This is a genomic window from Primorskyibacter sp. S187A, from assembly GCF_049800955.1.
Lineage (GTDB): Bacteria > Pseudomonadota > Alphaproteobacteria > Rhodobacterales > Rhodobacteraceae > JAKVBH01.
On the sequence record NZ_JBNAGA010000002.1, the window covers coordinates 451,401 to 564,936 of the forward strand.

Annotated in this window: 108 protein-coding genes (2 of these 108 only partly in view); 62 read left to right on the top strand and 46 right to left on the bottom strand. The window is 59.2% G+C overall.

Features of this window, described 5'->3' with window-relative positions; all coding sequences use genetic code 11:
* Positions 1-939: the 3' portion of a threonine ammonia-lyase IlvA gene (gene ilvA, locus ACP15S_RS13160; protein ID WP_425040096.1), read on the top strand. The gene continues 336 nt to the left of window position 1, outside the view; the window shows 939 of its 1,275 coding nt (coding positions 337-1,275); its start codon lies off the left edge, out of view; its stop codon occupies positions 937-939.
* Here ilvA and ACP15S_RS13165 read toward each other — a convergent pair.
* A complete protein-coding gene (locus ACP15S_RS13165; protein WP_425040097.1) occupies positions 936-1,259 on the bottom strand; it encodes an Hpt domain-containing protein in 324 nt (107 codons plus the stop codon). The two genes, ilvA and ACP15S_RS13165, sit on opposite strands and share 4 nt — an antisense overlap.
* A gap of 198 nt (positions 1,260-1,457) precedes the next feature.
* Between ACP15S_RS13165 and ACP15S_RS13170 the strand changes: the two genes are divergently transcribed.
* Positions 1,458-2,681 (top strand): PP2C family protein-serine/threonine phosphatase, encoded by a 1,224-nt coding sequence (locus ACP15S_RS13170; protein ID WP_425040098.1) that lies wholly within the window; start codon positions 1,458-1,460, stop codon positions 2,679-2,681.
* Here ACP15S_RS13170 and ACP15S_RS13175 read toward each other — a convergent pair.
* Entirely contained in the window at positions 2,659-3,111 is a 453-nt protein-coding gene (locus ACP15S_RS13175) for an NUDIX domain-containing protein (protein ID WP_425040099.1), read from the bottom strand. The two genes, ACP15S_RS13170 and ACP15S_RS13175, sit on opposite strands and share 23 nt — an antisense overlap.
* Positions 3,112-3,190: 79 nt before the next feature.
* On the opposite strand from ACP15S_RS13175, the gene ACP15S_RS13180 reads away from it, so the two are divergent.
* The 13 genes from ACP15S_RS13180 (at position 3,191) to polA (ending at position 17,146) form a co-directional block, all read left to right on the top strand.
* Positions 3,191-4,177, top strand: coding sequence for an Hsp33 family molecular chaperone HslO (locus ACP15S_RS13180; RefSeq protein ID WP_425040100.1), 987 nt, complete (start codon positions 3,191-3,193; stop codon positions 4,175-4,177).
* Positions 4,167-4,763 (top strand): CoA pyrophosphatase, encoded by a 597-nt coding sequence (locus ACP15S_RS13185; protein WP_425040101.1) that lies wholly within the window; start codon positions 4,167-4,169, stop codon positions 4,761-4,763. Before ACP15S_RS13180 ends, ACP15S_RS13185 begins: the two co-directional genes overlap by 11 nt.
* Positions 4,760-5,917, top strand: coding sequence for a CCA tRNA nucleotidyltransferase (locus ACP15S_RS13190; protein ID WP_425040102.1), 1,158 nt, complete (start codon positions 4,760-4,762; stop codon positions 5,915-5,917). The genes ACP15S_RS13185 and ACP15S_RS13190 overlap by 4 nt, the downstream gene beginning before the upstream one ends.
* Positions 5,907-6,488 (top strand): LysE family translocator, encoded by a 582-nt coding sequence (locus ACP15S_RS13195; RefSeq protein WP_425040103.1) that lies wholly within the window; start codon positions 5,907-5,909, stop codon positions 6,486-6,488. The genes ACP15S_RS13190 and ACP15S_RS13195 overlap by 11 nt, the downstream gene beginning before the upstream one ends.
* A 175-nt stretch (positions 6,489-6,663) precedes the next feature.
* Positions 6,664-8,520 (top strand): ABC transporter ATP-binding protein, encoded by a 1,857-nt coding sequence (locus ACP15S_RS13200; RefSeq protein ID WP_425040104.1) that lies wholly within the window; start codon positions 6,664-6,666, stop codon positions 8,518-8,520.
* The gene (locus ACP15S_RS13205; RefSeq protein WP_425040105.1) at positions 8,517-10,346 is read left to right on the top strand and encodes an ABC transporter ATP-binding protein; all 1,830 of its coding nucleotides are present in this window, start codon (positions 8,517-8,519) and stop codon (positions 10,344-10,346) included. Before ACP15S_RS13200 ends, ACP15S_RS13205 begins: the two co-directional genes overlap by 4 nt.
* A gap of 8 nt (positions 10,347-10,354) precedes the next feature.
* Entirely contained in the window at positions 10,355-10,873 is a 519-nt protein-coding gene (locus ACP15S_RS13210) for an AAA family ATPase (RefSeq protein WP_425040106.1), read from the top strand.
* 6 nt (positions 10,874-10,879) lie between these two features.
* A complete protein-coding gene (locus ACP15S_RS13215) occupies positions 10,880-12,100 on the top strand; it encodes a class I SAM-dependent RNA methyltransferase (protein ID WP_425040107.1) in 1,221 nt (406 codons plus the stop codon).
* A 25-nt stretch (positions 12,101-12,125) separates the two neighbouring features.
* Entirely contained in the window at positions 12,126-12,896 is a 771-nt protein-coding gene (locus ACP15S_RS13220) for an ion transporter (protein ID WP_425040108.1), read from the top strand.
* A gap of 62 nt (positions 12,897-12,958) precedes the next feature.
* Entirely contained in the window at positions 12,959-13,456 is a 498-nt protein-coding gene (locus ACP15S_RS13225; RefSeq protein ID WP_425040109.1) for a L,D-transpeptidase family protein, read from the top strand.
* 53 nt (positions 13,457-13,509) lie between these two features.
* Positions 13,510-13,686: a zinc-finger domain-containing protein gene (locus ACP15S_RS13230; RefSeq protein ID WP_425040110.1), complete on the top strand. Its 177-nt coding sequence runs from the start codon at positions 13,510-13,512 to the stop codon at positions 13,684-13,686.
* Positions 13,683-14,282 carry a Pr6Pr family membrane protein gene (locus ACP15S_RS13235; RefSeq protein WP_425040111.1) on the top strand — a complete coding sequence of 200 codons (600 nt, stop codon included), beginning with the start codon at positions 13,683-13,685 and terminating at the stop codon, positions 14,280-14,282. The genes ACP15S_RS13230 and ACP15S_RS13235 overlap by 4 nt, the downstream gene beginning before the upstream one ends.
* Before the next feature lie 71 nt (positions 14,283-14,353).
* The gene (gene polA, locus ACP15S_RS13240) at positions 14,354-17,146 is read left to right on the top strand and encodes a DNA polymerase I (protein ID WP_425040112.1); all 2,793 of its coding nucleotides are present in this window, start codon (positions 14,354-14,356) and stop codon (positions 17,144-17,146) included.
* Positions 17,147-17,230: 84 nt separating this feature from the next.
* On the opposite strand, the gene ACP15S_RS13245 is transcribed toward polA, so the two are convergent.
* Together ACP15S_RS13245 and ACP15S_RS13250 are read right to left on the bottom strand one after the other, a co-directional pair.
* Positions 17,231-17,992, bottom strand: a complete 762-nt coding sequence (locus tag ACP15S_RS13245) for a TIM barrel protein (protein ID WP_425040113.1) — start codon at positions 17,990-17,992, stop codon at positions 17,231-17,233.
* A complete protein-coding gene (locus ACP15S_RS13250; RefSeq protein WP_425040114.1) occupies positions 17,989-18,579 on the bottom strand; it encodes a DUF1285 domain-containing protein in 591 nt (196 codons plus the stop codon). The genes ACP15S_RS13245 and ACP15S_RS13250 overlap by 4 nt, the downstream gene beginning before the upstream one ends.
* A gap of 69 nt (positions 18,580-18,648) precedes the next feature.
* Between ACP15S_RS13250 and ACP15S_RS13255 the strand changes: the two genes are divergently transcribed.
* Genes ACP15S_RS13255 through ACP15S_RS13270 form a run of 4 tightly spaced genes read left to right on the top strand, consistent with a single transcriptional unit; the run spans position 18,649 to position 25,308 of the window.
* Positions 18,649-19,656, top strand: coding sequence for an AAA family ATPase (locus ACP15S_RS13255; RefSeq protein ID WP_425040115.1), 1,008 nt, complete (start codon positions 18,649-18,651; stop codon positions 19,654-19,656).
* Positions 19,653-20,528 carry a DUF58 domain-containing protein gene (locus ACP15S_RS13260; RefSeq protein WP_425040116.1) on the top strand — a complete coding sequence of 292 codons (876 nt, stop codon included), beginning with the start codon at positions 19,653-19,655 and terminating at the stop codon, positions 20,526-20,528. Before ACP15S_RS13255 ends, ACP15S_RS13260 begins: the two co-directional genes overlap by 4 nt.
* Entirely contained in the window at positions 20,525-23,272 is a 2,748-nt protein-coding gene (locus tag ACP15S_RS13265; RefSeq protein WP_425040117.1) for a DUF4159 domain-containing protein, read from the top strand. The genes ACP15S_RS13260 and ACP15S_RS13265 overlap by 4 nt, the downstream gene beginning before the upstream one ends.
* Positions 23,269-25,308, top strand: coding sequence for a DUF7408 domain-containing protein (locus ACP15S_RS13270; RefSeq protein WP_425040118.1), 2,040 nt, complete (start codon positions 23,269-23,271; stop codon positions 25,306-25,308). Before ACP15S_RS13265 ends, ACP15S_RS13270 begins: the two co-directional genes overlap by 4 nt.
* Before the next feature lie 2 nt (positions 25,309-25,310).
* On the opposite strand, the gene ACP15S_RS13275 is transcribed toward ACP15S_RS13270, so the two are convergent.
* From ACP15S_RS13275 to ACP15S_RS13290, 4 genes are read right to left on the bottom strand one after another with little or no spacing between them, the layout of a single operon-like run.
* Positions 25,311-25,757 (bottom strand): MarR family winged helix-turn-helix transcriptional regulator, encoded by a 447-nt coding sequence (locus ACP15S_RS13275; protein ID WP_425040119.1) that lies wholly within the window; start codon positions 25,755-25,757, stop codon positions 25,311-25,313.
* Positions 25,754-26,587, bottom strand: coding sequence for a carbon-nitrogen hydrolase family protein (locus ACP15S_RS13280; protein WP_425040120.1), 834 nt, complete (start codon positions 26,585-26,587; stop codon positions 25,754-25,756). The genes ACP15S_RS13275 and ACP15S_RS13280 overlap by 4 nt, the downstream gene beginning before the upstream one ends.
* Positions 26,587-26,844: a glutaredoxin 3 gene (gene grxC, locus ACP15S_RS13285; protein WP_425040121.1), complete on the bottom strand. Its 258-nt coding sequence runs from the start codon at positions 26,842-26,844 to the stop codon at positions 26,587-26,589. The genes ACP15S_RS13280 and grxC overlap by 1 nt, the downstream gene beginning before the upstream one ends.
* 32 nt (positions 26,845-26,876) lie before the next feature.
* On the bottom strand, positions 26,877-27,608 hold the full coding sequence (locus ACP15S_RS13290) for a ComF family protein (protein ID WP_425040122.1): 732 nt from the start codon (positions 27,606-27,608) through the stop codon (positions 26,877-26,879).
* Positions 27,609-27,622: 14 nt separating this feature from the next.
* On the opposite strand from ACP15S_RS13290, the gene ACP15S_RS13295 reads away from it, so the two are divergent.
* Together ACP15S_RS13295 and hemH are read left to right on the top strand one after the other, a co-directional pair.
* Entirely contained in the window at positions 27,623-28,435 is an 813-nt protein-coding gene (locus ACP15S_RS13295) for a methyltransferase domain-containing protein (RefSeq protein WP_425040123.1), read from the top strand.
* Positions 28,436-28,492: 57 nt separating this feature from the next.
* Positions 28,493-29,563, top strand: a complete 1,071-nt coding sequence (gene hemH / locus ACP15S_RS13300; RefSeq protein WP_425040124.1) for a ferrochelatase — start codon at positions 28,493-28,495, stop codon at positions 29,561-29,563.
* A gap of 70 nt (positions 29,564-29,633) precedes the next feature.
* On the opposite strand, the gene ACP15S_RS13305 is transcribed toward hemH, so the two are convergent.
* Together ACP15S_RS13305 and ACP15S_RS13310 are read right to left on the bottom strand one after the other, a co-directional pair.
* On the bottom strand, positions 29,634-29,831 hold the full coding sequence (locus tag ACP15S_RS13305) for a ferrochelatase (RefSeq protein WP_425040125.1): 198 nt from the start codon (positions 29,829-29,831) through the stop codon (positions 29,634-29,636).
* Positions 29,832-29,981: 150 nt separating this feature from the next.
* Complete coding sequence (locus ACP15S_RS13310) at positions 29,982-30,566, bottom strand: L,D-transpeptidase (RefSeq protein ID WP_425040126.1); 585 nt, start codon at positions 30,564-30,566, stop codon at positions 29,982-29,984.
* A gap of 165 nt (positions 30,567-30,731) precedes the next feature.
* Here ACP15S_RS13310 and ACP15S_RS13315 point away from each other — a divergent pair, with 165 nt between their 5' ends.
* Entirely contained in the window at positions 30,732-31,355 is a 624-nt protein-coding gene (locus ACP15S_RS13315) for a CAP domain-containing protein (RefSeq protein ID WP_425040127.1), read from the top strand.
* Positions 31,356-31,413: 58 nt separating this feature from the next.
* Here the strand turns inward: ACP15S_RS13315 and ACP15S_RS13320 are convergent, their stop codons facing one another.
* The 5 genes from ACP15S_RS13320 to ACP15S_RS13340 form a co-directional block, all read right to left on the bottom strand.
* Positions 31,414-31,881 (bottom strand): Hsp20 family protein, encoded by a 468-nt coding sequence (locus ACP15S_RS13320; protein WP_425040128.1) that lies wholly within the window; start codon positions 31,879-31,881, stop codon positions 31,414-31,416.
* 130 nt (positions 31,882-32,011) lie between these two features.
* Positions 32,012-32,758: a trypsin-like serine peptidase gene (locus ACP15S_RS13325; protein ID WP_425040902.1), complete on the bottom strand. Its 747-nt coding sequence runs from the start codon at positions 32,756-32,758 to the stop codon at positions 32,012-32,014.
* Positions 32,759-32,861: 103 nt separating this feature from the next.
* Complete coding sequence (glcF, locus tag ACP15S_RS13330; RefSeq protein ID WP_425040129.1) at positions 32,862-34,184, bottom strand: glycolate oxidase subunit GlcF; 1,323 nt, start codon at positions 34,182-34,184, stop codon at positions 32,862-32,864.
* A 4-nt stretch (positions 34,185-34,188) separates the two neighbouring features.
* Entirely contained in the window at positions 34,189-35,334 is a 1,146-nt protein-coding gene (locus tag ACP15S_RS13335; RefSeq protein ID WP_425040130.1) for an FAD-binding protein, read from the bottom strand.
* Between the two features lie 23 nt (positions 35,335-35,357).
* Positions 35,358-36,806 carry an FAD-linked oxidase C-terminal domain-containing protein gene (locus tag ACP15S_RS13340; RefSeq protein WP_425040131.1) on the bottom strand — a complete coding sequence of 483 codons (1,449 nt, stop codon included), beginning with the start codon at positions 36,804-36,806 and terminating at the stop codon, positions 35,358-35,360.
* 81 nt (positions 36,807-36,887) lie between these two features.
* On the opposite strand from ACP15S_RS13340, the gene ACP15S_RS13345 reads away from it, so the two are divergent.
* The 3 genes from ACP15S_RS13345 (at position 36,888) to ACP15S_RS13355 (ending at position 38,692) form a co-directional block, all read left to right on the top strand.
* Entirely contained in the window at positions 36,888-37,598 is a 711-nt protein-coding gene (locus tag ACP15S_RS13345; protein ID WP_425040132.1) for a DUF599 domain-containing protein, read from the top strand.
* Positions 37,595-37,948: a hypothetical protein gene (locus ACP15S_RS13350; protein ID WP_425040133.1), complete on the top strand. Its 354-nt coding sequence runs from the start codon at positions 37,595-37,597 to the stop codon at positions 37,946-37,948. Before ACP15S_RS13345 ends, ACP15S_RS13350 begins: the two co-directional genes overlap by 4 nt.
* Positions 37,949-38,014: 66 nt before the next feature.
* Positions 38,015-38,692 carry a D-lyxose/D-mannose family sugar isomerase gene (locus ACP15S_RS13355; protein ID WP_425040134.1) on the top strand — a complete coding sequence of 226 codons (678 nt, stop codon included), beginning with the start codon at positions 38,015-38,017 and terminating at the stop codon, positions 38,690-38,692.
* Here the strand turns inward: ACP15S_RS13355 and ACP15S_RS13360 are convergent.
* A complete protein-coding gene (locus tag ACP15S_RS13360; RefSeq protein ID WP_425040135.1) occupies positions 38,689-39,552 on the bottom strand; it encodes an ABC transporter substrate-binding protein in 864 nt (287 codons plus the stop codon). The two genes, ACP15S_RS13355 and ACP15S_RS13360, sit on opposite strands and share 4 nt — an antisense overlap.
* Positions 39,553-39,609: 57 nt before the next feature.
* Positions 39,610-40,587 carry a prolyl aminopeptidase gene (gene pip / locus ACP15S_RS13365; protein WP_425040136.1) on the bottom strand — a complete coding sequence of 326 codons (978 nt, stop codon included), beginning with the start codon at positions 40,585-40,587 and terminating at the stop codon, positions 39,610-39,612.
* 48 nt (positions 40,588-40,635) lie between these two features.
* On the opposite strand from pip, the gene ubiG reads away from it, so the two are divergent.
* Positions 40,636-41,382, top strand: a complete 747-nt coding sequence (gene ubiG, locus ACP15S_RS13370; RefSeq protein WP_425040137.1) for a bifunctional 2-polyprenyl-6-hydroxyphenol methylase/3-demethylubiquinol 3-O-methyltransferase UbiG — start codon at positions 40,636-40,638, stop codon at positions 41,380-41,382.
* A 166-nt stretch (positions 41,383-41,548) separates the two neighbouring features.
* On the top strand, positions 41,549-42,019 hold the full coding sequence (locus ACP15S_RS13375) for a c-type cytochrome (RefSeq protein WP_425040138.1): 471 nt from the start codon (positions 41,549-41,551) through the stop codon (positions 42,017-42,019).
* A gap of 29 nt (positions 42,020-42,048) precedes the next feature.
* On the opposite strand, the gene bchO is transcribed toward ACP15S_RS13375, so the two are convergent.
* From bchO to crtA, 4 genes are read right to left on the bottom strand one after another with little or no spacing between them, the layout of a single operon-like run.
* The gene (gene bchO, locus ACP15S_RS13380; RefSeq protein WP_425040139.1) at positions 42,049-42,930 is read right to left on the bottom strand and encodes an alpha/beta fold hydrolase BchO; all 882 of its coding nucleotides are present in this window, start codon (positions 42,928-42,930) and stop codon (positions 42,049-42,051) included.
* On the bottom strand, positions 42,917-44,581 hold the full coding sequence (locus ACP15S_RS13385; RefSeq protein WP_425040140.1) for a magnesium chelatase subunit D: 1,665 nt from the start codon (positions 44,579-44,581) through the stop codon (positions 42,917-42,919). Before ACP15S_RS13385 ends, bchO begins: the two co-directional genes overlap by 14 nt.
* A complete protein-coding gene (gene bchI, locus ACP15S_RS13390) occupies positions 44,578-45,582 on the bottom strand; it encodes a magnesium chelatase ATPase subunit I (protein WP_425040141.1) in 1,005 nt (334 codons plus the stop codon). Before bchI ends, ACP15S_RS13385 begins: the two co-directional genes overlap by 4 nt.
* Positions 45,579-46,283 carry a spheroidene monooxygenase gene (crtA, locus tag ACP15S_RS13395; RefSeq protein WP_425040142.1) on the bottom strand — a complete coding sequence of 235 codons (705 nt, stop codon included), beginning with the start codon at positions 46,281-46,283 and terminating at the stop codon, positions 45,579-45,581. Before crtA ends, bchI begins: the two co-directional genes overlap by 4 nt.
* A gap of 107 nt (positions 46,284-46,390) precedes the next feature.
* On the opposite strand from crtA, the gene ACP15S_RS13400 reads away from it, so the two are divergent.
* The 3 genes from ACP15S_RS13400 to tspO are packed head-to-tail and all read left to right on the top strand — an operon-like array spanning position 46,391 to position 49,457.
* Positions 46,391-47,938 (top strand): phytoene desaturase, encoded by a 1,548-nt coding sequence (locus tag ACP15S_RS13400; protein ID WP_425040143.1) that lies wholly within the window; start codon positions 46,391-46,393, stop codon positions 47,936-47,938.
* Complete coding sequence (crtB, locus tag ACP15S_RS13405) at positions 47,935-48,963, top strand: 15-cis-phytoene synthase (protein ID WP_425040144.1); 1,029 nt, start codon at positions 47,935-47,937, stop codon at positions 48,961-48,963. The genes ACP15S_RS13400 and crtB overlap by 4 nt, the downstream gene beginning before the upstream one ends.
* 5 nt (positions 48,964-48,968) lie before the next feature.
* Positions 48,969-49,457, top strand: a complete 489-nt coding sequence (gene tspO / locus ACP15S_RS13410) for a tryptophan-rich sensory protein TspO (protein WP_425040145.1) — start codon at positions 48,969-48,971, stop codon at positions 49,455-49,457.
* Between the two features lie 46 nt (positions 49,458-49,503).
* Here the strand turns inward: tspO and crtC are convergent, their stop codons facing one another.
* Together crtC and crtD are read right to left on the bottom strand one after the other, a co-directional pair.
* On the bottom strand, positions 49,504-50,379 hold the full coding sequence (crtC, locus tag ACP15S_RS13415) for a carotenoid 1,2-hydratase (RefSeq protein ID WP_425040903.1): 876 nt from the start codon (positions 50,377-50,379) through the stop codon (positions 49,504-49,506).
* A complete protein-coding gene (gene crtD / locus ACP15S_RS13420) occupies positions 50,334-51,917 on the bottom strand; it encodes a 1-hydroxycarotenoid 3,4-desaturase CrtD (protein WP_425040146.1) in 1,584 nt (527 codons plus the stop codon). The genes crtC and crtD overlap by 46 nt, the downstream gene beginning before the upstream one ends.
* A 109-nt stretch (positions 51,918-52,026) precedes the next feature.
* On the opposite strand from crtD, the gene ACP15S_RS13425 reads away from it, so the two are divergent.
* The 13 genes from ACP15S_RS13425 to dxs all read left to right on the top strand — a co-directional run bounded on the left by ACP15S_RS13425 (position 52,027) and on the right by dxs (position 65,150).
* Positions 52,027-52,914, top strand: a complete 888-nt coding sequence (locus tag ACP15S_RS13425) for a polyprenyl synthetase family protein (RefSeq protein WP_425040147.1) — start codon at positions 52,027-52,029, stop codon at positions 52,912-52,914.
* A gap of 3 nt (positions 52,915-52,917) precedes the next feature.
* The gene (locus tag ACP15S_RS13430; RefSeq protein ID WP_425040148.1) at positions 52,918-54,054 is read left to right on the top strand and encodes a methyltransferase; all 1,137 of its coding nucleotides are present in this window, start codon (positions 52,918-52,920) and stop codon (positions 54,052-54,054) included.
* A 141-nt stretch (positions 54,055-54,195) separates the two neighbouring features.
* Positions 54,196-55,137, top strand: coding sequence for a chlorophyll synthesis pathway protein BchC (bchC, locus tag ACP15S_RS13435; protein WP_425040149.1), 942 nt, complete (start codon positions 54,196-54,198; stop codon positions 55,135-55,137).
* Complete coding sequence (locus ACP15S_RS13440) at positions 55,134-56,132, top strand: chlorophyllide a reductase iron protein subunit X (RefSeq protein WP_425040150.1); 999 nt, start codon at positions 55,134-55,136, stop codon at positions 56,130-56,132. Before bchC ends, ACP15S_RS13440 begins: the two co-directional genes overlap by 4 nt.
* Before the next feature lie 49 nt (positions 56,133-56,181).
* Positions 56,182-57,753: a chlorophyllide a reductase subunit Y gene (gene bchY, locus ACP15S_RS13445; RefSeq protein ID WP_425040151.1), complete on the top strand. Its 1,572-nt coding sequence runs from the start codon at positions 56,182-56,184 to the stop codon at positions 57,751-57,753.
* Complete coding sequence (gene bchZ / locus ACP15S_RS13450) at positions 57,753-59,258, top strand: chlorophyllide a reductase subunit Z (protein WP_425040152.1); 1,506 nt, start codon at positions 57,753-57,755, stop codon at positions 59,256-59,258. Before bchY ends, bchZ begins: the two co-directional genes overlap by 1 nt.
* Complete coding sequence (gene pufQ, locus ACP15S_RS13455; RefSeq protein ID WP_425040153.1) at positions 59,251-59,475, top strand: cytochrome PufQ; 225 nt, start codon at positions 59,251-59,253, stop codon at positions 59,473-59,475. Before bchZ ends, pufQ begins: the two co-directional genes overlap by 8 nt.
* Positions 59,476-59,633: 158 nt before the next feature.
* Positions 59,634-59,783 (top strand): light-harvesting antenna LH1, beta subunit, encoded by a 150-nt coding sequence (gene pufB / locus ACP15S_RS13460; protein ID WP_425040154.1) that lies wholly within the window; start codon positions 59,634-59,636, stop codon positions 59,781-59,783.
* A 14-nt stretch (positions 59,784-59,797) separates the two neighbouring features.
* Complete coding sequence (pufA, locus tag ACP15S_RS13465; protein WP_425040155.1) at positions 59,798-59,968, top strand: light-harvesting antenna LH1, alpha subunit; 171 nt, start codon at positions 59,798-59,800, stop codon at positions 59,966-59,968.
* Positions 59,969-60,090: 122 nt separating this feature from the next.
* On the top strand, positions 60,091-60,930 hold the full coding sequence (pufL, locus tag ACP15S_RS13470; protein ID WP_425040904.1) for a photosynthetic reaction center subunit L: 840 nt from the start codon (positions 60,091-60,093) through the stop codon (positions 60,928-60,930).
* A 2-nt stretch (positions 60,931-60,932) separates the two neighbouring features.
* Positions 60,933-61,919: a photosynthetic reaction center subunit M gene (gene pufM, locus ACP15S_RS13475; RefSeq protein ID WP_425040905.1), complete on the top strand. Its 987-nt coding sequence runs from the start codon at positions 60,933-60,935 to the stop codon at positions 61,917-61,919.
* A 3-nt stretch (positions 61,920-61,922) separates the two neighbouring features.
* Complete coding sequence (pufC, locus tag ACP15S_RS13480) at positions 61,923-63,038, top strand: photosynthetic reaction center cytochrome PufC (RefSeq protein WP_425040156.1); 1,116 nt, start codon at positions 61,923-61,925, stop codon at positions 63,036-63,038.
* Positions 63,039-63,212: 174 nt separating this feature from the next.
* Positions 63,213-65,150 carry a 1-deoxy-D-xylulose-5-phosphate synthase gene (dxs, locus tag ACP15S_RS13485; RefSeq protein WP_425040157.1) on the top strand — a complete coding sequence of 646 codons (1,938 nt, stop codon included), beginning with the start codon at positions 63,213-63,215 and terminating at the stop codon, positions 65,148-65,150.
* On the opposite strand, the gene ACP15S_RS13490 is transcribed toward dxs, so the two are convergent.
* The 6 genes from ACP15S_RS13490 to ACP15S_RS13515 all read right to left on the bottom strand — a co-directional run bounded on the left by ACP15S_RS13490 (position 65,139) and on the right by ACP15S_RS13515 (position 71,939).
* A complete protein-coding gene (locus ACP15S_RS13490; protein ID WP_425040158.1) occupies positions 65,139-65,582 on the bottom strand; it encodes a hypothetical protein in 444 nt (147 codons plus the stop codon). The genes dxs and ACP15S_RS13490 overlap by 12 nt on opposite strands.
* Positions 65,579-66,679 carry a flagellar type III secretion system protein FlhB gene (flhB, locus tag ACP15S_RS13495; RefSeq protein ID WP_425040159.1) on the bottom strand — a complete coding sequence of 367 codons (1,101 nt, stop codon included), beginning with the start codon at positions 66,677-66,679 and terminating at the stop codon, positions 65,579-65,581. The genes ACP15S_RS13490 and flhB overlap by 4 nt, the downstream gene beginning before the upstream one ends.
* Positions 66,679-67,440, bottom strand: coding sequence for a flagellar biosynthetic protein FliR (locus tag ACP15S_RS13500; RefSeq protein ID WP_425040160.1), 762 nt, complete (start codon positions 67,438-67,440; stop codon positions 66,679-66,681). Before ACP15S_RS13500 ends, flhB begins: the two co-directional genes overlap by 1 nt.
* Positions 67,440-69,524: a flagellar biosynthesis protein FlhA gene (gene flhA, locus ACP15S_RS13505; RefSeq protein ID WP_425040161.1), complete on the bottom strand. Its 2,085-nt coding sequence runs from the start codon at positions 69,522-69,524 to the stop codon at positions 67,440-67,442. The genes ACP15S_RS13500 and flhA overlap by 1 nt, the downstream gene beginning before the upstream one ends.
* Positions 69,525-69,901: 377 nt before the next feature.
* Positions 69,902-70,696 carry an aspartate dehydrogenase gene (locus ACP15S_RS13510; protein WP_425040162.1) on the bottom strand — a complete coding sequence of 265 codons (795 nt, stop codon included), beginning with the start codon at positions 70,694-70,696 and terminating at the stop codon, positions 69,902-69,904.
* Between the two features lie 10 nt (positions 70,697-70,706).
* The gene (locus tag ACP15S_RS13515; protein WP_425040163.1) at positions 70,707-71,939 is read right to left on the bottom strand and encodes a urate hydroxylase PuuD; all 1,233 of its coding nucleotides are present in this window, start codon (positions 71,937-71,939) and stop codon (positions 70,707-70,709) included.
* Between the two features lie 101 nt (positions 71,940-72,040).
* On the opposite strand from ACP15S_RS13515, the gene ACP15S_RS13520 reads away from it, so the two are divergent.
* Positions 72,041-72,949: a LysR family transcriptional regulator gene (locus tag ACP15S_RS13520; protein ID WP_425040164.1), complete on the top strand. Its 909-nt coding sequence runs from the start codon at positions 72,041-72,043 to the stop codon at positions 72,947-72,949.
* Positions 72,950-72,954: 5 nt separating this feature from the next.
* Here ACP15S_RS13520 and uraH read toward each other — a convergent pair whose 3' ends face one another.
* Positions 72,955-73,308 carry a hydroxyisourate hydrolase gene (uraH, locus tag ACP15S_RS13525; RefSeq protein WP_425040165.1) on the bottom strand — a complete coding sequence of 118 codons (354 nt, stop codon included), beginning with the start codon at positions 73,306-73,308 and terminating at the stop codon, positions 72,955-72,957.
* A 149-nt stretch (positions 73,309-73,457) separates the two neighbouring features.
* Here uraH and puuE point away from each other — a divergent pair, with 149 nt between their 5' ends.
* From puuE to ACP15S_RS13540, 3 genes are read left to right on the top strand one after another with little or no spacing between them, the layout of a single operon-like run.
* Positions 73,458-74,870: an allantoinase PuuE gene (puuE, locus tag ACP15S_RS13530; RefSeq protein WP_425040166.1), complete on the top strand. Its 1,413-nt coding sequence runs from the start codon at positions 73,458-73,460 to the stop codon at positions 74,868-74,870.
* Complete coding sequence (locus ACP15S_RS13535) at positions 74,867-75,352, top strand: ureidoglycolate lyase (RefSeq protein WP_425040167.1); 486 nt, start codon at positions 74,867-74,869, stop codon at positions 75,350-75,352. Before puuE ends, ACP15S_RS13535 begins: the two co-directional genes overlap by 4 nt.
* 51 nt (positions 75,353-75,403) lie before the next feature.
* Positions 75,404-76,819, top strand: a complete 1,416-nt coding sequence (locus tag ACP15S_RS13540) for a uracil-xanthine permease family protein (RefSeq protein WP_425040168.1) — start codon at positions 75,404-75,406, stop codon at positions 76,817-76,819.
* 146 nt (positions 76,820-76,965) lie between these two features.
* Here the strand turns inward: ACP15S_RS13540 and ACP15S_RS13545 are convergent, their stop codons facing one another.
* Positions 76,966-77,790, bottom strand: coding sequence for a bifunctional allantoicase/(S)-ureidoglycine aminohydrolase (locus tag ACP15S_RS13545; protein ID WP_425040169.1), 825 nt, complete (start codon positions 77,788-77,790; stop codon positions 76,966-76,968).
* A gap of 239 nt (positions 77,791-78,029) precedes the next feature.
* Here ACP15S_RS13545 and iolB point away from each other — a divergent pair, with 239 nt between their 5' ends.
* The 6 genes from iolB to infB all read left to right on the top strand — a co-directional run bounded on the left by iolB (position 78,030) and on the right by infB (position 86,690).
* Complete coding sequence (gene iolB, locus ACP15S_RS13550; protein ID WP_425040170.1) at positions 78,030-78,839, top strand: 5-deoxy-glucuronate isomerase; 810 nt, start codon at positions 78,030-78,032, stop codon at positions 78,837-78,839.
* A 203-nt stretch (positions 78,840-79,042) separates the two neighbouring features.
* Entirely contained in the window at positions 79,043-81,190 is a 2,148-nt protein-coding gene (locus tag ACP15S_RS13555) for an Ig-like domain-containing protein (protein ID WP_425040171.1), read from the top strand.
* Between the two features lie 141 nt (positions 81,191-81,331).
* Positions 81,332-81,931, top strand: a complete 600-nt coding sequence (gene rimP / locus ACP15S_RS13560; RefSeq protein ID WP_425040906.1) for a ribosome maturation factor RimP — start codon at positions 81,332-81,334, stop codon at positions 81,929-81,931.
* A gap of 5 nt (positions 81,932-81,936) precedes the next feature.
* Positions 81,937-83,568, top strand: a complete 1,632-nt coding sequence (nusA, locus tag ACP15S_RS13565) for a transcription termination factor NusA (protein ID WP_425040172.1) — start codon at positions 81,937-81,939, stop codon at positions 83,566-83,568.
* A gap of 12 nt (positions 83,569-83,580) precedes the next feature.
* A complete protein-coding gene (locus ACP15S_RS13570) occupies positions 83,581-84,219 on the top strand; it encodes an RNA-binding protein (protein ID WP_425040173.1) in 639 nt (212 codons plus the stop codon).
* A complete protein-coding gene (gene infB / locus ACP15S_RS13575) occupies positions 84,216-86,690 on the top strand; it encodes a translation initiation factor IF-2 (protein WP_425040174.1) in 2,475 nt (824 codons plus the stop codon). The genes ACP15S_RS13570 and infB overlap by 4 nt, the downstream gene beginning before the upstream one ends.
* 82 nt (positions 86,691-86,772) lie before the next feature.
* Here the strand turns inward: infB and ACP15S_RS13580 are convergent, their stop codons facing one another.
* The 4 genes from ACP15S_RS13580 to ACP15S_RS13595 all read right to left on the bottom strand — a co-directional run bounded on the left by ACP15S_RS13580 (position 86,773) and on the right by ACP15S_RS13595 (position 89,528).
* On the bottom strand, positions 86,773-86,895 hold the full coding sequence (locus ACP15S_RS13580; RefSeq protein ID WP_425040175.1) for a hypothetical protein: 123 nt from the start codon (positions 86,893-86,895) through the stop codon (positions 86,773-86,775).
* Between the two features lie 163 nt (positions 86,896-87,058).
* Positions 87,059-87,457, bottom strand: coding sequence for an 8-oxo-dGTP diphosphatase MutT (gene mutT, locus ACP15S_RS13585; protein ID WP_425040176.1), 399 nt, complete (start codon positions 87,455-87,457; stop codon positions 87,059-87,061).
* Entirely contained in the window at positions 87,454-88,680 is a 1,227-nt protein-coding gene (gene argJ, locus ACP15S_RS13590) for a bifunctional glutamate N-acetyltransferase/amino-acid acetyltransferase ArgJ (RefSeq protein ID WP_425040177.1), read from the bottom strand. The genes mutT and argJ overlap by 4 nt, the downstream gene beginning before the upstream one ends.
* Positions 88,680-89,528, bottom strand: a complete 849-nt coding sequence (locus tag ACP15S_RS13595) for a peptidylprolyl isomerase (protein WP_425040178.1) — start codon at positions 89,526-89,528, stop codon at positions 88,680-88,682. The genes argJ and ACP15S_RS13595 overlap by 1 nt, the downstream gene beginning before the upstream one ends.
* Positions 89,529-89,700: 172 nt before the next feature.
* Here ACP15S_RS13595 and secA point away from each other — a divergent pair, with 172 nt between their 5' ends.
* The 3 genes from secA (at position 89,701) to ACP15S_RS13610 (ending at position 95,085) form a co-directional block, all read left to right on the top strand.
* Entirely contained in the window at positions 89,701-92,406 is a 2,706-nt protein-coding gene (secA, locus tag ACP15S_RS13600) for a preprotein translocase subunit SecA (RefSeq protein ID WP_425040179.1), read from the top strand.
* Positions 92,407-92,536: 130 nt separating this feature from the next.
* Positions 92,537-93,508 (top strand): hypothetical protein, encoded by a 972-nt coding sequence (locus tag ACP15S_RS13605; protein WP_425040180.1) that lies wholly within the window; start codon positions 92,537-92,539, stop codon positions 93,506-93,508.
* 20 nt (positions 93,509-93,528) lie between these two features.
* On the top strand, positions 93,529-95,085 hold the full coding sequence (locus ACP15S_RS13610) for a substrate-binding domain-containing protein (RefSeq protein ID WP_425040181.1): 1,557 nt from the start codon (positions 93,529-93,531) through the stop codon (positions 95,083-95,085).
* Here the strand turns inward: ACP15S_RS13610 and ACP15S_RS13615 are convergent.
* The 4 genes from ACP15S_RS13615 to ACP15S_RS13630 are packed head-to-tail and all read right to left on the bottom strand — an operon-like array spanning position 95,082 to position 98,937.
* Positions 95,082-96,002 (bottom strand): metal ABC transporter permease, encoded by a 921-nt coding sequence (locus ACP15S_RS13615; protein ID WP_425040182.1) that lies wholly within the window; start codon positions 96,000-96,002, stop codon positions 95,082-95,084. The genes ACP15S_RS13610 and ACP15S_RS13615 overlap by 4 nt on opposite strands.
* On the bottom strand, positions 96,002-97,201 hold the full coding sequence (locus tag ACP15S_RS13620) for a metal ABC transporter permease (RefSeq protein WP_425040183.1): 1,200 nt from the start codon (positions 97,199-97,201) through the stop codon (positions 96,002-96,004). The genes ACP15S_RS13615 and ACP15S_RS13620 overlap by 1 nt, the downstream gene beginning before the upstream one ends.
* Before the next feature lie 4 nt (positions 97,202-97,205).
* Positions 97,206-97,988, bottom strand: a complete 783-nt coding sequence (locus ACP15S_RS13625; protein ID WP_425040907.1) for a metal ABC transporter ATP-binding protein — start codon at positions 97,986-97,988, stop codon at positions 97,206-97,208.
* On the bottom strand, positions 97,978-98,937 hold the full coding sequence (locus tag ACP15S_RS13630) for a metal ABC transporter solute-binding protein, Zn/Mn family (protein WP_425040184.1): 960 nt from the start codon (positions 98,935-98,937) through the stop codon (positions 97,978-97,980). Before ACP15S_RS13630 ends, ACP15S_RS13625 begins: the two co-directional genes overlap by 11 nt.
* Before the next feature lie 161 nt (positions 98,938-99,098).
* Between ACP15S_RS13630 and deoC the strand changes: the two genes are divergently transcribed.
* From deoC to ACP15S_RS13650, 4 genes are all read left to right on the top strand, one after another.
* Positions 99,099-100,097, top strand: coding sequence for a deoxyribose-phosphate aldolase (gene deoC / locus ACP15S_RS13635; protein ID WP_425040185.1), 999 nt, complete (start codon positions 99,099-99,101; stop codon positions 100,095-100,097).
* Between the two features lie 10 nt (positions 100,098-100,107).
* Positions 100,108-102,447 (top strand): aldehyde dehydrogenase family protein, encoded by a 2,340-nt coding sequence (locus ACP15S_RS13640; protein ID WP_425040186.1) that lies wholly within the window; start codon positions 100,108-100,110, stop codon positions 102,445-102,447.
* 72 nt (positions 102,448-102,519) lie between these two features.
* Positions 102,520-103,089, top strand: a complete 570-nt coding sequence (locus ACP15S_RS13645) for a nitroreductase family protein (protein ID WP_425040187.1) — start codon at positions 102,520-102,522, stop codon at positions 103,087-103,089.
* Positions 103,086-103,772, top strand: a complete 687-nt coding sequence (locus tag ACP15S_RS13650) for an EI24 domain-containing protein (RefSeq protein ID WP_425040188.1) — start codon at positions 103,086-103,088, stop codon at positions 103,770-103,772. The genes ACP15S_RS13645 and ACP15S_RS13650 overlap by 4 nt, the downstream gene beginning before the upstream one ends.
* 11 nt (positions 103,773-103,783) lie before the next feature.
* Here ACP15S_RS13650 and ACP15S_RS13655 read toward each other — a convergent pair whose 3' ends face one another.
* Both ACP15S_RS13655 and mce read right to left on the bottom strand, forming a co-directional pair.
* On the bottom strand, positions 103,784-104,056 hold the full coding sequence (locus tag ACP15S_RS13655; protein ID WP_425040189.1) for a DUF1467 family protein: 273 nt from the start codon (positions 104,054-104,056) through the stop codon (positions 103,784-103,786).
* Positions 104,057-104,093: 37 nt separating this feature from the next.
* Positions 104,094-104,498: a methylmalonyl-CoA epimerase gene (mce, locus tag ACP15S_RS13660; protein WP_425040190.1), complete on the bottom strand. Its 405-nt coding sequence runs from the start codon at positions 104,496-104,498 to the stop codon at positions 104,094-104,096.
* Between the two features lie 123 nt (positions 104,499-104,621).
* Here mce and ACP15S_RS13665 point away from each other — a divergent pair, with 123 nt between their 5' ends.
* The gene (locus ACP15S_RS13665; protein ID WP_425040191.1) at positions 104,622-105,338 is read left to right on the top strand and encodes a response regulator; all 717 of its coding nucleotides are present in this window, start codon (positions 104,622-104,624) and stop codon (positions 105,336-105,338) included.
* Positions 105,339-105,341: 3 nt separating this feature from the next.
* Here the strand turns inward: ACP15S_RS13665 and ACP15S_RS13670 are convergent, their stop codons facing one another.
* The 5 genes from ACP15S_RS13670 to bchE form a co-directional block, all read right to left on the bottom strand.
* A complete protein-coding gene (locus ACP15S_RS13670) occupies positions 105,342-106,556 on the bottom strand; it encodes a DUF1501 domain-containing protein (protein WP_425040192.1) in 1,215 nt (404 codons plus the stop codon).
* A 9-nt stretch (positions 106,557-106,565) separates the two neighbouring features.
* Positions 106,566-107,963: a DUF1800 domain-containing protein gene (locus tag ACP15S_RS13675; protein ID WP_425040193.1), complete on the bottom strand. Its 1,398-nt coding sequence runs from the start codon at positions 107,961-107,963 to the stop codon at positions 106,566-106,568.
* A 103-nt stretch (positions 107,964-108,066) separates the two neighbouring features.
* On the bottom strand, positions 108,067-109,851 hold the full coding sequence (gene aspS, locus ACP15S_RS13680; RefSeq protein WP_425040194.1) for an aspartate--tRNA ligase: 1,785 nt from the start codon (positions 109,849-109,851) through the stop codon (positions 108,067-108,069).
* An 85-nt stretch (positions 109,852-109,936) separates the two neighbouring features.
* Positions 109,937-110,551, bottom strand: coding sequence for a bacteriochlorophyll 4-vinyl reductase (gene bchJ / locus ACP15S_RS13685; protein ID WP_425040195.1), 615 nt, complete (start codon positions 110,549-110,551; stop codon positions 109,937-109,939).
* A gap of 4 nt (positions 110,552-110,555) precedes the next feature.
* Positions 110,556-112,250 carry a magnesium-protoporphyrin IX monomethyl ester anaerobic oxidative cyclase gene (gene bchE, locus ACP15S_RS13690; RefSeq protein WP_425040196.1) on the bottom strand — a complete coding sequence of 565 codons (1,695 nt, stop codon included), beginning with the start codon at positions 112,248-112,250 and terminating at the stop codon, positions 110,556-110,558.
* 164 nt (positions 112,251-112,414) lie between these two features.
* Here bchE and carB point away from each other — a divergent pair, with 164 nt between their 5' ends.
* A protein-coding gene (gene carB, locus ACP15S_RS13695) for a carbamoyl-phosphate synthase large subunit (protein ID WP_425040197.1) crosses the window boundary here: on the top strand, positions 112,415-113,536 show its 5' end (the start). It continues 2,196 nt past the right edge of the window; the window shows 1,122 of its 3,318 coding nt (coding positions 1-1,122); the start codon lies at positions 112,415-112,417; its stop codon lies beyond the right edge, outside the window.

The following is a 113,536-nucleotide window of genomic DNA, read 5'->3' on the forward strand; positions in this document are numbered from 1 at the left end:
CCGGTCACAACGCCTCAGCAAAAGATTACGAAGACGAAAGTCTTTGGTGGTTTGTATGTTGAGATACATTTGATCGGCGACTATTTTGACCAGACCTTGGCAGCTGCCCAGGATTGGTGCAGCGCACAAGGAGGCATGTTTTTGTCTCCTTTTGACGATGAAGACGTGATTGAAGGGCAGGCGTCAATTGCCGTCGAAATCGAAGATCAGATGGCGCAATTACCTGATATCATTGTGCTTCCTGTCGGTGGTGGCGGGATGTCATCGGGTGTTTGGCGATATTTGAGAGGCCGCGTGGAGCCGGTGTTGGTTGAACCTCAAGGTGGCGCGTGTCTCCACGCAGCCTTTATCAACGGGGGTCCGCTTGATCTGGACCGTGTTGATACGTTTGTGGATGGGGCTGCGGTTGGCAGGATTGGCCTGAGACCTTTTGCGCATTTGAGTGATCTGTCCTTGAAGCACTCTCTCACGATTCCCGAAGACCGCATCTGTACGACGATACTCGAAATGCTGAATTCGGAAGGGATCGTACTCGAACCCGCAGGCGCTTTGGCCGTTGATGCTCTTAAAGATATTCGCTCAAAGATTCAGGGAAAATCGGTCGTTTGCCTTACCTCTGGTGGCAATTTCGATTTTGAGCGTTTGCCAGAGGTCAAGGAACGGGCTCAGAGATCCGCCCGGCTGAAAAAGTACTTCATCTTCAGGATGCCGCAAAGGCCAGGTGCATTGCGTGACTTTCTGGGTTTCCTTGGGCCCGACGATGACATTTCGAGGTTTGAGTATCTCAAGAAGTCTGCGCGAAATTTCGGTTCTGTGCTCATCGGAATTGAAACCAAGTCACCCGAAAATTTCGAAGCATTTCTGGGACAGTTGGATGCAAACGGGTTCGACTACACGGACATTACGAATGACGAATTGCTATCGAGCTTCATTGTTTAGGCAGCAAACGCGTCCGACAGATGAGCAACGAACGTATCGCGTGATGCTTGATAGCATGACGCCACAGCTTGTAAGTCGATAGCTGCTTTACCACTCGCGGCTTCGGTTTCTCCCCTCTGGCAAAGTTCAGCGAATTCCGCGAAGCCGAGGTTCAAAGCGCTGCCCTTGAGGAAGTGAAGCTGTTCATCAAGTGATGCGGATCCATCTCCCAGCGCTTCTATGGCTGCGTCAACTTCTTCCAAGAAGATATCAACGACCTCACTGAAATCCTCTGGCCCGATTTCTTCTCGTAGTTCCCCAACACGGCTCCAATCGATCATGAGTCCCTCTCTGGCTATCGCGTTTGCCTGAAAGCTAGGCGTCAGCGGTAAAGAAAGTGTTTCGCTTCATATCCAATTTTAGCTTTCATGAGACGTTAAGTCCTCGGTGCCAAAACCGGCGCATGAACTAGGGAAATGAGGCCTACCTTGCTTACCGCCAACGTCACAGAGACAGATCGAAACGCTGAGCAGCAATCAGTGCAATCTGTATTGATTGTTGATGATAGCCGTTTGCAGCGGAAAATCCTTGCGGCGTCGCTAAAACGCTGGGGTTATGAGGTTTGGGAAGCCGATTCCGGTGAGGCTGCATTGGAGATTTGCACCAAAAGCCAACCGGACCTCATTCTCAGTGACTGGATGATGCCGGGCATGGATGGCCTTGAGTTTTGTCGTGCCTTTCGTGCACTCCCTAGTACAAACTACGCCTACTTTATTTTGCTTACGTCAAAGAGTGACAAGTCTGCTGTTGCGCAAGGTTTGGATGCGGGTGCGGATGATTTCCTGAACAAGCCTTTCGTCGCAGATGAGCTGCGCGCCCGCATCACAGCGGGTGAGCGCATCGTATTGATGCAAAAGCAGCTGACGGATCAGAACAGGATGATTGCAGATACTTTGGCGGAGTTGCAGGGCTTGTACCAATCTCTGGACAATGACTTGCAGGAAGCCAAGAAGTTGCAGCAATCGCTGGTGCGCGAGCGTGAGAAGGAATTCCACTCTGGGCATCTTGCCCTTATGCTTCGCTCCAGTGGACATGTGGGCGGAGACCTCGTTGGTTTTTTCCAGGTTAACGAAAGACATTTGGGCTTGTTTGCGCTTGATGTGTCCGGTCATGGTATCAGCTCTGCTCTGATGACGGCCCGTTTGGCGGGCTATCTTTCGGCCGCGGCGCCATCACAAAACGTCGCGCTGAGGCTTTGTGATGACGGGACCTATGTCCTGCGCCCTCCGGGTGAAGTCGTCGAGGATCTCAATTCGCTCATTCTCGATGAGATGGAAACTGAGCATTACTTTACGATGATCCTTGCCGATGTGTCATTGGATACTGGGCAGGTCCGCCTCGCTCAGGCAGGACATCCGCACCCCGTTGTTCAGCGCAAAGATGGCAGCGTTGAGCACACGGGTACCGGTGGTCTGCCCGTAGGATTGATTCCCAACGCAACGTTTGAAGACTTTGTTCTGGAGCTTGATCCGGGTGATCGGCTCTTGCTCATGTCAGACGGCGTTGTTGAATGCCCGGATCCAAACGAAAATCTTTTGGACGAGGAAGGGGTTACTCGGATGCTTCAGGATCTCAAAGACGTGACAGGCACGGAATTACTGGAGGCAATTCAGTGGCGTTTGTCCGATTATGCGGAAGGCGGTGACTTTCCCGATGATGTGTCTATCGTGTCCTTCGAGTTCAAAGGCGCCATGACCGGTTAAACCAGGATTTTACAAATGCCCGGTCTCCCGCATTACCGAGTGATGCCAGCGCCTCCGCCACTGAAATTACCTCCGCCGAATGACCCGGCTCCAATGGGTCACAGAGTTTTCTTGTCGGATTGGCCAAATAGACGGTGCACAGCTTTTCAGCCCAGATGCTGTATTCAGGCATATAGGTAAAACGCTTGAATTGGCCGAGGCGGACTGGACGCGCAATTTGCCAGCCGGTTTCCTCGAGAACTTCGCGGTATAGCGCTCGCAAAGGCTGTTCTCCGGGATCCACGCCTCCTCCAGGGAGCTGCAGTTCGGGTTTTGGTGTTGTTTGATGTGTCACCAGTAGACCATCGCCAACAGGCAAAATCGCGTAGACACCTGGCCGCGGAACATAGAGCTGGCCAGAAATCGGGGGACGGCCATACCTGCGGTTCATAGCTTTGCTCCTTGGCGTTGGGCTTGTCGCTCTTATATTCCCGCGATATGCCAAAAACCACGTCACAAGGAAGTTTGAAATGATCACGCCGAATGCGATCGTCTGGGATGACACGGTTCTGCCCTTTCAACTGGATCGCTCCGACATTCGCGGGCGGGTCGCTCGGCTTGACGGTGTTTTGAGTGGCATCCTCCAGCAACATGATTATCCAGCCCCCGTCGAAGCGTTGGTTGCTGAAATGGCATTGCTCACAGCGCTCGTTGGCCAGACCATCAAACTGCGATGGAAACTGTCGCTACAGGTGCAAACCAAAGGCGCCGTGCGCATGATCGCCACGGACTACTACGGTCCCACAGAAGAAGGCGAGCCTGCGCGGATCAGGGCTTACGCCAGTTTTGACCGAGACCGCGTCACGGATGCAGCCCCATTTGATCAGCTGGGAGACGGTTATTTCGCGGTCATGATTGATCAAGGCGAGGGTATGAAACCATACCAAGGCATTACGCCTATTGCGGGGGGGTCACTTGCCGCATGCGCCGAGGCGTATTTCGCGCAATCAGAACAGCTCCCAACGCGTTTTTCGCTAAAGTTTGGTCAGTCCATTGAAGCTGACCGCGATGCGCATTGGCGTGCGGGCGGGGTCATGTTGCAGCATATGCCAAAGGCGTCTCCTTTGGTGCGTGAAGAAGGTGGGTCAGGTGAGCAGGGGTTGCTCGCGGCTCAAGATGTGCTCTCGAGTGAAGACGAGAGCGAGAATTGGAACCGCGCCAACATCTTGCTGGATTCCGTTGAAGATTTGGAGCTGATTGGGCCCAGTGTTGCGCCCACGGAATTGCTTGTCCGCCTGTTCCATGAAGAACAGCCGCGGGTTTTTGATATGCAGCCTGTCAGGTTCGGTTGCACGTGTTCAGTTGATCGCGTGCGTCAGTCGCTTTCGATTTATTCGGCCAAGGATATTCAGAAAATGACGACCGAAGACGGCAAGGTAACCGCGGATTGCCAATTCTGCGGTGCGCATTATCAACTCGATCCTGCGACTGTGGGGTTTGAGGCAGATGGTGGGTGATATAGCGCAGCACTTGCGCGCTGCCTTGGAGAAAACTTCCGAACATTCATCGGATTACGATCTCAACGGTGCCGTGAACTTGCCACCTAATCGCCTGTTGCGGCCGGCGGCTGTCTTGGTCGGAGTTCGGGAAACGGATCAAGGGGCGCAGGTGTTACTGACCAAGCGGTCTTCGGCTCTCAAGCACCATCCCGGACAAATCGCTTTTCCGGGTGGCAAGCAGGACGCAGATGATCCGGATCTGACCTCTGCCGCATTGCGAGAGGCCCGCGAGGAAGTGGGTTTGCCGCCCCAAAACGTTGAGGTTCTGGGGCACCTGCCCACACATGAAACTGTGACGGGCTTTGTCGTGACGCCTGTCGTTGCAAGATTGGTGAAATCTTTTGAAGAGCGACCGGAAGCGGGCGAAGTCCAGGAAGTGTTCTGGGTGCCGCTCGCACATCTTGCAGATCTTCAGAATTACCTCGTTCAATCGCGGCGCTGGCGCGGGACGTATCGGCACTTTTATACCGTACCCTTTGGACCCTACTACATTTGGGGGGCCACGGCGGCTGTTTTGCGCGGTCTGGCTGCGCGCCTTGCATGATACATGTGTGCGGTTCCTGGCTCAGTGACGCGGCGACGCAGTCAGTGTTTGATGCGCTCACAGCGCAAGGTCACGAAGTGTTTGTTGTCGGTGGCTGCGTGCGGAATGCGCTTCTGGGCGTGCCCGTGTCGGATGTCGATATGGCGACGAATGCGGATCCCGAGACAGTGATTGCGCTGGCCAAAGCCGCAAAACTGCGCGCCATTCCAACCGGGATCGAGCACGGCACAATCACGATACTTTCCAACGGCACGCCGTTTGAGGTCACAAGTTATCGGCGTGATGTGGCCACCGATGGGCGCCGGGCCACAATCGCTTTTGCGCAAAGTGCCGAAGAGGATGCGCATCGCCGCGATTTCACGATGAACGCGCTTTATGCAGATCGGCATGGGCAGGTGCGCGATTTCGTGGGCGGGCTGGCAGATGTTCAGGCACGCCGACTTCGCTTCATCGACGATCCGACAGACCGGATCAAAGAGGATTACCTGCGCATTCTGCGCTTTTTCCGTTTCTCTGCGTGGTACACAGACCCTCAGGGCGGGATGGATCAGGAGGCGCTGGCGGCAATCGCCGACAATCTGGATGGGCTGTCTGCGCTGTCCAAAGAACGTGTGACTCATGAGTTCTTGAAACTGCTGACAGCACCCAACCCGTCCCTGGCTGTCGCAACGATGCAGCATGTTGGTGTTTTGCAGGCTCTGTTGCCGGGCGCTTCGGCGCAAAGTCTTCCTGTCCTTATTGACGCGCAAAACCAGATTGGTGTGCAGATCGATGTCATCGCCCGACTGGTTTCCCTGGGTGCCGCGGAGCCAGAGGCGCAGTTGCGTCTGAGCAAGGCGCAAAGCAAGGCTTTGGCGCTCTATGATGCCCAGCGTGGCGGGTCAGAAAGACCAGCTGTTTTGGGTTACCGCTACGGTGTGGAGCCGTCTTTGCAAATTTTGTGTTTACGCTCGGCGGCATTGGAAACGCCTTTGCCCGCGCTTGCCCGACAAGATGTCGAGCGGGGCGCAGAGGCGGTTTTTCCCATCAAAGCCGCAGATCTGATGCAGGATTATTCTGGCCCGGCGCTGGGCGAGGCCTTGCGCAGGCTGGAGCGCCAATGGATTGCGTCTGACTTCAAGATGACACGGGAAGACTTGCTCCGTGCTGAGTGATCCGCTCTACCTGTTTGTCTTTCTGGGTCTGTTCTCTCCGGGTCCAAATGTGATTTTGTTGACGGCTTCCGGTGCCCGCTTTGGATTTGTGCGCACCCTCCCGCATCTGTTGGGCGTTGCCGCGGGGGTTGGGGTTACGGCCGGTATCACGGGATTGGGCGTGGGATCAATTCTGACAGCGGCTCCCACGTTGGGACTGGGGCTTGCAGTGCTTTCCGCCTTGTGGATCTTGTTCATGGCGTGGCAGCTTTGGAATGCCACTCCGGGGGCGCCCTCGGATCGGGATCGGCCGATGTCGTTTGTGGAGGCGGTCCTGTTTCAATGGGTCAATCCCAAGGTTTGGGCCGTTGCCTTCGCGGCGGTCGCGGCCTTCCCGTCTGACATGTCGCCTTGGGGCGAAGCGCTACGTTTGGGCAGCGCATTCTCCGGTATCAATCTTGGCGTGTGCCTGTTCTGGACAGCTTTTGGCCATTTGGTTTCGCGCCTGCTCAAAGCGCCGCTGGCGTGGCGCATCTTCAACAGGTCCATGGCGATTGCTTTGGTTGCCTTCTCCGCGCTGCTTTTCGTCTAGCGTTCCAAAGCTAGTGACAGGTCGCGAATTTTGCGATATTCCAGCCTCTACAAAACATGGAGGACACATGATGGTATCAAGGATTCCGCCCCGCTTTATGTGAGCGTTGGTCCTTGTTGGCGGCGTTCATCGCCCCATTTTCCGTCTGTCCCAAGTGCTCTGAAAGGCACGCCCCATGTTCCGCTTTTTTGAAAATCTCGTTGATCCGTACGTTGCCTATGATGAGCCGGATGCGCCGCCCCGCAAGCTGTGGCCATTCATGCGCGCCTATGCCCAACCGTTTCATCGCGTTTTCTTTTGGGCCGCGATTCTCTCGGTTGTGGTTGCAGCTGTCGAGATTGGCCTGATCTGGGCAATGGGTTGGATCGTGGACATTCTGTCTGGTGATCCGGCGCAGGTTTGGGAGGCGCATGGGACGACGCTGATCGTGCTGGCCGTTTTCATACTGCTCATCCGTCCCATGGTGCAAATCGTTGACGTGATGCTCCTGAACAACGCGATCCTGCCCAACTTCGGGACGCTCATCCGCTGGCGCGCGCACAAACATGTTCTGCGCCAATCGGTGGGCTGGTTCGAAAATGATTTCGCGGGACGGATCGCCAACCGGATTATGCAAACACCGCCAGCGGCTGGAGAGGCTGTTTTCCAGGTCTTTGATGCGATTACGTTTTCGCTGGCCTATGTCGTCGGTGCGGCTGTTTTGCTGGGGCAGGCGGACCCGCGATTGGCGATCCCGCTTCTAGTGTGGCTTGTGTTGTATGGCTGGCTGGTCGTTTGGACTGTGAAACGCGTCGGCCCGGCGTCGCAAGCCTCGAGCGATGCGCGCTCCGAGGTGACGGGCCGGGTCGTGGATGCCTATACGAATATTCACTCCGTCAAGATGTTTGCCCATCACGACAGCGAGCTCAGCTATGCCCGTGACGCGATCGAAAAGACACGATCGACCTTTCAGCGAGAGATGCGGATCTACACGATCATGGATCTGGCCCTGGTCATGCTTAACGGCATCTTGATCGTGGGCGTTGTGGGCTGGGCCGTCGCCTTGTGGATACAGGGTGAGGCAAGTGTTGGTGCTGTGGCCGCAGCCACGGCATTGACACTCAGGCTCAACGCCATGACCGGCTGGATCATGTGGGCGCTGACGTCGTTCTTCCGCAATCTTGGCGTGGTGGCAGAAGGCATGGAAACCATTGCCCAGCCCATTGATCTGCGCGATGCGCCGGACGCCAAGCCATTGGCCTACCAGCAGGGACGCATTGAGTTGCAAGATCTGTCGCATCACTATGGCCGCGAGAGCGGTGGGTTGGATCAGATCAACCTGACGATTGCCCCGGGCGAAAAGATCGGGCTTGTCGGGCGATCCGGCGCCGGAAAGTCGACGCTCGTCAAGTTGCTCTTGCGGTTCTACGACGCGGACAGGGGCCGGATATTGATCGATGGACAAGACATCGCTCAGGTCACGCAAGACTCGTTGCGCGCGCATATCGGTATGGTCCAGCAAGACAGTGCCCTTCTGCACCGCTCACTGCGCGACAACCTGCTCTACGGGCGCCCGGATGCAACCGATGCCCAGATCATTGCAGCCGCCAAACAGGCGGAAGCCCATGACTTCATCCTCAATCTTCAGGATCCGCAGGGGCGCGAAGGCTATGAGGCGCAGGTGGGCGAGCGAGGTGTCAAACTCTCGGGCGGCCAGCGCCAGAGAGTTACGCTGGCGCGGGTCATTCTGAAAGATGCGCCGATCCTGCTCTTGGATGAAGCCACCTCCGCCCTAGACTCAGAGGTCGAAGCGGCCATTCAGTCGACGCTGTATGGCATGATGCAAGGAAAGACCGTTATCGCCATCGCCCACCGCCTCTCGACAATTGCCCAGATGGACAGGATTCTCGTTCTGGATCAGGGCCGCATCGTGGAAGAAGGCAGCCATGATGCCCTTTTGGCGCAGGGCGGCCTTTACGCAAGTTTCTGGGCGCGGCAATCGGGTGGCTTTCTGGGCTCTGACCTTGCGCCGGATGTGGGAGCAGCGCAGTGAGGTTTTCCCGTCTGATCGATCCGTTTGCGCCAGCGGTTGGCGCGCCGCCGCGTTCGCTGTTGGCCTTCTTTCGCTGGTGCCTGACGGGGGCCGGGCCGGTCATGCTATTGGCAGGCGCCATCTCCGCAATCGCCGGCGTGGCTGAAGTCATGGCGGCGTTGATGCTGGGTTGGGTGATTGACGCGGCACTGGCGTCTGACCCGAGTTCCGTCTTTGGCGACTCCATGGGGCTTTTGCTTTGGGCGCTGGCGTTTTTTGTGATCCTGCGCCCCGCTTTGCTCGGTTTGTCCGCCTATAGTCAGACGATCATGTTGCAGCCCAACGTCATGAACCTCGTTCTCTCCCGGCTGCACCGCTACACGCTTGGTCAATCGGTGCAGTTCTTTGACGATGATTTCGCCGGTCGCATTGCGCAAAAGGAAATGCAGACAGCGCGGGCGGTCAATGATGTTGTGGTTGAGGTCATCCATACGATCCTCTTTGCACTGGCCTCTGTCATCGGCGCTGTCTTCTTGCTTGGCACGGTGGATTGGCGGATCGCAGCTGGCCTGATGGTCTGGATCGTTGGCTATGGCTTTATGATCCGGCATTTCATGCCAAAAATCCGGGCGCGGTCCAAAGCGCGGGCCGCCGCGCGCGCCATGATTACAGGCCAGGTTGTCGATACCGTCACGAATATCAAGACAGTCAAACTCTTCGCGCATTCGGAGCATGAAGACCGTGCGGCTCTGGGCGCGATGGCGGATTACCGCGAGCGGTTTCTGGAGTTTGGCCGGGTATCTGTCGCGTTCCGGTTCTGGCTGATGACCTTGGCGGGGCTTTTGCCTGTGCTCTTGGTGGGCGGTGCTTTGTGGTACTGGTCACGCGGATTGATTTCGGCGGGTGATATCGCGGCCACTGGCGCGGTGAGTCTGCGCCTTGCACAGATGACGGGTTGGGTCTCTTTCACGCTTATGACCTTGTATTCCAATGTCGGCGAGGCCGAGGACGGCATGCGCACGCTGACCCCGCCCCATGGTCTGACCGACATGAAAGACGCGCGGAGCCTCGAGGTGCATGCCGCGACGATCGATTATGACAACGTGCATTTCACCTATGGGCGCCAAAGTGGCGGTGTGCAGGGTTTGAACCTCTCGGTCCGCGAGGGCGAGAAACTTGCGCTCGTGGGCGCGTCGGGCGCGGGCAAGTCTACGCTCGTGTCGTTGCTCCTGCGCCTTTACGATACCGAGAAAGGGCGCGTGCTCATCGACGGGCAGGACATCGCGCGGGTGAGCCAGGAAAGCTTGCGTCGTCAGATCGGGATGGTCACGCAGGAAACAGCGATGTTCAACCGCTCAGCGTTTGAGAATATCGGCTACGGTCGTCCTGAGGCCAGCGAGGCGGAGATCATGGATGCCGCGCGGCGCGCGGAGGCCCATGATTTCATCCTTGAGCTTGAAGATCATGCGGGGCGCAAGGGCTATGAGGCGCATCTGGGTGAGCGAGGTGTCAAGCTTTCTGGCGGACAGCGCCAGCGTATTGCCCTTGCACGCGCGATCCTGAAAGATGCGCCGATCCTTGTTCTGGATGAGGCGACCTCTGCGCTCGATTCCGAGGTTGAAGCCTCGATCCAGGCGGCGCTGGAAGTTGTGATGGAGGGCAAGACCGTCATCGCGATTGCGCATCGGCTCAGCACCATCGCCCGGATGGATCGGATCATTGTGCTCGATCAGGGACGGATCGTCGAAGAGGGGAGCCATGATGCGCTGATGGCACAAGGCGGGCTTTATGCGCGGTATTGGTCGCGTCAATCCGGAGGGTTCCTCAATCTTGAGGCTGCGGAGTGAACCGGATCATGATCCTTGGGCAACCGGGCGCAGGTAAGTCAACGCTCGCGCGCAGCCTTGGTGAGATTACGGGCCTGCCGGTGGTGCATGTTGACAAGATCCATTGGATGTCAGGCTGGGTAGAGCGGGCGAAAGAGGAAAAGATTGCCCTTGCGCTTCAGGAACAATCCGCGCCGCGCTGGATTTTTGAAGGCGGTTTGGCGGCAACGAAGGAAGACCGGCTGAACCGCGCGGATATGCTGATCGTGCTCGATATCCCTTTTGCCTTGCGGGTTTGGCGCGTCGCAAAGCGGACGGTCCTCTATTATGGGCGCACGCGCCCCGATTTGCCCGAAGACTGCCCCGAACGGTTTAGTGCCGAGTTTTGGGCTTGGATCTGGAACACGCGCAAGACCGGGCGACGCAACAATCTCCAGTGGGCGTCCCGTGCACGTGAGTTGGGCAAACGCGTTGTCATCTTGTCGTCGCCGGCCATGGTGCGAAGATTCCTCAAGACACTCGACGCCGAGTGGAATTCGCGGCAATAGGCGGGCATGGAATACAGGATCAATCGATTGGGCCATCAGGGTGACGGGATCGCGGACGGTCCCGTCTATGCGCCTTTGACCCTGCCGGGCGAGGTTGTGACGGGACGCCTTGAGGGCGAGCGGTTGCAGGACATCCGCATCGTGACGCCATCAGAGGACCGGGTGAAGCCGCCCTGTCGGCATTTCAAATCCTGTGGTGGTTGTCAGGTCATGCATGCCAGCGACGACTTTGTGGCGGCCTGGAAGACGGATGTTATTCGCCGTGCGCTTGAGGCGCAGGGCATCGCCGCGCCGATGCGACCGATCCTGACCTCCCCGGAACAGAGCCGCCGTCGCGCGGGGTTTGCTGCGCGGCGGACGAAATCCGGCGCGCTGGTCGGATTTCACGGACGCGCGAGCGATACGATTGTTGAAATACCCGATTGTCGCCTGATCGCGCCTGCGCTGCGCGAGGGCATCGAGGTGGCTCGTGACGCGGCGCTCTGCGGCGGGTCACGCAAAGCTGTTTTGTCGGTTCTGGTCAGCGACAGCCTTGAAGGGCTCGATGTTGCTGTGACGGGCGGCAAGCCGCTGGATCAAGCTTTGCTGACCGAGCTCGCGGCATTGACGGAGCGCCATAGGCTGGCTCGTCTGACCTGGGATGGAGAGGGCATCGCGATGCGAGCCGCGCCGACCATCGCTGTGGGCGCGGCGCGTATCTCTCCGCCTCCGGGCGCTTTCCTGCAAGCCACGGAACATGGTCAGGCGAGCCTCATTTCCGCGATGCGGGAGGCTTTGTCCGGGGCCAGCTCTGTCGTGGATCTGTTCGCCGGATGCGGGACGTTTTCTCTGCCGCTTGCCCAAAGTGCTGAAGTTCATGCCGTTGAATCCGAGGCTGCGATGTTGCAGGCGCTGGATCTTGGCTGGCGCCATGCGAGCGGCGTGAAGAAGGTCACCACTGAGGTGCGTGATCTCTTTCGCAATCCTATCCTGCCAGAGGACCTCAAGGGCTTTGATGGTGTGGTCATTGATCCGCCGCGGGCAGGCGCAGAGGCGCAGTGCCAAAAACTGGCTTTGGCGCAAATCCCCCGGATCGGCTTTGTGTCCTGCAATCCGGTAACCTTTGCGCGGGATGCCAAAGTCCTGATCGACGGGGGATATGACATGCTCTGGGTGCAGGCCGTGGATCAATTTCGCTGGTCAACCCATGTGGAACTTGCCGCCAGCTTCCGCCTTTCCCATATGTGAGACGACCAAATCGAAGGATCAGCCTATGCGCGAACAGCTTGCCGCATTCTTGGACCGGCCAATCGTCCGCAATGGGATCATCGCGGTCATCATTTTCAATGCAATCATTCTGGGATTGGAGACATCCAAGGAGATCATGGGCGCTATTGGCCCGCTGATCCTTTGGCTTGATACGATCTGTCTCGGCATCTTTGTTGCTGAGCTTTTGTTGAAACTGGTGGCTTTTGGTCCACGGTTTTTCCGCAGCGGCTGGAACATTTTCGATTTCGTGATTGTTGCAGTCTCCCTGGCGCCGACGGGGCAGGGGCTGTCTGTCTTGCGTGCGTTGCGTATTCTGCGGGTGCTGCGCGTGGTCTCGGTGGCGCCACGCTTGCGGCGCGTGGTGGAAGGGTTTGTGACGGCCTTGCCGGGCATGGCGTCGGTCTTTCTGCTGATGGCGCTGATTTTCTACATCGGTGCAGTCATGGCAACGAAGCTCTTCTCCACGAGTTTTCCCGATTGGTTCGGGTCACTGGGGCAAAGCGCCTATACGCTCTTTCAGATCATGACATTGGAAAGCTGGTCCATGGGGATCGTGCGCCCTGTCATGGAGGTTTACCCCTATGCCTGGCTCTTCTTCGTGCCCTTCATCATGGTCACGACCTTTGCCGTCGTGAACCTTTTGGTCGGTCTCATCGTGAATTCGATGCAAGATGCCCATGCTGAAGAGGCCAACGCCGCGCAGGACGCGTATCGCGATCAGGTTCTGGAGCGGTTGGCTGCAATTGAAAAACGCCTGGAAGATCGTTCTTCGTGAATTGTGATTAGGGCAGAGCACGGCGCTGTGATACCTCACGTCAGAACATGCGAGGCGGTTTTATGCGGTTGATGAAAGTTATCTTGGTTTTGGTGCTGTTTCTGGGGCTGACGGCCTGCACGACCAGCAAGTTCAAAACCTATAACGGCCCTGAGGTCACCCAAGTGATCGTTGAGAAGAGCACGCGCAAGATGTGGCTCATGCACAATCGCGAAGTGCTGAAGCAATATGACATTCATCTCGGCTTCGCCCCGCGGGGACACAAGACCGAGGAAGGTGATGGCAAGACGCCAGAAGGCACGTACATCATCGACCGCCGCAATCCCAACAGCCGGTTTCACCTCTCTTTGGGAATTGACTACCCCAATGCCGAGGATATCGCTCAGGCGCGCGCGCGTGGTGTAAGTCCGGGGGGCGATATTTTCATTCATGGCCGTCCGAAGCCCTGGCGCAATGGCGAGGATGATTGGACATGGGGCTGCATTGCCGTCACCGATGCGGAAATGGAAGATATCTATGCCATGGTGCAAAATGGCACACCGATTACGATCTTGCCCTGACTCGGTATTTTGACGATAAGTCTGACGCGTGAGCCAGCCAAGGAGAGCCTGCCATGACGACCGATGTGCCTGAGACCAAGATTGTGGATCAGTATCGCATTGCATGTGATGGCGGCGAAGGTGCATTGGGGCATCCGCGTGTTTGGCTGCAAATCCCGAATGAGCATGGCTGGGTGGAATGCCCTTACTGCGATTGCAAGTTCATTCATAAGGATCATGCATCCGCATGATCATGCGTGTGTCCGCAGGCATTCTTGCGCTTTCTGTCCTGGGGACCTTGCTCCTTCGCATACAGCTCAACATGGCCACCGGGAATTCCTTCCCGGAAGCGCTCTGGGTCATCTACCGGTTTTTCACAGTCTGGACGAATACAGCTATCGGCGTCGTGGCGCTTCTGATCGCCTGCGCCCGGCCTGTATCCGACAACGTGCAGAGCGCGTTGTTGCTGGCCATCGGGGCGGTATCGATCGTTTATCACGTCTTGTTGGCGCATCTGGTCAGCTATGAAGGGGTCGAACGGTTTGTCGACGTCATGCTGCACAGTGTCGTGCCCTTGGGTTGGCTCGCCTTTTGGGTGGTGTTCACGCCAAAAGCGCGTCTGCGGTTCAGGGCGATCCCGTGGTGGCTGCTCTACCCACTGGTCTATTGCGTCTATGCCTTGGTCAGGGGAGCGTTTGATGGCGTTTACCCCTATCCGTTTTTGAACGTGGAAAAGCTGGGTCTGGGTGGTGTCGCGATCAATGTCCTGGGCCTCTTGATTGTGTTCTCCATAGGCGCGGCTGCCATCGTCGTTGTGGGCCGTTTGCTCGCGCACCGCTCTGGGTAAGGTCATCTACGGGCTGGTCTGCACCCGGGGAACATGGCACTAACGCGCCACGTGTTTCTGGGAGGATCGTCATGGCATTCGGCAAAGGTCACCACCTGCATCTGATCGATGGATCGGCGTTTATCTTCCGGGCCTATCACGCGTTGCCGCCGTTGACGCGGAAGTCTGACGGATTGCCCATCGGGGCCGTCTCGGGCTTTTGCAACATGTTGCAGCGCTACGTGGAAGGAAACGCGAATTCCGACGTGACCCACGTGGCCGTGATCTTTGACAAGGGCTCGCATACCTTCCGCAACGATCTTTATGATCAATACAAGGCCAATCGTGAGGCCATGCCGGAAGATCTGCGCCCGCAGATCCCGCTCACCCGTCAGGCGACCGAGGCCTTCAATATCGCCTGCAAGGAAATCGAGGGTTTTGAGGCCGATGACATCATGGCCACGCTGGCGCATCAGGCGCGCGATGCTGGCGGACGCGTGACCATTCTGAGCTCTGACAAGGATCTCATGCAGCTGGTCGGAGGCGGTGTCGAAATGCTCGATCCGATGAAAAACAAGCGCATTGATACCGATGGCGTGCACGAGAAATTTGGCGTTGGGCCGGAACGGGTCGTGGATGTGCAGGCGCTGGCGGGGGACAGCGTTGATAACGTGCCTGGCGCGCCCGGCATTGGGATCAAGACGGCGGCTCTGCTGATCAATGAATATGGGTCGCTGGAAGAGCTTCTGGACCGCGCCGAAGAGATCAAGCAGCCCAAGCGCCGCCAGACATTGATTGACCATCGCGCGCAGATTGAATTGTCCAAGCAGCTGGTTCAGCTGGATTGCGAGATGAGCTTGCCCTTTACGCTGGATGATCTCGAAGTGCGCGATCCTGAGCCTGACACGCTGATGACCTTCTTGGCCGAGATGGAATTCCGCACCCTGACCAAGCGAATCGCCGAAGCGCTTGATGTGGAACCAGTGGTGATCCCGGATACGACGCCGGAAGGGGCCAACCCTGTGGAGATGCCGCAAGTCGGTTTCGATCCGGAGGCCTATGAATGTGTCCGCGATGGCGCGGCGCTGGAGAAGTGGATCGGCTATATTCGCGAACGTGGCTACGTGGCGATTGATACCGAGACGACGGCGCTCAACGAAATGCGCGCGGAGCTCGTGGGGATTTCCCTCGCCGTTGAGCCTCTACAGGCCTGCTATATTCCGCTGACCCATAAAGGCGGTTCGGCGGATGATCTGTTTGGCTCCGATGCGCTGGCGGAGGGGCAGATGCCTTTGGACGACTGCCTGGCGCTGCTCAAACCTGTTCTGGAGGATCCGGCGATCCTCAAGATCGGGCAGAACATGAAGTATGACGCCAAAATCTTCGCGCGCGTCGGCATCGATATTGCACCGATCGATGATACGATGCTGCTGTCCTATGCGATGAATGCCGGGCTGCACGGCCATGGGATGGACACGCTGTCCGAGCGCTATCTCGAGCATACGCCCATCCCGATCAAACCGCTTCTGGGCAGTGGTAAATCCGCGATCACCTTCGACCGCGTGCCTATTGATGAGGCTGTCAAATACGCGGCGGAAGATGCCGATATCACGTTGCGCCTGTGGCAAATGTTCAAGCCCCAGCTTCATCAAAACCGTGTGACACAGGTGTATGAGACGCTGGAGCGCCCCCTTGTGCCCGTTCTGGCGCAGATGGAGATGCATGGCGTAAAAGTGGACCGTGATACGCTGAGCCGCATGTCCAATGCCTTTGCCCAAAAGATGGCTGGCCTGGAGGCTGAAATCTACGAACTGGCCGGGCGCAGTTTCAATGTCGGATCTCCCAAACAATTGGGAGAAATTCTGTTTGACGAGATGGGCCTTGAGGGCGGCAAGAAGGGCAAGACAGGCGCCTATGCAACGGGCGCAGATGTGCTGGAAGATCTTGCCACGGAGCACGAATTGCCGCGCAAGGTTTTGGATTGGCGGCAACTCTCGAAACTGAAATCCACTTATACAGACAGTTTGCAGGAGCATATTCACCCGGAAACCGGGCGGGTCCACACGTCTTATTCCATTGCAGGGGCAAACACGGGTCGCTTGGCCTCTACCGATCCCAACCTGCAAAACATCCCGATCCGAACCGAGGAAGGCCGCCGCATCCGCGAGGCCTTTGTGGCTGAGCCGGGTAACGTGCTGGTCGCACTTGATTATTCGCAGATCGAATTGCGTATTCTGGCCCATATTGCCGGGATTGACGCCCTCAAGGATGCGTTCCGCGAAGGGCAAGACATTCACGCGGCCACCGCATCAGAGATGTTCGGCGTGCCGCTTGATGAGATGACACCGGATGTCCGCAGGCAAGCCAAGGCGATTAATTTCGGGGTCATCTACGGTATCTCGGGCTTCGGACTGGCGCGCAATCTGCGCATTCCGCGCGCCGAAGCCCAAGGCTTCATTGATCGCTATTTTGAACGGTTTCCCGGCATTCGCGCCTATATGGACGAGACCACTGAATTTGCGAAAACCCATAAACGCGTCGAAACACTCTTTGGGCGGGTGATCCACACGCCTGAGATCGCCGCGAAGGGCCCGCGCGCGGGATTTGCAAAACGTGCGGCAATCAATGCGCCTATTCAGGGAACGGCTGCTGACATCATTCGGCGCGCGATGGTGCGGATGCCCGATGCAATTGCCGGTTTGCCCGCCAGGATGCTCTTGCAGGTCCATGACGAATTGCTCTTTGAGGTGGCCGAAGATGCGGTTGATGAGGTCATCTCCACGGCGCGCGATGTGATGGAGGATGCAGCAGAGCCTCTCGTCAAGCTGGATGTCCCGCTTGTTGTGGATGCGGGCCAAGGCGCCACTTGGGCGGCAGCGCATTAGGTCAATCGTCGGATTTGCGTATTTTTGGCCAGAAGAAACACTAGGTGCGCACACAGGCCAGAAGCGTCGGCATGTGTCGTGCGATCATGCGTGTTTGCCGAGCCAGCCGAGGCTTTTCGTCGTAGGCCCGTCGGGCACGAAATCCGCACAGGCCCAACCTGAGTAGTCGCTCTCTTTCAAAAGGCTCAACATGTCGCCTGCGTAATGGTCGATCTCCGAGGGCGTTGCCCCGCCACCAAGCAGAACATGCCCCGTGACGTCATGGGCCTGCTGCCAGAGAACCTCCAAGCCCTCGGGATGTCGGCTCGCGTGAGAGGTGCTGAAAAGCAACTTCACGTTGTCGCTGTCTACGCTTCGGAAAACATCCAACGTGTGGCCCACGCTCGCGAGGCAATGATCTGCATGATCTTGAGGGTTGAGCGCTTCGATCAAAAGAATCGCCTTGGGCGCTTCTTCGGCGGCCCATCGAAGATTGTCGATCAAAATGTTTGCGTCGGTCTCCTGCTCGAGGCCGGTTCTCAGATGCAAGCGGTGCGCTCCGAGGACCTGAGCTTGTCGCAACGCGCGTTTGAAGTCACTTTGAAAACGTTGTTGCTGCCCTGGCGCTGCGGCAAATCCCTGTGCGCCGCCGGTGTAATTCGGGGGAGGTCCATCCATCCGAACAAAGGAAATGCCCGCAAAAACTGCTTTGTCACGCAGATCAGGTGCTGGGTAGTCATAGGGCAGCGGCAGTTCGACACCGCTGAACCCGGCATCTGCAGCGGCCGCAATACGGTCCGGCAGGTCATGTTCCTGAAACAGTCTTTCTATATTGGCTGAGATCCTGAACGATTTCTTTTTGCTCATCGAGGTAATTCCTCAGACAAAATGATTGGAAAGAAACTCCCAGATGACCACAGGCCAAACCAGGATGTGCCGTTCACATCGTGATCTGTCCCGAGTTCTACAAGACGATAAAAACTTTTTCTGTCGATCAGGGCTTCTAGATTGTCGCGCACCAGAACGTAGGGCGATGGCTCCCCCGTTTCGGGATCGCGGACAACCCGGATGGGCGCGTCGGGCCCTGCTGTGGTTACGTCTCCGACATGGGTTTCAAACCGGAGCACCTGAGCTTCGCCTTGCCCTTCCGCCTCGAAATCTTGCGCGACGAATGGTGCGTCATCGACCTTGATGCCCACCTTTTCCACTGGTGTTACAAGCACATATCGTTCACCATCCTTGCGCAGGATAGACGAGAACAGCTTCACCAGTTCAAAACGGCCAATGGGCGTTCCGAGGTAGTACCAGGTGCCGTCGCGCGCGATGCGCATATCGAGGTCGCCGCAATCGGGCGGGTTCCACTGATGGACAGGGGGCAAGCCTTTGCCGGATGCAGCGCGCGCAGAGGCCGCCAGGCCCTCTGCGGAGGGGGTCACGCGATTTTGTGAAGCCATTGTTTTTGCCATTTGTCGTTTGAGAGATACACTCAAATCAACACGCGCAAGATGCAAGGGAGCATTTTCATGTCTGAGGCAGAAGATCTGGTCGCTGATATCGAAGCTTTGGAAACGAAGCTGGCGGAGGCCAAGGCCTCGATAACAAAGCGATTCATTGGTCAGGAGCGCGTGGTCGAACTCACGCTGACGGCGTTGCTGTGCGGAGGTCATGGGTTGCTCATTGGGTTGCCGGGCTTGGGCAAAACGCGATTGGTCGAGACGCTGTCTACGGTCATGGGCATGTCCGGCAGCAGAATTCAGTTCACGCCGGACCTGATGCCTGCGGATATTTTGGGCTCGGAAGTTCTGGAGACCGGCGATGATGGCGCACGCGCGTTCAAGTTTATCGAAGGACCCATCTTCTGCCAGCTGTTGATGGCCGATGAGATCAACCGCGCCTCCCCGCGTACCCAATCCGCCCTTCTGCAGGCGATGCAGGAAAAGAAAGTGACCGTCGCGGGCGAGGATCGCGTCTTGTCGCCACCTTTCCACGTACTTGCGACACAAAACCCGATTGAGCAGGAAGGCACCTATCCGCTGCCGGAAGCGCAGTTGGACCGATTCCTCGTTCAGATCGATGTGCAGTATCCGGACCGTGATACCGAGCGCGATATCCTCCTGGCAACGACAGGTGTGACGGAGGAAGAGGCGCATGAGGTTTTCACCGCTGCTGAATTGATGGATGCACAGCAAATCCTGCGCCGCATGCCCGTCGGCGATTCCGTTGTGGAGATGATCCTTGATCTCGTGCGGGCCTTCCGCCCCGACAGCGCAGACGCCAGCGATGCAGTGAAAGAGAACGTCGCGTGGGGGCCGGGGCCGCGCGCGGCGCAGGCGCTGATGCTGACGGTCCGCGCCTCGGCGCTTCTCAATGGCCGGCTTGCGCCGTCTGTCGAAGATGTCCTGGATATGGCGCAGCCTGTTCTGCGCCACCGGATGGCGCTCAACTTTGCGGCGCGTGCTCGGGGTATGTCATTGTCCGCGTTGATTGATGAAACGGCAGCGGGTTTCGCGCGCACTGAGGCTGCTGCGTGAGTCTGACACCTGCCGATCTCCGCGCGCGTTCCGAAACCGAAGCCGCTCGTTTGCCCGCGTTGCTTGCGCGGGCGGAGCATTTGGCGGGAACAGTTTTGCTTGGCGAGCATGGGCGGCGTCGTGCCGGAATGGGCGATGACTTCTGGCAATACAGACCTGCACAGCCCGGTGATCGGAGGCGCAGCATTGATTGGCGGCGTTCTGCCAAGTCGGACGGCCAGTTCGTCCGTGAGCTTGAGTGGCAGATCGCGCAGAGCGTTCAGCTTTGGACGGATCAGGGCGCATCCATGCGCTACAGTTCCGATCCGAAATTGCCTGAGAAGATCGAACGCGCCCGCGTTCTGGCGCTTGCGACGGCTGTCTTGCTCAATCGCGGCGGCGAGCGGGTGGGCTTGACCGGTGGCCGTTTGCCGCCAAGACGGGGCCGGGCTCAGCTCTTGAGATTGGCGGAATTCTTTACCAGTGATGATGCTGCGGATTACGCTCCGCCCGAGGACAGGCAGATGCTGCCCCATGCGCGGGCCGCGTTTTTCTCCGATTTCATGGGGGATTTCGCCAGTGTCGAAGCGGCGCTGACCAAGGCTGCAGATCGTGGCGTTCACGGCGTGTTGGTTCAGATCCTCGATCCGTCTGAGGAGGCGTTCCCATTTCAAGGGCGCACGATCTTCGAGAGCATTGGGCAAAGCCTGCGCCATGACACGCTTCAGGCAAAAGACCTACGGGATCGTTACCTGGAGCGCCTTGCAGCACGCAAAGATGCTCTCGCGCGTTTGGCGGCTGTCACCGGGTGGCAGCATCTTGTGCATCATACGGATCAACCCGCGCAGACCGCGCTCTTGTGGCTTTATCAGGCATTGGATGGTGCGGCATGACGCTGTTTGGCATTGGATTTTTGACACCATGGCTGCTGGCGACGTTGGCCGCGCTTCCCATCTTGTGGATTATCCTGCGTGCCGTGCCGCCCGCGCCGATCCGGCGCATGTTTCCCGGGGTCGTGTTGCTGCTTGGTCTCAAGGACGATGATCAGGTCAGTGATCGGACGCCCTGGTGGTTGTTGTTGCTGCGCATGTTGGCTGTAGCAGCGCTGATCATTGGGCTGGCTGGCCCGATCCTCAATCCGCAGGAGCGCAGTATTACGGCGAATGATCGTGTTTTGGTCGTGCTTGATGGGACATGGGCCTCCGCGCATGACTGGCAGGCCCATCAACGCGCGCTGGACGCCATTTTGCGTGACGCCGCGGCGGCCGGTCAGACTGTGGCCACTTTGCGATTGACGGCGCCCGAGGAGATTTCATTCCAGTCGGCTGATACCGTTCGCGCGGCTCTGCCCGGGCTTCTGCCGCAGCCGTGGGCCTATGATGAGAGCACAGAGTTTGTCCTTCCTGATGGCGCGTTTGATACGATCTGGGTGTCTGACAGCCTTGATCATGCAGCCCGCGCGCCTTTGGTTGCAGACCTGCAATCCCGTGGTGCGGTCCGCGTTTTGCAAGCGGAGCGTTCGGCTCTGGGCCTCCGGGCCCCACGCTACGAGGACGGCATCGTTCAACTGACCGCAGTGCGGACACGGGGCCCTGCGGCTGAACATGTCATCATTGCGCAGGGCCGCGATCCCGCAGGCCGCGCCGCAACACTGGCCAGCGGGACGGCTGTCTTTGAGGACGATGCGCAAGTTGCGGAGCTGGAATTGTCCCTCCCAGCAGAATTGCGGGCGCGTATCACCCGATTTGAAATTGAGGGTATTCGGTCCGCTGGTGCTGTTGCTCTTGCGGATGATGGACTTCAACGGCGCGAGGTGGCCTTGATGGCGGGACGCGAGGATCGCGAAGGCCTCGAGCTGCTGTCCCCACTGCATTACCTGCAAAATGCGCTTGAGCCGAATGCTGATCTCCTGTCTGGCGCCTTGTCCGATGTTTTGCCGGCCAATCCGGATGTGATTGTGTTCGCAGATATTGCGACGGTGGCATCAGGCGAAGAAGAGGCGCTGCTGGAGTGGGTGGATGCGGGCGGTCTTCTGTTGCGCTTTGCCGGGCCTCGTGTCGCCGCATCAGACTTGAGCCGCAGTGCCGAAGACCCGCTCATGCCAGTGCGCTTGCGCGCGGGCGGGCGCACGGTTGGTGGCGCGATGAGCTGGGGCGAGCCCAAGACTCTGGCGCCCTTCCCGATGGATGGCCCCTTCGCGGGTCTTGATGTGTCAGAGGAGGTCGTGGTTTCCGCTCAGGTGCTCGCCCAACCCGATCCGACACTTGCAGACCGTGTGATCGCTGAATTGGCTGACGGGACGCCACTTGTCACACGCAAGCGCGTGGGCTCGGGCCAGATCGTCTTCTTCCATGTGACGGCAAATGCTGAATGGTCGACCCTGCCTTTGTCCGGCCTTTTTGTTCAAATGCTGGATCGTCTGGCAGTTTCTACATCAACCGAGGCGATGACTGCCGAAGCGCTCGAAGGCACCACATGGCAAGCGACGCAGGTCATGGATGCTTTTGGCAACCTCGATGACGCGGGAACGCGCCCGGGCGTCGATGGGCCCGAGCTCGCAGAGGCTCCGCTCAGCGCTGAATTGCTGCCCGGGCTCTATTCGAACGATGATCTCACGATTGCGCGCAACGTGATCGGGCCGGAGCAAAGTCTCGCGCGGTTTGAGTGGCCCGACGGCGTGCGCGTTGAGGGTTTGGCGCCGAGAGAGGAGACACCTTTGGCTGGATTGCTGCTCGCAAGTGCGTTGGGTCTGCTTCTCGTTGATGTCGTGGCATCGCTTTGGCTGTCCGGGCGTCTGGGCGGTTTGGCGCGCGCCGCTGCGATGATCGCAGGTTTGGCGCTCGTATCCCAGACAGCTGAGGCGCAAGATCAGAGTACCGATGAAGCGCTGGCGCTCTTGGCGACGCAAGAGGTCGTCCTGGCCCATGTGCTGACAGGCGACGCACGTCTGGATGATACGGCGGCAGCGGGGCTGCGTGGATTGTCAGAGACCTTGTTTTTCCGAACCTCAGTAGAGCCAGCTGATCCCATCGGCGTGGATCTGGAACGCGATGAATTGGCATTCTTTCCATTTCTCTACTGGCCTGTGAGCGAAGGGCAACCCATCCCTTCCGACGCGGCCTACTCGAAGCTCAACGCCTACCTCAGATCAGGCGGCATGATCCTGTTTGACACGCGCGATGCGCACGTGGCCGGGTTTGGCGCTGCGACGCCTCAGGGTCAGCGTTTGCAACAGCTTGCCGCGCCGCTCGATATTCCTCCGCTGGAGCCATTGCCGGAAGACCATGTTCTGACGCGCACGTTCTACCTCCTGCAGGATTTCCCTGGTCGCCATGCGGGCCGCAGTGTTTGGGTCGAGGCCGCGCCGCCGGATGCTGAAATTGTCGAAGGCATGCCGTTTCGCAATCTCAATGACGGTGTGACGCCAGTTGTCATCGGCGGCAATGACTGGGGTGCGGCATGGGCTGTGGACCAACGTGGAAATCCCCTCTTTCCGGTTGGCCGGGGTTATGCCGGGGAGCGTCAGCGGGAGATGGCGTATCGTTTCGGCGTCAACCTGATCATGCATGTGCTGACGGGCAACTATAAGTCTGATCAGGTGCATGTGCCTGCGCTTTTGGACAGGTTGGGCCAATGACCGGTTTTGTTGTTTTTGATCCGATGTTGCCCTGGCCGCTTCTGGCTGTCCTGGGGGTATTGGTCGCCGTCGGGACATTGCTTGCCTTGTGGCGCGGCTTGTCCGGCTGGGCGATGCGTGGGCTGGGAGGTCTGATCGTTTTGGCGGCGCTGGCGCAACCGGCCTACCAGCAAGAGGAGCGCGCGGCGCTGTCAGACATCGTCGTTCTTTTGGAAGACAGAAGCGCGTCTCAGGGGTTGGCCGAGCGCGGCGAGACAACGCAACGCGCGGCGGATGAGCTGGAAACCATGCTCACGGCACGCTCCAATACCGAGGTGCGCCGCATTGTCATTGACGATGCAGAAGACGACAGCGGGACCCAGATCATGTCTGCGCTGAACGAGGCCATGGCGCGCGAACCACGGGCGCGCCTCGCCGGCGTGCTGACTGTGACCGACGGTCTGCTGCATGACGTTGAGGCAGCACCGGACTTGCCCGCGCCGATGCAGGTCTTTCTCACGGGGAAGCAAACGGATTGGGATCGCAGGCTCACTGTGTCTAATGCGCCGGCATTCGCGATTTTGGGGGAACCCGTCACACTAACCTTGCGCGTAGAGGACGAGGGGGCTGCGCCTGCTACAGATACGGTGCCGTTGCTCGTGTCGATTGATGGGGCAGAGCCGCAGGAATTCGAAGTACCGCTGGGGCGGGATATCGAGCTGCCCATCACGCTGCCCCATGCCGGTCGCAACGTCTTGCAATTTGTTGTGCCCGAAGCTGAGGGCGAGCTGACGGATCGAAACAACTCTGCCTTGGTTCAGATCAACGGTGTCCGGGATCGTCTGCGCGTTCTGCTTGTCTCGGGTGAGCCGCATCCGGGCGGTCGCACCTGGCGCAATCTGTTGAAATCGGATTCATCGGTGGATCTTGTGCATTTCACGATCCTTCGCCCGCCTGAGAAACAGGACGGCGTGCCGGTGCGCGAGCTGTCGTTGATTGCGTTCCCGACGCGGGAGCTCTTTCTGGAAAAGGTTGATGATTTCGATCTGATCATCTTCGATCGCTACAAACGGCGCGGTATCCTGCCGTCGATCTATCTCGACAATGTCTCGCGCTATGTCGAGGAGGGCGGGGCGGTTCTGATCGCTGCGGGCCCGGATTTCGCGAGTGCGGATTCGCTCTATCGCTCGCCGCTCTCGCCCATCGTTCCTGCAAGTCCGACGGCGCGGGTACTCGATGAAGGCTTTGATCCAACCGTAACAGAGATTGGTGAGCGCCACCCGGTCACATCCGGTTTGGGAACACCCGATGATTGGGGCCGCTGGCTGCGCCAGATCGAGGTAGAGCCGCAAAGCGGACATGTCGTGATGTCTGGCATCGACGAGCGCCCCCTGCTGGTTCTGGACAGGGTTGGCGAAGGGCGTGTGGCGTTGATGGCGTCTGACCATGCCTGGCTCTGGAGCCGTGGTTTTGAAGGCGGTGGCCCCCAGCTGGAGCTGTTGAGACGCTTGGCCCATTGGATGATGGGGGAACCTGAGCTCGAGGAAGAGACGCTTACCGCAGAAGCCAATGGCCAGTCCATGCGTATCACGCGCCGGACCCTGCAAGACAGTGTCGATGATCTCACGATTACTGGGCCAGATGGGTCCGAGGTTATTCTGCCCATGGAGCAGGTGGGCCCTGGCCAGTTTGAAACGCGCTACGATGGGCCAGAGATTGGGCTCTACCGCTTGCGTGAAGGCGATGAGGAAGCCGTCATCGGCCTTGGTCCCGCGGCGCCGCGGGAGTTCGAGCGTACGATTGCAACGGGTGATCGGTTGGAGCCCATTGCGGCGTCCATGCGCGGCGGTGTCTTTCGATTGGAAGATGGTGTGCCGCGTCTGCGCGAGGTGCGCGAAGGACGTCCAGCTGCGGGCCGTGGCTGGTTTGGCATCACGCCGCGCAACGCGTTTGATGTGCAAGACGTCCGGCAAACGTCGCTTTTGCCGCCTTGGCTTGTGCTGTTGCTGGCGTCCTTGATGATTGTGGGTGCGTGGCTGCGCGAGGGTCGCAGCTAAGCCTAGGCGTCGCTTTCCAGTTTCTGACGGAGTTCGCGCAGGATTGGCAGGGCAGCTTTGACCTTGTCAGGCCCTAGATCGCTGACCAGAGTGGCAACGAGTGGCGTTATCGCGGCAAGGGCTGCGTCGCGCGCTTGCAGGCCAGCGGGGCTGATTGTGACGAGTTTGGAGCGCGCATCGTCCCAGTCTGGGCGGATGTGCACATAGCCCGCCCATTCCAGCTTTGAGAGCGTGTTTGTCATCGCGCCGCGGGTGACGTGAAAAGAGCGCGCAAGCTGCGCCGGAGTGCGTTCCGCTTTCGAATGTGCGAGATGATTGAGCACAGAAAAATGGCTCAACTCCATCCCCTTCGGCAGAGCGCGGCCCATGCGATTGCGCAGCATCTGATCGGCTGTGAACAGCTCGGAAAAGAGAGCTACAGCAAGCGCTTGGGAAGGGTCGTCACTCATTCGGGGCCGATAAATTCGCGGTCGTGTTGCAGGGCTGGGATTTTCTGTCTCGCTTGTGACACAGAGGCCATGTCCAGTTCAACCGACAGAACGCCCGGGGCCGTTCCGGCATCGCCCATAACCTCACCCCAGGGCGAAACGATCAGGGAATGACCGTGGGTGCGCCGCAAAGCGCCATTTCCCTCACCGTGCTGCCCGGTTTGTGCGGGCGCCAGTACCCATGCGCCGCATTCAATGGCCCGAGCGCGCAGAAGCGGTTCCCAGTGCCCTGGGCCGGTAGCGTAGGAGAACGCGGCAGGGACCGTCAGGATCTCGGCGCCTGCTTGCGCCAATGATCTGTAGAGATAAGGGAAACGCAGATCGTAGCAGATGCTCAAGCCGATCGTCGCAAAAGGTGTTTTCGCGATGACAGCCTCTGTCCCGGGGCGGTAGCCTTGGCTCTCTTGATATTGCTCTGTCTCGGACAATTGCACGTCAAACATGTGCAACTTGTCATACCGCGCAGCGATTTCGCCTTCGGGAGAGATCAGGATCGACCGATTGGCAAACCGGCCATCCGGATCATCCGTTTTGAGTGCAAGTGACCCGATCAGCAGCCAGATCCCATGGCGGGCGGCCTCCTCTCTCAGGGCGGCGAGGGTCGGGTCCGTGGCCTCGGGTTGGAGGACCTCCATCTGTCTCTTGCGGTTTGCGCCAAGGCAATTGGCGACTTCGGGCAGCAAGGCAAATCCTGCGCCGTCTGCCACCGCATCATCGAGCATCGACCGCATGACGCGGACGTTGTGGCTCGGATCCTCACTGGAATTCAGCTGTAGCAGACTGACGCGCATCAGGCAGCCAAGAGTGGATCAAGCTTGCCCGCGCGCTCCAGTGCAAAGAGGTCATCGCAGCCGCCCACATGGGTTTCGCCGATGAAGATCTGTGGAACAGTCCGGCCTCCATTGGCGCGCTGGATCATTTCGGGTTTGCGATCTGGGCGCGCCAGGACATCAATTTCAGAGAAGGTGACGCCCTTCTGTTTCAGCAAGCGCTTGGCCGCATGGCAAAATCCGCAGAGCGGCGAGGTATAGATTTCAACTGGTTGCATCTGGGCATTCCTTATCAGGTGTTGCCCTGCATTTAGGTGCGTCGGGCCGCGCGTGCCAGAACTATGACAGAAACTTCTCCTGCACGTGAAGCCTTTAGCGCCTCAGCGCAGGCATTGAGCGTGGCACCGGAGGTCAGAACGTCATCAACCAGCAAAACCGGGCGACCCGCAGCAATACGCCTGCGTTTGCGGGGGTTGACCCTGATTGCGTTGTCTACGGTTTCCTTGCGTTTTTCGTAGTCTTTTCCGTAGAGATTTTCGGTCCTTTGAGGACGTTGCAGGAGATCGGCGCTCAAAGGCAGGCCGAGTGTGTCTGAGATGGATTTGGCCAGAAGCGCGGATTGATTGTAGCGACGCTTGGCAAGCCGCGTCCAATGCAGCGGCACGGGCACGATAAGGGTGTTTGGTGTGAGCAAAGGCTCTGCCGCGCGGGCCATCCATGTCCCGGCCGTGCGCGCGACATCGTAGCGGTCGCCGTGTTTCAGAGCGAGCACCAGGGATCTGCCGTTATCGGCGTAGCTCAGGGCCGCGCGGCCTCGGTCCCATTTGCGTGGAAACTGAAGGCATTCGTCGCATTTGATACCGTCTTCCGCGACGCCGGGTTGCGGGACACCGCAGACATCGCACACGGCGCCTCCCAGAAACGGCGTCTGCCCCCAGCAGGATCCGCACAGGCCGAACTCTGTTTCGACGCCGGCGCGACAAATCAGGCATTCGGGAGGGTAGACCGCTCGCAACGCCGTTTGCACAAGTGACATCACCATTCTATCTGTGCCCCATGACCCAACAGGCCCCCAAATTGACCGACCGTACGGCGCTGCTCCGCAACCGCGCCCGCGCCTCGACGTTCTTCCTGCAAGAAGAAGCGCGCGACGAGCTTCAAGATCGTCTGGAAATGGTTAACAGGACCTTTACCAAGCCCGCGATTGTGACTGGTTTTCCCGACCTGTGGCGCAATGGGTTTGCTCAAGCGACCTTGGTTGAAGATGACGATACGCTAGCGCTTGAGCAAGCGGCGCATGATCTCGTCATCCATAGCCTGTCTCTGCATTGGGCTGATGATCCGATTGGCCAGATCATCCAGTGTTGCCGTGCTTTGCGGCCTGATGGACTGTTTTTCGGCGCTTTTCTCGGCGGGCAAACGCTTCATGAACTGCGGTCCTGTTTGGCGCAGGCCGAAGCGGATCTGACAGGCGGACTCTCGCCGCGCGTGGCGCCCATGACCGATGTGCGCGATGCAGGCGCGCTTCTGCAACGCGCCGGTTTGGCGTTGCCTGTCGCGGATGTTTTGCCACTTCGGGTCAGTTATGACTCCGCCTTTGCGCTCATGCGTGATCTTCGCGCCATGGGCGAGGGCAACGCGTTGAGCCAGCGGCTGCGCAGGCCCACGCGCCGCGCGATTTTTGACCGCGCGGCCGAGATGTACCGAGAGGTATTTGCCGATGCCGATCGCATAGTGGCAACTTTCGAAATCATCGTTCTCACGGGTTGGGCGCCGGCGGAAAACCAGCAGAAACCCTTGCGTCCGGGCAGCGCCAAGGCGCGGTTGTCTGAGGCACTTGGGACGCATGAAACGCCCTTGAAAGATTGACCTCGGCGCTTGGTCGCTTATGTGTCTGGCAAAGCTAACGCATCATGGGACCTCATTATGCTGGATACGACCAAGGGTCTGACATGCCCTGTGCATGCGCCGTCTGACCACCCGAAACTGCCTGCGGAAAAAGTGGGTGTCTTGTTGGCCAATCTCGGTACGCCGGATGGAACAGATTACTGGTCCATGCGCCGTTATCTGAACGAGTTCCTGTCCGACAAGCGGGTGATTGATTACAGCGCCTTCATTTGGCAGCCCTTGTTGCAGCTGATCATTCTGTCCAAGCGGCCGTTCAGCTCTGGCGCGGCCTACAAGTCGATCTGGAATGAAGAGGCCAACGAGAGCCCCTTGATGACCATCACCAAGGAGCAGACCGCCAAGATCACGGCGCGGATGGCGGAAACCTACGGCGATCAGGTCATGGTTGATTTCTGCATGCGATACGGCAATCCATCGACGCCTTCGAAAGTGCGGGCCATGGTCGAGGCAGGATGCTCCAAGATTCTCTTTTTCCCGCTGTACCCGCATTACGCAGGCGCGACGTCCGCCACAGCGAACGATCAGTTTTTCCGGTCCTTGATGAAGGAAAAGTGGCAACCGACGGCACGGGTGGTCGATCCGTATTACGCCCACCCCCTCTACATCGAAGCTTTGGCGCAATCGGTTGAGCGCGCTTATGCGGCCATGGAGACCAAGCCCGATGTGCTCGTGGCATCATACCATGGTGTGCCCAAGCGCTACCTTATGGAAGGTGATCCCTATCACTGCCAATGCCAGAAGACATCTCGCCTGCTGAAAGAGCGTCTGGGTTGGTCTGACACGGATATCGTGACCACGTTCCAATCCCGCTTTGGTCCTGAGGAATGGCTCAAGCCTTACACGGTGGAAGAGGTGGCCCGGCTGGCGGAAGAAGACGGCAAGAAGAATATTGCCGTGATCGCGCCCGCATTTTCGGCCGATTGCATCGAGACGCTTGAAGAGATCAACGAAGAGATCAAGGAAAGCTTCGAAGAAGCGGGCGGTGAGCACTTCACCTATATCCCCTGTCTGAATGCCGATGACGCTCATATCGATGCACTCAGCGCCGTGATCGGGGAAAACCTCGGCGGTTGGCTTCCACATTCCTGATCTAGACGGATGGAACAAAAAAACGGCGCCGAAAATGGCGCCGTTTTTCGTCAAGTAATTCCGTTTGGAATTAGTTGTTGGACGATGCTGCGGCAACGACCAGAGCAAGCAGAACCAACGGGACGATGATGCCCGCGGAAGAAGATGCTTGTGTTGTTTCTTCAACGATGACCGGAGCTTCCATCATGACGTCGTCTTTGGCGTAGGAGCCAGCGAACGCGGTCGAAGCAGCTGCAGTCAGCGCGGCAGCGAGTGCGAGTTTTTTCATAGTATATCCTCCAGATATTTACCTGCCGCCCGCAAAGTACGGTCCACGTACAGGCACCCAAGACTTACCTCGTGTGTTTTTCTAATCAGCAAACAGCGTTGATTGCAAACCGATCTTTGCAGATTTGAGCCGCTGTCCGCTTGTGTGTCGTCAAATAAGCAACACTTGTGTGCCGACTTTGGCCATACCGAAAAGCTGAGCAATATGCTCATTGTACAGACCGATACATCCATTGGATGATCTGCGCCCGATTTTTCGCGTATCGTGTGTGCCGTGGATGCGGTAATACGTCCAGCTCAGGTAAAGCGCGTGTGTTCCCAAAGGATTATCCGGACCAGGGCCAACAAAGTCCGGCCATTCAGGGTTTCGGATTTTCATCGCAGGCGTGGGACGCCAGCTCGGACCTTCGACTTTTCGCACGACACTGGTTCGGCCACGCCGGGTCAGATCTTCTGTCAAAGGGACGGAAGAGGGGAAGAGATGGTATGCGCCATCCTCCTGCCAGTAGTGCAAGGCGCGGCTGTCGATATCGACGAGAATCGCCCCGTTATCGAGGTTCGTAAAGTAAGGTCGCCAATCCAACGTCCGGAAACTGGAGATGTTGCGGCGCACCGCACGAGAGATTGTGCGTTCCAATTCAACGGTTTCATCGCCGGATTGTGCCAGCGCTGGTGCTCCGATCATCGCGGCTGCACCTGTGACAAAGGCGCGTCGATTTACTTTGAGGTCACTCATAGGGCCCTCCATCATCATGACTTCTCGTATTTGTGAATGTGATAGTGCGCGAAAGACGCAGTCGCAAATCAAACAAGCGTTAAGTTGCTCGAACCGCAGCAACTGGGTTTGAAAGGCCACGGCTTTCTCGGTAACGCTGCACAAAACAGAGGATTGGCGCGAGCGATGCTGCGATTTCTTACTTTGATGATCATTCTGGTGACCGGTTTGTCCGCTTGCGCGCCGCAAGCACCCGCGCCGACCTTGGGCCCGGATGGTTTGCCATTGCCCAAGCTTTATCGCATCGCGCCGGGATCTGAGGGTCGCATTCAGTTTCGTGTTCTCGATTCGGTGAATTCTCTGCGTCAGGCCGCAGGCGTAGCGTCTGTTTCGCTGAATGCTCAGCTGAATGCTGCTGCGGCGACTCATGCCCGGGATATGTCCGTGCAAAACCGGCCGTGGCATTTCGGGTCTGATGGATCGTCTCCCATCGATCGGGTGCGGCGTGTTGGGTATTCCGGCCGGTTGATCGGTGAGGCCATCTCGGAAACCTACGAGACCGAAGTGCAGACGCTCGCGGCCTGGATGGATGAAGAGGGCACGCACCGCATCATCATGTCGCCAGATGCGACACAAATGGGCTTTGCCTTCTTTCAGGAGCAGAACGGCAAGATTTGGTGGACGCTGATCATGGGCGGGCCAAACAGTTTGCCCGCGCCAACCCCTTTGCTCGGTGCCGAGAGCGCTGTTGGCGAGACTGGCGTGAATGAAATTGCCACGACGGCAATCGAGCTCAGCGCAGACGGCTGAGTCTTGGGAGACAGGCCTCACGTCCGAGGACGCGAGGCCTGTTCGTTGATCACAACAATTAGTTGACGGTTTTTGCGTCCACGACGTCCTTATCGAGAGACGGGCCTTTCGCGATCTCGATCCGGCGCGGCTTGAGCGCTTCCGGAATTTCGCGCTGCAGATCAATGTGCAGCATGCCGTCCGTATGGCTGGCCCCGGTGACCCGCACATGATCGGCAAGGTGGAAGCGGCGCTCGAAGGCGCGGGTCGCGATGCCACGATGCAGGTAGGCGCGCTCTGCATCATCAGCAGGTTTGCGCCCGGTCACAACGAGGGCTTGCTCCTTCACATCGACGGAGAGGTCACTGTCGGAAAAACCGGCGACGGCAATCGAGATACGATACTCGTCTTCAGCGGTTTTTTCGATGTTGTAAGGCGGATATGTCTGGTGGCCGGTTTCGGTGGACAGAACCCTGTCCATCATGTCGGCAAGTGTGTCAAAACCGACGGTTGCACGATACAGCGGTGCAAGATCAAAACTACGCATTGGATACCTCCGTTGAGCGTTTCCATATATCTGCGCATCCCCCAAACGGGGCGATGCGATCTAGAACCGGGCCCATCCTTGGCGCCCGGGTACATCAGATGTGGGAAAGCATTTGAGAGGTTTCAAGCCCTCAGGGTTTGACGAATTTCGCCCCGGTCGCGTTGCGCTCCGCCGAGCTTTGAAAGCGGCTGCGAGAGGCCATTTCAACGCGTAGCACCTGAAGCGGGCTTTCCAGTGCCGTGCCCAGGGAGACAGGTGTGCCATTGGCTTCCGCCTTGGCAGAGACAACGGAGACAATCCGCGGCTCGCCATCAAGGAATGAGAAGACAGGCGCGCCCGACGAGCCGAAATCGACATCGCAAGACATGACCAGCACGCCATGCTGGCGCGCCATAACGCGACACATTTCCTGCAGAGACGGGACATCCGCGCGGTTGTGCGCATAAGAGACGACACCGACCCGCTCGCCGTCCCGTGGGCGCATGTCTGTCGCGAAGGGGCGGACTTCTGTTGTTCGGATCGGCTGGACCAGCTTGAGAAGTGCTACATCATTGCGCACGCGTCCCTCATGGGCGGCGGCAGCGTAATCGTAGTCCGGATGAACCACGGCGTCTCCAACCCAGCGATAGGCGGAGGCGCGGCCATTGCGCCACCCCGCCCGAAACTCGATTTCTGTTTCGTCAATTTGTGCGCCGGTCGTGGGGTCAAACAAACAATGCGCCGCGGTCAGAACGAGATCTTCCTCGATTAGAGCGCCTGTGCAAAAGCCGGTGCCATCAATATCGAGCCGACCAACAGCCTCCCATCCCCGGCCCTCATCGCCTGTGTTGAGCTTGCGCAATCCGGTGTCGTCCGCCGTCACGAAGGAGGCGAGCATCAGACTTGCAAAACCAACGAAAATTGCACGTTTCATTCTAATCGCATTCATGAGGGCACGCAGTAGCGATCAGTTTAGGCAAAATTTGGGCGAATTTGCAGGGTTAGCGTAAAATTGGCACAGCATCTGCGGCTTTTGCGCCTTCTTTCATGGCCGGAGGTATTGGACCACCGCTGGCCCAATCCAGAAGCTCAACGGTGTGCACAATGGGAAGATCTGTGGCAGATCCGATTTGCATCATGCACCCGATGTTGCCCGCTGCAATGACGTCGGGTTTCACGGCTTCCAAAGTGCGGACCTTGCGTTCCTTGAGTTTACCGGAAATCTCGGGCTGCATCAGGTTGTAGGTTCCCGCAGAGCCACAACACAGATGTGCGTCTGCCGGTTCCGCCACACGGAACCCCGCCCGTTTCAGAAGAGTCTTGGGATGCGTCTTGATTTGTTGGCCATGCTGAAGCGAGCAGGCGGCATGATAGGCAACGGTCATATCCCGTGGCGTGCCTTCGGGCAGATCCAGTTGCATCAGAACTTCCGAGATATCCATGGCGATCTCGGAGACACGATGCGCCTCCTGAGCAAGATCCGTGGTGCGGAACATATGACCGTAATCCTTGACGGTGGTTCCGCAGCCGGAGGTGTTGATCACAATCGCGTCGAGGCCATCTCCGTCCATCTCGCGCGTCCAGGCGCGGATATTTTTGGCGGCGGTCCCGTGGCTCTCCGCTGTTTTACCCATGTGATGGGTCAATGCTCCGCAACAGCCGGCCCCATCGGCCACGACGACTTCGCAGCCAAGCCGCGTCAGCAGACGGATCGTGGCATCGTTAATGTCGGTGTTCAGCGCTTTCTGGGCGCATCCTGTCATGAGCGCGACGCGCTTTCGTTTGGGTGCAGCTGGCGGAAAGCTCTGGGGATCATCGTTGCGGCTTACGGGAGGAATGGTCTTCGGGGCCATTGCGAGCATTGCCTTGAGCCGCGCATCCGGGATCAAGGGAGCAAAAGGTTTGCCGATTTTGGCCAGCAGCAACGCCACGCGAAAGCGCATCGGAAAAGGCAGGATCCGCGCGAGGATCCAGCGCAGAGCCCGATCAGACCACGGCCTGTCATAGTGCCTCTCGATATATTCCCGTGCGTGATCAACGAGATGCATGTAGTGAACGCCCGAAGGGCATGTCGTCATGCAGGCAAGGCATGACAGACAACGATCAATATGCTTGACCGTTTTCTCGTCGGGCTTGCGCTCGTTTTCGAGCATGTCCTTGATCAGGTAAATACGCCCGCGCGGGCTATCGAGCTCATCGCCCAGGACCTGATAGGTCGGGCAGGTTGCCGTGCAGAAACCGCAATGCACGCAGGCGCGCAAGACCTCATTGGCGCGCGCCGTGCCGGGGTCTTTCAGCTGATCTTCGGTGAAGGTCGTTTGCATGGTCCTACCCCATCAAGCCGGGGTTCAAGAGTCCCCGGGGATCAAATTGCGCCCGCAAGCCTGCGGAAATCTTTGCGACAACCGGGTTCTCCGGCTCGAAAATCGGTACGGCCTCTTTCAGTTCAGCACTGCCACGCATGAGAGTTGCGTGGCCGCCGAGCGATTGGGTTGCGCGGCGCACGGCTTGCGCTTGGGCCAGATCGTTGCCCTCAAAGCGCACCCAGACGAGCCCACCGCCCCAATCATAGAGACAAGAGATCGCGTGGCCCTCCGCGCGCAACATCTCTGTTAAGCGCGGGCCATCGGAGGGTTTGACCGAAACGCGCCAGAGCGCACCGGGCCCCGCCATCGGCGTCACATCCCGCATGTGTTGCCACAGCGCGGCGCTGGCGTCGTCTTCATGGATTTCGCAACCCGGCAAAAGCGTGTCCGTCAGTTGCTCGCTGCGGTAGGCCACCGACTCGCTCAGGCCTTCGATTCGCACAAGCGTCAGCGCACCGTCTGCGAGCGTACCAGCGTCTGCATGGGCCGCACCCGTGACATCAAAGGGCGAGCCAAGCGCGGCGGAGAGTTTTTGCACCGCGCTGTCCGCGTCGAGACCTGCCAGCGCGAGCGTGCGCTCGGTCTGCGGTTTGGCGAGAACCTTGAAAGATACCTCGGTCAAAATGCCCATGGTGCCCCAGGCGCCGGTCATCAGTTTGACCAGATCGTAGCCCGTCACGTTTTTCATGACGCGGCCGCCGTTCTTGATGATGCTGCCAGCGCCATCCACGAACCGAACGCCGAGCATATGATCGCGGCAGGCACCTGTCTGGATGCGTCGCGGCCCGGATACGTTGGCGGAAACGATTCCCCCAATTGTCGGCGTGCCCGTGGTTCCGAGAACCTGTCGCCAATCTCCGGGCTCAAACGCCAGACGCTGGTTTTCGGCGCCAAGCGCGGCCTCGATCTCTGCAAGTGGCGTGCCTGCTTGCGCGACCATTGTAAGCGCACCGGGCTCGTACAAAGTGATGCCAGAGAGGCCACCGGTATGCACGGGAGTTGCCGCGCCTTGCGTGCCGATGCGGCGCGTGTCCCCGCCTATGACGCGCAGAGGTCCGGATGCCGACAAAACGATGTCGGCTAGTTCAGCTTCTGTTTGCGGTGTCATCAGGAATACTTTCGAAAGGCGCGTTACTGCGCGGCAAGCTTGGCGGCGCGTCTGTCTTGCGAGACATCCAGCGGGAAGACTTTTGCCGGATTGAGCAGCCAGTTGGGATCAAACACATCTTTCACACGCATCTGCGCTTCGAGATCGGCCGCCGAGAATTGCACATTCATCAGATCGCGTTTTTCGATGCCCACACCATGCTCGCCTGTCAGACAGCCGCCAACCTCGACGCATAATTTCAGGATTTCCGCGCCAAAGGCTTCGCAAATCTCGAGTTGACCGGGCTCATTGGCATTGAAGAGGATCAGGGGGTGCATGTTGCCATCGCCGGCATGGAAGACATTCGCAACATCGAGGCCAAATTCCTTGGACATCTCACCAATGCGTTTGAGCACATAAGGCAGCTCGGAGACCGGGATCGTGCCATCGAGGCACATGTAATCGTTGATTTGTCCCATCGCGCCAAAGGCCGATTTGCGGCCGAGCCAGATCCGCCCGGCCTCATCGGCATCCGCGGCTTCGCGCAGTTCGACCGGGTCGTGGCGGCGCGCGATGTCCATGATGAGCGACAATTGCTCGGCAATCTCGCTATCTGAGCCTTCGACCTCAACGATCAGTAGTGCTTCGCAATCGGGATATCCTGCGCCAGCGAAGGCTTCACAGGCCCGGATGCAAGGCCGGTCCATGAATTCGATGGCGACCGGAAGAATGCCCGCCTTGATGATATCCGCGACGCAGGCGCCCGCTACCTCGTTGCTGTCAAACCCCATCAGCACGGGCCGCGCGCCCTCCGGCTTGCGCAAAATGCGCAATGTGGCTTCCGTCACAATGCCCAATTGCCCCTCTGAACCGCAGATCAGACCCAGCAGGTCGAGCCCTCCTGAATCGAGATGTGCGCCACCAATCTCTGTGATGGTGCCATCCATCATGACCATGGTCACACCGAGGAGATTGTTGGTCGTGACGCCGTACTTCAGGCAATGGGCGCCGCCCGAATTCATGGCGATATTCCCGGCAATGGCGCAGGCCAACTGGGAAGACGGGTCCGGGGCATAGAAGAAATCGTTTTCTTCCACAGCGCCCGTGACACTGAGGTTCGTGCGACCGGTTTGCACGCGAATAAAGCGGTTGTCGTAGTCGGTTTCCAAAACGGCGTTGAGCCGGGCGACGCCGAGGATTACGGAATCGGCTGTGGGCAAAGCGCCACCTGCCAGCGAGGTCCCCGAGCCACGAGGCACGACGGGCACGCCCATGTCATGGCAGATCTTGACCACGGCGGCGACCTCTTCGGTCGAGCTGGGCAGCACTGCGGCCAGCGGAGGACAGCGGTAGGCGGCGAGTCCGTCGCATTCATATGCACGGACCTCGGACGTCTCATGGATCACCGCGTCTTTGGGCAAAACAGCTGTCAGGCGTTCGACGATCTGGGCCTTGCGCGCGATGACATGACCATCTGGTTGGGGCAGTTCCATGAGCTCTCCTCCTGATTGGTAAGAAAATATAACCAATACTTGTGGCTTGGCAAGCTCTCATTGCGCGGGCTACAAGGCCTCATGTCGTGGTTAGACCGCATCTCTCTCTTCCAACCGCTTGATTTACTTGCGTTTGCAGTCCTCCTCGGGGGGTGGCTGATCGTCGGGTGGCGCATCGATTCACCTGGTAAGCGGGCGTCGGTTTCCTGTCTGATGGCGGAGTATCGGCGCGAATGGATGATCCAGATGGTCAGCCGGGATCCGAGAATCTTTGATTCGCAGGTTATTGCCATGCTGCGTCAGGGGACGGCGTTCTTTGCCTCCGCCTGCATGATCGCGATTGGTGGGGTCTTTGCGGTGATGGGGAATGCCGAACGCGTCGTGAACCTCGCCAATGATCTGACGTTGAGCGATGATCCCGCGATCGTGTGGGAGCTCAAGCTGGCGGTTGTGTTGATTTTGCTGGCGAATGCTTTTTTGAAGTTTGTCTGGGCCAGCCGATTGTTCAGCTATTGCGCAGTCCTCGTGGCGGCTGTGCCCAATGATGCGAGTGACCCGCGGGCCTATCCGCGCGCCGCGCAAGCGGCAGAGATCAACATCACGGCCGCCCGGTCCTTCAATCGCGGGTTGCGCGCGATCTATTTCGCACTGGCCGCAGCCACTTGGGTCTTTGGGCCTCTCGTGCTTTTGATCGCGTCTGTCGCGACCATTGCTATATTATGGCGCAGGGAGTTTGCGTCAAAGTCCCGTGAAGCCCTCATCTCGGGGTTGCAGATAAAAGGTGAGACATGAGGTTAGCTGTCATTTTTGCGGCGATGGTTCTGGCCACACAGGGCTCCGCGGATTTCGCGGAAACAACGAAAGCCGTTGCCAGCAAGACAGGCGATACCTGGCGGATCGATGTGACGCTTCTGCATCCCGACACAGGTTGGGATCATTATGCCGATGGCTGGGAAGTGCTGGATGCGGATGGCAATCGTCTTGGCTACCGCAAGCTCCATCATCCGCATGTCAATGAGCAGCCATTCACACGCTCCCTCACAGGCATTTCCATTCCGGCAGGGACGACGCGCGTCTTTGTGCGCGGGCATTGCAATGTGCACGGTTGGCATGATGAGACCGTCCCGGTGGACTTGCGCTAAGGCATCTTTTCAAAGCGCATGCCCTGCGGCATACCCTGTGCAGAGCAAAGGCAGGAGGGCCGGTCCATGAAACGCTCCCGTATCAATGATATTATTCGGCAAAGCGACGCGTTCATTCGCTCCTTTGGATACACGCTGCCGCCTTTCGCCTATCTGTCACCCGAAGCGTTAAAGGCCGGAGATCACGCTGAGATCAAACGCCGCCGCATGGGATGGGACATCACGGATTACGGACAGGGCCGATATGATGAGATGGGCCTGTTTTTGTTCACGACGCGCAACGGTCTGAACGAAGATCTCGGTCAAAAATCAGCGATGCTCTATGCCGAGAAGATCATGATCTCCAAGCAAGATCAGTTGAGCCCGATGCATCGCCATGATCTCAAGGTCGAAGACATCATCAATCGCGGCGGTGCGACGCTGGTCATCGAGTTGTTCGCGGCAGATGCAGAAAAAGGCATTGATCGGTCCGCTGACGTTACAGTCATGGTCGATGGCAATTGGCGCACCTTGCCCGCCGGTGGTCATCTCAAACTGGCGCCGGGTGAGTCCGTGACGCTTCTGCCGCAGCATTGGCATGCGTTTTGGGGCGAGGGCGGAGATGTCCTGATTGGTGAAGTCTCGACGGTCAATGATGATCTGAACGACAATATCTTCGAGATGGAGATCGGGCGGTTTTCAAATATCGAAGAGGATGAAGCCCCGCTTCACCTGCTCGTCTCGGACTACGACACCCAGCTTTAGGCCAGCCACCAGCGCTGGGCAAACCGGGCATTGTCCATCGGCAGGGATTGCCCAATGGTGACCGGTGTTTGCACGCGGGCGGTCATGGCGATTGTGCCCTGGGTCCGGATGCCCCGCATCTCGCCAACAGCGGCCACGCCGAGATCGGAGACCACATCGACGACGCCCGCCTTGAGTGCGGCGCGCTGTTCCCGGGCAGAGTTCAGGGCAATGAGTTCAACTTCATCTGCAAAACCGGCGCTGTCACCTTTCCAGTGGTCATCAACTCTCTGGCCCAGAAAACGCGCGCCCGGCGCAAAATGCAGCGTGCGGTAGAGACCCGTGCCGACGCCCATGCCCTGCGCGTTTGCCGGTTGAATGGCGAGGGTTGGGTGAGACAGCTCATAGAGAAAGCTGGGGTTGGGCGCGTGGAGTGTGATCCTCAGATCATGGGTGCCCATAAGCGCGACGCTTTCAATCTGCGCCAAAAGCGCAGGCTCGGCGCCGTGGTGCTCAAGCGTGGCCAGTACATCCTGCGCCGTCAATTCAGCGCCATTGTGGAACACGATGCCCCGACGCAGTGCAATATCCCAGCTTCTGGCGCCATCACGGCTGGTCCAGCTTTCGGCCAGCTCTCCCTTCAGCGCACCATCGGCTGCGACTTCCGTCAGACATTCGAACACAGCGCCTTGTCCGGCAGTCAGCATGAAGAGACCGGTTGCGCCGCGCATGTCCCAGCTGTCTGACGCGGAAGCGCCAGAAAGCCCGGCGCGCAGACGTCCGCCGCGCACACCGCGCGCCATCAACGGGCCACCAGACGCAGCAAATACGCCTGCAAGCGCGCCGCTCTGTAGCATTTCCCGTCGACTGATTCTCGTCATGCGGCCTCTCCCAAAACCAGCTCACATCAAACCATAAGGGTTTCGACCTTGAAACCCTTAGCGCATGTCTTCTGCAATTTCATCCATGACCCGCACAAGTTCAGCGCTGATCCCGGGCTCGCTGAGGGCATGGCCGGCATTGCGGATCATGCGTAGCTCGCAATTGGGCCATGCGCGCGCCAATTCCCATGCGCGCTGCGGCGGGCAGATCATGTCATATCGCCCCTGCACGATGACTCCCGGGATGTGTGCGATCTTCTCAACTTCGGCGAGGATCTGACCGTCATAGTCCAGAAAGCCAGCGTTGGTGAAATAGTGGTTCTCCAGCCGCGCAAAGGCACGGGCGTAATCGGCGGGCGCTTCGCCGCCCTGACCGTTGGAATAGACCGACGCCAGAGCATTTTCCCAGGACGACCACGCGCGGGCGAATTTCACTTCTTGCAGCATATCTCCGGAAAAGAGCCGTTTGTGATAGGCATGGATCAGGTCATCCCGCTCGTCCTCGGGCACCATCTCGGCAAAGCGGGCCCAGGTCTCGGGCCAGAACTGCCCTGCGCCCCCGCCGTAGAACCACTTCAGCTCAATCTGTGTCATCAGGAAGACGCCGCGCAGGACGAGATGGCTGACATGAGCGGGATGCGCCTGCGCATAGATCAGCGCCAAAGTCGCGCCCCATGATCCGCCAAAGACCGCCCATTGCTCGATGCCCAACAGCTTTCTGATGCGTTCGATATCGGCCACGAGATGCCAGGTGGTGTTGTCCTTGACGCTTGCAGACGGTTTGGAGCGACCGCATCCACGCTGATCAAAGAGGATGACACGGTACACGGCAGGATCGAAATACCGGCGCATGGCCGGGCTACAACCTCCGCCGGGTCCGCCGTGCAGAACGACGACGGGTGTGCCCGCCTTGTTGCCGGATTGCTCAACATACACCGTATGACCATCGCCCACGTCGACCATGCGCTGATCGAAGGGATCAATCGGCGGGTAGAGGTACTGCACTGCGCGCTTTTGGCCTGAGAATTTATCCATATCACACTATATGAGGTCTCAGGACCTCAAAGACCATAGGAAGACCCCATGAGCATTACTGTTGATGCAGGTGAAATTGCAAAGTTTGAAGCCATGGCTGCGGAGTGGTGGGATCCAAACGGCAAATTCAAGCCTCTGCACATGCTCAATCCCTGTCGTCTTGACTATATCACGAGCCAGATTGCGGGCGAGTTTGACCGGGACCTCGGCTCCGAGGCGCCTTTCGCGGGCTTGCGTATTCTCGATATCGGCTGTGGGGGCGGGCTGCTTTGCGAACCTATGGCGCGGCTTGGCGCGACGGTTGTCGGTGCGGACGCGGCGGAGCGCAATATCCCTGTCGCGCGTGTGCATGCGGAGCAATCCGGTCTCGAGATTGATTACCGCTTCACCACGGCGGAGGCCATGGCCGCGGAGGGAGAGCAATTCGATATCGTGTTGAACATGGAGGTGGTTGAGCATGTCGCCGACCCTCTGGCCTATCTGACGGCCTGCCAAGAGCTCTTGCGTCCGGGCGGGTTGCAGATCTGCTCGACGATCAACCGAAATCCGAAGAGTTTTGCGATGGCGATTGTTGGGGCGGAATACGTCATGCGCTGGTTGCCCAAAGGAACACATGAGTGGTCGAAATTCATAACGCCGGATGAATTGTTCGAATTGATCACGCAGTCGGGCCTGACCCCTGTGGATCGCAAGGGATTCGTTTTCAACCCGATCAGTTGGTCCTGGAGCATTTCAGCACGGGATCTGTCCGTGAACTACGTCACGGCAAGCACAAAGCCGGGGGCGCCGTCCTGAACGCTGGGGCTGCGACGAATGTCTCAGAGTTTGCAGGAAGTGTCTCAACTTGTTGGAGTTTCCCCGTGCAATTTCGTGCCGTTCGCGGTTTTGTCAGGTGTGAGCGCTTGACGCATTGGTGCGGAAGCTATTTGTTCTGCGCAGACATAAAAGGGAGTTCATCGAGATGAAATCACTCGTGACGACGACAATTCTTGCATTGGGTCTGACAGGCGGCGCGGCATTTGCCGAGGGGCATGCTGACCTTACGGCGACAGGTGATGCCGCTGCGGGCGAAAAGGCCTTCCGCCAGTGCGTATCCTGCCACGTTGTGCAAAATGATGACGGTGAGACACTCGCCGGACGCAAATCCAAAACCGGTCCGAACCTGTATCAGGTTGTTGGCCGCGCACCGGGCGCAGTTGAAGGTTTCCGCTATGGTAAAGACCTCGCAAGCCTCGCCGATAGCGATCTGGTTTATGATGAGGCCACATTTGTTGCCTACGTGCAGGATCCGAAAGGCTGGCTTCAGGAAGCAACAGACAACAGCAAGGCGCGCTCCAAGATGAGCTTCAAGGTGCGCAAAGAGGAAGACGCGATCAACCTCTATGCCTACCTCAAGTCACTTGACCCGGCGATGGCTGACGCAACCAACTAAGCTTGTCCGTCCAGCTTTGAAATCACGAATCAGGCCTGCTGAACCAGCAGGCCTTTTTCTTTGAGCCAGGACTGGATCGCTCCAGCGACACGGACAGGCGCTTCCTCATGCAGAAGGTGGCCCAGATCGGCCCAAACCTGAACCTCCGCCCGGGGCAGTCGCTTGGCGGCATCCTGTGCAACGCTGGGCGGAACCGTCTTGTCCTGCGCGCCCGCGATAAACAGAACCTCTGCATTGGTTTTGCCGAGATCCGATGCCACGGCATCCAGTGACCATTGGGCCATCATCATCAAGGTGCCATCAACGTGGTCACGGTCAGCCACAAGCTGCGCGTAGAGCTGCTCACCTTTGGCATCGATTTGAGAGCCGGTGCTTTTGAGCAAGGCCTTCAACCGGTCAGGTTTTGACGCGGACCGTGAGAAGAGATCGGCCGTAAACGGTGTCGCCGCCAAGACCTTGGCCATCGCGGGGAACAGGAGCCCGGCCAGCCCTTTGAAATTCCCCAGCGCGGGATTGATCCCGATCACATGATGAAATCTGTCAGGAGCGATCTGAGCCATCCTCAAGGCCACGGCGCCACCAGCGGAATGTCCGATCACAGCCGCCACCGGCCAGTTCTCCTGCCGACAGAGCGCGAGCACGTCCTGACTGGTGGCTTGCAGGCCTGACCGATTGCGCGCGCCGAGCTGTGTCAGACCATGCCCGGGCAGATCAATGGCAATGCAGCGAAAGGACCGGGCCAGCTCTGGCATGACATCGCGCCAGGAATGCGACGCACCTCCTGCGCCATGGAGGAAGAGCAAGACGGGGCCATGGCCCATCTCCTGAATGTGCCATCTGTGAGGTGCGCAGAGAATCCGACGGGAGCATTCCGCATGCGGCCAGCCCGCCAATGCGTCAGGCCAGCGCATCGCTCACAGCATTCGAAATGCGTTGGGCATCAGCCCGGGGCAGGGGGAGGTAAGGCGCATCCATGATGCTGGCCAATTGGCGCAGCGCAGGTGTTGGCCTGTTGCCGGTATCCAGCATGATCGCAGGCAAGGTCACCGCGCGCAGGCAGCGGCCCATTTGCTCGGCGTCCTCGCCCGCTTGCGCGCGGTTGGCTGTGCCATCGAGGGCGATATTCGCGCGGCCATCCGTGAGGACCGCAACGGTGGGCGACAGGCCCTTGCCTCTGCTTTGCAGGCCAAGATCAAGCGCGGTTCGCAATCCCGCGGCCAGCGGTGTGCCGCCGCCACCGGGAAGCCCGGCCAACCTGCGCTTCGTTTGCACGAGCGACCGTGTCGGGGGCAGTAAAAGCTCAGCATGCTCGCCGCGAAACGACACAAGCGCGACGTGGTCACGACGGGAATAGGCTTCTGCGAGCAGCAGCTCGACAGCGCCTTTTGCCTCGCCGAGCCGGGCCATTGCGGAGGAGCCAGACGCATCTACCGCAAAAATCAAAAGCCGGTCTGACCGCTCTTCAAACCGTTTGATGCGAATGTCCGATGGCCGGATGTGCAGCCCCGTCTTGCCTGGCACTGACTTGGCGCGGATGGCTTGCCAGGGCGCGGCGGCCCGAAGCGTCGCGACCAGATCAATCCGCGCGCGCCCATCCAGCCGCCCTGGGCGCGATGGCAAAGGCCGCCCGCGCCGATTGCCTTTCTTGCGATGACCTGCGCCGCCCGCACCTTTGGCCGCAGAACCGGACTTTTGCGTGATCTGATCGAGCAATCCATCAGGCAGCAGCGCTTTGACCGCGTCAATCAGCATCTCTTGCGGGATTTCATCAGTATGCGTGGTGTCATCCTCTGCGCCGTCGGCGTGATCTTCGCTGGGCGGAGGCACGTCGTCATCAAGTGCGTCTTCAGCCGTGTCGTCCTGAGGCATGCATGTCGCGCGGTGCGGGTAGACCAATGTGGCTGCTGTTTCCAGATCGTTTGCGGTCAGCTGCGTGCGACTGTCTCGTTGAGCCAGCGTCGTGGCCGCTCCGAGAGCGAGCAGAGGCGCGCGCAGGGAATCAATGCCGAAACGGGCGGCGAGGGCGGTGAGCGATGTGATTGCATCAGGCAGCGCCGCGTCTGTCGTATTGGCCTCTTCGTCGGGCGCGGGAGCGGACATGTCAGCGAGCGTGATATCGGTCAGATCGATGTGAAAAGCGAGGCGTTCGGCCAAAGGAGGCGGGCAGCGCTCATCGCTTTCAACACCTTCATCCAGCGCAATCAGGCAGTGGCCACGATCCTGATCCAGCAGCTGGGCCAAGCGCGCGGCCAGATCATTTGGGCATCTCTCGGCCATTGTCAGAACGAGCGCGCAGGGCGTTGCGGCCAGACCTTCGGTTCGAACAACGTGTCCCGCAGCCAGCGTCGCGGCAAGATCGATCCCGCCGAAGAGCTGTTCGTCAGGCAGGCTGGGATGAACCTTGCGAATGTTCAGCGATGTGGCGGCTAGGCGCGCGAGGAACGCGTCGCGCACAGGCCCCGAGCGGGCGCGCAGCACAAGCCCCTTCAGACGCCCGGGTGACCGCGCGATCAGGTCCAGTGCCAAACAGGCTTGCTGCCAGCGCAGCGCGCCGTCGTTCATGCCAATACCTTCTCCACTGTGCGGCCCACGCGGACGCTTGATCCTGCCTCATCCAACGGATCACGGCGCAGTCTGTGCGACAATGCCGAGGGCGCGATAGCGCGCAAATGATCCCGGGTGACGACGTTCTTGCCTTCATAGGCGGCCAGAGCGCGCGCTGTGCGCAGCAAGGTCAGCTCTCCGCGCAATCCGTCTGAGCCGAGTGCCAGACAAAGAGTTGCCGCAGAGCGCAGGACATCTTCCGGCGTCTCCATCTCTTTGAGAAGCGCACGCCCCTTGAGAATTTGATCGCGCACCTTGGCGTCCTCTGCCTGCCAGTGGTCGAGGAATGTCGCGGTATCGGTCTCGAAAGCATCTCGCCTGCGGATCACCTCGATGCGTTCCTCGATATCGGTGGGTGAGCGCACTTCGACGGACAGGCCAAACCGATCCAGCAATTGCGGGCGCAGCTCGCCCTCCTCCGGGTTGCCAGACCCGACAAGCACAAAGCGCGCCGGATGGCGAATGGAGAGACCTTCGCGCTCGACAACATTTTCGCCCGATTGCGCGACGTCGAGCAACAGATCGACAATATGATCTTCCAGCAGGTTGACCTCGTCGATGTAGAGATACCCCCGGTTGGCACGCGCCAGCAGTCCAGGCTCAAAGGCTTTTTCGCCGCGCGTTAGGGCGCGTTCGATATCGAGTGCACCGACAACGCGATCTTCGGTCGCCCCAAGGGGCAGATCGATCACGGGTGTGGAGCGTGTCTCAAGGTGGGTTTGCGTGACCTCGGCCCATTCAGGCACGTCCGCGAGTTCTGCGGAATTGCAGGGGCACCCGATGACGACCTCGATCTCGGGAAGCAACGCCGCAAGTGCGCGGACCGCCGTGGATTTGCCGGTGCCGCGATCGCCAAAAACGAGGACGCCCCCGATGCCGGGGTCAATTGCCGTCAGAACCATCGCCTGCTTCATTTCAGCTTGGCCAACAATGGCAGAGAAGGGGAAAGGCGTTTTCATGGGCGTTCCAATCGGGTCAGCGGGGAGGTTCCCCCCCATGAGCCTGCATCGCCAAGGACGGCAAAGCGGGCATAGAGTTCTTCGCGAAACCAATCACCCTCGCGCACGGCGCGAATGGCTTGGGCGTGGGGGCCATCTTTGCGGGCAAAGTCGGCCATGGAGGACGTGTCGGGCCAGATCGAAAAGGTGACCTGATGCAACAAGGGCACTTCGCCGATGCCAATCTTGAAGGCCACATTGCGGTCATTGCCGATCACGGCAGAAATATCGGGGACACGGCGCCAGAATTGCAAAGCGACCGAAGGTTTGACGGTTGCGCGGGTCAACGCGGCCAAGGGGCCGGGCTGCGACTTCATTGAAGCTTCAAAAGGTTCGGTACCACTCCAGACCCCGCGCGCCGATGTGGCCGACAGAAAGATCGTCCAATGTTCGGATGCGCGCCGCATGTAGCGTTGATAGATGGCGGCGTTCTGGGTTTGCTCCCGTGCGGTGTCTTCATCGTCCCATGTGGCCAGAATGGCATAGACGCCGGTGTTGGGCACTGGTGTAAACCCTTCGCCTGTCCCCGATCCGCACAGCTTCCAAAAGCCTATGCCTGGCACTTTGGGCATAGCGACGCGGCCTGCGCCCATCATGGCCAGCGCCCAGAGGCGGTTGGTCCAACCGTTGAAGCGGAAGAATGATATTGAGACAATTTGCATGCGGTCGTTCCCGAGACTCAGACCCGATTGGCATTCGGGCCACGACAAAAGTAAATGATGTTCTAGGTATGATTGTCAACTAAACTAGACATGCTAAGGTTGACAGTATGACACGTGTAGACCCCACACTCCCCGCCCAGGCGCGTAAAGCCACCGCTCCTCATGCTCTCGTAATTGGTGCTGGACTAGGGGGCCTTGCCTCCGCCATGCGCCTCGGAGCCATGGGCTATCGCATTACGATCATTGATAAACTTGACGTGCCCGGTGGGCGCGGCTCCTGCCTTCGCAAGGACGGCTACCGGTTCGATCTGGGCCCAACGATTGTCACAGTGCCGCAGGTCTTCCAGGATCTCTGGGCGGCCTGTGGAAAGCGATTCGAAGACGACATTGAGCTGCGTCGCATGGATCCGATGTATGAGATTCGCTGGCCAGACGGGTCAAAATTCGCCGCCCAGCAGGATACGGATGGCATGCGCAAGGAGGTTTCGCGCCTCTCGCCGAGTGATCTCAAAGGCTATGAAGCGTTCCTGTCTGATGCGGAAAAACGCTATTGGTTTGGCTTCGAAGACCTAGGGCGCCGCCCGATGAACAAGCTCTGGGAGCTAATCAAGGTGTTGCCCAAGTTTGCGTGGTATCGCGCGGATCGGTCGGTGTATGCCCATGCGGCGCGGCGCGTGAAGGACGAACGGCTGCGCATGGCGCTTTCGTTCCATCCGCTGTTTATTGGCGGCGATCCGTTCCATGTGACGTCGATGTACGCGCTCGTGAGCCATCTCGAGAAGGAATTTGGCGTCTGGTACGCCATGGGCGGTGTTGCCGCGATTGCAGAGGCCATGGCGCGCGTCGTGCGCGATCAGGGCGGGCTGTTGCGGATGGAGACGGAGGTTGACGAAATTCTCTTTGAAGCCAACCGTGCGAAAGGCGTGCGATTGGCGTCTGGCGAAGTCATTGATGCCGATATCGTCGTGTCCAATGCGGATGCCGGACACACCTATGATCGCCTTTTGCGCAATCGCGTGAAACGGCGCTGGACCCCGCGGCGTCTGCGCAAGACGCGGTGGTCGATGAGCCTGTATGTCTGGTATTTCGGCACCAAGGGGACGCGAGACAAATGGGCCGATGTGGGCCACCACACGATCCTCAACGGTCCGCGTTACAAGGGCCTCATCGACGACATTTTCCTCAAAGGCAAATTGGCGGACGACATGAGTCTCTATGTGCATCGTCCCTCTGTCACCGATGACACGGCCGCCCCTGAGGGAGATGACGCCTTCTACGTGCTCAGCCCCGTACCGCATCTTGGCCACAAGAGCCCGGTGGACTGGGCCAAGGAGCAGGACGCCTATAAGGCAAAAATGCTCAAGGTTCTGGAAGATCAACTTCTGCCCGGCCTTTCAGAGCATATCTGCTGCGAGGAGGTTTTCACGCCTGAAACCTTCCGGGATCGGTATCTCAGCCCCTTGGGGGCAGGCTTCTCCATTGAGCCGCGTATCCTGCAAAGTGCTTGGTTCCGCCCCCATAATGTCAGCGAAGAGGCCAAGGGCCTTTACCTGACAGGCGCGGGCACACATCCCGGCGCTGGGCTGCCCGGAGTGATCTCCACGGCAGAAGTCTTGGCGAAGCTTGTCCCCGTCCCTGCGGAGGCGCGCTCATGAGTGCTCAGGCTGATCTGGCGCATTGCGAAGAGGCGATCCGGCATGGGTCCCTGTCCTTTCATGCGGCGTCCAAAGTGTTGCCAAAGGATGTCCGTCAGGCGGCCCTCGCGCTGTATGCGTTTTGTCGTCTGGCCGATGACGCCGTCGATCTGAACACAGAGAAAGCGCAAGCGGTTCTTAGGTTGGAAGAACGATTGGCGCGTGTCTATGAGGGCAGGCCCCTGGACCAGCCCACGGATCGCGCCTTCGCGCGGATCGTCGAAGACTACGAGATGCCCCGCGCGCTGCCTGATGCATTGCTGGAAGGGCTGGCCTGGGATGCCATGGGGCGGACGTATGACACCTTGAGCGATGTCTATGGCTACTCGGCCCGTGTGGCTGCGGCGGTTGGGGTCATGATGTGTGTGCTGATGCGCGTGCGCGATGCCCATGCGCTTGCGCGCGCCTGTGATCTGGGCGTAGCGATGCAGCTGACAAATATTGCCAGGGATGTCGGAGAGGACGCGCATGAGCGGCGGTTGTACCTGCCAAAGGCCTGGATGGATGAGGCGGGCATTGATCTGGATGCCTTCTACGATGCGCCCGCGCCCACTGCTGATGTGCGCGCCATGGTGAGTCGTTTGGTGAGCGATGCGCGGCGGCTTTATTTCCGATCTGAGGCAGGTATCGCGGGTTTGCCACTGTCTTGCCGTCCCGGCATTTGGGCGGCGCGGTTGATTTATGCAGGCATCGCAGGTCAGGTCAAACGGCAGCGCTATGACACGATCTCCCGCCGCGCCAGGACATCAAAGTTGCAGAAAATCGGCTGGCTGGCACAGGCCAATACCCGCGCTGTGGCCTCCTCGATCATGCCGCATTCGGCCGTCATTTACGCGCCCGTTCTCCCGGAATGTTCATTCCTGGTAGACGCTGCGGCTCAGGGCGCGCCGGAACGAAATCGGGCGGATGCGCTCGTGGATGCATTGGCCGCGCTCAAGCGCCACCAACAGTTGTCCTTGATGCCACCGGGTATGCGCTCTAGCTAACACTCATGTTCTGGCTCTTCTTCGCGATTTTCTTGGTGGCCTGCTGTGGCGCGGGCTTGACGGGTGGCCTCTTTCCGCCCGGCCCGTGGTATCGCGCATTGGCCAAGCCAAGCTGGACGCCGCCGGATTGGGTATTCCCTGTGACCTGGACGACGCTTTACGTCTGCATGTCTCTGGCAGGGGCACGGGTGGCGATGCAGCCGTCCCCCGAGGCCATGCTGGCGCTGGCACTTTGGGCGGGACAGGTGGCTTTTAACGGATTGTGGACGCCGGTGTTCTTTGGGCTGCAAAGGATCAAGGCAGGCCTGTTTGTCCTGATCGCGCTATGGGTCCTGGTGGCGGCAACGCTTTGGGCGCTGTGGCGGGTTGATATGGTCGCAGGATTGCTGTTTGCGCCTTACCTTCTATGGGTCACGATCGCGGGGGCGTTGAATATCAGCGTCTGGCGGCTCAATCCCGATGAAGCGAAAAACCCCCCTGCAATCGAGACCTGAGCCGCTTCCTTCCGGCGATTTACGTAAATGCTCGAGAACAGCGGCCTTAGTCTTTAAAGGTCCATCCTGAGCGTCTGGGGACACGGACGGCCAGCATCGGTTTGAGAAGCGGCGAGCGAAACCTTCTGAGATCGAGGGCTTCGTGTACGCCGATGCTTTCTTCCCCGTCCAGGACAGTGCGCACCATGGAACGGGAATAAAAGGGTGCATCCAGCATATTCATGACCTGATGCGGATTGCAGTCCTCATCGCCGCGCGTCTCGCGTTTGACCGCCCAAAGCGAGCGCCGGACGGCCTGTTTCGGCGGTAGCGTGATTTCGGAGGCCTGTCCGTCTGGCGTAAAGTGAAACGCGGAGGCCAGTTCGGATCCATCAAGGCGCACCGCATCATAGAAACACGTGGCGCCCTTTTGCGCGGGAAACCGGCCCCAGGTCCAGAACGAGAAGTCTTCTTCCAAAGCGCGCGTCCCAAAATTGGCATCGAAATAGCCATGGCCGGACCATTTCCATCCGGAGGCGTCCAGATCAACTTCGACGTCGGATACAGGCGCAAAGGGGCGCCAGATATGAGCGCCATCGGGCGTCAAAGGGAGCTCGACATCTGTTATGGCCGAAGGTGTGACGCGGATTTGGCCGCGCACGCGCGAGATCAGCGGCGGGCCGGAAATCTCGTTGACGTTGATTGTCAGTGTCTGCCCATCCCATGCGAGCGAGGAGGGGCCCACAGTAAATGTGTCTTCGCTTTGGCGTAGCGCGGTCCGACCGCGATCTGTCATCGTGAAGCGGCCGCCGCGTCCGTAGGTTGCGACGTTGATACACACGTTGTTTTCCGGATCCTTGCGACCCGACCAGCGATACCAGGGCGAAAAGACCGAGCCTATGAAGGCGATGACCGAGATTGCACGGGTCCCGCAATCGGAGATGGCGTCGATATACCACCAGGCGTAGCCGTTGGGCGGAACCTTGAGGGCGAAGTTTGGTCCGTCAAGATCGCCTCGGCCGCGTGCGCGCCGGAGAGTGCCGACATCGGCACCCCCGCTCCCGGATGGGTTCCGCCCCCGCAGAGGTAAAGACCCGGGATCTTCGTGCGCGCCTGCGGGCGTTGAAATGCTGCCATCGTCCCATGCGGGCTTTGCCCGTAGAGGGAGCCTTGTGTCGCCGGAAAGAGGCGGTCGAAGCCCTGCGGTCCGGTCAGCGCGTGGCGTGGCTGTGGAATCGGATCGAATGTCAGCCCGTGGGCCCGCAAGGTCGGAAAAGTGCGTGTCAGACATGTCTCAGCCTCCTCAGCGCGCGTTGTGATGCCTTGCTCCAACGGCGGCGCGTTCATGATGATTTCGAACCGCTCCAAATCGGGCGGTGCGGTGGGCGTGCCGCGATCCTCGGCACAGATGTACAAGGTCGGATTGCGCGGCATCTGGCCTGCTTTGAGATCGGAAAACTCCTGTGCGGGGTCGGCACAGAAGAAGACATTATGATACGCCAGGTCATCGGCGCGTGGTCCGGTGGGCGTCGCCGCAAAGGACCAGACATTGGCCGACAGGCTGCGTGGTGCATCCCGGGTGTGCTTTGCCACCTGGCCAACACCTTCTCCCAAGGCGCCTGTGGCCAGGGCACGGGGATCGCCATTGAAGACAACCGTCTTGGTCTGATGGGTGCCGTGTGCCGTTTTGATTTCATGCAGGCCATCTCCCATCGGGATAATGGCCTCGACATGATTTTCGAATTGAAAGGTCACGCCCAGCTTCTCGGCGAGCTGCATCATGGCGCGCGCGAGCCTGTGCATGCCGCCTTCGACAACATGCACACCCGATGCCTCTGCATGCCATATCAGCGCGAGCACTGCAGGGCTTTGATAGGGCGAACCGCCAACATATGTCGCGTAGCGCCCGAAGAGCTGTTGCAGGCGCGGATCGTCGAAGGAGCGTGCGAGGCTTTGGGCGAGCGTCGAGAGCGGTGCCATTTGCCGGAGCAGGGCGGGGCGTTGCGCCACTGTCTTGACGAGATGCGGGATGGACGGCGAGGCGGCCCGCATCAAAGGGGCATCAAAGGCTTCGAAGAGGCAGGCTGCGCGCTTGGTGAATGCGTGAAATTGCCGGGCGGCTTTGTCGCCTGCGAAAGCCCGCACGGCTTCCATGCTTTGCGCTTCATCCGCATAAAGATCGAGCGTGCTGCCGTCAGGCCACCAATGCCGGGCCAGCAGGTCTTGCGTGTGGAGTGTCACGTGATCTTCAAGAGCCTCTCCCGCGCAGGCGAAAAGTTCGTCGAATACCCATCGCATCGTGAGAACCGTGGGGCCGGCATCCACAGGACCGGCAGGAGACGGGACCTGCCGCGCGCGACCGCCCGGGGCGGCATGGCGATCCAGAACCAGGACCGATCTGCCAGCGGCGGCGAGGCGGATCGCTGTGGCGAGGCCACCCATACCGGCGCCTATGACGATATCCCGATGCGCGGTTGTCACGTTGAACTCCTCTTGGATTGGATTGTTGACTCGATCCGCTTAAGTGTCCAGTATGATTTACACATAGTGTGTCATAAAAAAGTGACGCATGCAGGGCGAGGAACACTCAATGGGCCTTCAGGGACGTATCGACACAGCCATTTCCACTGCTATTCAAGGAGCTCAGGGCATCGCGCCCACGACGCCGAGCAAGTTGGCGCGGGCCTTGGACTATGCGGTTACGCCAGGTGGCGCGCGGATTCGGCCGACGATTCTGATGTCCGTTGCCTCTGCATGTGGCGATGATCGACCTCAGATCAGCAATGCGGCGGCTTCTGCGCTCGAGCTTATCCATTGTGCCAGCCTCGTTCATGACGACCTGCCCTGTTTTGATGATGCCGAGATGAGGCGCGGCAAGCCTTCGGTTCATCGGGCGTTTTCGCAGCCGCTCGCCGTTTTGACCGGAGACAGCCTGATCATTCTGGCGTTTGAAACGCTGGCGCGGAATTGCATCGCTGAGCCGACGCGTATGGCCGAGTTGATTTCCATTCTGGCGCGCCGCTCCGGGATGCCCGATGGCATTTGCGCCGGGCAGGGTTGGGAAAGCGAGACGGATGTGGATCTCGCCTCCTACCACCGTTCCAAGACTGGCGCGCTCTTTATTGCGGCGACGCAAATGGGCGCGGTGGCCGCGGGGCAGGACGCAGAGCCTTGGGAAGAGCTTGGCGCACGGATCGGCGAGGCCTTTCAGGTCGCCGATGACCTGCGCGATGCTTTCTACTCCGAAGAACAACTGGGCAAACCGGTTGGTCAGGATGATTTGCATGGGCGGCCCAATGCCGTGAGCCAGCTCGGTGCGCGAGGGGCGATGGCGCGGCTCAAGGACATTCTGGCAGGGGCTATCTCATCGATCCCGTCCTGCCCGGGTGAGGCGCAGCTGGCGGAGATGGTGCGGATGTATGCCGAAAAGGTCACGCCTTCGGTTCCTGCGAAATACGCCGCCGATTTTCAGGCCTGATCCATGTCATTGGTGCACGATCCTCTCCCCGCCCGCAGGCGCAGCCGATCTCTCTCGTCGATGCTCAACCGTTTGGTTGCCCGGCCCGGATTTCAGGACTGGGCCTCGCGGATGCCCTTTGCCGCAAAAAGCGCGCGGCGAGATGGCGAGGCATTGTTCGATATTGTCGCCGGTTTTGTGAATGCGCAGGTCTTGTTGGCTCTGGTGGAGCTGGAGATTTGCGAAACGCTGCTGGACGGTCCCCAAAAGGTGGAGGATCTGGCGCGGGGCACAGGCGTTCCGGTTCTGCGCATGGAGCGTCTTTTGCGCGCGGCTGTCGCCCTCGATTTGTTGCGGCTTCATCGCGACGGCCGGTTTTCTGTCGCGCGCAAAGGAGCCGCGATGGTCGGTGTTCCCGGGCTGCGGGCAATGATCCGGCATCACGGCGCGTTTTACAGTGATATGGCGGATCCCGTTGCCTTGCTGCGGGGGGATGTGCAGACGGAACTGGCACAGGTTTGGCCGTATGTCTTTGGGGATGGCGGCGCCGCTGATCCCGAAACCAAACGGTTTTACTCCGACCTCATGGCCGACACGCAGTCCATGGTCGCGGCTGATACGTTGCGCATGGTGAACCTGACCTCCGCATCTCGTTTGATGGATGTCGGCGGTGGATCCGGGGCCTTCGCGCTCGCGGTTGCGCAAAAACACAAAGACATGTCGTTGACCGTTTTTGATCTGCCCGGTGTTGCGGATCAGGCTGTGGCGCGTTTCGCGGAAGCGGGCCAGGGCGCGCGTCTGAGCGTGGAAGAGGGCTCGTTCCGCGATCAGGCTTTGCCGCAGGGCGCTGACGTTATCTCGCTCATTCGTGTGCTCTATGATCACGAAGACAGCACGATCACAGACCTTCTCGAAAAGTGCCACGCGGCTTTGCCTGAGGGTGGCAGATTGGTGATTTCCGAGCCAATGACAGGCGGCGCCGCCCCGACACGGGCAGGCGATGTCTATTTCTCCTTCTACACAATGGCGATGCAAACCGGACAGGCGCGCGCCCCGGACCGCATAGCGCATTTGTGCCGTCAGGCTGGCTTTACAGATGTACGCCAACCGCGGGCGCCGCGGCCCTTTGTGACCTCTGCAGTCGTGGCCACAAAAGCATGAATTTCTCCTGCTCAGAGCGCCCGTTTAAAAAAATGTCCAAAATGTTTGACAGTCCAATGTGTAAGTCTAAACTTACAGTCAGACGCGAACGGACTGGGGTGAGTCTCTTTTTGCCCCGCACAACAACAAGGAGGGCCGGATATGCATACTGACGCTATTGTACTTTCAGGTCCAAAACAGATCGCGCTCACGAAGCTCAAACTCAACGAGCCGGGGCCGAATGATCTGGTGATCGATATCAAACATTCCGGAATTTCCACCGGGACCGAGAAGCTATTCTGGTCCGGTCAAATGCCGCCTTTCCCCGGTATGGGGTATCCGCTGGTCCCTGGATATGAGGCGGCAGGTGAAGTGGTGGAAGCCGGGCGCAACACAGGCTTTCACCCCGGTGAATACGTCTTCGTGCCCGGCGCCAATTGTTATGAAGAAGCTTTTGGCCTGTTTGGCGGGTCTGCGCGCCGCGTGATCTCTGAGGCGTCGCGCGTCACACGGATTGACCCGAGTCACGGCCCTGAGGGTGCACTTCTTGCGCTGGCCGCGACGGCGCGCCACGCGATGGCTGGGCTCAATAAAACAGTCCCGGATCTGATCGTTGGGCACGGCGTTCTCGGCCGCCTTCTGGCGCGGCTGACGATTGCTGCGGGCGCACCGGCGCCTACCGTTTGGGAAATCGATGCCGATCGCCGCTCGGGCGCGATGGGATACGACGTGGTGCATCCCGATGAAGACACCCGCCGCGATTACACGGCGATCTATGATGCGTCCGGCAATGGTGAATTGCTCAACTCTCTCGTTGGGCGCATCGCCAAAGGCGGCGAGATCGTCCTGGCCGGGTTTTATACCAAGCCGCTGAGTTTTGCCTTCCCGCCCGCCTTCATGAAGGAAGCGCGCTTCCGCATTGCCGCGGAATGGGAAGCAGATGATCTGACCTCCACACGGGCCCTTGTCGAAAGCGGTGCGCTCTCGCTGGTCGGTCTGATCACACATACCGCAACACCACAGGACGCAGATGCAGCCTACCGTCAGGCCTTTGACGATCCGGCGTGTCTCAAAATGATCCTCGATTGGGAGCAATCCGCATGAATGAAGTGCCAAACCTGAAGGACTTTTCGGATCGTCTGCGCGACGAGGCCAATGAGGACCTCGCTGACATCGCGATGGAAGAGCCGACGTCCAAGACCCAGATCATCGCGATCTATGGCAAAGGCGGCATTGGCAAGTCGTTCACGCTGGCCAACCTCAGCCACATGATGGCCGAGCAAGGCAAGCGGGTCCTGCTCATCGGGTGTGACCCGAAATCCGACACCACCTCGCTGCTCTTTGGCGGCAAGGCCTGCCCGACCATCATTGAGACCTCGACGAAGAAGAAGCTGGCCGGGGAAGAAGTGAAGATCGGCGATGTGTGTTTCAAGCGCGGCGGCGTTTTTGCCATGGAGCTTGGTGGCCCGGAAGTGGGTCGCGGCTGTGGTGGTCGTGGGATCATCCACGGGTTTGAGCTGCTCGAAAAGCTGGGCTTCCACGATTGGGATTTTGACTACGTTCTGCTCGACTTCCTTGGCGACGTGGTTTGTGGCGGCTTTGGCCTGCCTATCGCGCGTGACATGGCGCAGAAGGTGATCCTTGTTGGATCGAACGACCTGCAGTCGCTTTATGTGGCGAATAACGTCTGCTCGGCAGTGGAGTATTTCCGCAAGCTCGGTGGCAATGTCGGCGTGGCCGGGCTCGTGATCAACAAAGATGATGGCTCAGGTGAGGCGCAGGCATTTGCCAAGGCCGTGGACATCCCCGTGTTGGCCTCCATTCCGCAGGATGATGATCTTCGCAAGAAATCCGCGAACTATCAGATCGTTGGCACATCGGAAAGCCAGTGGGGCGCGCTCTTTGCCGAGCTTGGCATGAATGTTGCCAAGGCTCCGCCGGTGCGTCCTGCTCCGCTGAGCCAGGATGGTCTTCTGGAGTTGTTTGACGGCTCGGAAACGGGCGCTGGTGTCGAGCTGCAACCGGCCACCGACATGGACATGCGCGGCAAGAACGCGACGCCGAAGGAAAGCCTTGAGGTGATCTACGACGAGGCCTGAGCGCCACCTGCGAGACCGACGCATTTACCAAGATAAGAAGAGACAGACAGTGAGCAAAGAAGAGACATACGACAACACGGCGACAGTTGAAGTGGAGCGGGGCCAGCCACGCGACGCGGAGCTGCCCGTGGGTGAGGGTATGGCTCCCGAAGGTTTGGGCTGTCATTCCGGTTCCGAGATGGAAAAGGCCGCGCGCATGGCGGGCAATTCCGAGCTTCTCGACAAATTTGCCGAGGATTACCCGCAGGGGCCCCATGACAAGCCCCAGAGCATGTGCCCGGCCTTTGGTTCGCTGCGCGTGGGTCTGCGGATGCGGCGCACGGCGACGGTTCTGTCCGGCTCGGCTTGCTGTGTCTACGGTCTCACCTTTGTGTCGCATTTCTACGGCGCGCGGCGGTCTGTCGGCTATGTGCCGTTCAACTCCGAGACGCTTGTGACGGGCAAGCTCTTCGAGGACATTCGCGACTCGGTGCATGAGTTGGCGGATCCTGAGAAATTTGACGCCATCGTTGTAACCAATCTCTGCGTTCCGACGGCGTCCGGCGTGCCGCTCCGGCTCTTGCCCGATGAGATCAACGGCGTGCGGATCGTGGGCATTGATGTGCCCGGGTTTGGCATTCCGACCCATGCGGAGGCGAAAGACGTCCTCGCTGGTGCGATGCTCAACTACGCGCGAAAAGAGATTGAAGCGGGGCCCGTGCAAGCGCCCGCAGGCGGTAAGTCGGATCGTCCGACGGTCGCGCTTCTGGGCGAGATGTTTCCGGCGGATCCCATGATGATCGGGGCCATGCTGGCGCCGCTCGGTCTGGCGGCGGGTCCTGTTGTCCCGTGCCGTGAGTGGCGTGAGCTTTACGCAGCGCTTGACTGTGGCGCAGTGGCCGCGATCCACCCGTTCTACACCGCTGCGGTCCGCGAATTTGAAGCCGCCGGTCGCCCGATCGTGGGCTCCGCGCCTGTGGGTGTTGAGGGCACGCGGGCTTGGCTTGCGGGCATCGGCGATGCGTTCGGCCTGCCTGCCAAGCAGGTGGAAGCCGCGCAAAACGCCTTCCTGCCCGCCATCCAAGGCGCGTTGGCCAATGTGCCGATCAATGGGCGGATCACCCTGTCAGGATACGAAGGCTCCGAGCTTCTCGTCGCACGGTTGCTGATCGAGAGCGGCGCGGATCTGCTCTATGTCGGGACGGCATGCCCCAAGACTGCTTGGAACAGCGACGATGCGGCCTGGCTCGAAGCCCATGGCGTCTCCGTCAAATTCCGGGCCTCGCTAGAAGATGATTGCGCCGCTGTTGAGGCGTTCAAGCCGGATCTGGCCATTGGCACGACCCCGGTTGTGCAGAAGGCCAAGGAAATGGCGATCCCGGCGCTCTATTTCACGAACCTCATTTCGGCGCGTCCCCTGATGGGCCCGGCAGGTGCGGGTTCGCTGGCGGAAGTCATGAATGCGGCCATCGCGGGCAAGACGCGCATGGAAGAGATGAAAGAGTTTTTCGAAGGTGTCGGCACCGGTGACACGGCAGGTGTTTGGGAAGGTGATCCCAACCTGCGGCCCGAGTTCCGCGCGGCGTTCCAGAAGAAACTCGACAAGCAAGCAAGAGCGGCAAAAGCCGCGGAGATGGTCTGATGCTCATTCAGGATCACGACAGAGCCGGAGGATATTGGGGCGCGGTTTATGCGTTCTGTGCCGTCAAAGGCCTGCAGGTCGTGATCGACGGGCCTGTGGGTTGTGAAAACCTGCCTGTCACGTCTGTGTTGCACTACACCGATGCGCTGCCGCCCCATGAATTGCCGATTGTGACCACTGGGCTGGGCGAAGAAGAGCTTGGACGGGATGGCACCGAGGGCGCGATGAAGCGCGCCTGGGGCACGCTTGATCCCGCGCTGCCATCCGTTGTCGTGACGGGTTCCATTGCCGAGATGATCGGCGGCGGCGTGACGCCCATGGGCACGAATATTCAGCGCTTTCTGCCGCGCACCATTGATGAGGATCAGTGGGAAGCCGCGGACCGCGCGATGACGTGGATCTTCACCGAATATGGCATGACCAAAGGTCGGATGCCGCCGGAGAAGAAGCGTGAGGAAGATGCCAAGCCGCGCGTCAATATCCTTGGGCCGATGTATGGCACGTTCAACATGCCCTCTGATCTCGCAGAGATCCGCCGTCTGGTTGAGGGCATTGGCGCAGAGATCAATATGGTGATGCCTTTGGGCGCCCATCTGGCCGAGATGCGCAATCTGGTGAATGCGGATGTGAACATCTGCATGTACCGCGAATTTGGCCGGGGTCTCTGCGAGGTTCTGGGCAAGCCCTATCTGCAAGCGCCCATTGGCATGGACAGCACGACGCTCTTCCTGCGCAAGCTGGGTGAGCTGACCGGTCTTGACCCTGAGCCTTTCATCGCGCGTGAAAAGCACTCGACGCTCAAGCCCATGTGGGATCTGTGGCGCTCGGTCACGCAGGATTTCTTTGCCACCGCCTCTTTCGCGGTTGTGGCTAATGAGACCTATGCCCGGGGCCTGCGGAACTTCCTTGAGAATGATCTTGGCATGCCCTGTGCTCTGGCAACGGCGCGTGTGGCGGGCTCCAAGACAAACAACAACAAGGTGCGCTCGGAGCTTGAAGCCAAGCGACCTCTGATTGTCTTGGGTTCGATCAACGAAAAAATGTACCTGGCCGAGCAGAAAGCCGGCCATGGTCCCGCACCTGCCTTTATTCCCGCAAGCTTTCCGGGCGCCGCCATTCGGCGCGCCACAGGGACCCCATTTATGGGATATGCGGGCGCTGTTTACGTGCTTCAAGAGGTCTGCAACGGACTTTTTGATGCGCTCTTTCATATCCTTCCGCTGGGCTCCGAAATGGATGCCGCGGAAGCGACCCCCACGACCTTGCGCCGCGACTTCCCCTGGGATGCCGATGCGCAGGCCGCACTGGACCGGATCGTTGCCAGCCATCCTGTCCTGACCCGCATCTCAGCTGCAAAAACCCTACGCGATGCTGCCGAAAAGGCAGCCCTCGACGCAGGGGCAGAACGAGTTGTGGTTGAAACGGTCGAGGCGCTTCGCCCCGACCTAGCCCGTGCCCGGGAAGGGGCCGCGCGAACGAACGAGGGAGAATTCAGTAATGACTGACCTGACATCGAATACACCGGAGAGTGTGCGCAGCCACAAACCCCCGAAGACCGAATTCATGGTCTATTTCGCGGTGATTTTCGTGGCGACGCTGCCTTTGGCCGTCCTGACATGGGCGCTCAAGGCCGTACGCACAATGGCACTCCCCGACCGAGGCCCAGTGGCCCGCGCTTGGACACAAGCCCGGATCATCACGCCGATGATTTTCTCCGCCTGAGATCTGGCTCCGGCGCATCACGCGCCGCCGTCCGTTCAACGCAGAGATAACAAGATCTGCCCATCCCGGCCGGGGTGGCCAGAGCCCTAGGGGATGACCCCCGAAGGACCCGGCCGCAGGGGATCTGCGGCGTCAGCTACCTTTCCGGAGGGAATTTCATGGCTGATCATTCCGACCTGTCCTTCACAGGTCTCACCGACGAGCAGGCGCAAGAGCTGCACTCTGTCTACATGAGCGGGCTTTGGCTTTTCGTGGCCGTGGCCATCGTTGCTCACTTGGCAGTGCTCATCTGGCGCCCGTGGTTCTAAGGAAGGATTGAAGAATGGCAAAGTTCTACAAAGTCTGGCTCGTCTTCGATCCTCGTCGCGTTTTTGTGGCACAGGGCGTGTTCCTGTTCCTCTTGGCTGCGATGATCCATCTCGTGCTGCTCAGCACGGATAGCTACAACTGGTTTGAAATCGCCGACGCAAAATACGAGCGCGGCGCTGAGTAATCAGAGCTCTCGCCACGGGCAGGCTCTGATGTCTGCCCGTGGCAAATCCGACAATCAATGAACGACGGCCCCCCGGCCAGACAAGCCCGGGCATGGTCGCCAACAAACGCGGAGACACCACAATGGCGTTGCTCAGCTTTGAGAGAAAATACCGCGTCCGTGGAGGGACGCTGATTGGCGGCGATTTGTTCGACTTCTGGGTGGGCCCGTTCTACGTGGGTTTCTTCGGGGTCACGACCGCCTTTTTCGCTCTGCTCGGGACCGTCCTCATCTTTTGGGGCGCGTCACAGCAGGGCACCTTCAACCCCTGGCTCATCAATATCGCACCGCCGGACCTCTCATACGGTTTGGGCATGGCACCTTTGATGGAGGGGGGCCTTTGGCAAATCATCACATTCTGTGCCGTCGGCGCGTTTTGCTCATGGGCTTTGCGTGAGGTTGAGATCTGCCGCAAGCTCGGCATGGGCTATCATGTGCCCGTGGCGTTCAGCTTCGCGATTTTCGCCTATGTCACGCTGGTGGTGTTCCGTCCGCTTTTGATGGGTGCCTGGGGGCATGGCTTTCCCTACGGGATCTTCAGCCACCTCGATTGGGTCTCCAACACCGGTTACGCGTATCTGCACTTCCACTACAACCCGGCTCACATGATCGCCGTGACGTTCTTCTTTACGACGACACTGGCGCTTGCGCTGCATGGCGCGCTGGTCCTGTCGGCGGCAAACCCCGAGAAGGGCGAGCTCGCGAAAGGACCGGATGACGAAGACACGTTCTTCCGCGATTTCATCGGGTACTCCGTCGGGACGCTCGGCATTCACCGTGTAGGTTTGCTGCTCGCCCTCAATGCCGGATTCTGGTCCGCCATCTGTATCATCATCTCTGGTCCCGTTTGGACGAAGGGTTGGCCTGAATGGTGGAACTGGTGGCTCGAAATGCCAATCTGGCCAAGCCAAGTGGGGATGTGATCATGCCTGAGTATCAAAACATCTTTACCCAAGTTCAGGTCCAGGGCCCGCCCGAATGGGGCACGGACAACGAAAACAACATGATGGAAGAGAGATCGGGCGAGCCCTTCTTCTCAACCCTTGTGGGCCTTTTCGGCAACGCGCAGATCGGCCCGATCTACCTTGGATGGACAGGTCTCGTCTCGATCCTGACAGGGACGCTGGCGCTCAATATCATCGGGATCAATATGCTCGCGCAAGTGGGCTGGTCGATCCCGGAGTTCCTGAGGCAGCTCTTCTGGCTGGCGCTTGAGCCGCCATCACCGGAATACGGCCTGTCGATCCCGCCGCTCAAGGACGGGGGCTGGTACATCATTGCCTCGCTCTTCCTTTTGGTCTCGGTGATGACATGGCTCTTGCGAACCTACCTGTTGGCCCAACAACACAAGATGGGCAAACACGTGTTCTGGGGGTTTGCTTCCGCGATCTGGCTGTTCCTCGTTTTGGGTCTCTTCCGTCCGATCCTCATGGGATCGTGGTCTGAGGCGGTGCCTTACGGGATCTTCCCGCACCTTGACTGGACGACGGCCTTCTCGATCCGCTACGGCAACCTCTACTACAACCCGTTCCACTGTCTCTCGATCGTGTTCCTCTATGGCTCGGTGCTGCTCTTTGCGATGCACGGCGCCACGATCCTCGCCGTGACCCGCTTTGGCGGTGACCGCGAGCTGGAGCAGATCTACGACCGGGGAACAGCCACCGAACGTGCCGCGCTCTTCTGGCGCTGGACCATGGGCTTCAACGCCACAATGGAAGGCATTCACCGGTGGGCCTGGTGGTTCGCAGTTCTGACCCCCATCACGGGCGGTATCGGGATCCTGCTCACCGGCACGGTTGTCGATAACTGGTTCATCTGGGCCCAGGAGCACAACTTCGCTCCGCTCTACGATGGCGCCTATGGCTACGCCGATTACCAATCCTACGAAACCTTCATTGGACAGGAGAACTAAGTCATGTTTCCCAAATGGTTCAGTGAATGGAACAGGGAGAACCCCACCGATATCTTCGGGCCCGCGATCAAGATCGGGGTCCTGGGTGGGGCTGCCTTCGTAGCGATCATGGCGGTCGCCTGGGGGAACCCGTTTGCAGATCAAAACATGCAGACAGGTCCCCGCGGCAACGGCATGTCGGTCACTAAATATGAGGCCGAGATCACAGCTGCCGATCCGACCCTTGCGGATTACTACGACGAGGAGCCGTGGATCCCCGAGGAAGGTGAGGAGCTGGCAAAGGACATTTATGAGAATGTCCAGGTTTTGGGCGATCTGACGGATGCCAACTTCAATCGCCTGATGAATGCGATGGTCAATTGGGTCGCGCCGGATGAGGGCTGCAACTACTGTCACGCGGGCGCGGACGATGGTGAATATGCGGATGACGATCTTTATACCAAGGTTGTTGCCCGCTCGATGATCCAGATGACCCAGTCGATCAACGAAGACTGGGACGGACATGTCAACGCTGTGCAGGAAAACGGTGTGAACTGTTATACCTGCCACCGTGGCCAGAACGTGCCATCCGAGATCTGGTTCAAGACGACGCCAGTTCTTGAAGCAACCGAGGGTTGGGCGAGCATTCAAAACCGCGCAACGCTTATCTCGCAATCGACCTCACTGCCCTCGGATGCGCTGGAGAAGTATCTCCTCGAATACGAGACCATCGCAGTGCACGACCTGGAAAGCCGCGTTGCCGGTGTTCCCGGTCAGGACGACTACCCAGGCATTCAGCATGCCGAGCGGACCTACTCGCTGATGAACTATTTCAGCAACTCGCTCGGGGTGAACTGTGTGTTCTGCCATAACTCCCGCGCCTTCTACGATCCCGGTCAGGTTACGCCCCAATGGGGCACGGCAAGCCTGGGCATCGCGATGGTGCAGGAACTCAACAACGACTGGCTCGTGCCGCTGCGCGACGTCTATCCCGAACACCGGCTCGGTCCGAAATATGCAGATGCGCCCAAGGCCGCCTGCAAGACCTGCCACAAGGGATATCAGCGTCCGCTGCAAGGCATGAACGTGATCGCCAACTGGCCTGAATTGGCCAGCACGGAGCCGCCAGTCTACGAATGAGGGTCGGGCCTCCGGGCCCGCTCCTCCGCCAGGTTCGCTGCTGCTTCCCCAGTAGCGAACACGGGGAGAATTCCCCGGTTCCCTTCCTGTTGGCTACAGGAGCGGCGGTGCATCGGGGGTCTCGATGCACCGCCATTTTCTCTCACTCGTCGGGTTGGGCGAGCGTGCAACGGAATGACGGGGGAAGTTGTCATGCCATCTCAAACACCATTGCTGGACGTGGTCCGCTTTCCAGCGGACGTCCGGAACCTCACTGATCGCGAATTGCACCAGCTGTCTGATGAGCTGCGTACAGACGTCGTCAACATCGTCAGCCAAACAGGGGGCCATCTGGGCTCATCTTTGGGTGTTGTTGAATTGACTGTGGCGCTGCACGCCGTGTTCAACACGCCGGTCGACAAACTTGTCTGGGACGTGGGCCACCAATGCTACCCGCATAAGATCCTGACTGGCAGACGTGACCGGATGCTGACCCTGCGCCAGAAGGATGGGCTCTCGGGCTTCACCAAGCGCAGCGAGTCTGACTACGATCCTTTCGGTGCCGCGCACAGCTCGACCTCGATTTCCGCGGCCCTTGGTTTTGCCGTCGGCAAGGATCTGGGCCAACCCACTGGCGACGGCATTGCCGTGATTGGGGACGGCTCGATCTCTGCGGGCATGGCCTATGAGGCGCTTAACAATGCTGGTCACGAAGACCGCCGCATGTTTGTCATCCTGAATGACAATGAGATGTCGATTGCGCCTCCCGTCGGCGCCATGTCGTCGTATCTCAGCCGTATGTATGCCAATGAACCACTGGCCGCTTTGAAGAATTTTGCCGAAGGTTTTGAGGCGTCTTTGCCCGAGCCGATGCGCGAAGGTGCTAAACGCGCGCGTCAATTGGTGACGGGCCTTGGCGCGTCTGGCACGCTTTTTGAAGAGCTTGGGTTCTCCTATATCGGCCCGATCAATGGTCATGATCTTGACCAGCTCCTGCCAGTGCTGCGCGCAGCGCGCGCGCGTGCGACCGGGCCGACGCTCATCCATGTCTGCACTGTGAAAGGCAAGGGCTATGCGCCCGCGGAGGCGTCCAACGATTGCTATCACGGTGTCGCCAAATTCGACGTGGCCACGGGTGCGCAGCAAAAATCGAAGCCAAACGCACCGTCCTACACAAGCGTGTTCGGGCAGACGCTGACCGAGGAGGCCACCCACGATCCAGCGATTGTGGCCGTGACGGCGGCAATGCCATCAGGCACCGGCGTCGACATTATGGCCAAGGTCCATCCCAAACGGGTGTTCGATGTTGGCATCGCGGAGCAACATGCCGTGACCTTCGCGGCAGGCATGGCCGCAGCAGGCCTCAAGCCGTTTTGCGCCATCTATTCGTCCTTCCTGCAGCGCGGGTATGACCAGATTGCCCATGACGTCGCGATTCAGAACCTGCCTGTTCGCTTTGCCATCGACCGCGCCGGGCTTGTCGGCGCTGACGGTCCGACCCACGCCGGGGCTTTCGATGTCGCCTATCTGGCTAACCTGCCCAACATGGTCGTGATGGCGGCGGCAGATGAGGCCGAACTCAAGCACATGGTCGCAACCGCAGCGGCTTATGATGCAGGCCCGATCGCCTTCCGCTATCCGCGCGGAAACGGCACGGGTGTGATGATGCCGGAGCGGGGCGCGATCCTTGAGATAGGACGTGGGCGCATCGTGTCCGAAGGCGAAGATGTCGCGATCCTGTCCTTTGGCGCGCATCTTGAGGAGGCTGCGATGGCCGCGCTGGCTCTGGAGGACAATGGGCTGAGCGTAACGCTCGCGGACGCCCGTTTTGCCAAGCCGCTCGATGAAGCATTGTTGCTTAGTCTCGTGGATAACCACCGCGCTCTGATTACGGTCGAACAAGGTGCTGTTGGCGGCTTTGGAGCCCATGTCTTGCACCGGCTTGCGGATCTTGGCCGTCTCGATGGCCGCTGCGCTGTCAAGACAATGACCTTGCCAGACAGGTTCATCGATCAAGCCTCGCCCGCCGAGATGTATGCGGATGCGGGTCTGACCCGGCAGGACATTCTCGATACAGCCCTGCAAGCCTTGGGCATTCATTCTGGAAACAATGTCGTGCCTCTAAAGGGCTGACGACGTGCTTCTTTTTGGCGGATGCGCGATCTGAAGCAATAGCAAGGCTTCCTGAGCTTTTGCTTCGGATTTCGCGCGATCCTGCTTCTGAGCACTTTGGGCGATGTCCTTGAGCGCATCACGCTTGCCCAGGTGTTTGCGGAGCTCTTGCGCGTATTCGCCTTTCTCCGCGAGGATCAGCGCGAGGTCCTGATTGGCCTGCGCTTTCTTGCGCCGGCTCCACTCTGTCCACAGTTGATGAGCGCCCATCCGCATCATGGTGGACAATTCCTCCGGCGGGGTTGTGGCGGCGATTTGGAAGCCTGCATCAATGTCCTGTAGCGTGCGGCGTGTAGCCATTTCCCGCGCTGTGATCTTTGCCATTCGGCCCTGCGCGTGATTGAGCTTTGCCTCGGCGAGATGGGCGAGCTCCTGCAAATCTTTCAAATTCATCGGGATCGTCCTCTTACCTTCGCGCGCATAGCATCCGAGAATCGGATGGCGGCGGCGACGGCCTTGTAGTGTTCCGGCGAGATTTCATCGCCAATGTCCAGACCAGCGTGCAGGGCGCGCGCGGTTGGAGGGTCTGAATGAATGGGCACACCGTTTTCCGTGGCGATTTCACGGATCTTCAATGCGATCTCATCCACGCCTTTGGCGACAACTTCTGGCGCCGTGCCCTTCGCGCGCGACCACTTCAAGGCCACCGCGTAGTGCGTCGGGTTCACGACCACGACATCTGCATCCGGCACATCCGAGAGCATTGTATTGAGCGCGATATGTTCGGCCTTGCTGCGCCGGGCTTGTTTGAGATGAGGATCGCCTTCGGATTCCTTCATCTCGTCGCGCAATTCCTTGTGCGACATCCTTTGCTTCTTGAGATGCTCGAAGTGTTGCCAAAGGTAGTCAATCCCACCGATGACGAGGGAAACGCAGAACGCAATTGCCAGAAATTCAATGGCATAGTTCAGCATGCGCAAGATCGCGCCATCGACCGGTGCAATCACCGACAAGACAATGTCGTTGAACCGAAATTGCAGGTAGGCAAACAAGAGCCAGGCATAAAGCCCCATTTTCACGGCACTTTTGGCAAACTCGAACAGCCCCTTGCTGCCGAATTTGTTTTTCATGTTCTGGACAAGAGACAGGCGCGAGATCTTGGGTTTGAGCTTGCTTCCGGCAAACACAAAGCCGCGCTGAACGAACAGACTTCCAATGACAAAAATTGCAGGCACGATCACAAACGGCATCAGAGGCATCAAGATACCGGGCAGGGCCGGGGCAAAAACGGCTTCGAATTGACCCTCAAACATACGGGGCGCCATGTCGTGGGAGCGCGCGATCAGTACTGACAATGCATCACCCAGAGCCAGCAGGCTGCCGCCTCCGACTGCCAGTGCTGTGATGAGAAAGCCGAGATACATCGCAGTGGTGTTTAGGTCGGTAGAGCGCGCGAAGTCACCTTTCTTGCGCGCATCGTCGAGCTTTTTCTGCGTGGCCTCAAATGACTTGTCGGCGCCGTCTTCTTCTCCACCACCATTGCCTGCCATCAGCGCACCGCCAATGGGTTGGCCAGATAGGCATCGAGCGCGTCATGCCAGACTTCCAGCATGACGGGGGCTGCGGCGAGGAGAAGGACAAGACCACCCAGAGTGATCGCAGGAGCGCCCACAAAAGCGACCATCAGCTGCGGCATCGCTTTGTTGATCACGCCCAGTGCCAGATTGTAGAGCATTGAGAGCACGATGAAGGGCATGGCCAACGAAAATGCCAACTGGAACGCATGCGCCACTTGCGCGATGCCCCATTCCGCAACCCCTGACCCGGCAGCGGCAAGCCCGGGCGGGAACAACCCGTAGCTTGCCACAAAGAGCTCGATGGCTTTGACATGAAGCCCGGTCAGCATGGCCAAGGCGATCCCTCCCACCATGAGAACATGGCCCATGGCGGGCATGGGTTCGACGCCTGCCGCACCAAACACCTGGCTCAGCGATGTGGCTTGCGCTGCGATCGTGCCTGCTGTTTGCAATCCCATCAGCAGCAAGCGCAATCCGATCCCCAGCAAAAACCCGGCGAGTGTCTCCGTCCCGAGCAATTGCGCCAGCCTGACCAAGTCCCAATCGGGTTCAGCGCGCCATGGCACAACCGGGTAGACGATAAAGGTAAAGGCCAATGCCAGGCCGAGTTTGATCCGGACGCTCACGCTCGCCGCGCCAAATCCGGGCATCATCGCGACGAAAGCGCTGACCCGGAAAAAGATCGCGAAAAAGCCGTAGATATGCGGCTCGAGCAGGAGAAAGACGTCACTCACTACTCAACGATCCCTACAAGAGAAGGCTGTGCTTCAAATCCGATTTCCTCAAATGACAGCACCGGGTTTGTGAGCCCCCTCGCGGACAGGACGGTTCGCAGGAACCTCCGCCGTCTCGCCGATGTGACGAAGGCCGCCTGCACGCCTCTGTCGGCCACTTCTGTGGCCTTGCTTGTCGCGCTTTCCGACAACCGCGCAAAGACATCAGGCGGCAGCGCGACGTCCAGACCGCCACGCTCGGACTCCACCTGATAGGTGTTGAATGTCTCCTCCCATTCAGGCGCGAATTGTATGAGCGGGATGGACCCGTCCTGACGTTGGAACTCGGACACAATCTGGAAGCCCAGCTTCTGGCGCACCATTTCGCAAATGGCTTCGGGTTGCGGTGTCAGGGTACGGGCCTCGGCAGTGGCCTCGAGGATAAGTGGGATGTTGCGGATCGAGACCTGCTCTTCCAGCAGCAGCCGCAACACGGAATGCAGAAGATCCATCGGAACTCGTTCCGGAATCATTTCATCAAGGAACTTCCGATTTGCCTCCGCACGCCCGGGATCGGTCAGATTGACCAGTTCATCGAGCAATTTGCGCAAGGCCTTCATGGTGAGCAGGCGGCCAAAGTTACGTTTGATCACCTCGAGCAAATGCGTCGCGAGGACCTCTGTGGGCGTCACGATCGTGACACCCTCGATGGACAACTGCTCGCGCATATCGGGTTTGATCCAGCGCGCAGGGGCACCATATACCGGCTCCTCAACGTCTTCCCCTTGCGGCAGCAGATGGGGCGCATCGTTCACCAGTGCGAGAACCATGTCGGCGTTGAGGCGTGCGCGCACTTTCTCGACGCCGAAGATGCGGATGATATAGGTGCCCGGCTCGAGCGCCATGTCGTCTGTCAGGCGGATTTCCGGCATGACCAACCCGAAGCGGGAGGCAATATGCGTGCGCATGTTGTTGATGCGGCCGTCGAGACCCGTGCCGGGATCGAGCACGAGACTGACGAGATCGCTGGCAAACACGACATGAATGTCGTCAAGATCGAGAACATCGCCGATCTTTTCAGGGGCTGGCCCCTCTTCTGCTTCCTGCACAACCTCGGTATCGGGCTCGTTTTTGGCCTTGGTGAACCCTTGATAGGCAAGCCAGCCCAGCAATCCAGCGCCCAGCAGAAATGGCAAGGCGGGCAAACCGGGCACAACCGCGAAGATTGCCAGCAGAATGGCCACGGTCCCCAATGCGCCGGGGTATTGGCCCAACTGCTTTACGAGGGTCAGATCGGTTGTGCCTTTGGCGCCGCCGCGTGCCAGCAGAAGAGCGGATGCGATGGAGATGATGACAGCAGGAATCTGAGTGACCAAACCATCGCCGACCGTGAGGATCGCGTAGGTTTCAAAAGCCTGCATAAGCCCCATGCCGTGGACCGCGGTGCCCATGATCAGGCCGACGACGATGTTCAGCAATGTGATCAGCAGGCCTGCGACGGCATCGCCTTTGACGAATTTGGATGCGCCATCCAGCGATCCGAAGAACGTGGTTTCCTGTTGTTCAAGCTCGCGCCGGGCTTTTGCTTCTTCATGTGTAATGGCGCCAGCGGAGAGGTCGGAATCAATGGCAAGTTGTTTGCCGGGCATCCCGTCCAGGGCAAATCGCGCACCGACCTCGGCCATGCGCGCCGCGCCCTTGGTAATCACCATGAAGTTCACGATCAGCAGAACGCAAAAGACGACGATGCCCAGGAACACATTGCCGGACATGATGAAATTGGCAAAGCCTTCGATCACATCCCCCGCAGCATCCGTTCCTGTATGACCTTCGCTGATGATGAGCTTGGTCGAGGAAATATTGAGCGAAAGGCGCAACATAAGTGAGGCGAGGAGAATCGTCGGGAAGGCGCTGAAATCAAGGGGGCGTTCAATGAACAGCGTGACCGAGAAGATCAGAATCGCAAGTGCAAAAGAGGCTGTCAGACCAACATCCAGCATCCATGACGGCACCGGCAGGATCATCATGACAATCACGGCCATCAGCGCCATGGCCAGCATTGCAGTAGGCTTGAAGATGTTTGCGAGCATTAATTTTTTCTCCATGTCAGAGCATGGATAGGGCGCAATATACCAAAAAGTGATTAAAATCGGCGGGGCCCTCGTAACCTAGATGCCGCGTTTCATGGTGGTCTCGGACATCTGTTGGCCGTGCAGGAGCGGGTGGCCTGCGTTTTCACGACGGTTTGCTATGTCTATGGTGCGCTGGGTTGCCCTTTTCGCTCCCATGCCTTTGCTCTGGCGTGAAAAACGTACGCTCCATCCGGCTCTAAGTCTGGCTCAAAGCGGCCGGGACTGCGGCCGCCGTGTCGTGTCAATTGCGCACACCCGGCCCTGAAGACTAACGCAACGACGTCCTTATCACAGTAAACAGTAGCTGTTACGTCTCCGTGTCTCTACGCAGTAGGCGTGACGGTGGCGTCTCACGCCTTCGTCTGATCGCAGGTGCTCTGTGCCGCGAATGCGCGGATGTTCTCCACGATGCTCAGGACAGTCGTCAGAGATGTTCGTGGATTGCCGGGGCTCGGCGCGTTTTGGATCTGCATCTCATAGGTACATGCCTCTGACATGACACGATACCGATGTGTGTTGGCGGACGCTGCAGGATCGGCAATGAGACAGGCGCGCATTCTGTCAAAGCCGCCTCCGGCAAGGGCGAGCGCCGCGACGACATTAGCATTTTTGGGAAAGCGCAGCGCTGTGTCGCGTCCTGTGCTGTCGAAGAAGGTTGTGGCGGTTTCAAGAGCGTCGAGGTTGATCAGATCTTGCGCGGGAGATCCCTTCCAGGCTGTAGGGGGCTTGATGCCCTCGTAGTGCAGCGTGAGCTCACCCTCGCTGGCCAGCGCCCGTAACACATCCAAACCGCCAATTGCGCCAGATGGCAAAATGAGGCGCACCCCCGCGCTTTGCGCGGAGGCAAAGAGCGCCGCTTCGAGGCCGGCATCGGCCAAGGCGCCGACAGAAGCAACGAGCAAAGGGATGCCTGCTGACAATGTGGCTGAACCATAGTTTTGGACAGCCTCATGCCCTGCGCATTCCACGATAAGATCAGGCGCTCGTACAAGGAGATCATCAAAGCTCGTGGCTGCTACAACGCCGCTTGGTGTGTCAGAAACTGGAGAGCGTGTCAGGACTGTGATTTCAAAGCGCGGGTCTGCCTGAAGTCGCGCGCAGACCTCGCGCCCGATGGCTCCAAACCCGATCAACCCGATCTGCATGGCCTTACCTTTACTGCGCGCGGACGTCGCGGACCCAGGCGACGATGGCGCGGCGTGCGTCATCGTCCATCTGGATCGCATTGGGCGGGGGCATTGCGTGGCTCACACCTGCTTGCAGGTAGATCTGATCGGCATGGCGGGCAACATCGCTCTCGGTTTCCAGCAAAACATCCTTGGGCGCCCAGCGGATGCCATCCCAGGATGGCTCGCGCGCATGGCACATGGAGCAATTTCCGACCACGGCGAAGTATGCCTCTTCGAAACTGTCAGCAGAGGCGAACTTCTCCTCGTAAGGCGTCAGAGCGCGCGCTTCCGCCTCCTCGTACGTATCGCCGCCGGGCACGGTGGAAAGCCATGCGATCACCACCATGAGCAGAACCGTGACAGCCCATGTCCAATGGGGGCCCTTGCCGGTCTTGTGCATGGTGTTGAAGTAATGCCGGATCGTGACGCCTGTGAGAAAGATGAGGGATGCGATGATCCAGGCGTATTCCGTTGCGAAAGCCAGCGGGTAGTGGTTCGAGAGCATCAGGAAGACAACGGGCAAAGTCAGGTAATTGTTGTGCGTCGAGCGGACCTTCGCAATCTTGCCGTATTTGGCATCCGGGGTGCGCCCGGCCTTGAGGTCTTCAACAACGATGCGCTGGTTCGGCATGATCTGGAAAAACACGTTGGCCGTCATGATCGTGGCTGTGAACGCCCCAAGGTGAAGCAGCGCTGCGCGTCCGGTGAAGATCTGGTTGTAACCCCAGGACATCACGACGAGGATCACGAACAGCAGTAGCATCAGGACAGTCGGGGTATCCGCCAGCTTGGATTTGCACATCGCGTCATAGAGCAACCAGCCGATGGTCAGCGAACCTGCGGAGATCAGGATGCCTTGCCACAGCGCCAGATCGGCTTTGGTCGGGTCCAGCAGATACAATTCCCCGCCCACCCAGTAGATAATCATCAGCAGTGCAGCGCCGGAGAGCCATGTCGTATAGCTTTGCCATTTATGCCAGGTCAGGTGCTCGGGCATCCGGGCGGGTGCCACGAGGTACTTGACGGTATGATAGAACCCGCCACCATGCACTTCCCATTCTTCGCCATAAGCCCCTTCCGGCAAGGCATCGTTGGGTTTGAGCATGAGATCAAGCGCAATAAAATAGAACGACGCGCCGATCCACGCCATGGCCGTGATCACATGCAACCACCGCACGCTGAAGGCGATCCAATCCCATAAAACTGCCAGATCATACATGGCCACTCTCTCCCAAGTTGGACTTTGAAACTACTCTATTCGTGCAACGATTGTTCTGCTACATCTGCATAAGGCCAAGCAGCATCAAAAAAAGCCGAATAATGTCCTATCTCGACAATATCAGAACGTTCGTGCGCGTTTACGAGCTTGGTTCCATGTCGGCTGCCGGGCGGGATTTGCGCATATCGCCTGCTGTCACATCCTCCCGGATTTCGCAGCTGGAAGAGCATTTGGGCGTTCGATTGTTTCAGCGAACAACGCGCAGCCTCGCCCCGACAGATCAAGGCAAGAGCTTCTTTGGCGCGGCATGCGAAATCCTCGAAGCGGTCGAAAATGCGGAAGCGCAGGTCATGAACATGACCGAGAACCCGCGCGGGTCGCTCTATGTCGCGGCGCCGCTCGGCGTGGGCCGTCGTTTGATCGCGCCGCTCGTGCCCGATTTCCTGAAGCAATACCCGGAAGTCAGCATACGGCTGCGCCTGACAGACCGGAAGGTCGATCTGACGACGGAAGGGCTCGATCTGGCGTTCTTTCTGGGAAAGCCACAGGACAGCAACCTGAGGATTCGCAAGATCGCGGATGTCGAGCGTGTGCTATGTGCGGCGCCGGATTACATCGCGGCGCGGGGGCATCCGGCGGATGGTGCCGCATTGATCTCAGACAGGCATGAATGTCTGAATTTGCGCTTTCCCGGAGCACCCGAATTCCAATGGCCATTGGTCACGGGTGAGGGGCCCAAGCGGTTTCGCGTATCGGGCCGGTATGAGTCAGATGATGGTGATGTGTTGACTGAATGGGCCTTGCAGGGGCACGGGATAGTGCTGAAGCCCGTGTTTGAGGTCAAAGATCATCTGGAGGCCGGTCGGCTCATAGCTGTCGCAGAGGCGACACCGCCCGAGCCCATTCAAATGGCGTGCCTGTTCACGCATCGAAAGCGGCAGGATCCGAAAACCCGCCTTTTCATGGAATACGTGATCGAGACGATTGCCAATGTCGTTGGCGCGCGGTGATGTGATCAGCTGCCCCGATAGGTCGAATAGCCGAAAGGTGAAAGCAGCAAAGGCACGTGGTAGTGCGAGGCCTCTGACATGCCGAAGCGCAGCGGGATCACGTCCAAAAAGCGTGGATCCTCAGCGGGTGTGCCCTGCGCGGTAAGATATGCGCCTGCGTGAAAGACCAGCTCGTAGGTCCCGATTTCGAACTCGGTCGCTGGCAGGATCTGCTCATCTGTGCGGCCATCGCTATTGGTGCGCAGCGTTTTGAGATGGGTCCGCGTCTCACCTTGCAGGCGATAGAGCTCAATGCTCAAACCTTCCGCCGGGCATCCGCGCGCCGTGTCGAGAACATGTGTTGTCAGATATCCGCTCATGAAAGACTCCCATCGTCTGCTGCTTGTATGTGCCAGAAGGCTGGGGCTACAGCAAAGAATGTATCGCAATAGGCTGTTTAGCGATTTTTTTGAAAAACGGTTTGATTTTTTTTGAATCATAGAGGGGTCAAGTTGGAAAGGACACATCCATGATGCGTTATCCCCGCGATCTTTCCGGGTATGGAGAAATGCCGCCGAAGGCCGATTGGCCCGGGGCTGCGAAGATTGCTGTGCAAATCGTGCTGAATTACGAAGAAGGCGGGGAGAACAACATTCTCCACGGCGACGCGGCGTCTGAGGCGTTTTTGTCGGAGATCACGGGCGCTGCCCCGTGGCCCGGTCAGCGCCATTGGAACATGGAATCGATCTATGAATACGGCGCGCGCGCCGGGTTTTGGCGGGTTCACCGATTGCTCGGGGATCTCCCAGTCACAGTCTACGGCGTTGCGACCGCCCTTGCACGATCACCTGAGCAGGTGGCAGCGATGAAAACCAGCGGATGGGAAATCGCATCGCACGGTCTGAAATGGATCGAGCACAAGGACATGGATCCCGCTGATGAACGGGCGCAGATTCGTGAGGCCATCCGCCTGCATACAGAAGCGACCGGCGCTGCCCCACGGGGCTGGTACACGGGCCGATGCTCGACCAATACGGTGGATCTCGTGGCTGCTGAGGGGGATTTCGCCTATATCGCCGACAGCTATGCAGATGATCTGCCCTATTGGGTCCGAGCCGCAGGCAAGGACCAGCTCATTGTGCCCTATACGATGGATTGCAATGACATGCGGTTTGCCATTCAGGCGGGCTATACCAACGGCGATCAGTTCGAAAGCTATCTCAGGGACAGTTTCGATATGCTCTATTCAGAAGGCGCGGCAGGTCGCCCCGCCATACTCTCGATCGGATTGCATTGCCGCCTGATCGGGCGCCCGGGCCGCGCCATGGCGTTCAAACGTGCGCTGGACTATTTCATGCAGCATGAGAGGGTCTGGTTCGCGACGCGGGAGCAGATCGCGGATCATTGGGCGAAAACGCACCCGCCTCAGCAGGGCACGCGCCCATCCCAGATGGATCGGGACAGTTTTGTTGAGGCGTTTGGCGGCATTTTCGAGCATAGCCCCTGGATTGCAGAAGGCGCGCACGCTCTGGAGCTGGGCCCGGCTCATGACACGGCGACAGGTGTTCATCATGCGCTGTGTCGGGTCTTCCGCAGTGCGACCGAGGAGCAACGCCTTGGTGTTCTCAACGCGCACCCCGATCTCGCCGGCAAGCTGGCCGCTGCGGGAAAGCTCACGGCCGAGAGCACGGCCGAGCAGGCGGGCGCTGGACTTGATCTTCTGACCGATGAGGAGCGGGCCACGTTCCAGTCACTCAATGCCCAATATGTAGACCAACACGGCTTTCCTTTCATCATTGCGGTGAAAGACAACACCAAGGCCACGATCCTTGACGCCTTTCACCGCCGCCTGGGCCATGATCGCGAGACAGAGTTCGCGGAGGCCTGCCGTCAGGTGGAGCGGATTGCCGAGCTCCGCTTGATCGAGAAGTTGCCAAAATGACCAAACCGCTCAAACTCATGCCCCTGACATCGCAGGCTTTCGCGCCGTTTGGCGATGTGCTGGAGGCCTCTGGCACAGCGGACAGAATGATCAATCAGGGCATGTGCGGGCGCTATCATGATCGGGCACAGCTTGATTTTACGGATGGCCGCGCAGGGATCAGCATCTTTCAATCACAGGCGCGGACCCTGCCTTTCGCTCTGGACATGATGGAGCGGCATCCCGAGGGCAGCCAGGCATTTCTACCCTTGTCTGACAAGCCCTTCGTCGTTGTCGTCGCCCCCGATGACGGCGGCCAGCCAGGTACACCGATGGCGTTCCTGACCGCGCCGGGGCAAGGGGTCAATTACCATCGTGGAACATGGCATGGCGTGCTCACGCCGTTGCATGCGCCGGGTCTCTTCGCGGTCGTCGATCGCATTGGAGAGGGACCCAACCTTGAGGAACACTGGTTTGAGGACCCGTTCCTGATCACAGAATGAAGAAACAGCGCTGGTCTTGAAACGGGCGCACAACAGAGAGGGACATTGAAAATGGCCGATGCATCTATCGGGACGCCGGAGCAACTCCGCGATCCCAATTACACACCTCCGCTGGCAAAAGCTGTGCCTTTGGGCATTCAGCATGTGCTGGCCATGTTCGTGTCCAACGTGACGCCAGCGATCATCGTCTGCGGCGCTGCGGGGTTTGGCTTTGGCTCCAACAGCCCGGACTTTCCGCAGATGATCTACATGATCCAGATGTCGATGTTCTTTGCGGGCGTCGCAACTCTGTTTCAGTCCATCGGTGTCGGCCCTATCGGCGCGCGTTTGCCGATTGTGCAGGGGACGAGTTTTGCCTTCATCCCGATCATGATCCCGCTTGTGGCGGGCAAGGGCGTTGATGCGATTGCCGTTTTGATGGGCGGCATCGTTGCAGGCGGTCTCTTCCATGCGTTTCTTGGACTTTTCATTGGCAAGTTGCGGTTTGCGTTGCCGCCGCTTGTGACCGGGCTCGTTGTGACGATGATCGGTTTGGCGCTGGTCAAGGTGGGTGTGCAATATGCGGCGGGCGGTGTGCCCGCGATCGGAAAGCCTGAATATGGCTCCTTGATCAACTGGTCGATGGCTGGTGTCGTTGTGCTGGTGACGCTTGGGTTGAAGTTTTTCACTCGTGGGATGCTTTCAGTGTCCGCTGTTCTTGTTGGCCTGCTGGTGGGATATGCCTTTGCGTTCCTCTTGGGCGAGGTAAACCTCGGCAACGTGGGGCGCGCGGCCTCCTTTGCTCTGCCCAACCCTCTGCATTTTGGCATGGAATTCACCGTGGCGGCTGTTATCGGATTTTGTCTGATGTCCTTTGTCTCAGCCGTTGAAACGGTGGGCGATGTGTCGGGCATCACCAAAGGTGGCGCCGGACGCGAGGCGACAGATAAGGAAATCCAGGGCGCGACCTTTGCCGATGGTGTCGGGACAGCTATCTCCGGCTTCTTTGGGGCCCTCCCCAATACGTCCTTCAGCCAAAACGTCGGCCTGATTGCCATGACGGGCGTGATGTCTCGCGGTGTCGTGACGGTCGGTGCGCTGTTCCTCATTCTCTGCGGTTTGGTCCCCAAGATTGGCGCGGTGATCTCGTCTGTGCCGATTGAGGTGCTTGGCGGCGGTGTGATCGTGATGTTTGGCATGGTTGTTGCCGCGGGTATTTCGATGCTCTCGGATGTGAACTGGAACCGCCGCAACATGGTGATCTTCGCCATCGCCCTGTCGCTTGGCCTGGGTCTGCAGCTGGAGCCGGGCGCGCTTCAGCATTTGCCTGATACCATGAAGGTTCTGGCGACCTCTGGCATCCTGCCTGCCGCTCTGATCGCCATCGTTCTGAACCTCGTACTTCCTGAGGAGTTGGCAGCGGAGGCCACAGAAGAGGTATCCGGTGGCATGTCCGGCCATGGCGATGGCTCCTTGCCGGGCGAATAATACCGCGACAGACCTGCATAAAAGAAAGGGCCCGGATCATCCCGGGCCCTTTTTCGTGTCTTGGAGCATTCGGCCAAAATCTTGAATCACGGCCTGTGGACCAACGTTGCGCGTTCAGCGACGCGGAATTGTAAGCGGTGAGGCCATCAGCCGGTGTGTAGCTTCATGTGGCGATTGACGTCTTTATAGAGTAGATAGCGAAATCGTCCCGGCCCCCCGGCGTAACACGCCTGTGGGCAAAAGGCGCGCAGCCACATGTAGTCGCCCGCTTCCACCTCAACCCAGTCATTGTTGAGATTGTAGACGGCCTTGCCCTCCAGAACGTAAAGCCCGTGTTCCATGACATGTGTCTCGAGGAACGGGATCACCCCGCCGGGCTCAAACGTCACGATTGTGACATGCATGTCATGTCGCAGATCAGTTGGGTCTACAAAACGGGTCGTGGCCCAAACGCCATCGGTGTCGGGCATGGGTGTCGGCGCGATGTCATTCTCATTGGTGACAAAGGCCTCAGGCGCTGGCAATCCGGGTACAGGCTCGTAGGCCTTGCGGATCCAATGAAACCGGAGCGGTTGTTCGCTTGTGTTGTGCAGCGTCCAGTCGGTTGACGGCGGGATATAGGCATAGCCGCCCTCTTGCATGATATGGATCTCGCCATCCAGCTTGAGGCTGGCTTGACCTTCGACAACAAAGAGAACGCCTTCGGCGTGTGGATCCAGCTCAGGCTGGTCGGATCCGCCGCCGGGGGAGACCTCCATGATGTATTGCGAGAATGTCTCGGCAAAGCCCGTCATCGGGCGTGCGATGACCCAGACCCGTGTCTCTTCCCAGAACGGCAAGAAACTTGTCACGATGTCGCGCATCGTGCCGCGCGGAATGACGGCATAGGCCTCTGTGAAGATTGCCCGGTCCGTTAGCAGTTTCTTTTGCCCGGGCAATCCACCGTGTGGGGCATAATACTTGGATGACATGCGCGCTCCAATAACATGGGTTTTTGTCTTTATCGCAAGCGTGTTGCCTTACATCCATCAGCGAATGCCAGAACGCACCTTTTGGTTATTGTTGATAATGTCTTGGATTTTCGTATTTCTTGCGCGTTGCGACGCTGTTTGGCGTAATGTCTTTGGGCGAGCCATCAAACACCTGTTTCCTCGCCCGTGTTGCCCCGCTACGGTTCATTCGACAATTCGGGCAAGAAAACGAGGGCTCCATGGCGGACCTGCTGAAGAAACCATTCGGGATGCATGGCAAGGTTCATGAGATTTCACCGGCCAGCGCCGGTTGGCGTTATGTCGGGTTTGATCTCTACCGCTTGCGCGCAGGTGAGACTGTGGGCGAGCCGACGGGCACGAACGAGGTTATCTTGGTCATGGTCGAAGGTAAGGCGCGGATCTCCGCCGCCGACCGGGATTGGGGCGAGTTGGGCGACCGGATGGATGTCTTCGAGAAGACCGCGCCGCATTGCCTGTATGTTCCGAATGACGATGCCTGGTCCGCGCAGGCCACGACTGATTGCACAATTGCCGTCTGCAAGGCGCCGGGCAATTCAGGCCATGCCGCGCGTCGGATCGGGCCTGATGGCATCACGCTCACTGAGCGCGGCGCGGGCACCAACACGCGCTACATCAATAATATCGCCATGGAAGCCGAGGATTACGCCGACAGCCTGCTTGTGACGGAAGTCTTCACGCCCGCGGGGCACTGGTCTTCTTACCCCAGCCACCGGCATGATGAGGATGATTATCCCCGGATTACGTATCTCGAGGAGACCTATTACCATCGGCTCAACCCGTCCAATGGCTTTGGGATTCAGCGTGTCTATACCGATGATGGCCAGCTGGATGAAACGATGGCCGTTTCTGACGGTGATGTTGTTTGTGTCCCGCGCGGTCATCACCCATGCGGCGCGCCCTACGGATTTGAGATGTACTACCTCAATGTCATGGCAGGTCCGCTGAGAAAGTGGAGATTCGTTTCGGCCCCGGAAGTTGAATGGATCGTGGAGCGGGACGCGACCTGAAATCATCTCGTCAATCAAGGGTTGTTTTTGGCCCTAATTGACTGATTTTCGCGCGTTTCTTCGTGAAATCGGCGATTTCCAGCTCATATAAGTTTGAATTACAATGGAAACAATTTGTTTACCTTTCGATCCGTATCGAAAGGTGTCTTATCGCCGGACGTTTTTTGCGTTTGGTCGAACTTGGTAAGAGGTCGTCAGAGAACATGCCCCAGTCGCTCACACAGTATTTCTTTGGCAATAGCCTCGTGAATTTTGCCGGTGGAACAGCCAATGCAAACGTACCGCATTGGCTCAACCAGTTCATCGAAGCTGATGGTGGCAGTTACGCCGTTAACGGCGGGTATGCGTTCCTGCGCCAAGCAGCCGACAATGATGTGCCGCGCAATGAATGGGGCTTTTCCGGCGTCGATGGTGTCTGGGATCAGGATCTCGAGGGTTTTGACGAGGTCAGCTTTGATTCCGTCGTCATTACGCCTGCGAATTTCATTCAGGACCGTGAGCCGACGCAGAACTACCCTGGCGATGATCGTTCGCCGTTGGATGCCATTCTCGATGTGATCGAACAGGTGCAGACCGAGCAGGGTGCCGCCAAAATCTACATGTATCAGGGCTGGTCGGACATTGGTTTCATTGCCCCGGATTTCCCGCCGACCGAACAGGAACTGGAGACGTATTACGCCTATGCTTCAGGCCCCTACAGCGATTGGTACGACACTTTTCTGGCTGAGATCGATGCCGCTGCGCCTGATGCAGATGTGACCTTGATCCCGATCAATGATGTGTTGATCGAATTGATCTCGGATGGCCCTCTGTCAGATCTTGAGGCGACGGATCTCTTTGTCGATTCCGCGCCACACGGAACAGAGACGACCTATTTTCTGGCGTCGATGATCACCTACTCCGCCCTGTTTGGTGAGCCCGTACAGGCGTTTGGTGATGTCCCCGATACGATCCATCCGGCGGTGGCCGACAACCTGCCCAGCCTTGCCGCCCTGATCGACACCCGCGTTGCTGAGCTCATGGGTGAGGGCGGTACAGATGACGATGAGGGCGGGGGAGACGACGGGGGCGATGATGAGCCTCCGATCGAGCCGGAAAACAGCGCGCCGAATGCACGGGACGACACGGCGGGAACGATCCAAAACGAACCGGCGCTCATCGATGTTCTGGCCAATGATACAGACCCCGACGGCGATCCACTGACACTGACAAATGTCATCTACAGCAGCAATGCTTATGCCCGGATCATCGACAATCAGATCGAGTATTATCCAAATGGTGATTTCTTCGGTGAAGACACGCTGACCTATGAAGTGTCGGACGACGAGGGCGCGATCAGCACGGCCAGTGTTCTGATAAGCGTTGAGCCGATTGACGAGGCTCCGGAACCTGAAAACACAGCACCCAACGCTTTGGATGATGTCGGTGATACAGATGCGGGAACCAGTGTGTTGCTGGATGTTTTGGCGAATGACAGTGATCCGGATGGCGATCCATTGACCCTCCAAAGTGTTGACCAGCCACTGAACGGATCCGTGCAAATCGTTGACAATCAAATTGAGTATACGCCGGCCCAAGGCTTCGTCGGGACAGACACGTTTGATTATATAGTCTCCGACGGTCAGGGGGGCGAAAGCGCCGCCTCGGTCAGCGTCGTTGTCTCCGGCGATGTACAGGACGACAACGGCGGCTTTTCGGCGCTGTTCTATGAGCTGGACTTCGATGTGGAGAGTTTGGATCAGGTCGATTTCGGTGCCCCTGTCGACGCGCAGGAGGATGTGGCGTCTGTCCGGCATTTTGAGCAGACCGGCCCGGGCTGGGAGGGTGGCCACACGGATCATTTTGCGGCGCGCTACATCGCCTTGCTCGATGTTGAAGAGGCGGGGCTCTACACGTTTGAACTGATCGCAGATGATGAAGCTGCGCTGCGGCTGAACGGTGAAGAGCTTGTTGGCGCGGGGCCGAAGTCTGATGAAGTGCCGGAATACGGGCAGGTGGAATTGCAACCCGGGCCCTATCTCATCGAGCTCGACTATCTCGAGATTGATGGTGCGCAAACACTTTCGTTGCGCTGGAGCGGGCCCGATACGGACGATACCTTTGTGCCTGTGACCCCCGATGTCCCGGGGGCGGACCTCAGCGATTTGCTGGCTCTGGCAGAATCGGATTTGGACATAACCGAGCCGCTCATATTGTCCGAAGAGCCGGAAGCTCCGGCGGGCGATGCGTTCGAGATGGAGATGTTTCGCTTCTTGCAGGACGACACATCCTACCGCAGCAAACTGGAAGACGATGCCAAGTGGTTCGAGGACGAGGATGCGCCGGCCGAGGAGGAAATCGGCCTGATCTAACGCATGCCTTGCAATTGTGCGGGCACGGGCGTATATCCTTGCCAACAGCGTGATGCTGGGGTCCAAACCCGGCATCCACCGAAAACGTCATACGGGCCGCTGGCCCGTTTTTTTGTGCCCTTGTCACCTGAGTAAACGAGACTGCCGTTGCACGATCTGATTGCCAAAAGCGCCATGGACCGCCGTCTGGCCGAAATCATCAGCCCTGCCATTGAAGGCCTGGGGTTTGAGCTGGTGCGCGTCCGCTTGATGGGGGGCAATACGCCGACATTGCAGATCATGGCGGAGCGGCCCGAAGGCGGTATCGAGGTGGATGAATGCGCGCAGATATCGAATGAGGTTTCCGCGGTTCTTGATGTCGAAGACCCTATACTGGACGCCTATACGCTCGAAGTGTCGAGCCCGGGAATTGACCGGCCGCTCACGCGACTGAAGGATTTTGATCAGTTCGAAGGCTATGACGCGAAGCTTGAAACGGCTGAGTTGATCGATGGTCGTAAACGGTGGCGCGGTGTGCTGGCCGGTGTTGAGGGCGACGAGGTGCTGATCAACATCGACGGTGCGGGCGATGAAACACTGACGGTTGGTCTGCATTATGACTGGCTGGTCGATGCGAAGCTTGTCCTGACGGATGAGCTGATCCGCGAAATGCTGCGTCAGAGAAAAGCTCAGGATCCCAACCTGAAACTGGATGAGACGAAGTTTGATACAATCGAGACCGAAGGGTCCGCAGAGGAGTAACGCCGATGGCAATCACATCTGCCAACCAGCTTGAACTGCTGCAAACCGCCGAAGCGGTGGCGCGCGAGAAGATGATCGATCCGAGCCTTGTCATTGAGGCCATGGAAGAGAGCCTCGCCCGTGCGGCCAAGTCGCGCTATGGCTCGGAGATGGACATCCGTGTGTCGATTGATCGCAAGACCGGTCGTGCGACGTTCACGCGTGTGCGCACTGTTGTCGAAGAGGAAGAGCTTGAGAATTATCAGGCCGAGATGACGGTTGAGACAGCCAAGCAATACCTCGAAAATCCCGTCGTTGGCGATCAGTTCGTCGAAGAAGTGCCGCCCGTCGATATGGGCCGGATTGCGGCGCAATCTGCCAAGCAGGTGATTCTCCAGAAAGTGCGCGAAGCTGAGCGTGATCGTCAGTTCGCAGAGTTTCAGGACCGTGCGGGCACGATTATCAACGGTCAGGTCAAGCGTGAAGAGTATGGCAATGTCATCGTTGATGTGGGGCGCGGCGAAGCAATTCTACGCCGCAACGAGAAGATCGGCCGCGAGAGCTATCGCCCCAATGATCGGATCCGCTGCTACATCAAGGATGTGCGTCGCGAGACACGCGGGCCTCAGATCTTCCTGAGCCGCACCGCGCCGGAATTCATGGCCGAGCTTTTCAAGATGGAAGTGCCCGAGATTTATGATGGCATTATCGAGATCAAGGCCGTCGCGCGTGATCCCGGGTCGCGCGCAAAGATTGCCGTGATTTCCTATGATGGCTCCATTGACCCTGTCGGCGCCTGCGTCGGGATGCGCGGCAGCCGGGTTCAGGCTGTGGTCAACGAATTGCAGGGCGAAAAGATCGACATCATCCCCTGGAATGAGGACGTGCCGACCTTCCTAGTGAACGCGCTGCAACCAGCCGAAGTCACCAAGGTTGTTCTCGACGAAGAGGCAGAGCGTATCGAAGTCGTCGTTCCCGAGGAGCAGCTCTCGCTGGCGATTGGGCGTCGTGGTCAAAACGTCCGCCTCGCCTCGATGCTGACCGGCCTCGATATCGACATCATGACCGAAGAGGAAGAGAGCGCACGTCGTCAGAAAGAGTATGAAGAGCGCACCAAGCTCTTTGTCGAAGCGCTCGATCTGGACGAATTCTTCGCTCAGCTGCTGGTCTCCGAAGGCTTCACGAGCCTTGAAGAAGTTGCCTACGTTGAGCTGGATGAGCTTCTGGTCATCGACGGTGTGGATGAGGGCACAGCCGAAGAACTTCAGACCCGCGCGCGCGAAAACCTCGAGGCGCAGGCCCGCAAAGCCCTTGAAAGTGCTCGTGAATTGGGCGCTGTCGATAGCCTTATTGAATTCGAAGGTCTGACACCCCAGATGGTTGAGGCCCTTGCGAAGGACGGTGTTCTGACGCTTGAGGACTTCGCGACATGTGCGGATTGGGAGCTGGCTGGCGGCTGGACAACAGTCGATGGCGAGCGGGTGAAAGACGACGGTCTTCTTGAGCCCTTCGACGTCTCCCTTGAGGAGGCGCAAGATCTCGTCATGACCGCGCGGATCATCCTTGGCTGGGTCGATCCCGCTGAATTGGAGGCCGACGCCGAAGAGGAAGAACTGGGCGAAGATGGCGAAACGCTGGCTGAGGAGGAGGCCCGCTAGGGGCCTGATCTGATGTCCCGCGGAGGAGGCAAACGCCACGCCGAGACAAACGGCCCGGAGCGCAAATGCATCGCCACAGGCGAGGTGCGCCCGGTTGCCGAGCTTGTGCGATTTGTCGTGTCTCCAGACGGGCAGATCGTTCCGGATATCCTCGGCAAATTGCCGGGGCGCGGGATCTGGGTTCAGGCGTATCGCGAGGCCATTGACCTTGCGGCGCGCAAGAACCTCTTCTCCCGTGCGGCAAAGCAGCCGGTCCAGGTGCCGGAAGGTTTGGCGGCTGAGGTCGAGGCGCAGATTGCCCGCCGGGTTGTCGATCTGATATCGCTGGCGCGCAAATCGGGGCGTGCTGTTGGCGGGTATGAAAAGGTAAAGTCCTGGTTGCAGCTGGAGGAGGCGGAAGTCCTCGTTCAGGCGTCTGACGGATCAGGGCGGGGGAAGTCAAAATTGTCGACCCCGCATTATGGATCGTACATCGGCTGGCTGACGGCAGATGAGCTGGGCATGGCCTTTGGGCGACAAAGTACGATACATGGCGCGCTGGCGTCTGGTGGACTCACGACACGTGTAGTAGAGGAAGCCCAACGTCTTAAAATGCTGCGCATGGAAAAGACGGCGGCAAGGGCCGCTGGAAAGGATAAAAGAGCTTCATGAGCGATACTGACGGCAAAAAACCACTTGGTCTGCGGGGCGGCCCGCGTTCTGGCAATGTGAAACAGAGTTTCTCCCATGGCCGGACCAAGAACGTCGTGGTGGAAACCAAACGCAAACGCGTTGTTGTGCCAAAACCAGGCGCCGGAAATGCGGCCAAGCCAGGCTCGACACCGGGCGCCGGTGCGCCTTCGGGGTCTGGCAAGCGGCCTGCGGGCATCTCCGATGCGGAGATGGACCGTCGTCTGAAGGCTGTTCAGGCGGCCAAGGCGCGTGAGGCGGAAGAAGCCGCACGTCGGGAAGCCGAGGACAAGGCCCGCGCTGAGGAGCGCGAGCGCCGCCGGGCTGAGGCCGAGGCGAAAGAACGCGAACAGAAAGAAGCTGAGGAACGTGCGCGCGCGCGTGCCGAGGAAGAAGAGCGCAAGAAGCGCGAAGCCGAAGTGCAGCGCCAAGCGGCCGCAGCACCCGTGCCGCCCAAGGAAGATCAGCCTGTCCGCGGCAAGGCAGCGCCTGCGCGCAAGCCCGAACGCGACAACCGCGACGATCGCAATTCCCGTGGCAAGGGCCGTGACGATGGGCGCCGCTCCGGCAAGCTGACCCTGAACCAGGCGCTTGGGGGCGAAGGCGGGCGTCAGAAGTCCATGGCCGCCATGAAGCGGAAACAGGAACGCGCGCGGCAGAAGGCCATGGGTGGCCCTGTTGAGCGCGAAAAGGTTGTGCGTGATGTCCAGCTGCCGGAGGCGATTGTCGTGTCCGAGCTGGCAAACCGGATGGCGGAGCGCGTTGCAGACGTTGTGAAATCGCTCATGAACATGGGCATGATGGTGACGCAAAACCAATCCATTGACGCCGATACAGCTGAGCTGATCATCGAGGAATTCGGTCACAAAGTGACACGGGTGTCCGATGCGGACGTGGAAGACGTCATCAAGGAAGTGGAAGAGGATGAGGCCGATCTCAAGTCGCGCCCTCCTGTCATCACGATCATGGGTCACGTCGATCACGGCAAGACCTCGCTTTTGGACGCGATTCGCGAAACCAAGGTGACCGCAGGCGAAGCGGGCGGGATCACGCAGCATATCGGGGCCTATCAGGTCGAGACGAAAGACGGCGCTGTGCTGTCGTTCCTCGATACGCCTGGCCACGCCGCGTTTACCTCCATGCGTTCTCGTGGTGCGCAGGTCACGGATGTTGTTGTTCTGGTTGTGGCGGCAGATGATGCCGTAATGCCGCAGACGATTGAGGCCATCAATCACGCCAAGGCGGCTGAAGTGCCGATGATCGTTGCGATCAACAAGTGCGACAAGCCGGATGCCAATCCGGACAAGGTCCGGACGGATCTTCTGCAACATGAAGTGATCGTCGAAAAGCTCTCCGGTGACGTGCAGGACGTTGAAGTCTCTGCCATCACGGGCAAAGGCCTTGACGAGTTGCTCGAAGCCATCGCGCTTCAGGCGGAAATCCTTGAGCTCAAGGCTAACCCGGATCGGGCCGCCATGGGTGCTGTGATCGAAGCGCAGTTGGACGTGGGTCGTGGACCTGTTGCGACCGTTCTGGTGCAGACCGGGACGCTCAAACAAGGCGATATCTTCGTCGTGGGTGAGCAATGGGGTAAGGTCCGTGCGCTGGTCAACGATCAGGGCGATCGCGTCAAGGCGGCAGGTCCGTCGGTGCCTGTCGAGGTGCTCGGTCTCAATGGTACGCCTGAGGCCGGTGACGTTCTCAACGTGGTCGACACTGAGGCGCAGGCGCGTGAGATCGCGGAATACCGTGAGCAAGCCGCCAAGGATAAACGTGCCGCTGCTGGCGCCGCGACAACCTTGGATCAGCTTCTGGCGAAAGCCAAGGCCGATGAGAACGTGGCGGAATTGCCCATTCTCGTGAAAGCAGACGTGCAAGGCTCCGCGGAAGCCATCGTTCAGGCGATGGAAAAGATCGGCAACGATGAAGTCCGCGTGCGCGTGCTGCATTACGGTGTTGGTGCGATCACAGAGACGGATGTCGGTCTGGCTGAGGCGTCTGGTGCGCCTGTGATTGGTTTCAACGTCCGGGCGAATGCCTCTGCGCGGAATTCAGCGAACCAGAAGGGCGTGGAGATCCGCTATTACAGCGTGATTTATGACCTCGTGGATGATGTGAAAGCAGCGGCGTCGGGCCTTCTGTCGGACGAAATCCGGGAGACCTTTATCGGCTATGCCGAGATCAAGGAGGTCTTCAAGGTGTCCAACGTGGGTAAGGTCGCGGGCTGTCTGGTCACGGAAGGTGTTGCACGGAGATCCGCAGGCGTTCGCTTGCTACGTGACAATGTCGTGATCCATGAAGGTACGCTCAAGACACTCAAGCGTTTCAAGGACGAGGTGCCCGAAGTGCAGTCTGGTCAGGAATGCGGCATGGCCTTTGAAAACTATGATGATATTCGCCCTGCCGATGTCATCGAGATCTTCGAGCGCGAGTCTGTGGAGCGCTCGCTCTAGGAATTCCTGGACAGCCAAAAACAAAGGGCAGCATCATCAGATGCTGCCCTTTTAATTTGAGCGGTAACATTCCGTGAGTGGACTAAACAGGAAAACCAGCGAAGATGCGGGTCCCATCGCGGACCAGAATACGACCGTCCGGCAAAGCACGAAAGAAGATGCCCTGCACCGTGATATATTTGCTCAGCTTGATCGAGCGTACCATGTCATCTCCTCCCCAGTGGCTATGACGGTTAACACTTAGTGCGACTTGCTTAATAAAAACATAAAAATTTCACCAAGTTGGTGGTTTTCTGCTCAAATGTTGTGCGGCGGATTGCCCCAAACTCTCCTTTGAGTTGAAATTCTCCATCGATTTCAAGCGCGTATCAGAGCCAATCGCGAAGTATCGGGATGAGCGGAATATCGGCTGGCGGCATCGGATAATCCCGAAGTTTCTGCGGTGGGCACCATTCCAGCTTCTGACCTTCCTTCGAACTTGGGATTCCCTCCCATTTCCGGCAGGCATACAGCGGCATCAGAAGATGAAACGAATCGTAGCTGTGGCTCGCGAAAGTCAGCGGCGCGAGGCAGCTTTCCCATGTATCGATGCCAAGCTCTTCCTGCAGCTCCCGAATAAGCGCCACTTCTGGCGTCTCACCGGGCTCCACTTTGCCTCCGGGAAATTCCCAAAGGCCAGCCATGGATTTTCCTTCAGGCCTTTGGGCCAGAAGCACCCTCCCGTCACGGTCTATTAGTGCCGCTGCGGCAACCAGAACTGTCTTCATGATCGGTAATCCGCATTGATTGAAATGTAGCCATGGGTCAGATCGCAGGTCCAGACGGTCGCGGTTGCGGTTCCGAGGCCTAGATCGACGGTTATCCGAATGGTGTCGTTGCGCATATGGGCGGCGCCGTCTTCTTCCCGATAATCCGGCGAAACCCACCCTTTATCCGCAACAAGCACGTCGCCAAAGCGGATGGACAGACGGTCACGGTCAGCTGGAGCGCCAGATTTGCCAATCGCCATGACGATACGGCCCCAGTTTGGATCCTCGCCGGCAATCGCTGTTTTGACCAAAGGCGAATTCGCAATCGCCAGCGCATGACAGCGGGCATTGGCAAAGGTATCTGCTGCGCGCACGGTGATCTCGACGAACTTGGTCGCGCCTTCGCCGTCCCGCACGACGAGATGCGCGAGCTCACGCATGACACCATGCAGCGCATCCGAGAACGCCTGCACACCCGCCACATCCACACCGCTTGCGCCGGTGGCGGCGCACAGGAGCGTGTCCGAGGTAGAGGTATCGCTATCCACCGTGATTGCGTTGAAGGTTGTTTCGGTGTGCTGTGATAGCAGCTCTTGCAACTCGGTCTGATCAATCAAGGCATCCGTAAAGATGTAGACCAGCATCGTCGCCATATCGGGCGCAATCATGCCAGAGCCTTTGGCGATCCCCGCGATTTTGACTGTTTGCCCGTTGTGCTCGATCTGAGCCGCAGCCCCTTTTGCAAAAGTATCCGTGGTCATGATCGCGCCCGCAGCCGCGGCAATCCCATCAGGGCTGAGCGCGGAATGCAGCTCGCCGATCTTTCCCGTGATCTTCTCGAACGGGAGGGGCTCCCCGATGACCCCTGTCGAGGATGTGAAAACGCGATCCGCAGTGACGCCCGTCTCCTTGGAGACGGCATCACAGATTTCCGAAACACTGCTTTGGCCATAATGACCCGTGAAGGCGTTTGCGTTGCCGGAATTGACGAGGATCGCAGCGGGGCCGCGCGCGTCGCTTCCAAGTTTCGCCTGGCAATCCAGAACCGGCGCAGCACGGGTGGCTGAGCGCGTGAATACACCGGCGATTTGTGTGCCTGCATCGCATAGCGCGAGCATCACATCGTCACGATCCGTGTATTTGACCCCAGCAGCGCAGGTCGCAAACCGGACGCCGCCGATCTCGGGGAGATCGGGGAAAGCGTCCGGTGCCAGCGGCGAGACATTCTCGATCTTCGCCATTACTCCTCCAGAAGATCGAGGTTTTTCATCAGCGAGATGTCGAACGTCTCCGCGGGCGCACGGGTCACTTCAGCGGAGCTCACCAACTCGTTCAGGCGCCCCTCAACAGCATCGCTCTGGATCTGTTGCTCGATCTGCGCGCGCACCTCGTCCAGGGGCGGAGCGTCCTTGATGCGCGTCTCGTTGAGACGGATGACGTGCCAGCCAAACTGCGTTTGAACGGGGTCCGAAATTGCGCCTGCTTCAAGCTCTTTCACAGCCGCTTCAAACGGCGCAACCATCATGCCTTCGCCGAACCATCCCAGATCACCCCCATTGGGGCCTGACGGGCCTGTCGAGTTATCTTGCGCGAGCTTTGCAAAGTTGGCGCCTCCGCGTGCTTCTTCAACAAGAGCTGCGGCTTCTTCCTCTGTCGCAACGAGGATATGAGCCGCGTTGTATTCACGTCCGCCCCCCTTTGCGAACTCGGCCTCATAGACGGCCTGAATTGCGGCATCACTCGCGGCATTGCTGGCGATGGCTTCGACAACCTGCGAGGCGCGGAGCGCGCGCTCTTCGTTTTCGAGGGCCAGTTGCAGCCGCTTGCTGCGCGCTTCACCCTCAGTCTGGGCAAGCACTGTCTGCTGGACCAATTGGTCAATGATACCGGTCCACAATGTTTCATCGGGAAGCGAGAGGTACTGCTCCGGCAGGCCCGCGCGTACCATGATCACATGACCGAGCGTGATATCGGTACCATTCACTGTCGCGACCACTGTGTCGGCATTAGGCTCGTCGGCATGGGCGGCAAGCGGCGCAAGTGCAACAGCGGCACCGAAAGCGGCGTATTTCAGGCATTTCAACATCATGTGTTCCCTCAATTGGCCCCTGCGCCAGCAGGCGGCGTTGACACTGCAATGGGTGCCCCTTACATCGCGAATGTTCATCCGGACACCGTCTTGACTTCTTCTCCTATGGGTTGCGCGCGGGACGGGCAAGCCGGGCACACGCAGATTTGCGTAAAAGATAATTGGAGACGGTATGCTGGGTCTTGGAACTCTGACGAAAAAGGTGTTCGGAACGGCCAATGATCGCAAGATCAAGGCGACGCGGCCGCTGGTCGAAAAGATCAATGCGTTGGAGCCCGAGTTCGAGAAACTCAGCGATGACGGTCTCAAGGAAAAAACCGAAGAGCTCGCCAAGCGCGCCATGGGTGGGGAGCCGCTGGATGCGCTTCTGCCTGAGGCGTTTGCGAATTGCCGGGAAGCGGCCAAGCGCGCGTTGGGCCTTCGCGCCTTTGATGTGCAGCTCATGGGCGGCATCTTCCTGCATCAGGGCAACATCTCCGAGATGAAGACCGGTGAGGGCAAAACCCTTGTGGCTACCTTCCCGGCCTATCTCAATGCGCTGACGGGCGAGGGCGTGCACATCGTGACCGTCAATGACTACCTCGCCAAGCGTGACTCCGAATGGATGAGCAAGGTCTATGGTGCCTTGGGGCTGACCACTGGCGTGGTGTATCCCAATCAGGACCCCAACGAGAAAAAAGCCGCCTACGCCTGCGATATCACCTATTCGACAAACAATGAGCTGGGCTTCGATTATCTGCGGGACAACATGAAGTCCGAGCTCTCCGAGATGTTCCAGCGCGGCCATAATTTCGCGGTTGTTGACGAGGTGGACTCGATCCTCATCGATGAGGCGCGGACCCCGCTCATTATTTCTGGCCCCGCACAGGACCGATCCGATCTCTATATCGCCGTTGACAAGCTGATACCGGAAATTCCCGAAGACGGCTACGACATCGACGAAAAGACCCGCAACGTCAGCTTCACCGATGAAGGCAACGAATTCTTGGAAGAGCAGCTTCATGCGCGTGGTCTTCTCGAAGAGGGCCAATCTCTCTACGATCCGGAGAGCACCACGGTCGTGCACCATGTCAATCAGGGTTTGCGGGCGCACAAGCTCTTTCAAAAGGATAAGGACTACATCGTGCGCAATGGCGATGTTGTCCTGATCGACGAATTCACTGGCCGTATGATGGCCGGTCGTCGGTTGTCAGAGGGTTTGCATCAGGCGATTGAGGCCAAGGAAGGCGTCGATATCAAACCTGAGAATGTGACGCTCGCGTCCGTGACGTTCCAGAACTACTTCCGCCTCTACAACAAGCTGTCGGGCATGACCGGGACGGCGGCAACGGAAGCCGAGGAGTTCGCGCAAATTTATGGCTTGGGTGTCGTCGAAGTGCCCACGAACCGCGGCATCGCGCGGATTGATGAGGACGATAAGGTCTATCGGACCGCTGGCGAGAAGTACAAAGCCATCGTTGACGAGATCAAGGCCGCGCATGCCAAGGGCCAACCCGTTCTCGTCGGGACGACTTCGATCGAGAAGTCGGAGATGTTGAGCCAGCTGCTGACCGAAGCGGATCTCACACACAACGTCCTGAACGCGCGCCAGCATGAGCAAGAGGCCCAGATCGTCGGCGATGCCGGCAAGTTGGGCGCGATCACCATTGCCACCAACATGGCCGGACGAGGCACCGACATCAAACTAGGCGGTAACGTCGAATTCAAGATCATGGATGCCATTGCCGCAGACCCCGAAGGCGATCCTGATGCGATCCGTCAAAAGATTGAGGCGGATCACACAGTGGACGAGCAGGCCGTCAAAGACGCAGGCGGTCTCTTCGTTCTTGCGACGGAACGCCATGAAAGCCGCCGCATCGACAATCAGTTGCGCGGGCGATCCGGGCGTCAGGGGGATCCGGGCCGGTCGTCCTTCTTCCTGTCTCTTGACGATGACCTGATGCGCATCTTTGGCTCCGAGCGCCTGGACAAGGTTCTCTCGACGCTTGGCATGAAAGAGGGCGAAGCCATTATTCACCCGTGGGTGAACAAATCGCTTGAGCGCGCGCAGGCCAAGGTCGAAGGCCGCAACTTCGATATCCGCAAACAGCTTTTGAAATTCGATGATGTGATGAATGACCAGCGTAAGGTCATTTTCTCGCAGCGCCGTGAAATCATGGAAGCGGAAGACGTTTCCGAGATTACCAAGGATATGCGTCATCAGGTTATCGATGATCTGGTGGACCAGCATCTGCCCCCGAAATCTTATGCCGACCAGTGGAATTCTGAAGGCCTCTATGCGGACGTGATCCAGTATCTCGGCGTCGACATGCCCGTCATGGCATGGGCCGATGAAGAAGGCGTCGATCAGGAAGTGATGCGTGAGCGGATTGAGGATGAGAGCGACAAGGCCATGGCGCAAAAAGCGACCCAATTCGGCCCTGACGCCATGCGCCAGATCGAAAAGCAGCTCTTGTTGCAGACCATCGATGGCAAATGGCGCGAGCATCTTTTGACGCTTGAGCATTTGCGGTCTGTGGTGGGCTTCCGTGGGTATGCCCAACGTGATCCGCTCAACGAATACAAAAACGAGTCCTTCCAACTCTTCGAGACCATGCTGGACGGCTTGCGGGAAGATGTGACACAAAAGCTCGCTCAGATCCGACCGATGACGGAAGAAGAGCAAGCTGCCATGGTCGCGCAGATGCAGGCCCAGCAAGAGGCGCTCAAGCCGGACAGTGCTGACACCGGGTCAGCGCCTGACGCGGCTGCGGCAGCAGAACCGCCAGCAGCAGGGTTTGATGAAAAAGATCCTTCGACCTGGGGCAATCCTGGCCGCAATGATACCTGCCCTTGTGGATCAGGGAAAAAGTTCAAGCACTGCCACGGCAGCTATTGATCGGGAGCTGGGGCGCAACAGGCGCCCCTTTCTCGTCACAATAGAACCTCCGCACCGCCAAAACACCGCCGCCTTCCGCGTGCAAACGATTTGGTGAGAAATTGCGTCTACCGTGACGCTAGGAGGCGAGATGAAACTCGAGATCAAAAACAAGAAGCTGGTCATTGGTGTTGCGACAGCTGGCGCTGTTCTCGCCATCGGCGTGTTCATGCAATCGCTGGGTGACAGTCCGGTTGCCATGCAAAGCTCTTCGGACGCGTCGCAGGTGCTTGATCTTGATGCCATCACCTTGACGTCCGCCGTGGCCCCGTTGCCTCAGGTGGCGTTGAGTGTTTTGCCATCAACACCGGAAGAGGACCGTGTTGTCCCCGTTGCCGCGAGTGTCGAGGAGCCCGTAGCCGAGCCTGTCGCCGAGGCAGACCCTTGTGACATCACCATGACCTCTGCGGATGCGCCGGGTGCAATGGTGGATCTGGTGCTCAACGCGCCATGCCTCAGGAATGAGCGCTTTGTCATGCATCACAACGGGATGATGTTTTCCGCTCTGACTGATCAGGAAGGCGTGGCGAATGTTGTGGTTCCTGCTTTGTCCGCAAACGCGGTCTTTATTGCCTCCTTTGCCTCTGGCGAAGGTTCGGTTGTCCAGCACAAGGTTCCGGATTTGTCAGAGTTTGGTCGTGTCGTCGTCCAGTGGCGTGGCGATGCGGGGCTGGGTCTGCATGCACGCGAGCAAGGCGCAGACTACTTTAGCGACGGTCACATTCACGCGGCGGCAAACGGGCGCATGGTTGATCTGGTCACTGGACAACGGGGGTATCTTGCGCGTTTTGGACATGAGACCGGCCCGGATCCATTGCAGGCAGAGGTCTACACATTCCCGCTGGGCGCTTCCCTGAGCGGCGGTGACATCGCGCTGAGCGTCGAGACGGAAATCACCGCAGATAATTGTGACATGGATGTCGAAGCGCAAACTTTGGAGATCGGAACGGATGGCCGTTTGCGCGTGCAGGACGTGACCCTCTATATGCCGGGCTGTGATGCTGTTGGTGACTTTCTGGTATTGAAAAATCTTGTTGCAGACATGACACTTGCCTCAAACTAACGGCAGGATCACGTTCCATCATGACTTTCGGACGTGCGGCGATTTCCGCCGCACTTGTCTTTCTGGCCTTCTCTTTCACGTCTGCGCTGGCGCAGGACGTCGCCTTTACGTCGCGTGATGGCTCGATTGAGGTTGAGGGAACGCTGCTGGGGTTCGATGGCGAGTTTTATCGCGTCAGCACAGTCTATGGCGAGCTGACATTGGACGCCTCAGGGGTGTTATGCGACGGGCCGGGCTGTCCCAATCTGGATGATTTTGTCGCTCGGCTGCGCATATCAGGAGCGGCGTCTATGGGCGATGTGCTGATGCCTGCGCTGATCCAGGCCTTCGCTGCGCGCAACGGACTGCGCGCGACGAAAGTGCCCCAAGATGAAACGCGCTACACCTACGAGATCGCGGACGAGACGCGCGTCGTGGGTTTGTTCGAGTTTCACAGCACCAACACCGAAGAGGGCTTTGCCGATCTTCTCGCCGACGAATCCGATATGGTCATGGCCACCCGGGAGGTCAGGAGCGAGGAAAGCCGCCGGGCAAAAACAGCCGGGTTTGGCGATTTGCAGGACGTGAATCGGAGCCGCGTTGTCGCGCTTGACGGGCTGGTGGCTGTTGTCGCACCCGGACATCCCGTCCGGGCGCTTTCCACCGATCAGCTTTCACGGATCTTTGCAGGCGAGATTGACAATTGGTCTGAGCTTGGTGGCCCGGATGCGCCAATCGAATTGCATCTGCCCGCCGGTGCCACAGGCTTTGCTCAGGCAATAGAAGACAAGCTCATGCGTCCAGCCAGACGCGCACTTTCCGAGGATATTCTGAGGCATGATAGCCCCTCAAGCGTCGCAGCCGCGGTCTCGCGGGATTTCTTGGGAATTGGTGTGTCGACATATTCTGCGATCGGGAATGCGATGCCGATTATGCTTCGGGGCAGCTGTGGTTTCGAACTGCGCGCATCCCGCCGCAGCATCAAAACCGAGGATTACCCTCTGACGGCCCCCCTTTTTCTGTATTTGCCCATGCGCCGGTTGCCGCAGCTTGCCCGGGAGTTTCTGGTCTATACGCGCACAGCGCCGGCGCAAATCGTGATCCGCCGCGCTGGATTCGTCGATCAGGCCCCAGAGGAAATCCCGCTGGATCAGCAAGGCAACCGGTTTGCCAACGCCATTGCCGTTGCCGGAGAAGAACTGCCCCTGACGGAGCTTCAGCAAATGGTTGCCGATTTGCGCCCGCGGGCCCGGCTCAGTACGTCGTTCCGGTTTGAAGCGGGCTCTGCGCGTCTCGACGCGCAATCGCGCTCAAATGTGCAGCAATTTGCGCGCGCTTTGGAGACGGGGCAGTATGATGCGCGTGACATCCTTTTTGTCGGGTTCTCGGACGGGCAAGGGCCTGCGCAGATCAACCAGACCATTGCCGCGCGCCGCGCAGAAGCGGTCAAATCAGCTGTTGTCGCCGCGGCAGAAGCCGCTGACTTTGATCGGCTGACGCTTTCAAGCGAAGCCTATGGCGAAGCGCTTCCCATGGCGTGCGATGACACGCCTTGGGGGCGCGGTGTGAACCGGCGCGTGGAAGTCTGGGTCCGCTAGGCGGATTGGCCAACCGGTTTGCGATGCGCGCCTGCCATGGCAGTAATGGCGAGGATCACGCCAGAGATTGTCGCGATCATGCCAGCGGCGCTGATCGTCGCTGAGAAGCCGAACCAACTCGGCCCATAGCCCGCCAGAACATATCCTATGATGGCCGAAAGAGCGGCAAACATGAGGCTCATGATGACTTGCCCGCGCAAGGTTTGCGTGGTCAATCGCGCCGCTGCTGGTGGGCAAATGAACATGGCGATCACGATGATCGACCCCACAGCGTCAAACGCAGCAACGGCTGCCAGCGCGGAGATGACCACCAGCCCGAAATCGTAGGCCCAAACGGGAATGGACAGGCTACGCGCGAACCCGGCGTCAAAGGTTGACGCGACAAGTGGGCGCCAAAACACCCATAGCAAAATGCTGAGGGCTGCGAGCGTGAGAGCAAGGCGCGGAAGTTCGGGGGGAAGCGCCGCCAGAGCTTGGGGGTCCAGCAAGGAGGTCCAGCCTGTCGCATCCAGCCAGATCAGACTTTCAAGATTGCCATAGAGCGCGTGTTCAACGTCGAGGTGAACGCCGCTCGTGTCACTGAGTTCCAGGAGCAGAACACCGGCCGCAAACATGGCTGTAAAAACAACGCCCATGGCGGCGCCCGCTTCGATCCGGCCCACACGCCGGATCACTTCGATCAGGATTACGGAGACAATTGCAGCGCCTGCAGCACCTGTGAGCATGGCCATGGACGTGATCGTGCCAGTGACGAGAAAGGCGGCGACAATGCCTGGAAGAACCACATGGCTGATCGCATCACCTATCAATGCCTGACGACGCAGAATTAGGAAATTTCCCGGAAGGGCGCAGGCCATCGCGGCGAGCACGCCAATCACGAGCGGCGGCAGGGACAGGGCGACAAACTCAAATCCCATCAGGTCACACCTCGCAGGCCACTGCGCGTATCAAGTGCGTCAATTTCATCGGGTGTCAGATGGGTCTCGATAAAGTCGATGGCATGTTGGGTGACCAAGATGCCAGCCTGTGCTTGTTCGTTGCGCCAGATGCGCCAGCGCGCTTCGTCTTGCGCTGTGGCGCGCGCCGCGCGTTCGCCCGCGTCTGTCACGACACCATCGCGCCGCATGTAGCCTTTCCGCCGCAGCAAATGCCGTGTTCTGGCTTCCAGAACGTCCTGACCCTGCGCGATGGCAATCAAACCCTGACGCAAGTGCACTCGCGTCTGGAAATCGCGATGTCGCCGCAGGCCCGCGAGGACGCCGCGTTCAGGGGCGAGCAGGAAGGAGATGGCAAAGGCTGCGAAGGCCACGATCACGATAACAGGGCCTGTCGGGACATTGGGGTATGCGGCACTCAGTGCAGATCCGAGAAACCCGCTCAGACCTCCGATGGCCCCTGCAACGGCGATGATCACGTCAGTCCGTTCCGACCAGAAGCGCGCGGCAGCGGGAGGGATGATCAGCAAGGCCACGATGAGGATTAGCCCCACAACTTTCAAACCGATCACCGTGACGGCCAGGACCAGTGCCAGAAGGGCGGTATCAATGCGTCCGACTGGCAAGCCGCGCGCTTCCGCAAATCCGGGGTCAAAGGAGACCATCAGGAAGGCACGACGCAACAGCAAGGTGACGGCAAGTGCCAGCCCGCCCGCGATGAAAATCGTCCAGGCTTCGTTTCGCAGCATGCTGGCTGTTGCGCCCAGCAGAAAATCTTCGAGCCCCGCTTGTCGCCCCGAGGACATGGACTGGATGACGGTCAGGAGCACGATGCCGAACCCGAAGAAGACGGACAATACCGCGCCGATTGCGGCGTCTTCTGTCAGTCGCGTGTTGCGCGTGAGGGATGTGAGCCACCAGAGGCCAAGGCCAGCGGTGATAGCAGATCCTGCCAAAAGCCCCGGGAGCCAGCGGCCATCAAAACCGAGGGCAACCATCACGATGAAGGCAAGGCCCACGCCCGGCAAAGTCGCATGACTGATGGCATCGCTGACGAGAGCACGTTTGCGCAGATAAAGAAAACTCCCGCAGATGGCTGCGGCAATTCCAAGCGTTGATGCGCCAAAGGCGACCAGCGTTGCATTGTACCCAAGTTGAAGCGTCAGCGCTTCCAGAAGCATCGTCTCAGCTTTCGATCATCGTGGGCAGCCTGCCGCCATAGGTTTCCTGCACCAGCTTCGGCGTGAAGGTCTGGGCCACGGGGCCGCTTGCGATTTTTCGTGTGTTGATCAGCACCACATCGTCAAAGTAGCTCTGCACGGTGGCCAGATCATGGTGCACGGCCACGATACTGCGCCCTTCGGCGCGCAGGTCTCGCAAGACGGAAATTATCGCCTTTTCGGTTGCGGCATCGACGCCTGCGAAGGGTTCATCCAGCAGGTAGAGTGCTGCGTCCTGTGCAAGGGCGCGCGCCAGAAACACGCGTTGTTGTTGGCCGCCGGAGAGCTGGCCGATCTGACGGTCGGCAAATTGCTCCATACCCACGCGTGACAAGCAATGCATGGCGCGTTGGCGGTGGCCGTCGCGGATGCGGCGGAGCAGACCCAGCTCGCGATAGAGGCCCATCAGGACAACGTCGATCACGCGCGCGGGGAAATCCCAGTCGATGCTTGCGCGCTGGGGCACGTAAGCGATGCGGTTCAAGGATGATTTGACGGGTGCGCCAAAGCAGAGCGTTTGGCCGGACAAAGGCGTCAGAATGCCAAGCGCCGCTTTCAGCAGGGTGGACTTCCCCGCGCCATTGGGCCCGACGATGGCTGTCATGCGCGCCGGCTGGATATCAAGATCCACCGAGAAGACGGCAGGTTTTTCGCCATAGGTGACGGTCAGACCGCGGATCGACAGCGGCAGAAGCGCGGAGGCCGTCGCGTCTTGCGACGCTGCTTTTTGTGCGCGTTCAACCTGCATGCGCGAGCGTTCCATTCATGCCGCCGATCGGCACGTCAGCTGCGCCCAACGCGCGCGCGATGGTCGTTACATTGTGGTCAATCATGCCGATATAGGTGCCCTCGTAGCTGCCTTGCGTGCCCATGGCATCCGAGAAGAGCTCACCACCGATTTTGACGTCGTGGCGCTGCGCGGCGGCGCCTTCGATGAGCGCGCGGATGTTGCGATCCGAGACTGAAGACTCAACAAAAACAGCACCAATTTCGCGCTCGACAAGCGTGTTCACCAAAGTTCGGATCCGGTCCAGGCCGGCTTCGCTCTCTGTCGAGATGCCTTGTACGCCCATGACCTCATATCCGTATCCCCGGCCCAGATAGCCAAACGCATCATGGGCTGTGACCAAGACGCGGGACGCTTCGGGAACAATGTGCAGGGTGCTTTGAGCATACTCCTCAAGGCGCGCCAATTCGGCGCGATAGGCGTCGGCGTTGGTTGCAAATGTGTCGGTATGCTCAGGCGCGGCCTCGCTCAGCGTGGCTTGGATCGCTTCCGCCACATGAACCCAAAGCCGGGGAACCATCCAGACATGTGGATCGAAGCGGCCGTCATAGTCCTCATGTGAAATGAGTTCATCTTGCGGAACGGCCTCACCCACGGCGACAACGGAGCGCTTTCGCCCGAGGTCCAGCAGGAAGTCCTCAAGCTGTGCCTCGAGATACAGGCCATGCCAGAGGACAAGATCTGCGCGCGACATGGCAACAATGTCCGAACGCGTTTGGCGGTAGCTGTGCGGGTCGACGCCGGGCCCCATGAGCGCAGTTACGTTGACCAGATCGCCGCCAATTTGACGGGCCGTGTCCGCGATCATGCCGGTCGTGGCAACAACTTCGAGTTGGCCGCTGGCAAATGAAACGTGAGGGACCGCAATGGTGGCGGCGGATGTGCCCAAAAAGGATCGACGTGACAGCATTGCAAAATCTCCATCATCAACTCCCAAATGAATATGAGAACCATTCTCAAGAAGTCAATGAAATTGAGAATTATTTGCAAGAACCAGGGCGCTGTCGCGGCAGGGATTGTTCCCGCCGCAGCGCCATGGCACGGTGTTGCGTCTAGGATGACGAGGTTTCCATGGTGACGCAAAGCAGACAGGACACACTCTCCACAGCCCATCTTCCGCAGGTGACAGAGCCCCGGAACCCGGGCATGCCGCTTGATCTGGACTGGGTGGCCTCAGCGCGGGCCAACCGCTCTGCGATTGAGCGCCGCTGCGCCACATTGCCGGGCCGCAGGAGCATCAAGAAAGAGCATCAGGCGGCATGGCTGGCCCGCGCCATTTCCTGCATCGATCTGACGACGCTCTCAGGCGATGATACAGCGCCCCGAGTGCGCAGGCTTTGTGCGAAAGCGCGCCAGCCCGTGCGCGCCGACGTGCTGGAGGCCATCGGTTTGCCAGACCTGACAACAGGGGCTGTCTGCGTCTACCACGATATGATTGGCACGGCCGTGGAGGCACTCCAAGGGAGCGGCATTCCTGTTGCTGCGGTCAGTACGGGTTTTCCGGCTGGCCTGTCGCCCTTTGATTTGCGTGTGCAGGAGATCCGCGAAAGTGTGGCCGCCGGTGCAACCGAAATCGACATCGTGATCTCGCGTCGCCATGTCCTCGGAGGTCAATGGCAGGCGCTTTACGATGAAATGCGTGCCTTTCGAGAGGCCTGCGGCGAGGCGCATGTCAAAGCCATCCTCGCGACGGGCGAGCTGGGCACGTTGCAAAACGTCGCCCGGGCGTCTCTCGTGTGCATGATGGCGGGTGCGGACTTCATCAAGACATCGACAGGCAAGGAGAGCGTCAACGCCACGCTGCCGGTCAGCCTCGTGATGATCCGCGCCATACGGGCCTACCATGCGCGCACAGGATTTCGCGTAGGCTACAAACCAGCGGGTGGGATTTCCAAAGCCAAGGACGCCTTGGTCTATCTCTCCTTGATGAAGGAAGAGCTTGGCGATCGCTGGCTGCGCCCGGATCTTTTCCGCTTCGGGGCGTCATCGCTTCTGGGCGATATCGAGCGGCAGCTCGAGCACCATGTCACAGGCGCCTACTCCGCCAAACATCGCCACGCGCTGGGTTGAGGATACGAAGATGAGCATCAAGGATATTTTCGAGACAATGGAGTACGGCAAAGCGCCGGAAGCGGCGGGTGATGCGCTGGCGTGGATTGTAGATCAGGGGAGCCGTTTTGGCCCGTTCATCGATGGTGCGTTTCAAACCGCCGGGACGACGTTTCACAGCCGCAACCCGGGCACGGGGGAGATCCTCGCCGAGATCACGCAATCGACGAGCGCGGATGTCGACGCCGCCGTCGCCGCCGCCCGCAAGGCGCAACCGCGTTGGGAGAAGCTTGGCGGACATGGTCGCGCCCGCCATCTCTACGCCATCGCGCGGTTGATGCAGAAGCACGCGCGCCTTTTTGCCGTTCTCGAAACCATGGACAACGGCAAGCCCATCCGCGAAAGCCGCGACATCGATATCCCGCTCGCGCAGCGGCATTTCTACTATCACGCGGGCCTTGCCCAGCTGATGGAGGATGAATTGCCCGGGCGCGTGGCGCATGGGGTATGTGGCCAGGTGATCCCCTGGAATTTCCCGATTCTCATGCTGGCCTGGAAAGTTGCGCCTGCGCTTGCCGCGGGCAACACAGTCGTTTTGAAACCCGCTGAATACACCTCGCTGACGGCTTTGCTCTTTGCCGATATCTGCCGCCAGGCTGGATTGCCCAAGGGCGTTGTCAATATCGTCACAGGCGACGGAGGGGTTGGGGAAGCTGTCGTGACGCACGCGGACATCGACAAGGTCGCGTTCACCGGCTCAACATCCGTGGGGCGCCGCATTCGAGAAGCCACCGCTGGCAGCGGCAAAGCGCTCACTTTGGAGTTGGGAGGCAAGTCGCCCTACATCGTTTTTGAAGACGCGGATCTCGATTCCGCCGTCGAGGGGCTGGTCGATGCTATCTGGTTCAATCAAGGGCAGGTGTGCTGCGCAGGATCGCGATTGATCCTGCAGGAGAGCATCGCGGAGCCGTTCCTCGACTTGCTGCGCGCTCGGATGGATAAGCTGCGCCTGGGTGATCCGCTCGACAAGAGCATCGATATTGGCGCCATCGTGGATCAAACGCAGCTGGACACGATCACCCGCCTGGTCAAAGACAACAGCGCTGGCGAGACCTATCAGGCCAAGGTGGAGCTACCTGCGCAAGGTCTGTTCTATCCGCCGACGCTCATAACCGGGCTGCATCCGGCGGATCATCTGATGCAGGAAGAGATCTTCGGCCCCGTGCTCGTCTCGACGACCTTCCGAACGCCCGCCGAGGCCGTCGAGGTCGCCAATCAGACGCGCTACGGCCTCGCCGCGACCGTTTGGAGCGAGAATATCAACGTGGCGCTCGATATCGCGCCAAAACTGGTGGCCGGTGTTGTCTGGGTCAATGGGACCAATCTGTTTGATGCAGCTGCAGGCTTTGGCGGTGTGCGCGAAAGCGGGTTTGGCCGCGAAGGCGGTTGGGAGGGCTTGCAAGCCTACACGCGGGAGGCAGGCAAGACAAAAGCGCTGACGCCGGTGACCCCCTTCGCCTATGCTGACGGCAGCGAAATGTCGCTCGACCGGACATCCAAGCTCTATATCGGCGGCAAGCAGGCCCGGCCTGATGGTGGCTATTCCCGCCCCGTCGCAACCCGGTCCGGCAAAACGATCGGGCATGTCAGCCTCGCCAATCGCAAGGATGTTCGCAACGCCGTAGAAGCGGCGCGTAATGCGGCGGGGTGGTCTGGCACGACAGGGCATCTGCGTGCGCAGATCCTGTACTACATGGCGGAAAATCTTGAAGCGCGTGGGGCGGAGTTCGCCGCGCGGATCGACGCGCTGACGGGCAAGAAGCAGGGCAAAGCAGAGGTGGAGGCCAGTATCCGCGCTCTGTTTTCTGCGGCTGCCTGGGCAGATAAGTTTGACGGGGCTGTGAAAGACGTCCCGATGCGGGGTCTGGCTTGTGCTGTGCGGGAGCCCATTGGGGTAATCGGTGCGCTGTGTGATGACCGTCATCCGCTGCTGGGTTTGATCGGTGTCATCGCGCCCGCGATTGCCATGGGCAACCGCATGATCGCCGTCGCGTCAGAGCCATTTCCTTTGGCCGCAACGGATTTTTATCAGATATTGGACACGTCCGATGTTCCCGCTGGCGTCGTCAATATCCTGACGGGTGCACATGGTGAGCTTGCGCCGACCATGGCGCAGCATCTTGATGTCGATGCCATGTGGACGTTCTCGTCGACGGACCTGTCCTCCGAGATCGAGCGCGCGTCTGCAGGCAATCTGAAGCGCACATGGGTCAACAATGGTCAGGCGCAGGATTGGTTTGCCGGGAACATGCGCCCGTTTCTGGAGGCCGCGACGGAGATCAAAACGATCTGGGTGCCCTACGGTGCTTGATCCGCGTTACATCTTTCCCTTGAAACCTCGGGTTGTACCGCTGACATAGAGGCAAACGACCCGAGGAAGACCATGCCCGAAAGAAACCAGGCCGCACTCGATTTTCTGCTGACGCGACGGTCCCGCCCCGCCAAGACGCTGCAGGGGCCCGCACCTGATCGCGATGCATTGCGCGAGATCCTGACCGCTGCCGCCCGCACGCCGGATCATGGCAAGCTGGAGCCCTGGCGCTTTGTTGTGCTTGAGGAGCGCGCGCTGCGCAGGATCGGGCAGGACATTCGTACAATTGGGGCAGACCGGGGCGTCGATCCCGAGAAGATCGAGAAGGCTGCGCTGGCGTTTGATCTCTCGCCTCTCGCCGTCGTCGTGATCGAAGCGCCGAAACCCACCGACAAGTTTCCGCTCATCGAACAGACCTATTCGGCCGGTGCGGTTTGCCTGTCCTTGCTAAATGCTGCGCTCGCGGCAGGCTGGGGCGCAAACTGGCTCTCCGGCTGGCCCAGCCACGATGCACCGGAGATGTTTGGCACCAAGCCGGGCGAACGCATTGCTGGTATCATCCACATTGGAACAGAACGGGCCGCCCCCCCAGAGCGCCCGCGCCCTGATCTGGACGCGATCACAGACTGGGTCTCGGAATGATCTGGTCGTCTTTTGTTGCCGCGCTGGCGCAGATCGGTGATCCGCGTTTTCGCAAGGTGCTGTTTCTTGGCATCGGTCTGACATTTGCTCTGCTGGTCGTGTCCTACGCCGGGTTTTTGATGTTTCTCCAGTGGCTTATCCCAGAGAGCAACACCTTGCCTTTGATCGGCGAAGTACAGTGGTTGGATGACCTCGTGAGCTGGTCATCCGTATTGCTGATGTTGATCCTGTCGGTGTTTCTGATGGTGCCTGTGGCGTCAGCCATCACATCGATGTTTCTCGAAGAAGTCGCGCAGGCGGTGGAAGACAGGCATTATCGCCATTTGCCTGCTGCTCAGAGCATCCCGTTTTCCGATGCTTTGCGCGATACGGTTAATTTCCTTGGCGTGCTGATCGGGGCCAACCTGCTCGCGTTGATCCTCTATGTGTTCTTCGCGCCATTTGCGCTGTTTATCTTCTGGGGGCTGAACGGGTTCTTGCTTGGGCGAGAGTATTACACGCTGGCGGCGATGCGCCGGGTCGGGCGGGCGCAGGCCAAGGTTTTGCGGCGCCGCCATATCGGGCGTATCTGGCTGGCCGGTATCTTGATGGCCATGCCGCTCTCGGTTCCGCTGTTAAACCTGATCATTCCGATCATCGGCGCGGCCACCTTCACGCATCTTTATCACCGGATGGGATCGTAACCCGTTGCGGCTCAACCCATCCGGTTGAACATCCAGCTGTCAATGTCCCGGACAGTGATGATCTCGAAGATGATGATAAAGGCGAGGATCGCCCAAAGGACGGCGGCGATGCCTGTGGTGATCCAGGCTTTCTTCTTGAGATTGTGAACTTCGGGGCTGCCGGCATGGGTGCCCGGGACAATCTCACCAAGATCGCCCTGGGTCTGGATGCGAATAGGGATGACGATCAAGAAGGTCATGAACCAACACACCGCATAAAGTACGAGTGCAGATGTGATTCCCATGTTCGTGTCCTCCCTGTGGCCTCGTCGTTAGATAGGTCTAGACCTGCTCAAGTTCCACAAGGCAGCCATTGAAATCTTTCGGGTGCAGGAACAACACCGGTTTGCCATGGGCGCCGATCTTGGGCTCTCCTGTGCCCAGCACGCGCGCACCGGTCTCCTTGAGGTGGTCCCGCGCGGCAATAATATCATCCACTTCGTAGCAGACATGATGGATCCCGCCTGACGGGTTCTTTTCGAGAAAGCCATTGATCGGGCTGTCGTCGCCAAACGGATAGAGCAGTTCGATCTTGGTGTTGGGCAATTCGATGAAGATGACGGTCACGCCGTGATCAGGCTCATCTTGAGGCGCGCCAACCTTGGCGCCAAGTGCATTGCGATATTGCGCGGCCGCGGCTTCCAGGTCCGGGACTGCAATGGCGACGTGGTTGAGGCGTCCAATCATTCTGAAATCTCCTTTGTTTCGGTGGTTATGCTCACGCGGCGCACAAAGGGCAAGGCAAACGCATTTGTATTAAAGGCTTGGTAACTATGGCTGTGCCACGTTCGTCAAAACGGAGGACGTGCTATGGACAGCCTTGACGATCTTGACTTGACGCCAACCCCGAGTGCATCGCGCCCCTTGTTGGGTCTGACGGTACTCGTTGTGGAAGACAGCCGCTTCGCATGCGAAGCCATGCGGCTCTTGTGCCTGCGCAGTGGCGCGCGGATTCGCCGTGCGGATTGCCTGAAGTCGGCCCGGCGACACTTGCAGGTGTATCGGCCCTCGGTTGCAATCATTGATCTGGGTTTGCCGGATGGGTCGGGCGCCGATCTAATTGCCGAAATGGCCGAAGCGTCGCCGCGCATCAGCGTGATCCTTGGGATCAGCGGCGATGATGCGGGTGAGGCAGCTGCCATGGACGCCGGTGCCGATGGTTTCTTGCCGAAACCAGTGTCTTCAGTGTCGCTTTTCCAGAAGACGATCATGTCGCTTCTGCCACAGGAGCGCCAACTTGCGGGGCCGCGACCGGCTGATCTTGATCGCATCGATCCCGATCCCATGGCTTACCAGGATGATATGGCTTTGGCGGCTGATATGCTGGGCGGTGACACGGACGAGCGTACACTGGACTATCTTGCGCAATTTCTTGCCGGGGTGGCGCGCAGCGCGGATGATACGGCGCTCTACGATGCCGCGCGTACGCTGTCGGGCCTGCGTGAGAACGGAAAACCCGCCTATTCCCAAGCCGCCCATATCGCCGGTCTCGTGCAAGCGCGACTGTCCCGGCCGATTGCCATCTGATTTCTACGCAAACAGCCCCAGATCGTGCGAGAGATCGAGATTGGGAAAAACAGTTTGCTCAAGAAGGTCGCGGTCCAGACCGAAGGAATGGCGGATGGCCCAGGCAGCGTGGGCCCGGACATCGCTGGTGGGCAACAGATCGCGCCGTTGATAAAGGTCCGCCTCGGAGAGACCCGGCCAACGCCCCAGAACTTGTGATTTGGCAAGTGTCCCGCCCGCCAAAAGCATAAGCCCGCCGGTCCCATGGTCTGTTCCACGAGACCCGTTCAGCCGGACGGTGCGACCGAATTCTGTTAGAGCCAGAACCGTGGTCTTGGCCCAGACCGGACCGAGATCCGCGCGGAGCACATTCAAAACATCCGCCAGACGCGCCAGCGACCGGGACAGGAGAGCCTCCTGGCCGCGATGCGAATCCCATCCGTTCATGGAAAATGAAGCGATACGCGTATCAGCGGTCAGACGCTGGGCCACGAATTGCGCCTTGGCCTTGTCGGCGCTGGTGCCTTTGGGCGCAGGGTTCATCATTTCCATGTCCGTCACGTCCGCAGCACCAGCCATGCCATGCATTACCGCATCGCCATCGGAACCCGCGATCTGAACGGCTTCCTCGAATGTTGCTTGGAACAATGGATCGTTCTGCATGATGCGTTCCGCGAGCAGGAGTGTTGGCCCGCTCATCATCAGATCAACCTCTGGCGTCCAATTCGAGACAGGCGCTGCACCGCGCAGCAAGAGCGTTTCTCCATGGCCCACAGAAAAGGCAACATCGCCGCGCAATCCCGTTTGCGTCTGAAGCAACCGGTTCAACCATCCATCGCGCACCTGACCAAGCTCCGGCGTCGCAAATCCGGCTTCAAGATGATCCTGACCGTCGAAGTGGCTGCGGTGATCGCGGTAAGGCGTGGAGGTTGCATGCACGAAGGCCAGCTCACCAGCTTCCCAAAGCGGCAGGACAGGCGCGAGCGCCGGGTGCAGCTCGAAATAGCCATCAAGCGGTAGACCATCGCGTGCATCGGGGCGCAAGGCCGCAAAAGAGGGATCTCCCACCGGACGCACCACATCCAACCCATCCATGCCGCCGCGCAGGACGATAACAACAAGCCTGTTATCCCAAGGTGCATCGGCAAAGCTGATCGGCGTCACAAGGGGGCTGGCCGCGATCGAGCAGCCCAACGCACTGGCGCGCAACATAAGATCACGACGAGAGAGTTGCGCCATGGAAGCCTCCTAAACCCTTTGGAACGCAGGCGACATCAGTATCAGACCAATGGCATCCGGCACACTTTCTGACGCCCGTGCAGCAAAGCGGACCGCTTCTGGCGCGCGCGCGCCGAGCGCGGTCTCCACAAACTGACGAGGGTCCGGCAGGTCGGTCAGTTGCTGTGGAACCTGTAGCGCCCATTGTACGCGCATGGCCAAGGCCTGCGGTGTGATCCAGTCCGTATCTGCCTCATAAAGCCCGTCGGGGCCGGCCGGTTTTTCCCAAAGATGTCCCATGGCGTGCAAGGGGTCCAGGAATATGCGCCGGGAGTGTTTTTCCTTGAGCTTTGCCAATGGCTCAGGTGGCACACTCAAAGCGCGCAAGGCCGAGGACATGAAGTCAAAAGGCGGTTTCACGTTCCGGGGCGTGGGTGCCCAAGCGGCCGGATGGCTGAGCATCGTGCGGTAGACTTCCAACAGATGCCCGTTCGTCGCGACATAGGTCTGCGCCATGCTGTCCGTGAGCGCGGTATCGGGCGTATCGCCCACAAAATGCACCGCCAGCTTCCGACACAGATGCCGCGCGGTCGATGGATGGCGGGCCAGATCGCGCAGCACGTCATGGATATGGCCAAGCTCCGCCGGATCGCCGCCATAGGATTTCCCCAAGACCGTCTCGGGGCCCGGCTCGGCATAGTTGCGGATAAAAACCTGCCCCTTTTCGACGCGCATCGTCAGGCCTGTCATGAGTTCTGCCAATTCGCGCACATCGCGCTGCGTGAATGGCCCTGTGACGCCCAGCGTATGCAACTCCAACACTTCACGGGCGAGGTTTTCGTTGATGCCGGAGCGCTTGCGTATCCCTTTTTCTTTTGCGCGGATCGCGGCCTTGCTGTTTTCCCCAATGGAGCGCGTTTGATCGAGGTAGTCGACCATCATCGGATGCGTCACCGCTGCAATCAGCAAATCCTCGAACAGGCCGGTCATGCGCGGGCGGATCGCCGTTTCCACGTAGGGCGATGCGCCGCGTTTGATGATCCCTGCGCGGCCGCGGGTCGTGAAATGATCCGCCCAGAAGCCCGCAAGGCGCTCGCGAAAGCCATCATCGGTCCAGGTGCGGCGCATGAGGTGCATATGAAACCAGCCCACGGAGGCGCGCCGCGCCAGACCCTTGTTGCGCCGCGTCTGCTTGATGATCTTCTGGCCTTCCGGCGTATTGCGGATGCCGCGCGCGCTTTTGCGCAGCTCCTGATTGACGATCATGCGTTTGCGGAATTCGGGGAAACTGTCGATCGGAAAGCGCGTCGCAATGAAGTCCGGCCCTTGCAAGCGCAGCAACATCGCGTTCACGGAGGTGGGCGGCGCGAGGCTGGGCGAGAGGCCGCAGCCAAAGCGGCAGGCGGCGATATGCGGATCGAATGTCACGTCAGGGGGCTCGTTGCAAAACCATAGCCCTTATATAGCATCGCCCCGCCACTCTGCCGAGCGCGGGGCGATGCAAAATTCCGTCAATTGCGCGGAGTGCGGCTCAGCTGTCCTGCGGAATGACGCGCAGGGACAGCTCCATGAGCTGTTCCGGGAGCGGCTCTGAGGGCGCGTTCATCATCAGATCCTCGGCGCGTTGGTTCATCGGGAACATGATGACCTCGCGGATGTTTTGCTGATCGGCGAGCAGCATGACGATCCGGTCGATCCCCGCCGCACAGCCGCCGTGGGGGGGCGCGCCGTATTGGAACGCATTGACCATACCGCCGAAACGCTTGCGCACTTCATCGGGGCCATAGCCCGCGATCTCAAACGCCTTGAACATGATCTCGGGGCGGTGGTTCCGGATCGCGCCGGAGACAAGCTCGTAGCCGTTGCAGGCGAGGTCATATTGATAGCCCAGCACCTTGAGCGGATCGCCCTCAAGCGCCTCCATCCCGCCTTGCGGCATGGAGAAGGGGTTGTGCTCGAAGTCGATCTTGCCGCTTTCCTCATCGGCCTCGTAGATCGGGAAATCGACGATCCAGGCGAAGGCGAAGCGGTCTTTGTCGGTCAGGCCAAGCTCATCGCCAATGACGCTGCGCGCCTTGCCCGCCACGCTCTCAAACGTCTTGGGCTTGCCGCCGAGGAAGAAGGCGGCGTCGCCCACCTCAAGGCCCAGCTGTTGGCGGATGGCCTCCGTGCGCTCCGGGCCGATGTTCTTGGCCAGCGGCCCTGCGGCTTCCATGCCGTTGCCCTGATCGCGCCAGAAGATATAGCCCATACCGGGCAGACCCTCTTTCTGGGCAAAAGCATTCATCCGGTCGCAGAATTTGCGGCTGCCGCCCCCCGGTGCGGGGATGGCGCGGATCTCGGTGCCTTCGTTCTCCAGCAGCTTGGCGAAGATCGCGAAGCCGGAGCCGCGGAAATGCTCGGAGACGACCTGCATCTTGATCGGGTTGCGCAGGTCGGGCTTGTCGGTGCCATACCAAAGGGCCGCGTCGCGGTAGGAGATCTGTTCCCAGCTCTCGGGCGCATCGACCTTGCGGCCACCGCCGAACTCCTCGAACACGCCCGCGATCACCGGCGAGATCGTGTCGAACACGTCTTGCTGGGTGACGAAACTCATTTCCATGTCGAGCTGGTAGAAATCCGTGGGCGAGCGGTCGGCGCGGGGGTCCTCGTCGCGGAAGCACGGCGCGATCTGGAAATACTTGTCGAAGCCCGAGACCATAATGAGCTGTTTGAATTGCTGCGGCGCCTGCGGCAGGGCGTAGAACTTGCCGGGGTGCAGGCGGGACGGCACGAGGAAGTCCCGCGCGCCCTCGGGGCTCGAGGCCGTGATGATCGGCGTTTGGTATTCGCGGAAGTTCTGGTCCCACATACGCTTGCGGATCGAGGCGACCACGTCGGAGCGCAGGGTCATGTTCTGTTGCATCACCTCGCGGCGCAGGTCGAGGTAGCGATAGCGCAGGCGGGTTTCTTCGGGGTATTCCTGATCGCCGAAGACCATCAGCGGCAGCTCATCGGCGGCGCCCAACACTTCCATGTCGCGGATAAAGACCTCGATCTCACCGGTGGGCAGCTTGGGGTTGATCAGGCTCTCGTCGCGGGCCTTCACCTCGCCATCGATGCGAATGCACCATTCCGAACGCACCTTCTCAACCTCAGCAAAGACCGGGCTATCGGGGTCACACAGGACCTGAGTCATCCCGTAGTGATCGCGCAGATCGATGAAGAGCACGCCGCCGTGATCGCGCACGCGATGCACCCAGCCGGACAGGCGGACGGTTTGGCCCACATGGGCTTTGTTCAACTCGGCGCAGGTTTGGCTGCGATAGGCGTGCATGGCGCGGCTCCACGGATGGCGTTTGATCGCCCTCTAACACCTCAGAGCCGGGTGGGTGTCAAGCCGCTTGAGACCTGCCGTGGCCTCAAGCCTGCAATTCGAAGCGGCACGCAGGGCTTCCCATCGCACAACAGGTCGTCTCGCGACAGACCACATTGGGGTCGACCAAGCGCTGATAGAGCCGCGCAAAGACTGCCGCATGCCAGTGACACAGGGGCGCATCGGAACGCTCGCCGGCAACAATTGGATTATGCGCAAGCGAGAAATGCCAACGGTCGCGCACGCGAAAAGCGCCGGAGCCTGCAAAGGTCCAGGCATGTTTGCCGATAGCCCGGGCAAGGGCATGTGCGGCGAGCGGGCGGGGCATCATCCTGAGAAGGGACTGGGCTGTTGGCGGGATCCGATGCGCGAGGATGTAATCGGCCGTGCGCGATCCCGCCTCGGTGGCAAGATCAGCGGCGCGTGGGCCCAATTCCTCGCGCAGGGCTTGATGCAGCCGTGCGGCCGGTTCTTGCGGGATCATGCCTTCGCCCGTCGGCAATGTTGCAATGCCAGCCTGTTTCAACAGCCGGTCGCGCAGCGCCGCGCCGCCTGTTTCTTCAAGCACGGGCACAAGTTGCAAGATTGCATTGGGGCCGATGCGCGCAGGATGTATTTCCCGCGCGGGCAGGCGCAGACCCGCGCTGGCTGTGGCGACCATGCGCTCAGACGTCCTCCATTTGCTGGGTGCCGCCGCCGCAGGCTTTGACCTGCATGTCGTCTGGCATCCGGAAGGTTTTGGCGCGCTCAGCCGCGTCCTGCTTGGCCTGATTGCGGTCCTGTGCGCGGTCCTTCATCTGGGCTTTGACGGCCTCGCGGCGTTCCTTGGCTTTGGCGGCGCGGTCAGCGCTGGCTTCCCAATCGGCCATCTGCGCATCGGCGATCTCGCGGGTCTCGTCGAAGTGGAAATCCACCTTGCCTTTGGACTGCGGCCCCCAATACCCGGCCTTGCCGAGGTCATAGAAGGTCCGGCCCACGCCCGCCTTGAGGAAGGCCTTGAGGCAGCCCAGCAGGTAGCGCCTGCGATATCCCGTGCCCCGCCATGGGTAATGGAAGAGCGCCTTCTTCATGTAGAAGCGCCGGTAATTGTTCATCACCCCATCGAGCAGCTCACCGCGTTCCATCGCGGCCGGCTTCATGATCGGCGTCACGAAATTGTATTTCGAGAAGTCATAGATCTCGACCTTATCGCGCATTTCCTGGAAGAGCGGCGTGAAGGGCCAGGGCGTATACATCGACCAATTGGCCAGATCCGGCTGCCAATCCCAGGCCATCTTGTAGGTTTCTTCCAGCGTCTCGGGCGTCTCATTGTCGAGACCAACGATGAACTGCGCCTCCGTCAGGATATCGGCCTCGCGCAGCAGGCGGATGGCTTCCTTGTTCTCCTCGACCTTGGTTTCCTTGTTGAAGATGTCGAGCTTGAGCTGGGCGGCGGCTTCTGTGCCGAGCGAGACGTGTACAAGACCTGCCTTGCGATAGAAGCTCAATAGCTCCTTGTCGCGGTAGATATCCGTGACGCGGGTATTGATGCCCCATTGCACGCGGCGAGGCAGGTCGCGTTTGATGAGCTCTTCGCAGAACGCAATGAACTTCTTGCGGTTGATCGTGGGTTCCTCGTCCGCGAGGATGAAGAAGCCGACATCGTGATCATTCACCAGCGTTTCGATCTCATCGACGACCTTGATGGGGTCCCGCACGCGGTAATCGCGCCAGAACTTCCACTGCGAACAGAACGAACAGGTAAAGGGACAGCCCCGCGCCATGTTGGGGATCGCGACGCGCTTGTTGAGCGGGATGTAGATGTATTTGGACCATTCGAGCACGGACCAATCGGGATTGATCGCATCGAGGTCCTTCACTGTACTGGCGGCTTGGGTCGCCACGATCTGATCCCCATCGCGGAAGGCGAGGCCCTTGATCTTGCGCCGATCCGCAGGCCAGCGGCCGTCTTCAATGGCGAGCATCAGCTCGGTGCAAATCTCTTCGCCCTCACCGCGCACAATGACGTCGATCCAGGGGGCCTCGGAGAGGACTTGTTTATACATGAAGGTTGCGTGCACGCCGCCCATGATCCGCACGGCTTTGGGGCAAACCTCCTTGGCAATCTCCAGAACGCGCTCGGCCATATAGATGGATGGGGTGATCGCTGTTACGCCGATGGCATCAGGCTGATGCTCGGCAATGCGTGCCTTGAGCGTGTCTTCGTCGAGATTGTCCGTCATGGCGTCGATGAACTCGACATCATCAAATCCAGCGCTGCGCAGATGGCCCGTGAGGTAGGCGACCCAAGCGGGCGGCCATGTCCCGGCGATCTCGGCGCCGCCAGAGCGGTAATTTGGATGAACAAATAGTATGCGCATGACGCGACTCCCTGCTGTTGCGTCAAGTTTACACATTAGTATGTCATCTTTAATTGACATACATCAAATGACACTTCGCGCGCGGTGCACCTTGCGCGCGGCGGGGGGATGCGTATAACGCCGACAATTTGCGCGACGCTGCCCATCTGACGCGAGGACCCCTCATGCCCAAACGCACCGATATCCAGTCCATCATGATCATCGGCGCGGGGCCCATTGTCATTGGGCAGGCCTGCGAGTTCGATTATTCCGGCGCTCAGGCCTGCAAGGCGCTGCGCGAGGAGGGTTATCGGGTCATCCTTGTGAACTCAAACCCGGCGACGATCATGACCGATCCGGGTCTGGCGGATGCCACTTACATTGAGCCGATCACACCCGAGGTTGTCGCCAAGATCATCGAGAAGGAGCGCCCCGACGCGCTTTTGCCCACCATGGGCGGGCAAACCGGGCTCAACACCTCGCTCGCGCTGGAAGAGATGGGTGTCTTGGAGACATTCGGCGTCGAGATGATCGGGGCCAAGCGCGACGCGATTGAAATGGCCGAGGATCGCAAGCTCTTTCGCGAGGCCATGGACCGGATCGGGCTTGAAAATCCAAAAGCGACAATCATCACGGCCCCGAAAAAGGCCGATGGTGCCGCCGATCTTGAAGCTGGCGTGCACATGGCGCTTGAAGAACTCGAAGAGATCGGCTTGCCCGCGATTATCCGCCCGGCCTTCACCCTCGGCGGGACAGGCGGCGGCGTGGCCTATAATCGCGAGGATTACATCCATTTCTGCCGCTCGGGCATGGATGCCAGCCCCGTGAACCAGATCCTTGTCGATGAATCGCTCCTGGGCTGGAAAGAATTCGAGATGGAGGTTGTGCGCGACAAGGCGGACAATGCGATCATCGTCTGTGCGATTGAAAACGTCGACCCGATGGGGGTGCACACAGGCGATTCGATCACTGTCGCGCCCGCGCTGACGCTGACCGACAAGGAATACCAGATCATGCGCAACGGCTCGATTGCCGTTCTGCGCGAGATTGGCGTCGAGACGGGCGGCTCAAACGTGCAATGGGCGGTCAATCCCGCCGACGGGCGCATGGTCGTGATCGAGATGAACCCGCGCGTGTCGCGCTCCTCGGCGCTGGCGTCCAAGGCGACCGGTTTCCCGATTGCCAAGATCGCAGCCAAGCTGGCGATCGGCTACACGCTTGATGAACTGGACAATGACATCACGAAGGTCACACCGGCCTCCTTCGAGCCGACCATTGATTATGTCGTCACAAAGATCCCGAAATTC

Excerpts from the sequence above, each read along its gene's own strand:
- ACP15S_RS13165 (WP_425040097.1), bottom strand. The coding sequence starts at position 1,259 with ATGATCGATTGGAGCCGTGTTGGGGAACTACGAGAAGAAATCGGGCCA.
- ACP15S_RS13175 (WP_425040099.1), bottom strand. The coding sequence starts at position 3,111 with ATGAACCGCAGGTATGGCCGTCCCCCGATTTCTGGCCAGCTCTATGTT.
- ACP15S_RS13180 (WP_425040100.1), top strand. The coding sequence starts at position 3,191 with ATGATCACGCCGAATGCGATCGTCTGGGATGACACGGTTCTGCCCTTT.
- ACP15S_RS13185 (WP_425040101.1), top strand. The coding sequence starts at position 4,167 with ATGGTGGGTGATATAGCGCAGCACTTGCGCGCTGCCTTGGAGAAAACT.
- ACP15S_RS13190 (WP_425040102.1), top strand. The coding sequence starts at position 4,760 with ATGATACATGTGTGCGGTTCCTGGCTCAGTGACGCGGCGACGCAGTCA.
- ACP15S_RS13200 (WP_425040104.1), top strand. The coding sequence starts at position 6,664 with ATGTTCCGCTTTTTTGAAAATCTCGTTGATCCGTACGTTGCCTATGAT.
- ACP15S_RS13210 (WP_425040106.1), top strand. The coding sequence starts at position 10,355 with ATGATCCTTGGGCAACCGGGCGCAGGTAAGTCAACGCTCGCGCGCAGC.
- ACP15S_RS13215 (WP_425040107.1), top strand. The coding sequence starts at position 10,880 with ATGGAATACAGGATCAATCGATTGGGCCATCAGGGTGACGGGATCGCG.
- ACP15S_RS13220 (WP_425040108.1), top strand. The coding sequence starts at position 12,126 with ATGCGCGAACAGCTTGCCGCATTCTTGGACCGGCCAATCGTCCGCAAT.
- ACP15S_RS13225 (WP_425040109.1), top strand. The coding sequence starts at position 12,959 with ATGCGGTTGATGAAAGTTATCTTGGTTTTGGTGCTGTTTCTGGGGCTG.
- ACP15S_RS13230 (WP_425040110.1), top strand. The coding sequence starts at position 13,510 with ATGACGACCGATGTGCCTGAGACCAAGATTGTGGATCAGTATCGCATT.
- ACP15S_RS13235 (WP_425040111.1), top strand. The coding sequence starts at position 13,683 with ATGATCATGCGTGTGTCCGCAGGCATTCTTGCGCTTTCTGTCCTGGGG.
- polA (WP_425040112.1), top strand. The coding sequence starts at position 14,354 with ATGGCATTCGGCAAAGGTCACCACCTGCATCTGATCGATGGATCGGCG.
- ACP15S_RS13245 (WP_425040113.1), bottom strand. The coding sequence starts at position 17,992 with ATGAGCAAAAAGAAATCGTTCAGGATCTCAGCCAATATAGAAAGACTG.
- ACP15S_RS13250 (WP_425040114.1), bottom strand. The coding sequence starts at position 18,579 with ATGGCTTCACAAAATCGCGTGACCCCCTCCGCAGAGGGCCTGGCGGCC.
- ACP15S_RS13255 (WP_425040115.1), top strand. The coding sequence starts at position 18,649 with ATGTCTGAGGCAGAAGATCTGGTCGCTGATATCGAAGCTTTGGAAACG.
- ACP15S_RS13265 (WP_425040117.1), top strand. The coding sequence starts at position 20,525 with ATGACGCTGTTTGGCATTGGATTTTTGACACCATGGCTGCTGGCGACG.
- ACP15S_RS13270 (WP_425040118.1), top strand. The coding sequence starts at position 23,269 with ATGACCGGTTTTGTTGTTTTTGATCCGATGTTGCCCTGGCCGCTTCTG.
- ACP15S_RS13275 (WP_425040119.1), bottom strand. The coding sequence starts at position 25,757 with ATGAGTGACGACCCTTCCCAAGCGCTTGCTGTAGCTCTCTTTTCCGAG.
- ACP15S_RS13280 (WP_425040120.1), bottom strand. The coding sequence starts at position 26,587 with ATGCGCGTCAGTCTGCTACAGCTGAATTCCAGTGAGGATCCGAGCCAC.
- grxC (WP_425040121.1), bottom strand. The coding sequence starts at position 26,844 with ATGCAACCAGTTGAAATCTATACCTCGCCGCTCTGCGGATTTTGCCAT.
- ACP15S_RS13290 (WP_425040122.1), bottom strand. The coding sequence starts at position 27,608 with ATGGTGATGTCACTTGTGCAAACGGCGTTGCGAGCGGTCTACCCTCCC.
- ACP15S_RS13295 (WP_425040123.1), top strand. The coding sequence starts at position 27,623 with ATGACCCAACAGGCCCCCAAATTGACCGACCGTACGGCGCTGCTCCGC.
- hemH (WP_425040124.1), top strand. The coding sequence starts at position 28,493 with ATGCTGGATACGACCAAGGGTCTGACATGCCCTGTGCATGCGCCGTCT.
- ACP15S_RS13305 (WP_425040125.1), bottom strand. The coding sequence starts at position 29,831 with ATGAAAAAACTCGCACTCGCTGCCGCGCTGACTGCAGCTGCTTCGACC.
- ACP15S_RS13310 (WP_425040126.1), bottom strand. The coding sequence starts at position 30,566 with ATGAGTGACCTCAAAGTAAATCGACGCGCCTTTGTCACAGGTGCAGCC.
- ACP15S_RS13315 (WP_425040127.1), top strand. The coding sequence starts at position 30,732 with ATGCTGCGATTTCTTACTTTGATGATCATTCTGGTGACCGGTTTGTCC.
- ACP15S_RS13320 (WP_425040128.1), bottom strand. The coding sequence starts at position 31,881 with ATGCGTAGTTTTGATCTTGCACCGCTGTATCGTGCAACCGTCGGTTTT.
- ACP15S_RS13325 (WP_425040902.1), bottom strand. The coding sequence starts at position 32,758 with ATGCTCGCCTCCTTCGTGACGGCGGACGACACCGGATTGCGCAAGCTC.
- glcF (WP_425040129.1), bottom strand. The coding sequence starts at position 34,184 with ATGCAAACGACCTTCACCGAAGATCAGCTGAAAGACCCCGGCACGGCG.
- ACP15S_RS13335 (WP_425040130.1), bottom strand. The coding sequence starts at position 35,334 with ATGACACCGCAAACAGAAGCTGAACTAGCCGACATCGTTTTGTCGGCA.
- ACP15S_RS13340 (WP_425040131.1), bottom strand. The coding sequence starts at position 36,806 with ATGGAACTGCCCCAACCAGATGGTCATGTCATCGCGCGCAAGGCCCAG.
- ACP15S_RS13345 (WP_425040132.1), top strand. The coding sequence starts at position 36,888 with ATGTCGTGGTTAGACCGCATCTCTCTCTTCCAACCGCTTGATTTACTT.
- ACP15S_RS13350 (WP_425040133.1), top strand. The coding sequence starts at position 37,595 with ATGAGGTTAGCTGTCATTTTTGCGGCGATGGTTCTGGCCACACAGGGC.
- ACP15S_RS13355 (WP_425040134.1), top strand. The coding sequence starts at position 38,015 with ATGAAACGCTCCCGTATCAATGATATTATTCGGCAAAGCGACGCGTTC.
- ACP15S_RS13360 (WP_425040135.1), bottom strand. The coding sequence starts at position 39,552 with ATGACGAGAATCAGTCGACGGGAAATGCTACAGAGCGGCGCGCTTGCA.
- pip (WP_425040136.1), bottom strand. The coding sequence starts at position 40,587 with ATGGATAAATTCTCAGGCCAAAAGCGCGCAGTGCAGTACCTCTACCCG.
- ubiG (WP_425040137.1), top strand. The coding sequence starts at position 40,636 with ATGAGCATTACTGTTGATGCAGGTGAAATTGCAAAGTTTGAAGCCATG.
- ACP15S_RS13375 (WP_425040138.1), top strand. The coding sequence starts at position 41,549 with ATGAAATCACTCGTGACGACGACAATTCTTGCATTGGGTCTGACAGGC.
- bchO (WP_425040139.1), bottom strand. The coding sequence starts at position 42,930 with ATGCGCTGGCCTGACGCATTGGCGGGCTGGCCGCATGCGGAATGCTCC.
- ACP15S_RS13385 (WP_425040140.1), bottom strand. The coding sequence starts at position 44,581 with ATGAACGACGGCGCGCTGCGCTGGCAGCAAGCCTGTTTGGCACTGGAC.
- bchI (WP_425040141.1), bottom strand. The coding sequence starts at position 45,582 with ATGAAAACGCCTTTCCCCTTCTCTGCCATTGTTGGCCAAGCTGAAATG.
- crtA (WP_425040142.1), bottom strand. The coding sequence starts at position 46,283 with ATGCAAATTGTCTCAATATCATTCTTCCGCTTCAACGGTTGGACCAAC.
- ACP15S_RS13400 (WP_425040143.1), top strand. The coding sequence starts at position 46,391 with ATGACACGTGTAGACCCCACACTCCCCGCCCAGGCGCGTAAAGCCACC.
- crtB (WP_425040144.1), top strand. The coding sequence starts at position 47,935 with ATGAGTGCTCAGGCTGATCTGGCGCATTGCGAAGAGGCGATCCGGCAT.
- tspO (WP_425040145.1), top strand. The coding sequence starts at position 48,969 with ATGTTCTGGCTCTTCTTCGCGATTTTCTTGGTGGCCTGCTGTGGCGCG.
- ACP15S_RS13425 (WP_425040147.1), top strand. The coding sequence starts at position 52,027 with ATGGGCCTTCAGGGACGTATCGACACAGCCATTTCCACTGCTATTCAA.
- ACP15S_RS13430 (WP_425040148.1), top strand. The coding sequence starts at position 52,918 with ATGTCATTGGTGCACGATCCTCTCCCCGCCCGCAGGCGCAGCCGATCT.
- bchC (WP_425040149.1), top strand. The coding sequence starts at position 54,196 with ATGCATACTGACGCTATTGTACTTTCAGGTCCAAAACAGATCGCGCTC.
- ACP15S_RS13440 (WP_425040150.1), top strand. The coding sequence starts at position 55,134 with ATGAATGAAGTGCCAAACCTGAAGGACTTTTCGGATCGTCTGCGCGAC.
- bchZ (WP_425040152.1), top strand. The coding sequence starts at position 57,753 with ATGCTCATTCAGGATCACGACAGAGCCGGAGGATATTGGGGCGCGGTT.
- pufQ (WP_425040153.1), top strand. The coding sequence starts at position 59,251 with ATGACTGACCTGACATCGAATACACCGGAGAGTGTGCGCAGCCACAAA.
- pufB (WP_425040154.1), top strand. The coding sequence starts at position 59,634 with ATGGCTGATCATTCCGACCTGTCCTTCACAGGTCTCACCGACGAGCAG.
- pufA (WP_425040155.1), top strand. The coding sequence starts at position 59,798 with ATGGCAAAGTTCTACAAAGTCTGGCTCGTCTTCGATCCTCGTCGCGTT.
- pufL (WP_425040904.1), top strand. The coding sequence starts at position 60,091 with ATGGCGTTGCTCAGCTTTGAGAGAAAATACCGCGTCCGTGGAGGGACG.
- pufM (WP_425040905.1), top strand. The coding sequence starts at position 60,933 with ATGCCTGAGTATCAAAACATCTTTACCCAAGTTCAGGTCCAGGGCCCG.
- pufC (WP_425040156.1), top strand. The coding sequence starts at position 61,923 with ATGTTTCCCAAATGGTTCAGTGAATGGAACAGGGAGAACCCCACCGAT.
- dxs (WP_425040157.1), top strand. The coding sequence starts at position 63,213 with ATGACGGGGGAAGTTGTCATGCCATCTCAAACACCATTGCTGGACGTG.
- ACP15S_RS13490 (WP_425040158.1), bottom strand. The coding sequence starts at position 65,582 with ATGAATTTGAAAGATTTGCAGGAGCTCGCCCATCTCGCCGAGGCAAAG.
- flhB (WP_425040159.1), bottom strand. The coding sequence starts at position 66,679 with ATGGCAGGCAATGGTGGTGGAGAAGAAGACGGCGCCGACAAGTCATTT.
- flhA (WP_425040161.1), bottom strand. The coding sequence starts at position 69,524 with ATGGAGAAAAAATTAATGCTCGCAAACATCTTCAAGCCTACTGCAATG.
- ACP15S_RS13510 (WP_425040162.1), bottom strand. The coding sequence starts at position 70,696 with ATGCAGATCGGGTTGATCGGGTTTGGAGCCATCGGGCGCGAGGTCTGC.
- ACP15S_RS13515 (WP_425040163.1), bottom strand. The coding sequence starts at position 71,939 with ATGTATGATCTGGCAGTTTTATGGGATTGGATCGCCTTCAGCGTGCGG.
- ACP15S_RS13520 (WP_425040164.1), top strand. The coding sequence starts at position 72,041 with ATGTCCTATCTCGACAATATCAGAACGTTCGTGCGCGTTTACGAGCTT.
- uraH (WP_425040165.1), bottom strand. The coding sequence starts at position 73,308 with ATGAGCGGATATCTGACAACACATGTTCTCGACACGGCGCGCGGATGC.
- puuE (WP_425040166.1), top strand. The coding sequence starts at position 73,458 with ATGATGCGTTATCCCCGCGATCTTTCCGGGTATGGAGAAATGCCGCCG.
- ACP15S_RS13535 (WP_425040167.1), top strand. The coding sequence starts at position 74,867 with ATGACCAAACCGCTCAAACTCATGCCCCTGACATCGCAGGCTTTCGCG.
- ACP15S_RS13540 (WP_425040168.1), top strand. The coding sequence starts at position 75,404 with ATGGCCGATGCATCTATCGGGACGCCGGAGCAACTCCGCGATCCCAAT.
- ACP15S_RS13545 (WP_425040169.1), bottom strand. The coding sequence starts at position 77,790 with ATGTCATCCAAGTATTATGCCCCACACGGTGGATTGCCCGGGCAAAAG.
- iolB (WP_425040170.1), top strand. The coding sequence starts at position 78,030 with ATGGCGGACCTGCTGAAGAAACCATTCGGGATGCATGGCAAGGTTCAT.
- ACP15S_RS13555 (WP_425040171.1), top strand. The coding sequence starts at position 79,043 with ATGCCCCAGTCGCTCACACAGTATTTCTTTGGCAATAGCCTCGTGAAT.
- nusA (WP_425040172.1), top strand. The coding sequence starts at position 81,937 with ATGGCAATCACATCTGCCAACCAGCTTGAACTGCTGCAAACCGCCGAA.
- ACP15S_RS13570 (WP_425040173.1), top strand. The coding sequence starts at position 83,581 with ATGTCCCGCGGAGGAGGCAAACGCCACGCCGAGACAAACGGCCCGGAG.
- infB (WP_425040174.1), top strand. The coding sequence starts at position 84,216 with ATGAGCGATACTGACGGCAAAAAACCACTTGGTCTGCGGGGCGGCCCG.
- ACP15S_RS13580 (WP_425040175.1), bottom strand. The coding sequence starts at position 86,895 with ATGGTACGCTCGATCAAGCTGAGCAAATATATCACGGTGCAGGGCATC.
- mutT (WP_425040176.1), bottom strand. The coding sequence starts at position 87,457 with ATGAAGACAGTTCTGGTTGCCGCAGCGGCACTAATAGACCGTGACGGG.
- argJ (WP_425040177.1), bottom strand. The coding sequence starts at position 88,680 with ATGGCGAAGATCGAGAATGTCTCGCCGCTGGCACCGGACGCTTTCCCC.
- ACP15S_RS13595 (WP_425040178.1), bottom strand. The coding sequence starts at position 89,528 with ATGATGTTGAAATGCCTGAAATACGCCGCTTTCGGTGCCGCTGTTGCA.
- secA (WP_425040179.1), top strand. The coding sequence starts at position 89,701 with ATGCTGGGTCTTGGAACTCTGACGAAAAAGGTGTTCGGAACGGCCAAT.
- ACP15S_RS13605 (WP_425040180.1), top strand. The coding sequence starts at position 92,537 with ATGAAACTCGAGATCAAAAACAAGAAGCTGGTCATTGGTGTTGCGACA.
- ACP15S_RS13610 (WP_425040181.1), top strand. The coding sequence starts at position 93,529 with ATGACTTTCGGACGTGCGGCGATTTCCGCCGCACTTGTCTTTCTGGCC.
- ACP15S_RS13615 (WP_425040182.1), bottom strand. The coding sequence starts at position 96,002 with ATGGGATTTGAGTTTGTCGCCCTGTCCCTGCCGCCGCTCGTGATTGGC.
- ACP15S_RS13620 (WP_425040183.1), bottom strand. The coding sequence starts at position 97,201 with ATGCTTCTGGAAGCGCTGACGCTTCAACTTGGGTACAATGCAACGCTG.
- ACP15S_RS13625 (WP_425040907.1), bottom strand. The coding sequence starts at position 97,988 with ATGCAGGTTGAACGCGCACAAAAAGCAGCGTCGCAAGACGCGACGGCC.
- ACP15S_RS13630 (WP_425040184.1), bottom strand. The coding sequence starts at position 98,937 with ATGCTGTCACGTCGATCCTTTTTGGGCACATCCGCCGCCACCATTGCG.
- deoC (WP_425040185.1), top strand. The coding sequence starts at position 99,099 with ATGGTGACGCAAAGCAGACAGGACACACTCTCCACAGCCCATCTTCCG.
- ACP15S_RS13640 (WP_425040186.1), top strand. The coding sequence starts at position 100,108 with ATGAGCATCAAGGATATTTTCGAGACAATGGAGTACGGCAAAGCGCCG.
- ACP15S_RS13645 (WP_425040187.1), top strand. The coding sequence starts at position 102,520 with ATGCCCGAAAGAAACCAGGCCGCACTCGATTTTCTGCTGACGCGACGG.
- ACP15S_RS13650 (WP_425040188.1), top strand. The coding sequence starts at position 103,086 with ATGATCTGGTCGTCTTTTGTTGCCGCGCTGGCGCAGATCGGTGATCCG.
- ACP15S_RS13655 (WP_425040189.1), bottom strand. The coding sequence starts at position 104,056 with ATGGGAATCACATCTGCACTCGTACTTTATGCGGTGTGTTGGTTCATG.
- mce (WP_425040190.1), bottom strand. The coding sequence starts at position 104,498 with ATGATTGGACGCCTCAACCACGTCGCCATTGCAGTCCCGGACCTGGAA.
- ACP15S_RS13665 (WP_425040191.1), top strand. The coding sequence starts at position 104,622 with ATGGACAGCCTTGACGATCTTGACTTGACGCCAACCCCGAGTGCATCG.
- ACP15S_RS13670 (WP_425040192.1), bottom strand. The coding sequence starts at position 106,556 with ATGGCGCAACTCTCTCGTCGTGATCTTATGTTGCGCGCCAGTGCGTTG.
- aspS (WP_425040194.1), bottom strand. The coding sequence starts at position 109,851 with ATGCACGCCTATCGCAGCCAAACCTGCGCCGAGTTGAACAAAGCCCAT.
- bchJ (WP_425040195.1), bottom strand. The coding sequence starts at position 110,551 with ATGGTCGCCACAGCCAGCGCGGGTCTGCGCCTGCCCGCGCGGGAAATA.
- bchE (WP_425040196.1), bottom strand. The coding sequence starts at position 112,250 with ATGCGCATACTATTTGTTCATCCAAATTACCGCTCTGGCGGCGCCGAG.